Origin of the sequence: Pedobacter faecalis (assembly GCF_030182585.1) — a bacterium.
Taxonomy (GTDB): domain Bacteria; phylum Bacteroidota; class Bacteroidia; order Sphingobacteriales; family Sphingobacteriaceae; genus Pedobacter; species Pedobacter faecalis.
The window spans coordinates 1268070-1383412 of the sequence record NZ_JARXOW010000001.1 but is presented as its reverse complement, the minus strand read 5'-3'; the positions used below and the strand labels follow the sequence as shown (position 1 = coordinate 1383412).

The window sequence follows — 115343 nt, the reverse complement described above, 5'->3', positions numbered from 1 at the left end:
GAGTTTGTGTACAACGGGAAAAACTGCGGGGTGATTATGGTGGGCGATACGGCGCAGCTGCCCCCGGTAGGCAGCGTCGACAGTCCGGCTTTGAACCCCGATCACCTGGCCCACGGCTTTGGTCTGCAGGCCCACATGGTAGAGCTGAGGGAGGTGGTGCGACAGGGAAAGCGTTCGGGCATACTGGCCAATGCGACAAAGCTGCGCAAGATGATTATCAAAGACAGCGATACGGAAAGCGGTGGGGCGGCTACTCCGCTTCCGAAGTTCGTGACCAAAGGCTATAAGGATGTATTCCGCATGACTGGTCTGAAGCTGGTGGAGGGACTGGAATATGCCTACAGCAAGTTCGGACTGGAAAATACGCTGATCGTTTGCCGTTCGAATAAGTCGGCCAACACCTATAACCAGCAGATCAGGGCCCGGCTGCTTTACCGTGAGGAGGAGCTGACAGGCGGGGATCAGATCATGGTGGTCAAAAACAATTACTTCTGGCTGCCCGACAATGAATCGGCCGCCTTTATTGCCAATGGTGACATGGCCAGGGTGATCCGTGTGCGCGGGGCTGAGGAGCGCTATGGTTTACGCTTTTGTGAGGTGATGCTCGAATTCCCGGATTTCCCCGCTGCGGGAAGCATAACCTGTAAGGTGATATTGGATACCCTTACGGCAGAGACCCCCAATTTGTCGCGCGACCAAAGCAACAGGCTGTTTGAGGAACTGAATGAGGATTACGGGCATATCGCCGACAAGCGCCTGCGTTTTAAGGCGATAAAAGAAGATCCGTATTACAACGCGCTCCAGATTAAGTTTTCTTATGCCGTGACGTGTCACAAGGCGCAGGGCGGTCAGTGGGAGGCCGTGTTCGTAGATCAGGGCTATCTGACGGATGATATGGTCGATACCGAATTCCTTCGCTGGCTTTATACTGCCGTTACCCGTGCTAAAAGCGAATTATTTTTCGTAAATTTTGCCTCGCACCTGTTCACGTCGGTAGAAGAGGAGTCGTATTGAGTTAAGTAAAACGGAACAACATGAATTTTGCTTTTTCTATAAATAAGAAAATACGGGTGGCTACGCTGTTATTTGCCGTAATGGCTTGTACCATTCTGATCAGGATACTGGAAGACAAGAGTGTCAGGAGTATGAACGAGGCGTTCGTGTCTATGTATTCCGACAGACTTATCCCGGCCGCCGATCTGTTCTATCTGGCGGAAAACGCCAATGCGAAGAAATCCCTGTTTGAGGCGGCGTTATATAATAAAGTTAATGCGCTCGACAAGGCGGGATTTAAGAAGGAACTTGCGCGTTATAATATGATTATCGACTCGCTGATCAGAAAGTATGAGAAAACATACCTGGTGAAGCAGGAAAAAAGTTTGTTGCAGGAGTTGCGGCAGCAGATTTATGCCAACCGCCAGGTGGAAAACAATATGCTTACGCTGGTTAACCGGGCCGATTTTGCGGGTGCACGACATATTTATGAACACGTGGGCCGGCCGTCGGCCGATCTCACCTTCAATCGTTTATCGGCCTTAATGGGTATACAGAAAGCGGTGGGTCTGGAGCTGATGCATGATTCGGAATTCATTGTATCGGGCACCAAGGTGTATTCGGTTTTGCAGATCGCGCTGGCGATTGTCATCGGTATCCTGATCGTCGGCATCATCTTTACGTCAAACGTGGTGAAGATCAGCAATGAGAAGTACCGGCTGAACTAGCCTGCCGGGGCCAGGTTTAGGCTTATAATGAATTTGCTTCCCTCGTTTTCCCTGCTCTCGACAGTTATTTTGCCGCCGTGCTGTTCTATGATTGACCGCGAAATATGCAAGCCCAGTCCGATAGATTTCTCCCCTTTCAGTCCGGTGCGCCCTGACTTGGAAAACTGGTCGAACAGGTTATCATGGAGATGTTCCGGGATGCCGATGCCGAAGTCCTGAACACATATCGTGCAGGTGTTGACTGAAGCTTCCAGTTTAACGTGAATAGGACTGTTCAGCGGTGAGAACTTCAACCCGTTCCCGATAAGGTTGTCTATTACCCTCGCAAACTTGGATTGGTTGATCTGAGCAAACACCCTTTTGCTGGCGGTATGCAGCCGGATTTCATTACGGCCGTCGGTATTGGTCTGCCAGGCCATGCACAGGTTGGTTAAGAACGGCACCAGGTCTACCTGCTCAAGTTCCAGGGGCTTCTTTACCTTCTGTGCTACCTCCACCAGGTCGTTAATGATATTTTTGGCATGCACCGCGGAGTTAAAGATCATTTGTGCCGGTGTGCGTCCGCCCTCTTTCTGCTCATTGATGAGTATGCTGCTGAGCGCCTCGATGTTATTGATCGGTGCGCGGAGATCGTGCGCCACAAAGGCCAGGATTTCCCCTTTCTGGTGACTTAAGTTTTGTATTTCCTTGTTCTTTTCCCGGAGTTGCCGGAGTTGTATATAGTGTACCGACTTAAAGTAGTAGCCATAGCGGCTGCATACGAAGAACACGGAGGCCAGGATAATGCCTGCGATGACGGTCATGAATGCCTCCTGCACATCATGCGGGGGGCTGGCGACAATGAATAGCAGCACGATGTAAAGCGTAAGAAAAATGCTTTGCCGCAGACTGAGCGCAAAAAAGACACTGGTAAGTACGATGCCGATCAGGAAGACGGTTAAGGTGTTTTTAACGCTGTGCAGGGACACAATATAACTTACACTGAAACTTGTGCTCAGAAGAAATAGGCAATATAACGAAGTAAAAAAATCTCTTTTCATCGGTGTCCATGTGCTGCGCTTCAGGGCTTGTCCGCATATAACCGCAAAGATTGCCGACCCGCAGATCTGCACCCAGTTGCTCAGGCTATACTCATGGAAATTCGGCATGCTGCTCAGTTCTTCCAGGTAGAAAAACGATGCGATCCGCGCAGATCCTGCCACGCATATCAGGAACAGGCACAGATTTCTGATCTGTCGCACGTTGCGATACCCGTAGGCCTTCCGGAAGCTGTCATAATAGGGAGATGGCGTCTGGTAATGGAAGAGATTGAACAATGTTGGTTTTTAGGGTAAAAATAGTAAAATGCCGTTAAGTTTCCTGTTATTTATATTAGTTTTGTTGAAAGTAAATCACCATGCCTGTCATTTTCTGTTGTGGAATTTAACCAGACTTTCTTCTTCAAGTTCTTCAAGTTCGGAATCGTAGGGTTTTCTGGGCTGATCGTGGATTTTGGGGTGACTTACCTGCTTAAAGAAAAACTCCGGGTCCAGAAGTATGTTTCCTCTTCCTTTGGGTTTTTGGTGGCCACAGGCACCAATTACCTGCTGAACCGATCCTGGACTTTTCATAATCAGGACCCGGCGTACATTGCCCAGTTCGGAAAGTTTTTCCTGATTTCGCTGGTCGGACTGGCACTCGGGAATATCCTGATCTACCTGCTTCACGATCGTCTGAAATGGAACTTTTATATGGCTAAGGGCTGTGCGGTTGTTGCGGTTTCGTTCTGGAACTTCTTTGCAAACTATCTTTATACTTTTACCGGATGATCAAAACTAACCGGCTGCTGTTTGTTTTTCTGGCGATATGGACGGTGGTTAACCTCCTGCAGGCCGCTTTTGTGGAACTGCATGCAGATGAGGCCTATTATTGGATGTACTCCAGGTTTTTGGACTGGGGTTATTTTGACCATCCGCCGATGGTGGCCGTGTTCATTAAAGCAGGTGATGCGCTGATACATTCGGAACTGGGGCTGCGATTGCTCACGGTGATCAGCAGCACGTTCTCTGTATATCTGCTTTGGCTGATCCTGAAGCAGTATGGCAGCAATGCTAGGCTGTTCGTCTGCCTTTTTGCTTCTGTGGTGCTTTTCCACGTCTATGGATTTATTACGACACCCGATTCACCGCTCTTTTTCTTTACGATCCTGTTCTTTTATGTATACCAGCGTTATCTTGAGCGCGACAGCTGGAGGCTGGCCTTGTTACTGGCTCTTATTGTAGCAGCGATGCTTTACAGCAAATATCATGGGATCCTGGTCTTGTTTTTCACCATAGTGGCCAATTACCGGATATTACGGAGACCTTCGTTCTGGGGAATCGTGCTGGTGGCCCTGCTTTGTTACCTACCCCATATTCTTTGGCAGATGGAGCATGGTTATCCGTCCTTTTACTATCATGTTATAGACCGCTCTGCGGATGTATACCGCTTCAGTTTTACTTCTGAATATCTGCTTGCGCAGCTTGCACTGGCTGGTCCGCTGGTTGGCTGGTTTATTTACGCGGCGGCGGTGCGACTGAAAAGTACGGATGATTTTACCAGGGCACTGCAGTTTAACTGCTACGGCTTATTCCTGTTTTTCCTGGTCAGCACCCTCAAAGGGCGGGTTGAGGCGCACTGGACGCTTCCGGCTTTACTTTGTCTGTTTCTGCTGGCATATATACAGCTGGCGGGGCGACAGCTTCCGGCCTGGTTTGAGAAGTTGGCCGTAGCAAATATTGTGCTGATCGGACTGGTCAGGCTTGCGCTGGTCGTTCCAGTAGAGGGCTTTATGAAGTTTAAACCCCTGGCCTATTATTTCGGGAATGCCAGCTGGGCCAGGGAAGTTCATGCCCATGCGGGGAGAAAGCCAGTGATATTCTTTGACTCTTTTCAGATACCTTCCTGGTATAATTATTATACCCGCAGTACGAATGCCATAGCCTATAATTCCAGGAACTACCGCAGGAACCAGTACGATCTCTGGCCTATGGAGGAAGATCTGCAGAACCGTCGGGCTTACGTTGTGACACCATACAGCAGGGGCGAAAGCACTGAAGATACCATTCAGACAAGCAAGGGCGTGTATTATGGCTCGGTGGTCGACAGTATCCGGTCGTACCAAAAACTGAGCATTAAGCCGGAAAGTATGGAGGGTGACTGGAAAGCGGGTGCCGATAAGGTGGTCGACCTGCTGGTCTCCAACCCTTATCCTTACCCTGTTTCATTAAGTAACGACGGACAGAAATGGAAGTGTTACCTGGAATACGGCTTTAAAAAGGATGGCGTAATGGGTGATTTTCAACAGGTGCTGGGTCACGCAGATGCCCTTGATATAGCTCCGGGAGCCACGGAGCGGCTTGTTGTTGTACTTAAAGCGCCGGCAAGCCCGGGTAAGTATAAACTGGTCTTTTCGCTGCGAACGGAACCTTTCAACGGCCCGAGGAACAGCAGCATGATTTCGGTGGACGTCCGCTAGTCGAGGAAGTTTAACAAATTTTAACATTCGTGGACCGGATTCGGTTTGCGAAAAAAAAGCACATTTTCTAATTTTCGCCACCAAAATTAAAGGCACAACATGGAAGAAGTTATCAATACAACACCAGCGGATCAGACATACGGAACAGACATCCGCATGCTTAATGAGATGATCCGCAAGGAAAGCGAATTCATTGATCTGCTCTTAATGGAAATGGACAAGGTAATTGTTGGCCAGCGCTATATGGTGGAACGCTTGCTGATTGGCCTGCTGGCCAACGGGCATATCTTGCTGGAAGGCGTCCCCGGTTTGGCCAAGACACTGGCGATCAACACGCTGGCTAAGACTATAGACGCCGGGTTCAGCCGGGTGCAATTTACGCCCGACCTGCTCCCTGCAGACGTGCTGGGTACGATGATCTATAATCAGAAGAAGGAGGAGTTCATTGTGCGCAAAGGACCGCTGTTCTCGAATTTCGTGCTGGCAGATGAGATCAACCGCGCGCCTGCCAAGGTGCAGAGTGCTTTGCTGGAGGCTATGCAGGAGAGACAGGTAACCATCGGCGATGAGACGTATCGCCTGCCCGAGCCTTTCCTGGTGCTGGCTACACAAAACCCGGTGGAGCAGGAGGGAACTTATCCGCTTCCTGAGGCGCAGGTAGACCGCTTTATGCTCAAGGTGGTGATAGACTACCCGAAAAAGGAGGATGAAAAACGCATTATGCGCGCCAATATAGCGCCTCAGGGTATGCCGGTGCCTAATAAGGTGGTGCACCCGGACGAAATCCTGCGTGCAAGAAAAGTCGTGAAGGATGTGTATATGGACGAGAAGATCGAACAATACATCATAGATATTGTGTTCGCTACACGTTTCCCTGAGCAATATAAACTTACGGAATATAAAAACCTGATCAGTTTTGGTGCATCGCCCCGCGCTTCGATCAATCTGGCCATGGCCGCCAAAGCTTATGCTTTTATTAAAAGGCGTGGATATGTGATCCCGGAAGACGTACGTGCAGTGTGTCATGACGTGTTACGCCACCGTATCGGGCTGACCTACGAGGCGGAGGCCGAGGATATGACGACAGAGAAGATCATCACCGGAATACTGAATGCGATAGAAGTTCCATAAGCATGGATACCAAAGAGCTTTTAAAGAAGGTCAGGAAAATAGAGATAAAAACGCGCGGACTAAGCAATCAGATTTTTTCTGGTGAATACCATTCCGCGTTTAAAGGTCGCGGTATGGCCTTCAACGAAGTGAGGGAATACCAGAGCGGCGACGAGATCAGGACGATAGACTGGAACGTGACCGCACGTTTTAACCATCCGTACGTTAAGGTGTTTAACGAAGAGCGGGAAATGACCGTGATGCTGCTGGTAGACGTGAGCGGTTCTAACAACTTCGGGACCCAGAACCAGCAGAAGCAGGAGCTGGCAACAGAACTTTGCGCCGTGCTTGCTTTTTCAGCGATCCAGAACAACGATAAAGTGGGTGTGCTGTTTTTTAGTGACCGTGTCGAGAAGTTTATCCCACCTAAGAAAGGCCGTACGCATATCCTGATGATCATTCGTGAGCTGATCAATTTTAAGCCGGAGGCGAAGGGAACGGACCTGGCTATGGCCCTGCGGTATTTTACCGGGGCGATAAAAAAGCGCAGTACTGCGTTCCTTATCTCTGATTTTATGAGTGCTTCTTTTGAGAATGAACTTAAGATCGCCAATAAGAAACACGATCTGGTAGCGTTGAGGTTGTTCGACCTCCATGAGGAGAATTTTCCGGACCTGGGACTGATTCCGATGCAGGATGAGGAGACGGGTGAGGTAGCCTGGGTGAATACCTCTGATAAAAAAGTGAGACAAGCCTTTAAGGCCGCTGCACTGGAACGTAATGGTCGCCTCGAAAATGTTTTTAAGCGTTCGGGGGTTGATTTTGCCAGGATCGGCACGCATGAGTCCTATGTGAAGCCGCTGATGGCGTTGTTTAAAAAACGCGGGGCTAAGAGGTAGTATGAAGAGATTTATCCGATTGACTTTAAGCATAGTTTGCTGTGTGTTGGGCCTCGCCGCCAGTGCCCAGGATGTGAGGGTGGCCGCTGTGCTTGATACCGGGGTAATTGCCTTGGGCGACCAGACGGTGCTGCGCCTGAGCGCCGAGGTAGTGCGGGGAAAAAGGGTGTCGCTTCCGGCGCTGACCGATACCATAAGCAGTAAGATCGTGATTGCGGCTGCTGGCAAAGCAGATACCAGTGATCTAAAGAATGGCCAGGATCTTATCCGCATAGAACAGGCGTATACGATCACCTCATTTGAACCCGGTCTGCATCAGGTGCCAGGCTTTACTTTTGAGGCAGATGGTAAAACGTACACGACCGACCCGCTTCCATTGCAGGTGACGTCGGTGCAGGTAGACACAACCAAGGCGATATTTGATATCAAGCAGCCGCTGGGGGTATCATACACCTTTCTCGACTGGTTGTCGGACAACAAGGTTTTAGTTGGCGCCGGATTGCTGCTTATTCTGCTGCTTGGCTTGCTATGGTATTATTTCAGGCGACGCAAACCAGCAGAGAAGCCTGTGCCGCAGGAGCCCGTACTCGCAGCTCATGTGGAGGCTCTTCAAAAACTCGATGAGCTGAATGCGAAGAAGTTATGGCAGCAGGGGCAGGTGAAAGCCTTTTACAGCGATCTGACGGAAATATTGAAAATATACCTGGAAAGACGGTTCCGGATTTCTGCACAGGAGCATACCACAGATGAGATCCTGAATGCGCTGAAGGGACTTGAAAAAGTTGATGGTGATCTTTCGGCTGCCGATCGTGCCGCGCTCGGACAGATCCTTTCAGAGGCCGACCTGGTGAAGTTTGCCAAGGCTGTCCCGGCACCGGGAGAGAACGACCTGCGTTTGGCTGAGGCCATCGCCTTTGTACGTGCTACGCAGTTGGAAGCCGCAGATCATAAGGGAGGGCAGCCGAGATGAGTTGGTTTGAAGGTATTGAGTTTGCCGACCCGGTCATGTTCTGGCTGCTGCTGCTCGTCCCGCTGATGATCGGCTGGTATATATGGAAAAACCGGCAGTTGCAAGGTACCCTGCGTATGTCGGCCTTCTCAGGTTTTGCTAAGGCCGGGCAAGGGGCGTACCGGTACCTGCGGCATTATGGTATTGTGCTGCGGGCGCTGGCTGTGGCCGCTATGGTGGTGGCGTTGGCCAGACCGCAGTCGCCCATGAGCTGGCAGGACTCCGTAACGGAAGGTATCGATATTGTCATTGCTACAGACATCTCGGGTAGTATGCTGTCGGAAGACCTGAAGCCTAATCGCCTTGAAGCTGGTAAGCAGATCGCGATTGACTTTATAAAGGACAGGCCCAGCGACCGTATCGGTCTGGTGGTGTTCAGCGGGGAGAGTTTTACGCAGTGTCCGCTGACGATAGACCACGAGGTACTGGTAAACCTGTTTCAGGATGTCAGCAACGGGATGATCGAAGATGGAACCGCGATCGGTATGGGACTCGCTACGGCGGTAAACCGCCTGAAAGAGAGTGAGGCAAAGAGTAAGGTGGTTATTTTGCTGACAGATGGTTCTAATACGACCGGATCTATACCACCGCTGATGGCGGCCGAGATTGCTAAAAAAATGGGCGTGCGCGTGTATACGGTTGGTGTGGGTACCATAGGCTACGCGCCTTACCCGGTTAAGACGCCATTCGGCACCCAGTACCAGCGTGTTCCGGTGACCATTGATGAGCCTACCATGAAAAAGATTGCGGGTACGACCGGTGGGCAGTATTTCAGGGCAACAAACAATGAAGCGCTGAAGGCGATCTATGCGCAGATCGATAAGCTGGAGCGTGCCAAGATCGCGGTGACACAGTATCACCAGAAGACCGAGCGTTTTTTGCCCTGGGCGTTGATTGCTGCGGTGCTGCTGCTGGCTGAGTTTTTATTAAGGAATACAATATTTAAGGGGGCGTTGACTTAAGCAATGGTACGTTTTGAACATATCGCATTTTTATGGGGTTTGGCAGCTGTGCCGGTACTCATTCTGATCTTCCTGTTCATGATGCGCTGGAAAAGGAAGGCGCTCGACAAACTGGGCAACCGGGACACGGTACGGAAGGTGATTCCGGAGGTGTCTTTTAGCAGGCCGGTGATCAAGTTTGTGTTCTTTATCGTGGCTTTTACCGCGCTGGTAGTGGCGCTTGCTAATCCGCAGATGGGCACGAAGATGGAAGAGGGCAAACGCAACGGGGCTGACGTGATGATCCTGCTGGATGTATCGAACAGTATGCTGGCGGGCGACCTATCGCCCAGTCGCCTGGAAAGTGCTAAAAGGGCGATCGCACAGATGATCGATAACCTGCAGAACGACCGGGTGGGTATTATTGTGTTCGCCGGACAGGCCTATGTGCAGTTGCCCATCACCACGGATCATTCGGCAGCCAAATTGTTTTTGAACAACATCAGTACAGACATGGTGCCTACCCAGGGTACGGCTATAGGAACGGCCATAGATATGGCGATGAAATCATTCAATTTTGTGAGCGGAACGGCTAAGGCGATGATTGTGATGACCGACGGGGAAAATCATGAGGATGACGCCATGGCTGCTGCGGAGCGGGCAAGAAGCAAAGATGTGACGGTGCATGTGGTTGGCCTGGGCACGCCTGAGGGTTCGCCTATACCGGTGTACCGCGACGGCAACCCGGTGGGCTTCCGGAAAGATGAGCAGGGACAGACGGTGATGACGAAGCTTAATGAAGAGATGTGCAGGGATATTGCAGTGGCCGGCAACGGCGTTTATGTGCGGGCGTCTAACGCGAACAGTGGTTTGCCCCTGATCATGGAACAGGTGAATAAGATGGAGAAGAAGAGTTACGATACTAAAGTGTTTCGCGATTATGAGGACCGGTTTCAGATCTTTCTGCTGGCGGCGCTTGTCTTGCTTATGGCGGAGTTTTTTATCTCGCTGCGCAAGAATTTGAAACTGGCTGGATGGAGTTTATTTGAATAATGATGGTGATGAGAACAGTGATATTGGTACTTGGATTATGGGCTTACGGAACGTCTGCTTTTGCGCAGCAGGAGAAGAAATATATCCGTGAGGGCAACAAGCTTTACGAGCAGAAGCGCTATGATGAGGCTGAGGCGCAGTACCGGACTTCGGTGGAGCGCGCAAAGGGTTCGACGGCGGGCAATTTCAATTTAGGCAATGCGCTGTACAAACAGAAAAAACTGGATGATGCGGCTCAAAAGTTCAGCGAGCTGGCGGGTTCAACGGACGACAAGGTATTGCGTGCAAAGGCTTATCATAACCTGGGCAATGCTTTGCTGGAATCGAACAAGCTTGAGGAAAGTATAGCGGCGTATAAGAAGGCCCTGCTTAATAATCCGAAAGATGATGAAACCAGGTATAATCTGGCTTATGCCATGGAAAAACTGAAGCAGCAGCAGCAGAACAAGGATAAGAACAAAGACAAGGACAAAAATAAGGATAAGGACAAGAAGGACCAGAATAAAGACCAGAACAAGGATCAGCAGGACAAGGATAAGAAGGACAAAGACGGCAAGGATAACAAAGACCAGGATAAGAATCAGGACAAGGACAAGCAAGATAAAAAGGATAAGCAGGATCAGTCGCAGGGCGGGCAGCCTAAACCTGATCAGCTGTCGAAAGAAGATGCCGAACGCATGCTGGAGGCTCTGAAGAACGAAGAGAAAAATACCCAGGATAAGCTGAAGAAAAAGAAAGCTCAGCCAGTGAAGGGGCGCATTACAAAAGATTGGTAGACATGAGAGGTTGTTTAGGGCAATGTAGATTGTATATGTTCAGGCTGACCGCTGTTTTAATGCTGCTGATCGTTTCTGTAGCAGGTTACGGGCAGTCGGCCAGACTTACCGCTTCGGTGAGCTCAAATCCGGTAGGCACCGGCGAGCAGTTTGAGGTAGTGTTTTCGACCAGCGGGAATATTGAATCTTTCAGTCCGCCTGATTTCCGCGGATTTGCGGTTTTGGGAGGCCCTAATCAGTCGTCCAGCTTTAGTTCCATCAACGGGCGCGTGACTTCAAGTATGTCGATCAGCTACGTGCTGATGGCCCGGCAGGTTGGTAATTTTACGATTGGAGCGGCAACGATGGTGTCCGACGGTAAGAAATATCAGAGTTCCCCGCTGAAAGTCAGGGTGGTGAAGGGCCAGTCCGTTCCGCAACCTGCCCCAGGTGCACAAGGCCGGGCACAGGAGCCAGTTGGAGAGGCAAGTGACGAAGATTTATCTAAACGGCTGTTTATGCGTGCCGTGGCCGATAAGACGAATGTGTACCAGGGCGAGCAGATCACGGTAAGTTACAAGCTCTACACCAATATAGAGCTGGTGGATAATCAGCCGGGTAAGATGCCGGATTTCAATGGTTTCTGGAGCCAGGAAGTAAAAAACAACGACCCTAATGTACGCTGGGTGGTTGAAAATCATAATGGTCGCCGATATCATGTGGCGGTACTCCGGCAGATCGTTCTATTTCCCGAGCGTTCGGGAAAGCTGACTCTCGACCCCATGGAAATGGATTTCCTTGTACGCCAGCAGGTGCCCTCCAACGATCCTTTCGAACAGTTCTTTGGCGGTGCCCACCGGGATGTAAAATACAAAGTGAAAAGTCTGCCGGTAAGCATACAGGTAAAGCCCCTGCCTGAAGCAGGGAAGCCTGAGGGTTTTCAGGGGGCAGTGGGCAAGTTTACCATACATACGGTGCTCGACAAGCAGGCGGTGAAGGCCAACGAGGCATTGAATTACACCTTCAAAGTCACAGGTTCGGGCAACCTGAAACTGCTGCGTGCGCCTGAATTGACTTTGGCTCCTGAGATTGAGAAGTATGACCCAAAAGTATCCGACAATATCGATATCAGTGCCAACGGCGTTTCTGGAGCGCGGGAGTTTTCTTATCTCCTGATTCCACGGCACCAGGGTGATTTTACCATAGATGCCCCTCAGTTCTCGTATTTTAATCCAGAGACCAGGAAGTATGTTACGCTGACGGGGACGGCCTTTCCGGTGACGGTCGCCAAAGGTGATCCGGGATCGGGTATCACGGCTTTCGGGCCTGACGGTAAGGAAGACGTGCGGCTGCTGTCTAAAGACATAGCTTACATACGTACCGGTGATGTGAAACTTAAACGTGGCAATGAAGGGTTTTACGGATCGTTTGGTTTTTATGCTTTGCTTGCGCTCGGACCTCTCGCTTTTATAGCCGCTATCTTTTACCGAAGGGCCGACCGGGAGCGTAACAGGGATTTGGTTGTAGTTAAAAGCCGTAAAGCAAATAAATTGGCCGCCAAACATTTAGCGAATGCCAGGAAGCAAATGCAGGAAGGCAACCGTTCAGCTTTCTATGAGGCTGTCTACCGCGGACTGTACGGCTATCTGAGTGATAAGCTGAACATTCCATACGCGGAGCTTAACCGAGAAAACATAAGTCAGGCGCTAAGCGCCCGCGGACTGGACGAGTCGCTCATAGCCCGGTTAGACGCTACGCTTGAGCAATGTGAGATGGCCAGATATGCGCCGGTGACTGCGGTTACCGATCAGGAAATGCTGGACAAGGCACAGGACGTAATTACTGAAATAGAGCATAAGGCATGAAAATAAAGTTGTTGTATTTGGTTTTGCTGCTTGCATACCCTTTTTTTTCAAACGGGCAGCTTGATGCGGATTCCTTGTTTAAGGCTGGAAATACGCAATATGGCAAACAGCAGTTTTCAGCCGCGGCACAGTCGTACCAGCGACTGGCAGATGCCGGGTATTTGTCGGCCGACCTCTATATGAACCTGGGCAATGCGTATTACAAACTTGATGAGATTCCGAAAGCGGTTTTGTACTATGAAAAGGCACATAAACTTTCCCCGGGCGATGCGGAGATAGCGCATAACCTTTATCTGGCCAATGCGAGGGTGAAAGACCGGATTACACCTGTGCCGGAGTTTTTCCTGTACACCTGGTATAAGCGTGTGGTATTTGCAGCCTCAGCAGATGCTTTTGCCGTTTGGACTGTGCTATGTGTGCTTACAGGCTTTGCTTTGCTGCTGGTGTATTTGTTTGCCAGCCGTATAGAGCTCAGGAAAGGTGGTTTTTATGGTGGGATAGCACTCGTTCTGGTCGGAATCATTTTCTTCTTCTTAGCCGGGGCACAGTCGGCCGCCCTGAATGCTGGTCGCCATGCCATCGTTTTTAAGGGGGTGGTTAACATTAAAGCCGCACCAGGCGAATCTCAAAAGACCTTGTTCGTGATCCATGAGGGTACAAAAGTGAAGATTAAAGGAGAGGATGGCGACTGGATTCATGTAGAATTAGCCAATGGAAATGAAGGCTGGATGCTCAGGAATGCTGTGGAGCAGATCTAAAGTTTCCTGATAGCACATCAGCGAAAGAAGTTTCTTATAAAGGCAGGAATTTCAGTAATGGTCTGATAAACATTCCTACTTCATGGCCTATGAAGAGATATTTACTCCGAAATAAATAGATAATAAGTAGATAGTTAACGTATGTTTGACATATCTTTCGCATATCGTTGATATATCTAATGGATACACCAACGATATACCAACCCCCTACTTATATTGTAGTTATTATCTGAGAATTATCTATTTATAGGCGACGAGGACGCTTTCACTACTAAGCTTCTTATTGAGCATGCCGTCTTATTTTAGGGCATAATGTAAATGATTTTTAGAGCCGGTGTTTATAGTCGTGTTCGTTTTCTATGATGCTATATGTGGTGTATTGTGAACCCATACTATAAAATCTGCCTTTAAACAACAAAGGAGCGGTAAAGTTAAACTTTAAACCACTCCTTAATTAGTTAGCGGTGGACCCGAAGGGAGTCGAACCCTTGTCCAGTTGTGTGATAAATTATGCCTTCTACATGCTTATTTTCCAGTCTGTTGTCGGGATCAGGCGGGCTGGAAACCGACCTTGCCTTTCACCTTAGATGCTTTGTTCTCACTACTGTCTCGCACCGCACAGTAGCCAGCGTCGTTATTTCGATGCCCCTGGTTCTAACCTAACAACGCAGCAGTTAGAGGGACAAAAGCTAGCTAATTCTAAATTAGGCAGCTAAGGCGTAGTTATTTTCGCCAATTATTGTTTGAACGTTATCTTTTAAGTGCTCTCCGTACAACGCACTGCATGCTTACATACTCAGCGCCACCCTGTCAAATCCAGAACGAGCCCATGTAAGTGGGAGTATCCACTCCGAGGTACAAATATACGAAAATTATGCCAGAGTACGGCCTGGGTATTGTTTAAGTGCTTCGGTTAAACAATCCATAGCCTCGTTTAAGTCTTCATTTTTAAGGACATACGCCATTCTGACCTCGTTTTTACCTGATCCGGGTGTAGAGTAAAATCCCGTTGCAGGTGCCATCATGACAGTTGCTCCGTTATATTCAAAGCTTTCGAGGATCCATTGGCAGAAGTTGTCGGCATCATCAATAGGAAGCTGGGCCACAACATAGAAGGCTCCGCCTGGGTTCGGGCAAAAAACGCCTTCTATAGCATTAAGGCGACTTACCAGTGTATCCCTGCGTGAGGTGTATTCTTTGTTAACGGCCTCGAAATAGCTGTCGGGTGTATCAACGGCAGCTGTGCCTGCAATCTGCTCTACCATCCCAGGGCTCAGTCTGGCCTGAGCAAATTTTAGTCCCGCTTGTATGATCTGTTTGTTTTTAGTGATCAGACAGCCTAAACGGGCTCCGCACGCGCTGTATCGCTTCGAAACGGTATCCATAATGACCACGTTTTCTTCCAGTCCGTCCAAATGCATCGGCGAAATAAATTCCTTGCCGTCGTAACAGAACTCCCGGTAGGCCTCATCTGAGAACAGGAAGAGGTCATACTTCAGGCAAAGTCCTTTTAAGGCCTCCAGTTCTTCTTTGGAATAAAGGTAACCGGTAGGGTTGTTCGGATTGCATATGATGATCGCTTTGGTCTTCTCCGTGATCAGTTTCTCAAATTCTGCAATAGGAGGAAGGGCAAATCCATTTTCAATATACGAAAGAATGGGTTTCACGACTACATTGCTCATGCAGGCAAAGCCGTTATAGTTGGCGTAAAAAGGCTCTGGGATAATGATCTCATCGCCTTCGTTGACGCAGGTCTGCATGGCTATGGTGATGGCTTCTGAGCCACCTACGGTTACCAGGATATCTGCTGGCGTAATGTTGTAACCAAGTTTGTTGTAATATTCGGCAAGTTTGGTCCTGTAGGCAAGGGTGCCCTCAGAAGGAGTATAGGCCCAGACATTAAAATCTATGTTCTTGATGGCGTTAAGCATACCTTCGGGCGTGGCTATATCCGGCTGTCCGATGTTTAAATGGTGTACTTTCTTTCCGTCTTTTTTGGCTTTATCAGCAAATGGTGTCAGTTTCCTTATCGGAGAGGCGGGCATTTGTATCCCTTTATCTGAAATAGTTGGCATGGGGCAAAATTAAAAAACCTCGTTGATTAACGAGGTTTTTATATTTATAAATTAAATATTGGAATTCCTATTTAGTAGCAGAAGCAGTTGTAGAAGCTCCGGCTGCCACGGTTTCACCTTTAATATAAAGAACCTTCACCGGCGTTTTGGCATTGGAGGTTATAGTAACATTTTTGCTAAACGGTAGGGGCTGACCGGTTGGATTGTACGTAACCTTGATGGAACCTGTCTCTCCTTTTTTCACCGGCACCTTGGTGTATTCGGGAACAGTACACCCACATGTGGCTTCCACTTTGGTGATGATCAGTGGTTGATCGCCCACGTTTACAAAGTTAAAAACCGTTACCGCAGGCTTGTTTATAGCGATTTTACCAAAGTCGTGCGTTTCTTTCTCGAACTTAAATTCCGCCTGCTTGCTCTGGGCGTTTGTTACGATAACAAGACCAAAGAACAAGGCAGACAGTAGGATTAGCTTTTTCATATTCAATATGTTTGTTTAACAAATTTAATCATTTAAAATATATATATCAAAACCCGTTCCACGGATAAAATGGCCTGGGCGTTTAAGTCATACCTCGGATTTTGTGTATCTTTGCCGCAAATCGAATTGCTTATGATGCCAAATATGAATCTGACGACAAACCCGATTGATGCTTCTGAATTAAGCTTTGACGATTTCAAAGCGATTGTGATGAACGATTACAAGATCGCCTTTGAAAGCAGACAGGCCAGTATTTTGGGCCGTAAGGAGGTGCTTACCGGTAAGGCGAAATTCGGCATTTTTGGCGATGGAAAAGAAGTGCCTCAGATTGCTATGGCCAAGGCATTCAGAAAGGGCGACTGGCGGTCGGGTTATTACCGGGATCAGACCTTTGCTTTTGCTGCTGGCATATGTACACTTAAAGAGTTTTTTGCACAGTTATATGCCAATCCTAGCGTGGAAGCTGATCCGGCTTCTGCGGGAAGGCAAATGAATTGTCACTTTTCGACCCGCTCGCTGAACGAAGATGGCAGTTGGAAGAATATTACGGAAATTAAGAACTCATCTTCCGATATAGCGCCTACTGGCGGACAGATGGCGCGGCTGGTTGGTTTGGCCTACGCGTCTAAATTGTACCGGCAGAACCCTGAGTTAAATTACCTTAAAGACTTTTCTATTGATGGTAATGAGGTAGCTTTTGGTACCATTGGAAATGCATCTACTTCAGAAGGGGTGTTTTTTGAAGCGATCAACGCTGCGGGGGTACTTCAAATCCCTATGGCCATGTCTATTTGGGATGATGCTTACGGAATTTCCGTTCCGGCCAAATATCAGACTACAAAGGAAGATATTTCAGAGATTTTGAAAGGCTTCCAGCGCGATGAGCAGGCTGCGGGTTACGAGATATATAAGGTTAGGGGATGGGATTATCCGGCACTTTGCGAGATCTATCAGCGTGCTGTAGCGGTATGCCGTGAAGAGCACGTGCCCGTTTTAATTCACGTTACTGAAGTTACGCAGCCTCAGGGCCATTCGACCTCTGGTTCGCACGAGCGCTATAAGGAAAAGGCCCGCCTGGAATGGGAGAAGGAATATGATTGTATCGTTCAGATGCGCAAATGGATACTGGAATCGGCTATTGCTACGGAGGAGGAACTTAGTGAGATGGAGCAAACGGCCAAAAAGTTTGTCCGGGATACCCAAAAAGAGGCCTGGGAAGAATTCCTGGCTACCATAAAGGTGCAGAAGGATGCTGTCGTTTCACTGATCGAGGCGGTGCCCGCCGGTAGCCGTGAGCTTAAAAAAATTGCCTCTCAGCTTGCTTCCACACCGGATGCATTGAGGAAGGAAGTGATTTCAAGTGCGCGTAAAGCGCTGCGGTTAACTGCAAATCAGCCTTCATCTCAGCGTACCGACCTCTTAAATTGGTATAATGAACAGGTTGAGCTTATTGACGACCAGTATCATTCCAAGTTGTTTACCGATGGGCTGGAGAGTCCGCTGGCCGTGCAGCAGGTAAATGCGGAATATGCGGACGACAGCAAGATGATAGATGGCCGGGAGATATTGAACGCTTGTTTTGACGCTAATTTCGCACGCGACCCTCGTTTGGTGGCTTTTGGTGAAGATCTTGGCGCTATAGGTGACGTGAATCAAGGCTTTGCAGGGCTGCAGGCTAAATATGGCGATTTGCGCATCACCGATACCGGTATACGTGAAATGACCATCGTGGGGCAGGGTATAGGTCTTGCGCTGCGCGGTTTGAAACCTATTGCGGAAATTCAATACCTCGACTACCTGGTATTTGCGCTTAATGTGCTGAGCGATGACCTGGCGAGCTTGTCTTATCGCACCAAAGCGGGTCAGAAGGCTCCGGTGATTATACGTACGCGCGGACATCGACTTGAGGGGGTATGGCATTCGGGTTCGCCTACCTCAATGATACTCGGCTCGTTAAGAGGCTTGCACATTTGTGTGCCCAGAAATATGACCCAGGCAGCGGGGATGTACAATACGCTGTTCCGTTCGGACGAGCCGGCGCTGCTGATCGAATGCCTCAATGGCTACCGTTTGAAGGAGCGTTTGCCATTAAATGTGGGCGAATATACTGTGCCGTTGGGCAAAGCTGAGATCATCAGGTCTGGTACAGACGTTACCGTTGTTTCCTATGGATCTACATTACGGGTTGTAGAAGAGGCTGCCGCCGAGCTTGCACAAATGGGCATCTCTATCGAAATCATTGATCCGCAGACCCTGCTTCCATTTGATACCGATCAGCTTTGCGCCAAATCATTGTCTAAAACCAACAAGTTGCTCGTTGTCGATGAGGATGTACCAGGAGGTGGAGCTGCCTTTATACTTCAGCAAATCCTGGAAGAGCAAAAGGGCTATTTTTATCTCGACGGACAGCCCAGAACTCTAACAGCTCATGCGCACAGGCCGCCTTATGGTTCGGATGGTGATTATTTTAGTAAACCGTCTGTGGACGATGTGGTTGAGGCAGTGTACCAGATGATGCACGAGCATAACGCCGCGAAATTCCCGGCTATATTCTGAGTTGCGGAAAGAAGTGCTTAATTATAATTATACAGAAACGAGCAGATTAATTTAATCTGCTCGTTTTGTTTCTTAGCAGATGGTCTGCCAGTACCAATGCTGCCATAGCTTCTACAATCACTACAGCGCGTGGGACTACACAAGGATCGTGTCTGCCTTTGCCAGTGATTTCAGCGGCCTGGCCGGCTGAATTAATGGTTTGCTGATTGTGCATGATGGTAGCTACGGGCTTAAAAGCCACCGTAAAATTGATCTCCATCCCATTAGATATGCCACCCTGTATGCCGCCCGAGAAATTGGTCAGCGTTTTAGGCAAGCCACCTTCGGCAGCAAGAAATATATCATTGTGTTCCGAGCCTCTCATCTCACTTCCGGCAAAACCTGACCCATATTCGAAGCCGTGAACAGCGTTGATGCTGAGCATTGCTTTTCCGAGATCAGCATGGAGCTTGTCGAACACCGGCTCCCCGAGGCCAACCGGACAGTTTTTTACGATGCAGCTGACCTTTCCGCCTACGGTGTCACCATCTTTTCTTACACCATCGATAAAGGTGATCATCTGGTTGGCTGTTGCCGGATCTGCACATCTCGCAATGTTTTCCTCCCGTATTTGTAAGAGTTCGCCGATGTTGTCGGTGGTGAGGTTTGGTGCCTGAATAGTGCCGACCGCAGAGACATGCGCAAAGATCTCAACGTCATGATGCTTTAACAGGAGTTTTGCTATGGCTCCGGCTGCCACACGTGCCGCCGTTTCCCTGGCCGAGGAACGACCCCCGCCACGATGGTCGCGTATGCCGTACTTCGCATCATAGGTATAGTCGGCATGAGAAGGTCTGTATACGTCGGTGTTATGATTATAGTCTTTACTCCGCTGATCCTCATTGGGAATCAGCATCATGATTGGCGTACCGGTGGTTTTACCCTCAAAGGTGCCCGAAAGAATCTGTACCGTGTCGCTCTCCTTGCGTTGTGTGGTTATTTTAGATTGTCCCGGTCTGCGTTTATCAAGCTCCGACTGTATAAAGTCGAGGTCGACAGGCAGTTGCGCAGGGCAGCCATCAATAATAACCCCTATTGCGGCACCGTGCGACTCGCCAAAGGTCGTGATACGGAAAAGTTGTCCGAATGTATTACCAGCCATCTTCTTAAATTAAATTTCTGTAACAGTAAAACCAGCCTTCTGTAAGTCATCCCAGAAAGCAGGATAGGATTTTTCGACCACATCCATCTCTTCCAGCACGACTTCTTTAATATAGAGACTTAAAGGGGCAAATGCCATCGCCATCCTGTGGTCTTCGTAGGTGCTGAAAGTGACACGTTCAGGAAAATGCAGATTGTCGCAGTTCAGGGTATACACCAGGCCGTCGGCCGCCAGCGTAACGCCAAGTTTGGCCAGTTCTGTTTGTAAGGCCTTTATGCGGTCGGTCTCTTTGATCTTCAATGTTTCCAGACCTGTAAATGAAAGATTCTGTCGCAATGCGGCAGCGCATACAATGATGGTTTGCGCCAGATCGGGACAGTCTTTCAGATCAAGCAGATCGTTGCTGAACTGTTTAGGGCAGCTTTCAAGTGCGATGCCGTTCTGCTGTCTCTGTGTGCTGACACCGAAAGCCTCCATAATAGACCTGATCCGGCTGTCGCCCTGCAAACTCTTATCTTTCAGGTAAGGCAGAGCGATCTTCGCCTTGTGTGCCAATGCTGCAATACTATACCAATAGGAAGCTGCGCTCCAGTCGGGCTCAACGCTCAGCGTAGCAGCCTTGAACTGTTGGTTTGGAATGATGATCTCATTGCCGTTCCAGTGATGCGAAATGCCAGCCTCCTTCAGCATGTCCAGCGTCATATTTACATAAGGCAGCGACGTAAGTTCGCCTTCAATCTGCAAGGTGAGACCGAGCGGCAGGGTTGGAGCAATCATAAGCAGTGCAGAGATGTACTGACTGCTTACATCACCTTGTATGCGTACAGTATCTGTGCGCTGCTGAAAAGGTCCCTTAATACGCAAAGGAGGGAAGCCCTGTTCTTCTTCATAGCTTATATCTGCGCCGATATCGCGGAGCGCTTCACTGAGTATGCCAATTGGGCGCTTTTTCATGCGCTCTGTGCCGGTCAGCGTAAATTCTCCCGTTCTTGTCGGCAAAAAAGCTGTAAGAAAGCGCATGGCTGTACCCGCCGGTCCAACATCCACAGTCTGGTGCGCGTTGCCTGAAGATAGCTGGTCCAGTATACGCTTCAGGGTAACAGTATCAGCGGCGTCCGACATGTTTTCGATTCCGACTGTGCCTTCGCTAAGGGCACTGATGATCAGTGCCCTGTTGCATTCACTTTTTGAACCTGTCAGGCAGATTTCTGTGTCAATATGTTTTTCTCCAATAAAGGAAACAAGCGCGTTCTTGCCCATTATTAAGATTTAACTTCTGTATGAGCCTCCGCTGCAATTCCTTTTTCTGCTTTACCGGCATTCATAATTTCAGTTTGTTTACGGATAGATTCTCCGTGTACCAATTCAAGGAATTTCTCGATAAAGTTCTGATCCAGCTTAAGTGCTTTTGCAAAAGAAAGACCTTTTTTAATGATGGCATCCCAGCGGTTTACCTGTAAAATGGTTACCTGGTTGTCGCGCTTAAATTCCCCGATTTTTCCAACGATTGCCATACGCTCGCCAAGCTTTTGCAGCAGCAGGTCGTCGATTTTGTCGATTTGCTTACGGAGGTCGGCCAACTGATCGGTAAATGCCTCGTTTTTAGACTCTGGTTCACGTACGGTCAGGTTATTTGCAAGTTCTGCAAGCGCTGCAGGGGTAACCTGTTGCTTTGCGTCGGTCCAGGCCACAGAAGGATCCACATGAGATTCGATCATTAATCCCTGCATGTCAAGATCAAGCGCTTTCTGAGCGATGTAAGGGATCAGTTCACGATTACCGCAGATGTGACTAGGGTCGTTGATAATAGGTAGATCCGGCAATAAGGTCTTCAATTGAATCGCAAGCTCCCACATAGGTTCATTGCGGAAAGAGCTCTTTTCGAAAGAAGAGAAGCCGCGGTGAATTGCACCAAGTTTGGTGATGCCCGCACGGTTTATCCTTTCTAAGGCGCCGGCCCAAAGCTGCAGGTCAGGGTTTACCGGGTTCTTAACCAGTACCGGAATGTCGACACCTTTCAGCGCGTCTGCAATTTCCTGTACGGTGAATGGGTTAACGGTTGAACGCGCTCCGATCCACAGGATATCAACTCCTGCAGCCAGGGCCTCTTCTACGTGCTTGGCATTGGCCACTTCTACTGCTGTCGGAAGGCCGGTTTCTGCTTTAGCGCGCTTCAACCATTCGAGACCGATGCTGCCGATACCTTCAAACTCTCCCGGACGTGTACGCGGCTTCCAGATCCCGGCTCTTAATACCGATACCTTGCCTGTGTCTGCCAGCAAATGCGCTGTGGTGAGCAACTGCTCTTCCGTTTCGGCACTGCATGGACCAGAGATAATAAGTGGTTCGTTGTTCGTGTTTAGCCAGGTGTTAAGTGGCTGAATGTTTAATTGTAGTTTCATTGTTTGGGGGTTTAAAAATTTAAATATTGTTTATGTGTTTATCAGACTTTATCGTTTTTCTGGTATTCGCCCATAATGTTAAAGTCGACGGTGTATTTCAGTGACTGGCGTATGGCTTTGTCGTATTTTTCCATGTCCGACCATTCCATGTCTATATAGAAGTAATACTCGTTGCGCTTGCCTAAAACCGGCATGCTCTGTATTTTGGTCAGGTTAACTTTCTGTTCGGCGAAAATATTTAACACCTTGGCCAGTGCCCCAACGTGGTTGCCGATCTGAAAGCATATAGATGCTTTATTGATATCGGTAACCTCTTCAGAGCGGTCGTTTTTGAGAATAAGAAAGCGGGTGAAGTTCTTTTTGTTTGATTCAATTCGTCTTTCAATGATGTTCAATCCGTACAATTCGGCAGCAAGCGTGTTGGCAATGGCTACTGTATCGGTAAGCTGCTGCTCCTTGATTTTCTTGGCACAGGCGGCGGTATCACTTCCCTCAATAACCTGAATATGTGGGTAGTCGTAGAAAAAGTCTACACACTGACGGATCGCAATGGGGTGGGAGGTTGCAAACTTTACGTCTTCGAATTTAACACCCGGAAGTGCCATCAAATGAAGCTGGATAGCCAGGTAAACTTCTCCCACCACGGCAAAGTTGTACTCGCGGATCAGGGTATAGTTGGGAAGCAGGCTGCCTGCAATAGAATTCTCGATGGCCATTACCACGTAGTCGGCTTCGCCATCACGCAGCACATCGCAGGTTTCCTTAAAGGAAGAGCACTCAACAGTCTGGATGTCCTTTCCAAAAAACTTGAATGCAGCTTCTTCGTGGAATGATGCCTTAATGCCTTGAATCGCTACTCTTGGTGCCTTTTTCATTTAACTTTTTGTTCTAAATCTTATCCTTTAAACGCAAAAAGTCCCGGCGTTTGGCCGGGACTTTTATATACTTTTATCTTGCTGATATCAATGCATATTAGTCCCGGCTCTTACTAAAGTAGTAAAAGTATCCAAACCAATATGTAGTGATGTTGTTCATTTCTTTTTTGTTCCGCCAAATGTACAAAGTAATTTTAATTTGTCAATAGCAAAGTGAAAATATTTATGAGGCCAGACCGTTATAGTACTCCAGGCTCTCTTTTACCTGTGCTTCACTTACTTGACAGTTGAAGTCACAATGCCCGATTTCACGAAGTAAAGAAAACATGATCTGCCCATTTTCGTTTTTCTTATCACTCTTCATCAGCTCGAGCAGCGCGTTGTGACTTTCCGGCTTTATCGCGTAGGCCGGATATATGGCAGTAATATAGGAAGAAATGTCTTCCAGTTCAGCCGCTGTCAGGTTATTGCTAAGCTTAGAAAGATATCCCTCGCATACCATCCCTATGGCAATGGCTTCGCCGTGCGTAAGCGGATTTTTATCGTGCTTTAGCGAATAGGTCTCTACGGCATGTCCTATCGTATGCCCGAAGTTCAATATCTTCCTTAGCCCTTTCTCCTGCGGATCGGTAGTCACCACCTTGTTTTTAATCGCAATGGAGTGATGGATGTCTTTAATGTTAACTGCTTCATAATCGCTTTCCTTAAGCGCCTTATAGTATTCTGCATCCGCTATTAATCCGTGTTTCACCATTTCCGCAAAGCCTGAAAGAAGTTCACGCTTGGGCAAGCTACCGAGAAAAGCACTCTCGATAAATACTGCCTGAGGCAGGGCAAAAGTGCCCACCATATTTTTAACGTTGTCGATATCTATGCCGGTCTTACCACCCACAGAAGCATCAACCTGCGATAACAACGTAGTAGGAATGTTGACGAAGTCGATACCCCGCTTGTAGGTAGACGCCACAAAACCGCCCATGTCGGTTACCACCCCGCCGCCCAGGTTAATCATCAGGCACTTGCGGTCGGCTTCAAAATCCAGAAGGGTTTTCCAGATGCCTATACAAAAATCGATGTTTTTGTTTTCCTCTCCCGGATCTGTTTCAATCAGATCGAAAGCTGAAAAACCGTCCAGCATACTTTGAAACACAGGTAAGCAGGATTCCAGCGTATTGGAGTCGACAAAAACGAAAACCTGGCTGTATTTGCCCGATTGAATCAGTTCTGAGAGCGGCGCAAGGCCGGTCTCAAAATAAACATTGTAGCCTGCGCTTTCAATCGTTTCCATCAGCTTACTAAGATCTTTTGTTCCATAAATTCAACTACATCACCGCGGCGTACCTTCAGCCGTTTACGGTAATCTACAGTGCCGTTATATCTTACCAGGCCGTCTTCAACAATCGTCTGCGCTTCGCCTCCGCTCATTACAAGTCCGGTCGCCTTTAGCAGTTGTATCAGCGGAATAAATTCGCCCTCAAGTTTAAACTCTATCATCAGGACAAACTTACAACTATTTATAAAGTGTTTTACCGCCCAGTGGCGGGGATTTTATATTTTTGTCGCAAAACGACTAACTGCAATCCATAAATGGAACTATCTCCCAAGAAATCAATTAATTTTGATGATACCGAAATCGCTTTCCGCAACAAATCCAACGGCGAATTAAACGCGGCGTACTGGCTGTTTAAGATCATCAGCAGCAATTTTCTGACACGTACGGGGCCGCCGGTTGCCAACTTTATGCTCAACATCGGACTGCCAATTAAGGGACTTATCAAGAAGACGATTTTCAAGCACTTTTGCGGGGGGGAAACCATCGCCGAATGCGAGCACACCATAGCGCAGCTTCACGCAGGTAAAGTGGGTACCATACTTGATTACTCGGTGGAAGGCGAGGAGGATGAGCAGGTTTTTGATTTTACCTGTGAAGAGATCATACGTACCATTGAACGGGCGGCGGGCGACCCGCGCATACCTATAACCGTATTTAAGGTTACGGGTATAGGGCGCTTTGCACTGCTGGAAAAACTTGATGCAAAGCAATCTCTAACTACAGCAGAAGAGGCGGAGTTTGGTAAGGTAAAGCAGAGATGTGAGAAGATATGCCGTGCAGCGTTCGACAAGGGTGTCCCGGTGATGATCGATGCTGAAGAAACCTGGATTCAGGATACCATCGATAGGCTGGCGATGGACATGATGCGATTGTTCAACAAAGAAAGGATTATCGTTTATAACACTTACCAGATGTATCGCCATGACAAGCTTTCCGGAATGATTGCCGATCATGAAACGGCGCAACAGGAGGGCTTTATTCTCGGCGTTAAGATGGTAAGAGGGGCGTATATGGAAAAGGAGCGCAAGCGTGCGGAAGAGATGGGATATCCTTCACCGATACAACCCGACAAGGGGTCGTCCGACCGTGATTTTGATGCGTCACTAAGATATGCGGTAGAGCATATGGACAGCCTGGCCTTTGTTTGCGGTACGCATAACGAGGAAAGTTGCCGGTTGCTTTCAAACCTGCTGGATGAACACGGTATCAGTCATAATCACCCACATGTGTATTTCGCCCAGTTGCTGGGTATGAGTGACAACCTCAGCTTTAATTTATCTGACGCCGGGTATAACGTGGCTAAATATGTTCCGTACGGACCGGTAAAGGCGGTTATGCCTTATTTGTTCAGAAGGGCGCAGGAGAATACCTCTATAGCCGGACAAACCAGCCGTGAGCTGAGCCTGATCATCAAAGAAAAGAAGAGACGGCGGTTATAATAGCCCGTGATCAGACAGGAAGGTGTGCAGTTGCGAAGGATGCCGGTCCATCAACAGGGTACGCAAACCTGCTTTTCGGGCGCCTTCCAGGTGCTGGGGACTGTCGTCTATGAATAATGTTTCCTCTGGCTTGAGCCCGTTTTCCTGCAGTACACGGTCAAATATAGCTATGTCGGGTTTACGAAGGAACATCTGCTGGGAGTAATAGACACGCTCGAACAGGGATTCGTTTCCGGTCATCTCATACTTATTCTTCAGATGGTCTGTGATCCAGTTGTAATGGATTTCATTGGTATTGCTCAGCAGAAATGTCCGGTATCGTTCTTTGGCCCTCAGCAGCGTGTCGTGTACATGTTTAGACGGGACGCCGATCAGCAGACTATTCCAGGCATCGTTTATTTGCCCGTCGGTCAGCTGCTGGTTGCCGGTCGCCGTTCTTATCGCATCCCTGAACTGCGCCGGACTGATCGCTGCAGTTTCCAGATCGTTAAAGATTTGGTTGTGTCCTTTATGTGCGAAAAACTCCTCCACGTTGCTGATACCCAGTTTAGAGAAGGCATTTTGGGTTCTTAAGAAGTCAATTTCGAAGATTACATTGCCGTAATCGAAAATGATGTTTTTTATTTTTTGTGCTAAATCCGTTTCCATAATTCGATACAAATATGTAACATTGCACTCGCAAAATCACTATAGATTTTCACTGCGCCTATAGCTCAGTCGGTTAGAGTAGAAGACTCATAATCTTTTGGTCCCTGGTTCGAGCCCAGGTGGGCGCACAGAGTAAAGCCATCTGAAAAGATGGCTTTTTTTTATAAGTACTTATCCAGGACTTCCTGAAGTTCGGTGGGGAAGAGCGGCTTTTTAAGGAGTTTAATAACGTAAGGGTTGGCCTCGGCGCGCTTAATATCGCCAAAGTCCAGTGTAGACGATAGTATGGCAATAAGGCATTTACTTTTTACCCGATCCGGGAAGTTTTTGAAAATCTCCAGAAAATCAAAGCCATCCATTTCCGGCATCTGGATATCCAGTAGAATAAAGTCGGGCAGGTTATCTTCGTCATCGAGGTTCCTGTTTAAATAAGATAAGGCTTCGTCTCCCGACTGACAGGTTATAATCTGGTCAAACAGCTTAGAGATATTGATGACCTTAGAATTGATCTTTAAGTCAATTTCATTGTCATCTATCAGCATGACCTTTCTTGCTTTACTTGACATTAGGAATAAATATTTTAAAAGTTGTACCCTCCAGATCACTTGAAGTCACAGAGATCCTGCCGTTGATTTTGTTCAGGGCCTCCTTCACAATGAAGAGCCCGAGCCCTGTTCCGTGATTTGTCTTCGTTTTAAAAAACTGCGTGAAAATCTTTTCCAGATGCTCATTAAGTATACCCACGCCGTTGTCGCTGATGATAATCTCCGCTGCCTCCTCCGTAGCAAGGACGCTGATGCTTACCCTCTTGTTTTGTTCATCCTCTTTCTGGTATCGGATGGCGTTTGAAATCAGGTTGCCAAGGATTACCTCTATGCGAAATGCATCGCCGTAAAACGGACCTGTTTGCCGGATGTTTAAATCAAACTTGGTATCCGTATCTGTATACGCATAAAGGTCAACGAGCTCACTGACGAGCGCATTGAAACTTACCAGCGAATTCTCGGAAGCTACCTTGTTGTTTTTATAATACTGCAGTGTTTTCTGGATATAATAATCCAGTTTGTTGGAACACGACTCGATCAGGCCCCAGTATTCGCCGCATGAGTCGTACAAGCCTTCCATCTTTACCAGATTAACAACGCCCATCGTAGAAACAAGAGGTGCGCGAAGCTCGTGCGATATACTGTAGATAAACCGGTTCAACTCATCATTTGTTTTTTCCAGTTCAGCTACCTTGTTCCTCAGATCAATTTTGGCTTTGTAAGCGTCGTACGCATTTTTGATCGAATTGTGAAGTTCCAGATCGTTCCAGGGTTTGGTTACATACCTATATACGTCGCCGTGGTTTATGGCGTCGGCGAGCGCCTCTATATTTGTGTAGCCTGTCAGTAATATACGAACCGGGTCTGGAAAGGTTTCCGAAATGCGCCTAAAAAACTCAACCCCTGTTATTTCAGGCATTTTCTGATCGGCCAGTATGACATGGATTTCAACATTCTCCAGCAGCTCTATGCCCTCAACCGCAGAAAGCGCAGTATATATCTCATACTGTCTTCTGAAACCTGCCCGGAAAGCCACCAGGTTACTTTCCTCGTCATCGATGTACAGGACACGTATGGTCTGCGTGCTCATAAAAGGAGTATTAATGTTTTATAGGCAAGTTAATAATAAATTCGGTACCTTCATTAACTTTTGTTACAACATCAATTGTGCCCCTGTGGTTTTCGATAATCCTGAAAACGATGGATAAACCGAGGCCTGTTCCCTCACCAACGTCCTTGGTTGTAAAAAACGGCTCAAATATCTTTTGTTTGACGGAATCCGGCATACCGGTTCCTGAATCTTTAATGCTTATTTTTACATGATCCCCTTCCTGCCATGTTTTGAGGGAGATAAACTCTTCTTCATTTTGTACCGGTTTAGACTTTATGGCGTGGACAGCGTTCGACATCAGGTTCATGAACACCTGATTGATCTTGCCCGGCATGCATTCGACTTCCGGAACGGGCTGATAGTCTTTAATAATTTTAAGGTTTCCCGGGAAGGTACTTCTGATCAGCACCAGCGTAGAATCGAGCCCTTCAGCAATGTTGACAGGCTTGGTGTCGTTCTCGTCCAGCCGGCTGAAATTTTTAAGACTTCTGATGATCTCGGCCGTACGTTTAGCGCCTTCACCGATACCGGAAAGCAAGGATTTGATCTCTTCCCTTACAAAATTCAAATCGATACGTTTCTTGAAAGATTCGATCGCACTGATTTGAGACTGGAGGTCTTTTTCCGGATCCAGCTTTTCGTACATTTGGATAACATCGTTAAGGTCGTTGATATCCAGTTCGAGAGGCTTTATATTGGAGGTCACAAAATTGATCGGGTTATTGATCTCATGGGCGATACCCGCCGTCAATTGTCCTAGCCCGGCCATCTTTTCCTGATCCACCAACTGCGACTGAGCTTCCTTCAGGTCAGTAAGCGTGGCATTCAACGTATCATTAGCTGTTTCAAGAGCCTCTGTACGTTCTTTTACCTTGATTTCGAGCAGCACGTTTTGTTCCCTTACCAATTTCTCATTCTCCGTTACAACTTCAAGCGCACGCGCTTGCGACTCTTCCTTCTCTCTTTTAAAGATATTGATCTTATCGGCAAGGGCAAACGACAGTAAAGTGACTTCGGTTGCAGAAGCGATCTGCAGGATATAAATCGTTACATTATTGTACGGAATAATGTTGTAATCTTTCATGATAAACAAACATGCACCTACCAGTAATAACGACCAGGCGATCAGGAAATATTTTGCGGGGGCAAAGCCTTGTTTGTATACAATGAAGCCGATATATAAGGCAATCAATGAGCCCACGAAAGTGGCCAGCTGCATCGTAATAAAGTCCAGATGTCTGGCCCCGAAAAGGGTAAAACAGAGGCTAAGCGAAAAGGTAGACAGGTTAAAATAAATCAGTCGAGAGAGGAGTTTCTCGTACTTGCCGATATTAAGGAATTCCTTAATAAAGATAAAGGCAGTGATCCCCGAAAGCGACGAGAACACACTTACCGAGTTTGCCGCAAGCCAATCATTATTTAACCACAGATATTTGCTGGCAAAGCCCGAAATGGAGATTTGTGTGAGCCAGATCGACAAAATGTACAGCACGTAATAAATGTAACTTCTGTCGCGTACCGAGATGTACAGGAATGAATTGTAGATCAGCATCACAAACATGATTCCGGAATACAAGCCGAAGAGCATCTCTTTTGAAATCAGATCGCCGCTCAGAGACTCCTTGGTGCCTACCTTCAAAGTTGTTACAAGCAATTCATTGCTCATCAGTTTAATGAAAACCTCATAAGAATCTGTGCCTGGAATGTTTGGCAGGTTAGCTATAAATCCGGTTCCCGGCCATTGACGGTTAGGAACGTCTTTAATGGCCGTCACAGGCACACGCCTTATCAGGTTGTCATTAGTAACCACATAGCATTCCGGGGTCATCAACCTCGATTGCTCTATAAGCAGAACGGCGTTGTCCTGCTTCGGCGAAGTCATATGGAGTTTTACCCAGCCGGCATTTTTAGAGATGCCAAAATTAATGACTTTGCTGTCGCTCCGGTAAAACCAGTCAGATTTTCGGATGTCCTCGATCCGGTCGTTGCCTTCGCGGGGCGGGAGCAACCAGGCGCGCTCGCCCAGGTCGGTAGTGCGTTGAACGTTAGAATCTGCGATGTTGTCATGAGCATTGCATACCGACCACACGGTCATGATCAGCATGCCGATCAAAAATGTAAACCTCTTCAAGATGTGATGCCTTTGATTCTTAAGTCAAAATGTATATCAATAGGACCATGTTTGGTCTCTACCGTTTTATCCATAACCAGGTTGTTCCTGAGTTCCATAATGGCCTCCCGCTCTTCCGGGAATGTGTTGTCCAACGTAATAACATCGTCTATAATAAGGGCTGTCGCCGTGAGGTCTTCTTTTGGATAATAAAACTTGCCTTTGTTGCCAATGTTGTCAATTACCCTGAAGCCCGTGCGGATGCAGTTTCGATAAGTAGCAGGCGCACACAAAGCAAAAAGTGATTTCATCTTTAACTGTTCGGTAATGGCAACACATGTACGGCCTAGAAAGATACTGCCGATACCTAGCCCCGCAACTTCCCATGAATTCCACAGTCCGCAGCATTCTCCTGTAACCAGCGTGTTTTCCTCCATCACCATCTTGTAAATGCGATCATCGATATAGCCCACTGCATCTTCAATGGGAAGTGGAAATTTATCATCGGCGATCTGTATTCTTCCGCCAGCCAGAATTCTGTCGTCATCTTCGGCTGTTACAACCACGAGATAAACGTTCGGATTCAGCATCCAGTCAATCTTAGCAGATGTGATCTGCGTGATCCCGAATATCTCCAGAACCTTAGTATGCCCTTCTACAAATTTAAGGCAGGTCTGCCTTTCGTCCACAGCCCTGAAAGCCCGGAACTGCAGTTTATCTATTTTTGGTTTGTTAGTTTCCAATACTTAGTGTGTCTTTAATGGGTTTGCGGATCGTTCTCATTTCCGAATCAGAAGCTTTGAAGAGCCTGAACAAAAATATCTCAGCTTTTTCATCATTGGTGTCAAAAATCTGACAGAATTTTCGTCTTAACTCAGTTAGGTGGGCAGAAGTATCGCGATCTAGTCCGGCACCCTTGCCATGGATGTTTCTGTAAAAGAAGGCCAGAGGAACAGACAATGGGTGCATTTGATAACCATAAGCTGAGGCTGCCAGCCATAATCGCTCCACAGCACGGCCACCTTCCAGGAAATCTTGATTGGCGATGGTAGGCATCGTCACCAGCCCGATTGCCGACGCCGTAGCCATTTGTGTTACGGATACTTTCTTAAACACCGTACCACCGTTAATCTTTTTGAGGAAGTCAATCGCCTGCGGATCCTTAAGCAGACGGAGACCAATCAAATCGTTCATGCCGAGATCAAGCGTATGCACACCGATCCCGTCCTTTCTGGATTGAACCTCCTCAGGTGTCCAGCGCATTTCCCTGTGGATAAAATCCCAATGGGCCTCGGGCGTAAAGAACCGCATCAAATCGGTCTCCGCCACTATCTCGCCAATCTGCTGCTGGCGTTTTACATCAAACACCCATTCTATCTCAGCGCCAGGTACATCTGTAACGACCTTCGACAAATGGTGCATTTCTTCGGGTGCCATCAGTACCCTGGAACTGTTCTTTCTGTTGGTATGCCGGTTTCCGATCTGGGCGGCAAGTTTAAGCGATAATTCCGATGGCGCCTCCTTATTTTTTTTGAATCTGAATGATGCCACATGCGTAGGGAAACCAGATGAAGCGTATTCCCAGATCACCTCCAGCCTTTCTTTTTCGGCAGTAAGCAAAAGGTTCTCAATGGCTGCACCCAGGGAAATCATCGACGAAGTATCATTGAAGTCCAGAAATGCGTCTGAACACGACTTATCGAAAAATAAGTGCAGTATATTATTCTTATAGTGCCATTTCCAGGGCTGACTGTTACCACCCGAAGGTGCCAGGCCGGCTGCTGTTACCATCAGTTCCAGTTCTTCACTGCCAAGCGGCTCGCCATCTGAAACGCTGCTCGAAGCCGACATTCTGTCCATATCGTCCACTGTTAAAGGAGGTGTAGCCTGCTGCTGCAGTTCCCTTTCTTTGGGTGGATCGCTGATCAGTTCGTCTATATCAATAAAAAACCTCCCGGAAACATGCAGGGAGTCAAGTAATATCTTTCTCGAAAGATCAGCTGTGATACCGCCCCCGTAAGTTACGGCGCTTGATAACTGCGGCCATGTGGTAATGGTTTGCATGATCTCAATAGCTGAAGCTTTCATGCGGGGCGATAAAGTTTCGAGTCCGCTGATGGGCACCATATAAGGAAGCTTTTCTTCACTCGTTTTGAGGTCTTTTACGCGGCTAATGTCCAAATGTGCCACAGAGCCATGTAGAATTGGCCGTTCAGGCTCAAGGTCAAACCGTTCAATGTCAATCGTTCCCCTGTCGCTCGCCTCCATAACCACGGGTATGCCCATTTCCCGCGCCTTTACCCGGCAATTGATCTTTATATCTATACTGTCACACTCGTCAATAAGAAGGTTCAGTTTTCCGTTTCCTGCAAGAAACTCTTCCAGGTTATTTTCCGTAATGCCCTCATGAAAAGGAACTACTTTTAAGAAAGGATCAATCTCGGCGATCTCGCGAGCTACGATCACGGTCTTTTTGAGGTTTACATTATGTACCCCACAACGAATGCGGTTAAGGTTTGTCAGGTCCAGGGTATCGAAGTCTGCAATCCGCAACTCTCCAAAGCCGCGTTCTATGGCCAGGGTCAGTGAAACCGACTGACCAACAGAAAGACCGATGACACCGATTTTTTTCTCGGCAAGCCGGTCCTGCTCTTCCTGCGTTATTTTATGCTTATTGCGATTGGTCCGTACCGTAATATACTCCTGTTCATCCAGAATATGCACCACTTTGCCAAGCCAGGGGTAATACACCCAAACGCCATATACAGATATGTCCGTTCCGTTCAAATGCGCTTCAATAGCTTGTCGTATCGACCGATCGTCGAGGACCCTGTTAGGGTTTATCGACTTGATCAGGTCTTTCAACTGGTGGTAGATTGTGTCAAACACCTGGATATGAGGTGCGCTGAGCAGCAGATCCTTCAATGCTGTTTCATCTTCTTCCTTATTAATACGGAAAAATGTCGGAAGATAAACATCGTTTTGAAGTTCAGTAGTCAGAATAGCCTCTTTAAGAAAAGTGTTGTTGTCTTTAAGAAAATGCATGTGTCGATTAGTTATGCCCTAGCAGGTATTACGGTACCCGTTAAAATCTACTAAAATTAGGGTTTTAAAGGTTATTATAAAAATGTATGTTTAACTTTTTATTGGCTGGCAGCAGTGTTTGTTTATTTGTTTGCCGCTACTGAATCAAATACTGAAATTATAGACAGGTGTTTAAAAAAACACCCGAAAGTGATATATTTAACAAAAATATTTTGTGGATATGAGTTCAGATACATTAATAAGTGTTTTGTACGTAGACGATGAAGTTCATAACCTGAACTCTTTTAAGGCCGGATTTAGGAGGTTGTTTAATGTTTTTACTGCAGAATCGGCAGTAGAGGGAAGGAAGATACTGGAGTCTGAAAATATTCATGTGATCATCACTGACCAGCGGATGCCTGTCATGACCGGAATTGAGTTCCTGGAATCTATTATACCAGATTTTCCAGACCCGATAAGAATCTTGCTTACCGGCTATGCTGATATTAATGCGGTTATAGATGCAATTAATAAAGGGCAAGTATATAAGTACATACAAAAACCCTGGATGGACGAAGACCTGCGTATTAATATTGAAAAGGCATATGAAATATATGCGCTCCGCAAAGAGAACCGAGAACTTACGGAACAACTATTGCTGGCCAATAAGCAGTTAGAGTTCCTGCTCCGTCAAAACCTGCTTTCATAGGTATGTAAAACCAAGGGTATGAAACAATGGAATATAGTCTTTTTAATATTGATTAATTCCTTGTTCATACAGGCGGTACGGGCTCAGAATATCTCCAACGAAGGCACAGAATTCTGGGCCGTGTTCCCTACGCATGATCCCTCGCGGCTTGGCGGAAGCTTCAGCCTGGCAAATATTACTGTATACCTTACTTCAAAGTCTGATTCAGAAGCCACCGTTACCTGTGGAAGCTTTTCTCTTACTCAGAATATTCCGGCCAACACAGCTGTTCCATTTCACGTTCCAAGAAATGAGGCTTATATCGACTCCGCCGAGAGCAACCAGGTATTGAACAACAGAGCTATACGCATCTCCGTAACCCCCGGTCAGCCCAAAGTTGCCGCCTATGCACATATTTATGCGGGGGCACGGTCGGCCGCTTCGTTGATCCTTCCGGTGGAAGCACTCGGGCAAACCTATTATTCCATGAACTATGCGCAGGCTAATGGAGACGGGCTCACCAACAAAAATTTTCTCACGCTTATCGCGACCGAAGACGATACGCACCTGCGCATACATTTAAAAGATGGCTCGGTGCAGTCGGTAACCCTGCCAACGGCTGGCGATGTCTATGAGTACCTTCCGCCAGGGCAGGAAGACCTTACCGGGGTTAAAGTTGATATAGACCCGGGGTCGACCAATTCCTGCAGTAAACGCTTTGCCGCTTTTTCAGGGAGCACAGCCTTGTATATAGGATGCTTTTCTTCGCTCGATCCACTTTATCAGCAATTGTATCCTACCATCAGTTGGGGAAAGAACTATAGCATTATTCCTTTCAAAGACCGAAAATATTATTTCAGGATCCTGGCAGGCGAAGACAACACCACCGTAACGATCAACAATACGTCATTTACACTCAACAGCGGCCAGTTTTATGATGCCAGCACCGAACACACCGAAGCTATGCTTGTATCGGCCGACAAAAATATCAGCGTAGCGCAGTATTCACTTACCCAGGAATGTTCAGGTCTTTTTGGCGAAGCAACCGGCGATCCTGAAATGGTACTGCTCAATCCCATTGAGTTTAATATACGCGAGATCACCTTGTTCTCCTCAAACGATCAGAGTATTCTGGAGAAGTACATTAACGTTTGCATGAAGACAAGCGCTACGGCCAGTTTTCGCATCAACGGGAACCAGCCCGCCGCGACTTGGACGGTTATATCCAGCAATCCGGAGTACTCATACATCCAGCTCAATATTACCGAGATGAGCTCAACTCTATCGGCCTCCGATGGGTTTAATGCGATAGCTTATGGATTCGGCCGGTTCGAGTCATACGCTTACTCGGCGGGTACCAACCTGGCGGCGAATAATTACCTGTTGGTAAATAATACCATTACCGGACTCGATGCCAAGGACGCCTGCGTAGGGCAGAAGTCTAACCTCAAGATCGTTTTACCTTATCTGGTAAGTGAGATCAGCTGGCAGCTCGATGCAGAACCAGAGGTGCAGGGACAAGCCACGCCTAATGCAGTGGTCAACAGCGGTAGCGGAATCATTCTCTATGAATATATCTATGCTATCGATAGCGCCTTTGCAGACACAGGCATAGTGCATCAGGTGGTCGTAAAGGCCGAACGGCCCAATCAAGGCAATTGCCTGGCTACACAGCAAATCTATAACTATTCCTTTGGCGTAAACCCGATCCCCCTGGCCGATTTCATTGCATCCGAGATAGCTTGCGAAAATCAGGGCATCGCTTTTACCGACCTCAGCAACTCGCTGCTGCCCGATCAGCCGGTAAACAAGTGGATATGGGATTTTGGCGACGGCGGCGTATCCACCGAGCAAAACCCCGTACACAGATATACGCAGATCGGTACGTATAACTATACCGTAAAGCTGTCGGCAGGCTTACAGGATGGCTGTCTTTCCGATGTTTTTGAAAAGACCATCACGGTGACCATAAACCCGTCTCCGATGATCGTATTTGATCCCATACCGGGCGTTTGCCAGGAAGCGGGTATTGTAGTGCTGACACAGGCCCGGGAAACACGCGGGTTGCCCGGTAGCGGCCGTTATTCCGGCACTGGTGTAACGGCCGATGGCAGGTTTGATCCTCGATTGGCTGGTCCGGGTGCGCATACCATCCGGTATACCTACACCAGCAATGGCTGTACCGAAACAAAGCAGCAGACAATCCTGGTCAGCCCAACTCCTTCACTGACCATTACTAAAACGATAAATGTTTATGAAGGAGGCGAAAAGCAGATAGAGGCAACCGCAAGCGGTACTGATCTGACCTACAAGTGGTTGCCCGCTCAGGGCCTTAGTCGTGACGACATACTTAACCCGGTTGTCACCGGTACAGACGATCGCACATACACCTTAACCATCACTTCTGCCAGGGGCTGTGTTATCACCGAAACTGTTACGGTCAACGTCCTGGCACGCATAGAACCGGCAAACAGCTTTAGTCCGAATGGCGATGGAGTAAACGATACCTGGATACTTAAGTATATTGAAACTTACCCACGGGTCACTGTTGAAGTATTTAACCGTTACGGTACACGTATATTCTACAGCGCTGGTTACAAGGCCCCTTTCGACGGGAATTCCAATAAACAGGCCTTGCCTGCGGGGACTTACTACTATATTATCAATCCTAACAACGGGCGCAGACCGGTAACTGGCCCTCTAACCATTATACGATAGTGAAACGATTCATACTTCCGTCACTCGTTGTCATCTTGTTTTGCTATAACGGTATAGCTCAGCAACGACCTCAATATACCCAGTACATTTTCAATAATTTTTTACTTAACCCTGCACTCAGTGGCATAGAAAATTATACCGACGTGAAGGTCGGTCATCGCAAGCAATGGACAGGTATAAACGATGCACCTCAGACTTCGTTCTTGTCGGCCCACTGGAAGTTTGGTGATGACTATCTTTGGCGTAATCCGCTCTCGCTGCCCGATCATGGCGACGATCCGATGAGCCGGAACTACATGCAGAACTATACCGCCTCGCCGAGTCACCATGGCATGGGTGTTATGGCTGTGCTCGACGATATCGGACCTTTGTCGCGCTTAGATGCAGCGCTTACCTACGCTTATCATATGCAGATGGCAGGCCAGCTGAACCTGTCGGTCGGCGTCTCCGCGGGCATATCCCGCATCGGACTAGACGTTGCTGCGCTCAACTTTGGTGAAGACAATCCACAGGACCCGGCCGTGCGTAATGCCATCATCAGCCAGATTAAACCAGATCTCGGTTTGGGCGTATGGCTCTACGGCGCCCGGTTCTTCGCCGGCGCGTCAGTCCAGCAACTGCTCTCTCAGGAGATGACCTTTACCAACAATCCCAATCTTCAGAACGCCCCGGGTTATGTGTCCGGCAAAGAAGTAGCCCATTATTTTTTCACCGCAGGGTACAGGTTCTTTTTACTAGAGGATGTAGCCGCTACACCTTCCATGATGCTAAAAAAGGTAAAGCCGGCGCCAGCGTCGTACGATCTGAACCTGAAGCTGGCATTTAAGGATCGTTTCTGGCTGGGAGGGAGTTATCGCAAAGACGACGCCTTTGCCGCCCTGTTGGGTGTCAACTTCAATAAACTGATCAATCTCACTTACTCGTACGATTTTACAACGTCAGCCCTGAATTCGGTGAGCAACGGGAGCCACGAAATTGTCTTGGGCTTACAACTCAACAATGTATATGAGGTATTGAGTACGACCAGAATGTGGTAATTCTTTGTGCTAGGTTGGATAATCTACAGTTCCTTACGCAGGCGTGCCACCGGTATGTTCATTTGTTCGCGGTACTTGGCTACGGTCCTACGCGCAATATTATAACCGCGTTCTTTGAGAATTTCCGTCAGTTTTTCGTCGGCCAAAGGCTTACGTTTATCCTCATTGCTGATACAATCTTCCAGGATCTTCTTTACCTCCTTGTTTGAAACCTCCTCGCCACTCTCGGTCTGAATAGCTTCCGAGAAGAACGATTTCAATAAGAAAGTACCGAACTCGGTCTGCACATACTTAGAGTTGGCCACGCGCGACACCGTAGAAATATCCATGTCGATCTTGTCTGCGATATCCTTAAGGATCATTGGCCGCATCTTGCGTTCATCTCCCGTCAGCAAATACTCATACTGGTATTGCATAATGGCATTCATCGTTTTGAGCAAGGTTTGCTGCCTTTGTTTAATTGCGTCGATAAACCACTTCGCCGAGTCGAGTTTTTGCTTTACAAACTGTACGGCCTCCTTCATCTTCTTATCCTTTTGGGCAGCCTTATCGTAATGGTCGAACATGTCAATATATGAACGGCTTACACGCAGTTCGGGTGCGTTCTTAGAGTTAAGGGTCAGGATCAGCGAACCGTCGTTGTTGGTGATATGAAAATCAGGTATGATCTGCAATTGCTTGGTCGTAACCTGGTTAGAATCTCCGGGTTTTGGGTTTAATCTCAGTATCTCTGCAATAATTTCTTTCAGGTCCTCACTGTTTAAGCCCAGGGCTTTCTCCAGTTTATCGTAGTGCTTGCGGGTAAATTCGTCCAGATAGTTTTCAACGATCACGATGGCTTTCTGGATGATCGGGTTATTGATATCCTTACGCTTGAGCTGCAATGTGAGGCACTCCTGTAAATCCCTTGCCGCTATGCCCGGGGGATCGAAACTTTGAATCACTTTCAGCATTTCCAGCACATCTTCCTCTTCCACCATTACATTCTGGGAAAAGGCAAGATCGTCGATCATCGAAGTGACCGGTCGACGCAGGTAGCCGTCATCATCCAGACTGCCGATGATCTGCTTGCCTATGATAAAGTCCTGATCGGACAGAGGCACAAGGTCCAACTGCTCCTGCAGGCTTTCGAAAAAAGTACTTTCAATAGCGATAGGCGTTTCCTTCTTCTCTTCGTCATCATCACTATTATTATAAGAAGTACTATAGTCGTTTACGTCATCGTCCTGCAGATAGTCGTCTACGTTAAACTCATCGGCTGAGTCGTCACTGCCCTCATATTCTTCAGGACTGTCGTTCAGATCGTCATACTCACCTTTCGGCTCTTCAGCGATCATCAGGCTTGGGTCTTCAAGGGCCGGATTCTCTTCAAGTTCCTCTTTTATACGTGTATCTAATGCAACGGTAGGTACCTGAAGCAGTTTAATAAACTGTATCTGCTGTGGAGACAGCTTCTGAAGTAACTTTTGTTGTAAGTGTTGTTTTAACATAGAATCGAATAAACGGTCTTGTATACCCGCTCAAAAATACATATTTTATCAGTACAAACACCATTTTAATAATAATACAGAATGGCTTCCGTACGGTTCGGCATAAGGTTGGGATAACTACGGGAAGAAGGCGTAATGCTAAAGATATTGGAATATCTTTTGGAGCGATTGCCTAACGATAACTTTATTACGACGGTATGGGGTATTTTTTGTGTCTGTTACCGGGGTCTTATCGCGACGCAAATATTGATTAATGATTATTATTAGTTCACGGGAATTCTTAATTTCGAAGATAACAATTTATATCATTATGGGCTTTGTTAAGGAATTTAAAGAATTTGCGATAAAAGGGAACGTCATGGACCTGGCTGTCGGGGTTATTATCGGTGGTGCTTTTGGTAAGATCATCGACAGTTTGGTTAAGGATGTCATTATGCCGGTTATTTCGCTGTTGATCGGCTCGGTTGACTTTAGTAATATGTATGTAGTCCTGAAGGGCGATGTGGTTGATGGAATGCCGCTGGCCGATGCTCGGAATGTTCAGGACGTGGTGGTCTTCGCTTATGGTAATTTTATTACGGTGGGTATCAACTTCCTGTTACTTGCCCTGGCGGTATTTTTAATGATCAAAGGCATCAACGCTCTGAAACGCAAGGAACAGGTAGCTCCAACGGTAGCTCCTCCTGCGCCTTCTAAAGAAGAAGTACTTCTGGCAGAGATCCGCGATCTGCTCAAAGCAAGACAATAAATTGTTCCAGTCGTGCCGGAATGTTTTACCGGACATATGCGACTGTTTACCGATGTTTATATGTGCTGCGGTGACATGTTGTTTCCAGTTGCGGGGCGCTTGCCTACTTTTGAGGCATTAAATACGAAGAAATGGAAAGATGTCATAAAAGTTTAAACAGCAGCACCAGCCGCATATGGACGGGCTTGATTATACTGGGAATCGGACTGGTGTTCCTGCTGAGGAACCTGGGCCTCGATATTCCCGACTGGGTAGTGAGCTGGCATACCCTGCTTATACTTATTGGGTTGCTTGTGGGCTATAAGCGCAGATTCCACGGTTTTGCCTGGTTTATACTGGTGCTCATAGGCGCTGCTTTTACCATAAAAGAGGTTACGGAATACGACTTGTCTAAATATTATATACCTGCTATTTTTATCAGTCTGGGTGTGTTTTTGATCGTTAAGCCCAGAGGCCAGCATCACCCCAGATGGGGAAGAAAGTGGGGTCGCCCGAGTACTGTAGGGGAGCCGGTGGTGCAGACCGATAAAGGCGACCCGGACGTGCTCGATTCAGTCAGCGTGTTTGGAAGCAGTCACCAGAATGTGTACTCCAAGAACTTCAAAGGCGGAGATGTTACGGCAGTTTTCGGCGGAGCAGATGTAAACCTGACACAGGCAGATTTTATGGGCACTGTTGAGCTCGACGTGGTTGCTATTTTTGGTGGCATGAAGCTTATTGTACCGGCGGGATGGGAGATCAAGTCGGAGGTGACCACCATTTTCGGGGGAATAGATGACAAGCGGGGCGCGAGCGTGATTGTCACCGAACCTCGTAAAACACTGGTGCTGAAAGGTGTGGCGCTATTTGGCGGGATTGATATCAGAAACTTTTAATTTGGAATCGATGAAATGGTTTTTAGTTAAGTACGTCTACGAAATTGTCTGCTCGGAGGGCAAGTATAAAACGCAGTTTGACGAACAGCTGAGGCTGATGGTTGCGGAAAGTGTGGCAGAGGCATTCAATAAGGCTTCTGTACAGGGCAACAGTTTTCATAAGCCATTTCTGAACTGTCAGGGCCAGTTGATGGAATGGAAATTTATCGGCGTAGCCGGTATACATGAAATAGACGAGCCGGCTGATGGGGCTGAGGTCGCTTCCGTAGTACATGAACCCGCTGATGTGGAGTTATTTCTGAACGAAATGGATCAGCGGAAGGCTTTTCTTTTACAATGACGAGGCGTCCGCTATCGGTCAGGGGAATACAGAAGGTGGCCACAACCATATTGCTGGCATGGGTGGCCGTGTTTACGCTGCTCTTTTACTATTCCCTGAATTTCAGTATCGCTATATCGGCGTGCGACAGTATGATTACCAGCGGTTTGCTTGCTGCCGCATGTATTTGTTTAAGTAATCTGCTCGGTTACTATCAGCCTAAAGATGAGACCATTCTTTTTGTGCTGGGGCTTACCGTTGTGCTGGCACTGATTATCACTGTGATCAGTAAAGTTGCACTGCATGCCTTATTCGGGACCAATTTAACCTATGCTAACTTTCTGAACTTATCGCTTACCGCCAGGTTTATCGTCATATTTGTGTTTTTGGCCTGGTGTTCGCTGGCCAGCATATTGTGGTACAGGCTCGAGGATCAGTCGGCCACCCAGGAGCGCCTGCTTGCTGCGCAAAACCTGTATCGCGAGGCGGAACTAAACAAACTGCGTCACCAGTTGCAGCCGCATTTCCTGTTCAATAGTCTAAATTCGGTTTATGCGCTTACAATCGTTAACCCTGTCGAGGCGGGTTCGATGATTACGCGGCTGGCAGCGTTTTTGCGCGGCACGCTGAAACGCGACGACGAGGTCTGGGTCGCCGTGCGGGAGGAGATGGAATATATACAGTTGTATCTGGATATTGAGAAGGTCAGGTTCAGTCACCGTCTCAACCTCGATATTTCTGTGGCGGAAGAGACGCTTGACTTTAAGTTGCCCGGCACCTTGTTGCAGCCCATTGTAGAGAATGCGATCAAGTTCGGACTATATAATACCTCAGCGGCCATTACCATAACCATGCGGGTGTACATGGAAAATGATGTGCTTGTTATTGAGACCAGTAATCCGTTCGACCCGGAAATGAAAGCCACCGGTGGAACCGGCTTTGGCCTCTCAGCTATCAAGAGGAGGCTATACTTGCTGTTTGCCGACGAGAATCTGCTTGGTACACGGGCTACGGCCGACAACCTTTTTATTACAACGCTTAAAATACCTCAAAGACATGTTCAGGACATTATTAATTGACGACGAGTCGCTGGCCAGGGATATTGTTAAACATTATCTTAATGATTTCCCGGATATAGAGGTAGTGGCCGAATGCAAGGACGGCTTTGAAGGGATCAAGGCGATTGCGCAACACAAACCTGATTTTATCTTTCTGGACATCCAGATGCCTAAAATAAATGGTTTTGAAATGCTGGAACTGGTAGAGCAGCCGCCGGCGGTGATCTTTACGACGGCTTTTGATGAGTATGCCATCAAAGCGTTTGAGGTGAATGCCGTAGATTATTTGCTGAAGCCCATCGAGAAGGCGCGGTTTGATCAGGCCATGCAGAAAATACCGGGCCGACTAGGAGGTATGGATCCGCTCTCCGCTCAACAGCTTCTGGACGCTGCGGCGCTTAGTCCCGCCCAGCAAAACCGGGTGGTGGTGAAGAATAATGGCGTTATCAAGATCATTGCGGTGTCGGATATACATTATCTGGAGGCCGACGATGATTACGTGAAGTTAAGCACAGTGGAGGGCGTGTTTCACAAGAATAAAACCATGAGTTTTTTTGAGCGCACATTAGATCCATGCCAGTTTATCCGGATCCACCGTTCGTATATAATCAATCTGAGTCAGGTAACCCGCATTGAGCTCAAGGAAAAAGATAGCTATATTGTCCTGTTAAAGTCGGATATTTGGCTGCCTGTGAGTAAAACGGGCTATGTGAAGCTTAAGGCTGCATTGGGTATGTAGAAAAATCCAATTCCATTTGCAATTGGAAAATAATCAAACTATATTTGCACCTCTTATTTAAAAAATAGTCTAACATATAATACAGTTATGAAAAGAACATTCCAACCTTCGCAAAGAAAGAGAAGAAACAAACATGGCTTCCGCGAAAGAATGGCTACTGCAAACGGCAGAAGGGTATTGGCTTCTCGTCGTGCAAAAGGAAGAAAAAGATTGACAGTTTCCGACGAGCGTCGTCACAAAGCATAATTTTTGATTGCGGCAATCCTTTAAAGGATGTAAGCAGATCAGGATAGTCTGCAAATAAGCGATCAAAATGAACACATTTAGAAAAGAAGAACGGTTGTGCAGTAAGAAGTTAATTGACTTACTGTTTAAAAACGGTTCTTCTTTTTTGTTATATCCCTTTCGGGTTTCTTACCTGCTGGCAGATCAGGAAAGCAAATATCCCTGCCAGGTTCTAATTAATGTCTCCAAGAAAAGATATAAGCGGGCTGTCGACCGCAACCTGATCAAAAGGCGAAGCCGCGAGGCCTATCGCCTCAATAAAGCTGAACTGCTCTATCCGCAGCTTCAGGATCAGCCTAAATTATTATTAATATCGGTTCAATACATCGGAAAAACCATATACGACTTTGAAGTATTCGAGAAAAAGATGATCGGGGTTTTTAAACGTTTACATGATAAAGTTGATCAATAGCGTTGTAGGCTGGCTGTTTCTGATGCTGATAAAGCTTTATCAATGGCTGTTATCGCCACTTTTAGGTGCAAGCTGCCGCTTCACACCTACCTGCTCACAATATGGCATAGAGGCAATTAAAAAATACGGGCCTTTTAAGGGCGGATGGTTAACTTTGAAACGCATTGGCAGATGTCACCCCTGGGGAAAGCACGGGCACGATCCCGTTCCATGAGTGGTAAACTTTATACTATAATTTCGATCTGATGCCTACTATACTACAAATTGAAACAGCTACTCAGGTTTGCTCGGCGGCGGTATCCGTAAACGGACAAGCAGTTGCTTTGAAGGAACTGGCCGCAAATAACATCCACGCCTCCAGTCTAACAATATTCATACAGGAAGCGATGGACGCAGCAGGCCTGGCATTCGCCGATCTTGATGCAGTGGCAGTGAGCAAGGGCCCAGGTTCTTACACTGGTTTACGCATTGGCGTGTCTACCGCCAAAGGTCTGTGCTTTGCGCTGGATAAGCCGCTTATTGGCATAGATACCCTAAAAATGATGGCGGCTGGTTTTTTGGCAGAACAACCAGACTACCAGGGACTGATCTGCCCGATGATCGACGCACGCAGGATGGAGGTTTTTACGGCCTTGTTTGATTCTTCCCTGCAGGAGGCAGAGCCGGTACTTGCGCGGATTATAGATGAGGAGAGTTACCGGGTGCTGTTGGAGACACAAAACATTGCTTTTATAGGCGATGGTGCCGCCAAGTGTGCAGACGTCATCCAGCATCAGAACGCTGACTTTCATTTGCGTAACTATAATTCGGCCGCTGGAATGAGCGGATTAGCTAATGAGGCTTTTTTAGCTGGAGCATTTGAAGATGTAGCTTATTTTGAACCCTTCTATCTGAAAGACTTCGTGGTAACCGCGCCGAAAAAGAGATAGACTAACGTCTTCTGATGTTTTCTATACCGGGCATGGTGCTGCTGTTTTGCGGGTGTTCTACCGTGCGACCGAACTTGATGCTCAATCCCATATAGATTGAGGCGTTTAACGGACCCCTGTTTTCGTTGAGCGTGGCCTTGATGGCGCCCGGGATATCAGAACTTGTTTTAAACAGGTTATCGGATCCCACAAAGGCTTCAAAGTTTGCCGTTTTATAGAGGCCTTGAATACCAAGCGACGTAAAATTATTAAAGTTGTATGCCGGTATCAGTGAAAGGGCAAAGTCGTTGTATTGGAACTTGTTGACCCAGGCAGCATCACCACCTTTATGGAAAAGGTTCTTAGATGCAATGATTCCGGGCGTATAGCTAAATCGCCCATAGCCAAGCCAGAATGGCTTCGAAATCATAAAATCGGCCCGGGCGTTGGTAGGGGTGTAATGTCGTTTTCGTTTGTGCACATCAATGACAACATCAGTGATCTTGTTTTCAATATCGCGTGCAGTGTTCGTTGCGGTGTCTATGAGCAGCAGTTTATCGAAGTTGGCGGTAACCGAGCTTCGCGACCATCGGATCAGGCCGAGATCTTTGATGTTGCCCATGATGAAAACGCCGTTTTTGGCGGTATAGGTTGTTCCCAGACTAATCGACGCGCCAGGGCTCTTAAACGTCGGTACAAGTGTTTTTTTGCTTACTTCGTCCCAGTACAGGAAACTTCCCTGATAGATTCCCCGCAGTCTGACCACAATGGTATCGCTGTCGCCTAAAGTTGCAAAGCCCGATTCCTGAATGTTCAGCTTATTATGCGAGATGCCGCTTAAAAGACTTAGTTTAATGCCAAAGGCCAATCGTTTGGTGTAGTTTTCGCGGTAGCTGAGACTAAACTGGTGGTAAGACTGCAACCAGCCTTTGTTGTTAAAGGCATCATCGAAATTTTTAATTCCGCTGTTTTTTAGTCGCCTGTAATTTTCAAGAACAGCAAGTGTTTCGTTTGTGTAGTCTAGTTGCCCGTCGGTTTTTACTTGCCAGGACAAGCCGATTTCTTTGTGGTATTTATAGGAATGAAATATTTTTAGGGTGGCCAGATAGATATTGCTGCTCTGGACGCCGGTGTTCATCTCTCCGGTACCAAGAGGTATATTAGAGGTGTCATACAGACCGGTGTTGATCAGCTCCCTGAAGAAGGTTTCGTTACCACGGTTCTGAAACTTTAAACCGAAATAAGGCAGGAAAAAATTGGATGCAAACTTGCGGGAAGAATCAAGCTTAAAGGTCTTTTGTGCAGGGTTCTCGAAGCCGTCGAATAATGTTCCGGTGCCAAACAGACCATATTGCTGCGCGCGCAAAGAGCAGGATAAAAGAAGAAGAAGCGAGGTTTGGACGAACACCTTGGTCATACGAAACATACTATGGTGTTAAAGCTAAGGAATTTTGACTAAGACTGTCTGCCGGAGCTTTTTTTGTCATCAGTACGTTCGTTTGGTATTTCCCGTTTTCGCCGCTCATCTGCCATATAAAGGCGTTGAAATCTTTCATGCTTTCCTGACGCAAGTGCTTATAATAAGGAAGATAGATATTTCTCAGCATAATCCTTGAAGAGTTATCAAGATCGGAATAGAACATGATAGACGAGCTGTTGGGCAACTGATTTATCGCGGCCAGGTAGTTGGGGCGGTTGATGAGCAAACGGTTGTTCCTGTAGTTGTTCAGGAAAACCTGGACCGTACTGGCGTAGTTCGCGAAAATCAGGTAATTGTCAACTATTGTATAGTATGGTCGCCTGAAATTTTTGAAGGGCTCGCCAAAAAAAGAAAAAAGCAGATCAGACTCTTTGAAGATGCGGATGTCGTCGCTGTGTTCTGCACTCAGATCGAGTAAAAGCTGGCCCAGTTTTTCCCCATTGCTCAATGCTATGGCGCCAAGTTTCTCTGAAGTACTTAGCTGGAAGGTGATCAGTTGGTTGGTGAAATATCTCGGAAAGGTCTGTTCCAGGTCGAGATGGTATTTCTCGCTGATTTGCGCAGTGAGGTCGAGCGCAGTTTTTCCTTTGCTCGTGCCAGTTAGCCACTTGTTTAGCTCCTCTCGCCACCTGCCATATTGCAGTATGGTGTACACGATGTAATTGGCCGTATTTTCCGGTAGTATGTTTGTGATCGTCACCTTTTGTGGTTCATGCCGGTATAAGGCATAGTAGCTATCGCGTCCGTTAACCTGAGTACTGCCATTCAACAACAATTTCTCTGCGCTATAGTTATAAATAAGCGAGGTGTAGGCGTCCATATGGTTGAGTACGGCAAGTTCTCCGCTTAGGTTTCCAGGCATGGTCGACTTAAGCACAGCGGGTAACTGGTTAAAATTGATATGCACTTCGGCCAGGCTGTTTTTTGAGATCCGGCTTGTCGACCTGATATAAGCCCCAAATGGGTTGTCTTTTTCCAGAGTTCTGCTCAGCGCCTGGTTCAGTACTGCGGAAGAGGGAGAAAGGAACAGAAGGTTTTCGCGCAGGGTTAGGTAACAGGTGAGTGTGTCCGACAGATTTAGTTTGTACCGGTCTTTTTCCAGGGTAAGGTTGATTTTGCCACCTAGTTCGCTTATTACCTGAGTCAGGTTGCTTTCGCTGTTTATCTGCGTAACATATAGGAAGGTCAGGTTTTTTTTCTCAGGAATCAGACCGATATAGATATTCTGTTTGTCGACAGCCTGAACTGCTGCCTGCGACTGTATGAGCATGTTTCCGACCGACTTGAGCTCGTTGTATTTGTCTGACCCCAGCACTTGCTGCAGGATGGGCTGGTCGCCCAGGATGTCGGTACTGCTTTTATCGTTCTGGAAACATAACACCAAGGCGGCATGCTGCGATATGGCGTAAAGGCTGCCGTCACTATTCTTCTTGTCGGCATTTAACGCGGAAAAATAGAAGTAAGCCATTGCGACAATGGCCGTTAGTAACAGTAATATCAGGATTAGAATCTTTTTCATTTGCTGTATACGCAAACTTAGCTAAAACTGAGTAATTTTGTTCGACAAAAGCTTTTATAATGAATAAGCAAATCCTGGTTGCCGCATCCTTATTAGGCGCATTGAGCGTAGTTCTTGGTGCTTTTGGGGCTCACGGACTCAGAAGCTTGATCAGCGAAGCGGAATTAGCTACCTGGGCAAAGGCTGTTGAGTATCAGTTTTATCACACACTGGTATTATTGTTTCTTTCGAAATCTGGCAACCGGAGTACCCTTGTCAGGTGGTGTTACCGTTGCTTTGTATCTGGTATCGTACTTTTTTCAGGATCGCTGTACCTGCTTGCCACACGCAGTGCTACCGGGTTCGCGTTCGCATCATATTTGGGTCCGGTTACACCGATCGGGGGTGTACTGCTGATTGTCGGCTGGTTGATGCTTTTTCTATCTGCGTTGAAAACGTCGGCCGATGCTTGATCTCATTAACAGTGATTTTGAAGAGCAAGAAACACTTTTCATAGAGGTTATACTGCCGCTTTCACTGTCTATTAATTATACCTACCGTGTGCCCTTTGATCTGAATGATCAAGTGGCGGTGGGTAAGCGGGTGGTGGTGCAGTTTGGCAAAAACCGGATATATACTGCATTGGTTAAGCGCATAGGGCATAGGGCGCCGGATGTATACGAAGCGAAGTATATTATTGATGTGGTAGATCAGCATCCAATCATTACTCCCGAACAATTACGTCTGTGGGACTGGATAGCCGGCTATTACCTCTGCAATGAGGGAGACGTGATGGCGGCCGCTTTGCCGACAGGCCTGAAGCTTGCCAGCGAGACCGTTATCGTACTGAAAGAGGATGCTGAATGGGGGAATGAACTGCTTAACGAGAAGGAGCAGGTACTTTTGCAGGCCCTGCGGGGGCGGGCGCGGCTTACGGTCGACGATATCTCTGCTTTGCTTGGTCAGAGAAAAGTTTATCCCATCATCAATTCGCTGCTGTCTAAAGACCTCATTTACATTGCTGAGGAGGTTTTAGAAAAATATAAGCCACTTTACAGATCGTTCGTTACTTTGAATTCTTTTTATAAAGACGAGGCGCATCTGAAAGAACTCTTTACCATTCTGGAGCGGGCACCTAAACAATTAAATGCATTGCTGGCCTATATCAAACTTAGCAGAAGCCAGGATGGGATACCTAAGCACCAGTTGCTGGAGGAGAGTGGCTGCGGGGAGGCTGCACTGAAAACTATGGTGCAAAAGGAGATTTTCGTTGTTGAAAAGCGGGCTGTAAGCAGGCTAAGGGAGGGGGGCGACGACTTTGTGTTGAATTTCGAGCTGAGCGAAGCGCAAAAGCAGGCCCTGGAGGCGGTCGAGGTCTCCATGTTGACGAAGGAAGTGGTGTTGCTTCACGGGATCACTTCGTCGGGAAAAACTCAGGTGTACATCAAGCTGATCGAAAATGCTATCGAACGCGGTGGTCAGGCCTTGATCCTGTTGCCCGAGATAGCGCTGACAACACAGATTGTAGAGCGAATCCAGCGTTACTTTGGCGACGCGATAGGGGTTTACCACTCTAAATTTAATAATAACGAGCGTGTAGAGATATGGAATAAGGTGCTGAACGGCCAGTATCGTGTGGTGCTCGGAGCGCGCTCTGCGGTATTTCTTCCATTTACGGAGCTGAAGTTGATTATTGTGGACGAGGAACATGAGTCGTCTTATAAGCAACATGATCCTTCGCCTCGGTACCAGGCCAGGGATGTAGCCATTTACCTCGGTCACCTGCACCAGGCTAAAGTGCTTTTGGGTTCGGCTACGCCATCCATCGAAAGCTATTACAACGCTTTGGAGGGCAAGTATGGGCTGGTAAAACTGAAGAGCCGTTTTGGCGGGGTACAGCTACCGTTGCAGGAGGTGATCAGCATCTCTGAAGAAACCAAGCGCAAAAAGATGGTGTCCTATTTTACCAGTAAACTGGTAGACGAGATGGCCGAAGCACTGGAACGTAAGGAGCAGGTGATCCTGTTTCAAAACAGGCGTGGTTATGCCACCATCCTGATTTGTGCGACCTGCGGATATGCGCCTAAGTGTGTAAACTGTGATGTCTCCCTCACCTTTCATAAAACGAGTGGTAAACTGCACTGTCACTATTGCGGCTATTACCAGAGCAGCGTAAATATTTGTCCCGCCTGCGGCTCTGTGCATATTGAGCAAAAAGGTTTTGGGACGGAGCGTATTGAGGAGGAGCTGAGTCTGATCTTTCCTGAGGCTCGCATTGCAAGGCTTGATGTGGACGCCGCGCGTACCAAGAATGGTTTACAAAAGATCATCTCTTCTTTTCAGGAAAAGAAAACGGATATCCTGATCGGGACACAAATGGTGGCAAAGGGACTCGACTTTGACGGCGTAACGCTGATTGGCGTAATCAACGCCGACACCTTGCTGAACTATCCTGATTTCAGGGCTTTTGAGCGAAGTTACCAGTTGCTTGCCCAGGTTGCCGGACGAGCGGGCCGCAGGGATAAGCAGGGTAAGGTGATCATTCAGGCGTATAACGATAAGCACCGCGTGCTGAACCAGGTGAGAGAAAACCGCTACGAGGAGATGTACGAGGATGAGATGGCTGAGCGGTTTCAGTTTAACTACCCGCCATTTTGCAGGTTGATTTTCGTGACCATAAGACATAAAGACGCGGATGTGCTCAATGCCGCCTCGCAGCATTTTGCCGTGATGCTACGGGCGCGCCTGGGCAATATGGTGCTTGGTCCGGAACAGCCACTTGTGGCTCGTGTCAGGAACTATTATATCAAACAGGTCATCATCAAGATCGATAAGCAAACCTCTATCTCGAGAACCAAGACACTGCTTACAGAGGTTTTAACAGAATTTCAGGTCGACGGCAAATTTAAAGGTATTCTCTTCCAGACAGATGTAGATCCGTATTAAGGTATGGGGTAGATTGGCCTCAGGGTGTCGATAAAAATCGGTATTTTTGGAGTGCAATGGCTTATAAATTTGTCGATAATTACAGAGAAAGAGGTGCCCGGAAAAAGTTGGTGTCGCACCTTGAGGCAAGAGGAATTACCGATAAGAAAGTACTCGCAGCGATAGGAAAAGTGCCCAGGCATTTCTTTTTTGACGAGACTTTCTGGAACCAGGCTTACAAGGATATTGCGTTTCCGATAGGTGACGGGCAAACCATTTCGCAGCCGTATACGGTGGCTTATCAGAGCGAACTTCTTCATATAAAAAAAGGCGATAAGGTACTTGAGATCGGAACCGGTTCAGGGTATCAGACCTGTATATTGATGGAACTTGGTGCTGAGGTTTATACGATTGAGCGGCAGGAAAACATTTTTAAGCATACCATACGCGTGCTGCCTGGTATGGGATATAAAGCGAATTTTTTCTTTGGCGATGGTTCTAAGGGTATTCCTGAACACGCTCCGTATAATAAGATCATTGTAACTGCAGGCGCTCCCTTTGTTCCGGAAATCATGCTGAAGCAACTTAAGGTGGGCGGTATCCTGGTGATACCGGTAGGCGATGAACATGCGCAGAAGATGGTGACCGTAATACGGGTGAGCGAGACGGAATATGACCGGATTGAACTGGATACCTTCCGGTTTGTGCCTCTCGTTGGCGATCAGGCCTGGTAATCAGAACTTCATTGCACGGTCAAGTTCGCGTTTAGATTCACGTTCTTTAATGGTGTCGCGCTTGTCATATTCTTTTTTACCCTGTGCCAGCGCTATTTCAATTTTCGCAAAACCCCTGTCGTTAGTGTATATGCGCAGCGGTACAATGGTATATCCTTTTTCCTCGCTTTTTTGCTTCAACTTTTTGAGTTCTTTTTTATGTAGCAATAATACGCGGTCGCGCTTGATATCGTGATGATGAAAGGAGCTGTGGCTATATTCAGAGATGTGCAGGTTACGGACATAAAGGGTGTTGCCGATGAACATACAAAATGCGTCAGACATATTCGCTTTGCCTTGTCTGATCGCCTTTATCTCTGTCCCTAATAGGGCAATACCAGCCTGGTAATTCTCTACAATGTGGTAATCAAAATATGCTCGCTTGTTCTTTATCTGAATGTCGTTCGTTTTCATAAGATCAATCAAATATCCTGATTTTATCTTACAATGAGTACAGGAATGGTGACTTTATGACGTACGGCGTTAAGCGTGGTTCCAAGGATAATGTCTTTTATTCCGCGGTGACCGTGGGCCCCCATGACGAGCAGTTCCAGTTTATTGGCCTTACTGATGTCAACAATCTCCTTTACTGCGGCCCCGTAACCGATGTGAATGCTAGCCTGGTACCCGAGCTTCATCACGTCAAGCCTGTATTTCTCAAGATTCTCTGCATCACTTTGTGTCTCATTGTCGAGCGCCGAGTCGCCGTGATAACGCGCCGCTGCGGTTTCCACTACGTGGATGAAGTGGTAATGAGCATCTTTTCCGCCTTGCATTAAAGCATGTCTTATCGTGTTCCTGTCGTATTTTGAAAAGTCCACAGTTACGCCAATGCGCTTATAGTTGATTTTTTCAATTTCTTTTATAGCAATGGCGTCGCCATGTGGGGCAGTTCCTGACGGTACACTGCGTTTATTTATCAGCGGATAGATAAAAATAAATAGCAAGAGCAAACCGATGGCTATAGTAACCGGTAAGACGATCCAATAAATATACCATTCGCCTTCGCCCGCCCAGGAGATGATTTCTTCGGCAACCAGTTTAACGTTCAGCGCTACGATGACGGCCGAACTGATCCATGCGAGTGCCTTAACCCATGGCTTAATGGCGAAACCTTTCATCGCGGTCTTATCAGACGTAAAGTGAATGAGCGGTATAACGGCAAAGCCTAACTGTAAACTGAGGACTACCTGGCTCAGGATAAGCAGGCCTCCAAGTGCGTCTTCCCCGAAATATAGGATCGTAAAAAATGCAGGTGCAATGGCCAGCATTCTGGTGATGAGCCTGCGCATCCAAGGCTGAATGCGAAGTTTCAGGTGGCCCTCCATAACAATTTGTCCGGCAAGGGTACCGGTTACCGTAGAACTTTGCCCGGCGGCAATCAGTGCAATTGCAAACAACGCCGGGGCAGTGTCTCCAAATATATTCTGCAGTAGTTTATGAGCATCCTGGATCTCGGCAACTTCGTGCATGCCATTTTTGAAAAAGGCGGTGGCGGCAAGGATAAGTATTGCTGCGTTCACAAAGAAGGCGAGGTTGAGCGCTACGGCAGTATCAATGAAATTGAATTTGAGTGCTTCTTTGATACCGTTCGTATCCCGTTCAAATTTCCTTGTCTGCACCAGCGAAGAGTGGAGATAAAGATTATGGGGCATAACGGTGGCTCCGATAATACCTATGGCGATATATAGCGCGTCGCCCGACAGCATAGAGGGCTCAAAGCCTCTAGCGATATCACCCAGCGCGGGTTTTACAATGAACATCTCAGCCAGGAACGAGATGCCTACAATGAACACCATGGAAACGATAAAGGCTTCCATTTTTCTCATGCCTTTATTCATCAGGAAAAGGAGGAGGACAGTGTCAAATATCGTAATCGATATCCCCCAGATAAGCGGCAGGCCAAACAAAAGGTTCAAGCCGATGGCCATGCCAATAATTTCGGCGAGATCGCAGGCGATGATGGCTGTTTGGGCTAAAATGAATAAAGGTGTATTGATCCAGCGGGGATAGCCTTTCCGCGAGGCCTGTGCGAGGTCCAGGCCACGCACAATACCCAGGCGGGCGCTGAGTGACTGTAATAGAAGCGCAATCAGGTTCGACATTAAAAGCACCCAAATCAGGCTGTAGCCGAACTTGCTACCGCCTGCGATGTCGGTAGCCCAGTTGCCCGGATCCATATACCCTACGCTGACGAGGTAAGCGGGGCCAAGAAAGGAGAAAATCCGCCGCCAGCCGGTGCGTCTTCCCGTCTCCACACTCTGGTGCACCTCACTTAATGATTCGTTGTTTTGTGCTGACACAAGTAAATTGTAATTAGGCGTTGCTATCTTATTTTGTTAGACAAATCTAAAAATTATCCTATGAAATATCATGGAAATTATGATAATCATTTTAGAATTAAATTTGGTCTCAATGTCACGTTGTTCTATCTTTGAGCTATCACAATAAAATTATGGCAGTGGAACTTGATAAGACTGATTTTAAGATTCTTAAGTTACTTCAGGAAAATGGGCGAATTACGAATTTGCTGTTGTCCCAGGAAATTGGCTTATCTCCCGCACCAACTTTGGAACGTGTCCGTAAACTAGAGCAGTCCGGCTATATCAAAAGCTATCATGCTTTGGTAGACGAGGAAAAGCTGGGTCTGGGTATCAAAACGTTCATCCAGATTCAGCTGGATTTTCATAAGAACAACACGATCCAGATTTTTCTTGATGAGGTCAATCAGATCAAAGAAATTACGGAATGCCATCATGTCACCGGACAGGCTGACTTCCTGCTAAAGGTTTACGTAAACGATATCAAAGCGTATGAGCGACTGATTATGGATAAGATCAGTAAGATATCCGTTGTTAAGACTTTCCAGACCATGATGATCATGTCTACCACGAAAAAGGAACCTATTGTTCCTTTGGCGTATTAAGCTTAGGTGATTTGCCAGTCGACAGGGGATTTTCCACTGTCGGATAAAATGCTGTTTGCTTTTGAAAAGTGCCTGCATCCTAGAAAGCCGCTGTGGGCCGAGAATGGTGAGGGATGCGCAGCGGTAAGAATGCTGTGTCTGCTTGGGTCTATGAGCGCGGCTTTGTTTTGTGCAAAGCGGCCCCATAGCATAAACACGATGCCTTCGCGCCCGGCAGAAAGTTTTGAAATGACGGTGTCTGTAAATATTTCCCAGCCCTTACCCTGATGCGATCCCGGTTCATGGGCTCTAACGGTCAGCGTAGCATTTAGCAGAAGAACGCCTTCATCCGCCCATTTCGTAAGTTCTCCATGGGCGGGGATTTGGAAGCCCTCTATATCCTCGCTTAGTTCTTTATAGATATTTCGTAATGACGGCGGTGTTGCTACTCCTTTCTGAACCGAGAATGAAAGTCCATGAGCCTGTCCCGGTCCGTGATAAGGGTCCTGTCCGATTAAAACCACCTTTACCGCATGGAAGGGGGTGTGGTTAAGCGCATTAAAAATATCTTTCCCTTTGGGATATATGGTTTTTCCGCTCGCTTTTTCCTCCGCAAGGAAGGTTTTAAGATCAGCCATATATGGCTTGCTGAACTCCTCTTCGAGGACATTCAGCCAGCTGCTTTCTAGGTTTACTGCCATGTTATTTCTCTAAGACCAAATTTAGCAAGTCTTTTTCCAGGGTGACATGTGGTGTTTCTACAATTCTGCCGAGCTCCTTTTTTGTATCGTCGTAGACAATGAATGTAGGGACACGTTTGATATCGAGGTTGTTTAGCAGACCTGAGCTGGCTTTTTTAGACCCGTCTACACATATAATCGTGAGACGTTTTTCATCAAATCCCAGCAAATCCAAAATCTTAAAGAAACGGGGAACCTGCAACTTGCTGTCGCCACACCACGTACCCATAACAAGGGTAATATGTGTGTCATTTAACCGTGATCGTAATCCCGAAAGAATTAGCGAGTCTGGTAGGTAAGCGGAGTATTCTGCGTCATATCGCTCTCTCATGTCCGGAAAATTGGCGACGCTGTCTCTGGTGCATAAGTCGATAAGGATCTGTCTGCCGAGCGGTTCATTGTAGACTGCTTTGTTAATGGTTTGTGCTCCCAGGCTCATAAAGGTAAATAATAGGCATAAAGTAAAGACATATTTCATTGCAGATACGGCATTTTTCCGGCATGTTTAAATTACAAATTAAATCTGCTTTTAGTAATATAAACACGATATTTGCAAAATAATATTACAAGGTATATGCCAAACATAATTCGACTGATTTTAGGGTTTGTGGCCTTAGGGGCTTCTGTGACGTTAATGGTTTTTAGTTTCTGGGGTTGGGGTATATTAGGTATATTATTGAGTATTCTCATTTTTGTGACGTATTTTTTCAATGAGAAAATGCTTTTGGCACAATGGTTCCTTAGAAAGGATAATCTGGATAAAGCTGAAGTTTTTCTTCGCCGTATTAAAAATTATGAGAGGGAGCTCATACGAGTACAGCATGGTTATTATAATCTTTTGATCGGGCTTATTGAATCCAGAAGGGCGCCTATGCAGTCGGAAAAATATTTTAAGAAGTCCCTCTCGCTCGGACTGCACATGGATCATAATGTCGCATTGGCAAAGCTGAGTCTGGCTGGGATTGCCATGGCAAAGCGCAATAAACGTGAGGCGCAGATGTATCTGAGTGAAGCCAAGAAAGCTGATAAAAATAAACTCCTGGCAGATCAGATCAAGCAGATGAAAGATCAGCTGGGTATGTTGGACAGACAGCAGCAGATCAGGTACAGATAAGCTGATGGAATTATTTCTCGCTTAGTCTGTCGTAATTTTCTGGTCCGTCAAAATCGGATACCCGGCTTACGATGTCTTCATCGTAAAGTTCCTGTTTCTTCTGGAAAAATAGTCTTTCAGATTGAATTCTTTTGATCAGCTGGCGTATTAGCGTAAGATCAAACTCTTCTTTGCTAAGTTTTATGCAGTATTCGCTTTCGTTGATTTCAAGTGTGGACATAATCGTTATATTTTATTCGCAGTAAAACTAAAAAAGCCTGCTAACAATTTTGCTAGCAGGCTTTTATGTAATTGTTAAACTTTTGTTAACTGAACCAGGCTGTTACTTCGTCCTTAGTTGGCATGACGAGGTCAAGTTTTAGTTTTTTTCGCATTCCTCCAAGATCATTAAACACTTTGTTAGGGTTTGCGGACCTGAGGTCTTCGATAGTATTGAAACCCATCTTGCGGATAGCCTCAACCCATTCTGCCGGAATCCCGGCCTCAACAAAATCCTGGTCGGAAGTTACTTTGGCTTTCTTTTCCGGCCTCATCTGCGGGAAGAACAAGACTTCCTGAATGGTCGACTGATTGGTCATTAACATCACTAACCTGTCTATACCGATACCAAGACCTGATGTTGGTGGCATGCCATATTCAAGCGCACGAACAAAATCTTCGTCCATGGCCATGGCCTCGTCGTCGCCCCGTTCTGCGAGTTTCAGTTGTTCCACCAGGCGCTCCCTTTGATCAATGGCGTCATTAAGTTCCGAATAGGCATTAGCGATTTCCTTACCGTTTACGAAAAGTTCAAATCGTTCTACCAAGCCTTCCTTGCTTCTGTGCTTCTTTGCCAATGGGGTCATCTCAATCGGATAGTCGGTGATATAAGTAGGCTGAATAAGGTTTGCTTCCACTTTTTCACTAAACAGCTCATCAATCAGTTTGCCTCGTCCCATCGTTGCATCAATCTCAACACCAAGTTTCCCGCACACAGCCTTCAGTTCGTCTTCCGTCATCTCGGAGACGTCAATTCCAGCGTATTTCTCGATGGATTCGTACATGGTAAGCTTCTCGTAGGGGCCTTCAAAGTTGATCTCGTGTTGACCAACTTTTACTACCGACGTGCCATGTATAGCAAGTGCCACCTTTTCAAGGCAGGTCTCTACCATATCCATCATCCATATATAGTCCTTATAGGCCACATAGATCTCCATAGCCGTGAATTCCGGGTTATGGGTACGGTCCATGCCCTCGTTACGGAACATTTTGCCGAATTCGTATACACCGTCAAATCCGGCCACAATCAGGCGTTTCAGATACAGCTCATTAGCGATACGCAGATATAGAGGCATGTCCAGCGTATTATGGTGTGTAGCAAAAGGCCGGGCTGCTGCACCCCCGTGTATGGGCTGTAAAATCGGCGTCTCAACCTCCATCCAGCCCTGGCTGTCGAAGAAATTACGCATAGTATTAATCACCTTGGAGCGATTAATGAAGATTTGTTTAAAATGGGGGTTAACAGTAAGGTCAACATACCGCTGTCTGTACCGCAGCTCAGGATCTGTAAAGCCGTCGTAAACATGTCCTTCCTCATCCCTTTTCACGACAGGCAAAGGTTTCAGAGACTTTGACAACAGTTTCATAGAAGTTACATGTACCGATATCTCACCAGTTTGGGTAGTGAACACAAAGCCCTGTATACCGATAAAATCCCCGATATCCATGAGTTTCTTAAAGACGGTATTGTATAAAGTCTTATCCTCTTGGGGGCACAGGTCGTCGCGTCGCAAATAAAGCTGCACCCGGCCAGTGGAGTCCTGAAGTTCTACGAACGATGCATTTCCCATGATCCGGCGCGACATGATCCTGCCAGCAAGTGTAATGTTCTTATAGGCCGTTTTGTCCCGTTCGTAATTGGCAAGTATATCTGCGGCGTTCGCATTTATCTCAAATGCTTCGGCGGGGTAGGGGTTAATGCCTAGCTCACGGAGCTGGCTCAATGAACTTCTGCGTAGAAGCTCAAGTTCTGACAATCCTGTACTCATATTTTTTATATAAGGCGAGGCCTTATAGCTACTTGTATATAATAAAAATTATGCGAAAATACGCATTTGCCAGAATTTTCGATGCATGATAACAAAGATCAGGTCAGATCGCTGGTTTCCGCATACATCTGATTGATGACCGCCGAATAGCGTGTTTCAATTACTTTTCGCTTGGCTTTCAGAGTGGGGGTGATTTCGCCCTCGTCTATACTGAACGGCGTGCGTTTAATCTTGAAACGTTTGATCTGTTCAAATTTTGCAAGCTCGGCAGAAAGTGCTTTGATATCTTTAGCAATCCAGCTGATGATTTCATGGTCGTCGATAAACTGGTCGGGCTGCTGAAAGAATGACTCACTAAGCCCGAACTGCTCTTGCAGATTTTCCTTGTTTGGAATTATTATCGCAGTCAGATACTCGCGTTTGTCGCCAATAAGAAATAACTGGTCTATTTTCAGACTCTTTAAATAGATGTTTTCCACTGGAGTGGGGTATACGTTTTTCCCGTAAGCGTTCACGATCATATTTTTCAGACGATCGGTGATTTGCAAGTTTCCTTTATAAAAGCGGCCTATGTCTCCTGTATGAAACCAATTGTCCTTATCGATAGCCTGCGCCGTTTCTGCGGGCTTATTAAAATAACCTTGCATTACACAATGTCCACGAACAATAATTTCCCCTTCCGCGCACTCGTAACTTTCGTTGAAATTATGATGTGTTTGAATGCTGACTATCTTTTTTGACTCAACGTCCTGTATGCCTACCTCTATGCCCGGTATGACGCGTCCTACGGTGCCGTATACCTGACGGTGATATTCCGTAACGGCCATCACGGGTGATGTCTCCGTAAGTCCAAAGCCCTCGAGGATCTTGATGCCCAGATTTCCGAAAAATTCTCCAACGTTTCTTGGAAGTGCAGCGCCTCCGGAGATCATGAACTTTAATCTTCCTCCTGTTTTTTCCTTTATTTTACTGAAAACCAACCGCTCGGCTAAGGCTTTCTTTGCTGACAAGATAGGGCCGGTGCTCTTGCCATTTGCTCTGGACTGTCGGTATTGTTGCCCCGTTTCCAGTGCCCAGATAAAGATTTTGGCCTTAAATCCGCCCCCGGCTGTTCCGCTCTTAATGGCCTTGTCATGGATCTTTTCCAGTAGTCTTGGGACGCAATTCATCACTGTAGGCTTCACCTCCGCCATATTACGGGCAAGCAGCTCAAGGCTTTCTGCAAAGGCGATCTTGCATCCCTGAGCACAGCAGACGTGATAAGTTGCGGTTCGTTCAAACACGTGCGACAGAGGGAGGAAAGAAAGAAACGTCTCGGTTTCATCTATGACAGGGATCTGCTCCAGACATACCTTGACGTTCTCCACAAAGTTGTAGTGGGAAAGCATTACACCTTTTGGTGTACCCGTGGTGCCAGAGGTATAGATAAGTGATGAGATATCGGCGGGCTGAATAGTCTCCCGAAGCTTTTCAATCGCAGCTTTCTCGGAAGGCAGCAACGCTTCCTTCGTTTGAAGTATGTGCTTAAGCGGAATGACCTCCGCAGATAAGTCGTCCGGAACCGCTACTTTGTCATACTCATCAAAAGCCGGTATGATATATTGAAGGCGTTTACATCCTCCTGCTATCTTTAGGATCTTTCGGAACAGAAAGGCATTGCCAATCAGTATCGCCCTGATGCCCGAATCGTTTATGATATATTCTACTTCCTGTGCTGCTAGTGTAGGATAGATCGATACATTGATAGCTCCAATTTGCTGAATACCTTGATCGTAATAAACATATTCCGGCGAGTTTTCAATCATAAGACCCATTCGATCTCCCTTATTTATCCCTTTTTCCAAGAAATATGCTGATATCGCATCGGCTCTGGAAAGCGTCTGCTCATAGGTAATCTCATTCCACTTGCCATCCTCTTTTTCGAGGAGAAAAGTGGCTGAAGGGTTGTGAATATTTTTTACAACATTACGAAGCAGACTAGGTATAGTGGAAAGCTCGTCAAACGATAGCATAGTGTTTTTGGTTAGTTAGCGAGGCACAATGATAAAAGTTTACAATAATAAATGCAATTCGGGTCAATTTGTTTGCCATAAAAAAAGGGTGCCTTCCAGCACCCTTTTCTTTCGCATTTTTTCAAGCTATACAGAGAAACTCTCTCCGCAGCCACAAGAACGGCTGGCATTCGGATTGTTAAAATTAAACCCTTTGCCATTCAGCCCGTCCGAAAAATCAAGTTCCGTACCCGCCAGATATAGGAAAGATTTCATATCTAAAGCAATCTTGATACCCTTGTCTTCAAAAAACTGGTCGCCCGTTTTTTCTTCGTTGTCAAAATCCAGGTTATAAGACAAACCCGAGCAGCCTCCGCCTTTAACAGAGACCCGTAAAAAGTAGCTGTTATCCAGCGCTGAATCTTGCATCAGATGGTCAATCTTACTTTTCGCTTTATCGGTGATCGTAATCATAAATCTAAAAATTATACCTTGCTGGACTAATTACTTATTGATTAGTGGTGAGATTTAGCAAGTTCGATTGGCTCCAAGCCATTTTTTACACGATAGTCATTAATGGCGGATTTGATCGCATCTTCTGCCAGTACCGAACAGTGAATCTTCACAGGAGGTAAAGCGAGCTCTTCCACAATATCCATATTGTCGATAGCCAATGCTTCGTCTACCGTTTTCCCCTTTAACCACTCTGTGGCTAGCGAGGAAGAAGCAATCGCTGATCCGCAACCAAATGTCTTGAACTTCGCGTCAGTAATAACGTTGTTCTCGTTCACTTCAATTTGTAAACGCATAACGTCTCCGCACTCAGGAGCCCCAACCAGGCCGGTCCCTACAGATTTACTGTCTTTATTTAAAGTACCAACGTTTCTTGGGTTGGTATAATGTTCCATTACTTTTTCTGAGTATGCCATAATATTAGTTTTTTAGTGTTCTGCCCACTCGATTTTACTTAAATCAATTCCTTCCTTAAACATTTCCCATAGTGGTGAAAGGTTTCTCAGATGGTTAACAGCGTTTTTGGTGTTTTCTATTGCGTAATCAATTTCCTCCTCTGTAGTAAACCGCCCCAGTCCGAATCTTATCGAAGAATGTGCCAGATCGTCTGAAAGGCCCAGGCTTTTTAAAACATAAGACGGTTCTAAGGAAGCTGAAGTACATGCTGAGCCCGAAGAAACAGCCAGATCTTTCATCGCCATCATTAAACCTTCTCCTTCGACATATTTAAACGATATATTAGACACATGTGGCAAACGATGCTGCACATTTCCGTTTACATAGCTTTCTTCAAGCTCCGTAAGGGAACGCTCAAGTTTGTCGCGCAATGCTGACAGACGCTGTGCTTCCTGATCCATTTCCAGCCGGCACAGCTCACAAGCTTTGCCTAATCCCACAATGCCGGGTACATTTAATGTTCCTGAGCGCATTCCACGTTCATGACCGCCGCCATCCATTTGTGCTGTTACCTTAACCCTCGGGTTTTTGCGGCGTACATATAATGCGCCCACACCTTTAGGTCCGTACATTTTATGGGCCGAAAATGCCATAAGGTCAATGCCATCTTCATTTACGTTTACAGGAATTTTACCAACAGTCTGTGTAGCGTCGGTCATGAAAAGGGCGCCATGGCTGTGTGCGATAGCTGCAATTTCCTTAATTGGTTGAATAACGCCAATCTCGTTATTTCCATACATAATCGTAACCAGGATGGTTTGTTCGGTCATTGCAGCCTCAAGTTCCTGAAGATCAATAAGGCCATCTTCCTTAACTTTAAGATAAGTGACCCGCGCACCTACTTTTTCGAGGTGTTTACAGGTATCTAGAACCGCTTTATGTTCTGTGGTCGCCGTAATAATATGGTTACCCTTATCCTGGTACATTTCAAACACTCCCTTTATGCCAAGGTTGTCTGCTTCGGTAGCGCCGGATGTAAATATGATTTCTTTCTCTGTACAGCCAATCAGTTTAGCAACCTGCTCACGGGCATAGTCTACTGCCTCTTCTGCAACCCAGCCGAAAGCGTGATTGCGGCTTGCCGCATTGCCAAATTTATTTGTGAAGTAGGGTAACATTGCTTCTAAAACTCTCGGATCGAGAGGTGTCGTGGCATTATTATCCAGGTAAATAGGAAGTTCCATGTGTTATATATGCTTAATGATATACAAATGTACGAAAAAAGAATGCCAATAATTATAAATAATAGCTATGAGAGTATAACTGAAAACTGCATTTTTACATTTAAATAACGTACCTAATGCTATGAAAAGGATTGAACACATAGGGATTGCTGTAAAAGATATGGAAGCGTCGTGCATGGTATATGAAAAGCTGCTGGGTGTGTCATGCTATAAACGGGAAACCGTAGATAGTGAAGGAGTTAACACCGCATTTTTTAAAGTCGGTGCAAACAAGATAGAATTGTTATCTGCCACGAGTGCGGATAGCGCAATCAAGAAATTTTTAGACAAGCGTGGTGAAGGTATTCATCATATAGCTTTCGATGTAGACGATATAACGCTGGAAATGGACCGTCTTAATAAGGAAGGATTTGTGTTGCTTAACGAAAAGCCAAAAAAAGGTGCGGACGGGAAACTGATCTGCTTTGTGCACCCTAAAGATACAAACGGTGTGTTAATAGAGCTATGTCAGGACATCAGAGTGGAGATATAGCGTTTTGTCTGATTTGTATTTGTAAATTCAAAATAAAAAAAGGATATTTGCAAACTTAAAATAAGCGACTAACAAGTACATAACAATAATATGAAAAAAGATCTGCATCCATCAAACTATAGATTTGTTGTATTCAAAGATATGTCTAACGACTATGCTTTTTTAACTAAGTCTTGTGTAGATACTAAAGAAACAATTCAATGGGAAGACGGAAATGAATATCCACTTTATAAATTGGAGATTTCCCATACTTCACACCCATTTTATACTGGTAAAATGAAGCTTGTTGATACGGCTGGCCGTATCGATAAATTCAAAACCCGTTACGCCAAGAAATAATATATTTCTGTTAAAGTTTTTGAAGTCCCGTGGCTGTTGCTACGGGACTTTTTTTATTTTTGCGTCTTATGACGATCAATCTTTTTGACGATGACTCGTGGCAGTCCCTACGTCCACTAACCTTTACCAGACCAGTGGGAGATCTCAGGGTAGGAATTCTGACGATCGCTGAAAAGTGGCAAAAGCACCTCAAGGTGCGGGAGTTTGGCTTTGTCACGCAAAACTACCTCTCTGTCAAGTTTCCAAAGAAAATGCAGGGAATGCTGTTTATCAATGGATCGATATGTCCTGATGAGCGGCTGCTTGACTCAGTTCAGGCTCTTGAAGCAGGGGAAGCGCTTGTCAAAGGTGATATTATCCTTGCTTATTGCTCAGAAGGAGAGTTAACTGTTGCTGATCTTCAAAACAGATTTCACAAAATCAGTTATCCTGGTGATTTCATCAGGATCGTGTACCCTGAAGATGTTTTCAAATATAATGATACAGAGCTTAGAAGGGATTTTTCTCTTCTAACCGCAGGCCGCACATCTTTGGCACTGAGCTCTACAAATACCATTATAGGCGAAGACTTTTTTGCAGAAGAGGGGGCGGAAGCAGAGTGCGCGACTTTCAATACGAGAAGCGGCCCGGTTTACCTAGGGTACAATGCTCAGGTATGGGAAGGGAGCAATATCAAAGGTTCCTTTGCCTTGTGTGATAATTCTCAGGTGAAGATGGGCGCCAAAATTTACGGCCAAACTACTATTGGTCCTGGCAGCCGTGTAGGCGGGGAAATAAATAACGCTGTTATCTGGGGGCATTCTTCAAAAGGACACGATGGGTATTTGGGTAATGCGGTGATGGGTGAATGGTGTAATATTGGCGCCGATACCAATAACTCAAACTTGAAAAACAATTATGCAGAGGTAAGATTATGGGACTACGAACGCCAATCCTTCCGAAAGACGGGGCTGCAGTTCTGCGGTCTGATTATGGCAGATCATGCTAAGTGTGGTATCAATACCATGTTTAACACAGGAACTGTGGTTGGTGTTGGTGCTAACGTATTTGGTGCAGGATTCCCCAGAAATTTTGTAGCAGATTTCGCTTGGGGCGGAGCGCATGGCTTTGAAGTATATGCATTAAACAAGATGTTTGAGACCGCTGAAAAGGTTTATGCACGCAGGAATATGGATTTTGGTCAGATAGATAAGGATATTCTGTCTGAGATTTTTGAGAACACAAATGTATACCGCAGGTTCTGATATCTGGGTAGGAAATATATAATCAATCAATTATGAGAAAGAAAATTGTAGCTGGAAACTGGAAAATGAACCTTGGGTATGAAGAAGGTGTATCTTTGTTTTCCGAAATTGTCAACATGGTCAGAGATGAAAAAAAGGGAGATCAGCAGGCCATAATTTGTGCACCATTTATTCATCTGAACAGTCTTGTTCAGCTCGGAAATTCCATTGTTGCTATAGGTGCCCAAAATTGCCATCAGAATGAGAGTGGCGCTTATACCGGTGAAATATCTGCCAAAATGATCAGTTCGGTGGGCGCCGAATATGTTATTGTCGGTCACTCAGAAAGACGTCAGTACTTCTCGGAAGATAATCAGCTTCTGGCTGCAAAAACTGTAGTAGTACTTGAGAACGATCTCACGCCTATTTTCTGCATCGGGGAAACGCTTGATGAGAGAAATAACGGCAGTTATTTTGACGTCCTGAAAACTCAGCTTGAAGAGGGGATTTTTAATCTTTCAACTGAGCAATTTTCCAAACTCGTTATTGCTTATGAGCCGGTTTGGGCAATAGGCACAGGGCTTACCGCTACATCTGAACAGGCGCAGGAAGTTCACGCCTTCATCAGGCAACAAATCGCGGCAAAATACGATGCAGCAGTGGCAGAAAATACGACCATTCTTTACGGTGGCAGTTGCAATCCGAAAAATGCTGCAGATCTTTTTGCACAGCCCGACATTGATGGTGGTTTAATTGGTGGTGCTTCACTAAAATCCAGAGACTTCGTGGATATCGTTAAAACATTCAACAGCTGATGCAATATATACAAGTCGACTTCACTTTCTGTGGGATTGAAGAGTACCAGAAGGACTTGTTAATAGCGGAACTCGCCGACACCGGGTTTAATACTTTTGAAGATACTCCTGAAGGGTTCTCTGGATTTATTAATAAATCGGATTTTCAAGAAGATCAACTCAGAGAGGTGCTGGAAACATTAGAAGAAGGCATCGAGTATGCATATTCCGTCCAGGAGGTAGAGGCTGAAAACTGGAACGAAACCTGGGAGAAGAATTTTGAGCCATTGACCATAGCCGGCCAGTGTTATGTGCGTGCAACTTTTCATGAGCCTCATCCGGAGTATCAATATGAAATAGTCATCGATCCCAAGATGGCTTTTGGAACCGGCCATCACCAGACCACGACCATGATGATGGAATACCTGCTCACACAAGACCTGCGCGACAAGTCGGTGCTTGATATGGGGTGTGGCACAGGGATCTTGGCGATTTTGTCTGCCAAGTTAGGGGCGGGCTCTCTTGTTGCTATTGACAACGATGAGATTTGCTATTTGAGCACTATAGAAAATGCGGGTTTGAATAATATAGGGGGTGTTGAGGCGATCTGCGGAAGTAAGGAGCAGATTCCCGACCGGTTTTTTGATGTGATTCTGGCAAATATTAATCGCAATATTCTCCTCGATCAGATATCATCTTATGAAAGGGCTCTTAAACCAGGAGGCAGTATATTCTTCAGTGGCTTTTATGAATTGCCGGACCTGCAGATGATCATAGAAGCTTGTACTGCTTCCGGCATAGCCTACGTAGATCATAAAAAGAACGGGGAATGGGTGGCTGCTCATTTTAAAAAGGCGTAATTTAGCATCAGTAAACTCTAGAATATGCGGATACACTTCATTGCAATAGGTGGTAGTGCCATGCACAACCTTGCGATAGCACTTCATAAAAAGGGATATCAGGTAACAGGCTCTGATGACATGATATTTGAACCTTCAGCAAGTCGCCTTGAAAGGCATGGAATTTTTCCGGACAGGCTGGGCTGGGATCCGACGCTTATCACGAACGATATCGATGCGATAATTCTTGGTATGCATGCTCTGGAAGACAATCCCGAGCTAGTCCGTGCGCGCGAACTTGGTTTAAATATCTATTCCTATCCAGCGTATATCTATGAGCAGACAAAGGATAAGCTGCGGGTAGTCGTAGGAGGTAGTCATGGTAAAACCACGATTACTTCGATGATATTACATGTGCTAAACTATTATAAGCGAGAATTTGACTACCTCGTTGGTGCCCAACTTACCGGATTTGATACTATGGTTGGGCTCACTGAGTCAGCGCCGATAGTCATTATAGAAGGAGATGAATATCTGGCATCGCCGATAGACAGGCGTCCTAAGTTCCATCTCTATAAGGCTAATATAGCTGTTATTAGCGGTATAGCATGGGACCACATTAATGTGTTCCCTACGTATGCGGATTATGTTCGCCAGTTTGAAATATTTATAGAGACCATAGAGCCGGATGGTACACTGATTTACTGTGAGTCGGATACCGATTTGAAGCGTATCGCTGAAAATTCACAGTATCATATAAAAAAGATCCCTTACGAGGTTCCTCCTCACAAGATCACCGGGGGTATCACCTACTTAATGCCCGGACGTACGCCATTGAAGATTTTCGGCAACCACAATCTCATGAACCTGAATGCGGCCAGAATTGTGTGTGAGCAGCTCGGAATTGACGCAGCTGATTTCAATTCGGCAATCCAGTCATTCACCGGCGCGGCCAAGAGGCTTGAGCCGTTGCGTAATGAGGAGGGAACCGCCGTCTTCAAAGATTTTGCCCATTCGCCTTCGAAACTTAAAGCAACAATTGAAGCTGTAAAAGCACAATTTACTGAAAGGAGATTGGTAGCCTGTATCGAACTGCATACCTATAGTAGTTTGAATAAAGCATTCCTCAAGCAATATGCTGATAGTATGATTGGCGCCGACATTCAGGTTGTATTTATTGATAGAGAAATCTTTAAGCACAAAAACATGGAGCCATTTACCGAGACAGATGTGCAGACGGCTTTTAATAGTGACAGGATTATATTTTTTGATCGTGCAGAGGCCCTTATGAGTTACCTACTTGGTATAAATTTTTATCAAGCGAATCTCCTTTTGATGAGTTCGGGGAATTTTTCGGGCATAAATCTGGAAGAGTTGGCACGTGACTTGACCGTGAATCCCTAGCTCGCAGTACACTGACAAACATAACAGCAATGAATTTTATTGGTAAGAACATTAGGCGCTTGCGTCAAAGAAAGGGTTGGAGTCAGGGAGATGTAGCCCGGCAATTGAAAATATCAATTCCCGCCTTTTCTAAGATAGAAACCGGAATAACGGACATCAACGTTTCCAGACTGGCTCAGATTGCTGAATTATTTGAGGTCTCGACCGTGGAAATTATCTCAAAGGAAGACGAAAATCCGCACGCGGAACATGCCGCGGAGATCGGTACGCTCAAGGCAAAACTAACGCAACGGGAAGAAGAGATTATAAGGCTACAAAAGAAAATTATTGACCTTTACGAAGAGATTCGGGAAAAATAGTCCTTAGCGAAAACGTTTACGCAGCGTAAGGTGTCGTTTTCCCAGTACGGCACCTGTCGCTTCATGTATCGCGAGCATCTTGTCATTAAAGTCTCCCACCCATGATAATTCCAGTTCATCGTACTGGTTTTTTGGCAGTACGTATTCCTTCAGCTTGATAAAGAGTGCAGATTCAAGCCCGTGCTTTTGGAAAGCTTGCTTTGTGCCCATCACAACAGCTCTCATTCTCTTCACACCTCTTATTTTTCGGTATATAAATTTCAACATTCCCCCAAGACCCATTTTTCCATTTAATCCACGTATCATTTGGTTGGCATCGGGGATGATGACGATAAATGAAGCGGGCTCATTGTTTACATAAGCAAACCAGATTAGCTTTTCATCCATAATCAGCTTCATCTTTTCGAAAGATTCCTCCAATGTCTCCCGCTTAATAGGCACGAAATTCTCAAAGTCGCGCCAAGCATCATTGTAAATCTCCATCAGGTCGTTTACATATTTTAAGGGATTCTTTTTGGAGAAATGTTCAAATCTGTACCCTGGTTTGGCAGCTACCCAATTCGCAATTTTCGTGAAGCGCTCAGGAAAAGGTTTTCTTACAGCAAGATGATTTGTAATCTGTTCATATTCGGTTTCAAAACCGTAGTCAATAAAAAACTGGTGATAGTAGGGAGGGTGGTAATTCATTCCGTAGGATGGGGGAGTAAATCCTTCTACCAGGAGTCCCCAAAAAGAATCATTTTCCCCAAAATTGATAGGGCCGATCATGGCCTGCATGCCATGGTTATGTAGCCAGTCCCTGGCTTGATCGAAAAGCTTAAAAGCAGCTTTCCTGTCGTCAACACATTCAAAAAAGCCCATACCGCCCGTCGGCACATCGTACTGGTAGGCTTTCTTTTCATTTATAAATGCGGCTATCCTGCCGATTATTTTGCCCGAACTATCAGCCAGTATCCAGCGTTCACATTTGCCATGGCCGAAAAAAGGATTCTTTTGTTCGTCAAAGACTGCTTCTATATCCCTGTCTAGCGGACATATCCAGTTTTCGTCGTTTCTATATATCCATCTGGCTACGTCAAGGAATTGTTGTTTTGTGTGCCGGTCTGTAACTTGTATGAGCTCCATCATCAATTGGTGTAAAATAAAAAGCATCCCTTGAGGGATGCTTTACAGGTATCTAGATATAAATATTAATAGTCATCATCATCATCATCCGAGCCAAAGCTGTCGTAGCTGTCAAGGTCATCTAAAGGCATATCGAAATCTTCGTCATCATCATCATCGTAGGCCCGGCCAAGACTGAGTTCTTCATGTGAATTTTCCATCTCTGCATCTGAATCGGTTGATGGATTTTTCTTGATTGGTTTCTTCGGAGTTTTCATTACAAAATACTATTCCCTGTGTTTATTCTTTTAAAATTACAAAAATCCTGATTAATAAAGAACGGTCTTTTTCGGATCTTTTAATACTTCAAAAATAAAACAAAAATCCATGGGCTGTAACATTTATTGCAAAATAGCGGTAGATGCCGAAGTTGGAATATGCAAAAAAAAAATGGTAAAGCTTTAGACTTTACCATTTTTAACACACAAATGAAACCTGAATTGAGATATATTTAGGTTAGGTAAAATATCTTTGATCAATTCTATAAGAACGCATTTACAAACTCTGTTTGTTATAATATCTATGACAATGTTAATGCAAAAAATAACAAGTGTGAATAGTGACTTAGTTAATGGTAGTTAAAATTGAGTAAACGGTAATTAACTAGATAAGGGGATTGAAATAGACACAAAAGTGCCTGTGCTTCCCGCTTGTTTAATATCGATCTGTATCGGATTTGCTTCAACCTCATTCAGCAAATTGATACGCTCTTTTGTAAGCTCCATCCCTTTGCTCTGATGTTGAGCATGCTTTTTATCCCTTATAGAGTTTTCTATTCCTATGCCATCATCGATAATCTTGATCATCAGCCGTCCTTTATCAGGAGCGATATCTATATCAATATTGCCACCGCTTTCTTTTGGCATGATGCCATGCCAAATGGCATTCTCAACGTATGGTTGAAGTATCATGGAAGGAATTGTCGTTTCTTCCTTATCAATACGCTCATCTACATGTATGTGATAGTTTAGCTTGTCACCAAATCGCTTTTTCTCCAGGCTGAGATATAAGTTCAGGTATTCAAGTTCTTCGTCAAGCGTTATAAAACTTTTCGTACATATCTCAAGATTCTTGCGTATAAGACGTGCAAACCCGGTCAAAATTTTATTAGCCGAAGCCGGATCCTTTGTGTTAATGTAGTGCTGAATTGAATTCATTACATTGAAAACGAAATGCGGATTCATCATAGCCTGCAGCGCACGCTGTTCTAACATCAGAATCTTGTTTTTCAAGAGCAGCTGCTCCTGAACCTTGTTTTTCTGCTGTTTTGTAACCACCTGAGCAATCTTATAAAATGCTAATGCTACAATACCTGTAATACACATGAAAAACCACCAGGTCTGCCAAAAGTACTTTTCCATTACGAAGTTGATCCTCGCCGGACTGCTCCATCCGCTATTGTTCGAGCGGGCGCTTAGCTCAAAAGTGTATTCTCCAGGTTCCAGAGATGAAAATTCCAAACGTCTGTTTTTTGTTTCTGTCCAGCTCGCATTAGAGCGTAACCGGTATCTGTATGTGACATTTTTGTTTTGGAAATCAACAGCGCTGTAGTTAAAAGTAAGTGTGTTATTTACTGGCCTGATTGTATGGCTGGCCTTATTCAGTTGCAGCTTTACTTTACCGTTTACTATCGATGTGATGAATACCTTTGGTGCTTCATTAACCGGGACACTCTTGTTTGCAGAAAAATAGACCAGCCCCCAGACCGTTGCGAAATAAGCATACTTGTCATCAATATACATTCCGTTCACACCGTCAGTTAGTAAAGAACTTGTATGTTCAAATGTCTCCACGCTTGCTCGCTGCCCGTCAAGCTTGATTTTATTAATACCGGAATTCGTGACAACCCAAACACTTCTATCGTGTACAAACAGCTTCTTACAGATATTATTCATTAATCCGTCGCGCTGAGTAACGACCTTAATTACCTTCTTATTCTTGAGATAGATTATTCCGTAACCGTCGGTTGCCAGGACCAGAGTGCTGTCTGGCAACTCCTTAATGTCATTGATCCTTCTTGTTAGCAGCGGACTTTTTTCGAAATATTCATGCAGCCGTCCCCCAGAGAAGTGCGACAGCCCATTGATGTTTGATAACCATAAATCTCCCGAGGCGTCATAGAAAACGCAATATGCCCTGTTTTTATAAAACCCCTTGCTTTCGCTGAAAGAACCCGTATCGAATTCGAAATGGTTGATCCTGTCATTCAATACTACCGTTCCTGAGGAAAGTGCCATGGCGAGCTCACGGTTGCTGCCAAGAGAAAAACTTTTAAGCACGAACAGAGCGTCGTTGGTCTCCCGAAGCAACGATATTTTACGCATGCCATGCATATCGGCTACCCTGCCAAGTCCGTATTCGGATGCAAAGTAAACGGATCGATTGGCTGAATCCACGCTAATTTGTTTAATCTGCTTGAACCGGGAAGGATTCGTAACAGGCAGATGCTGCACTTTGAAATTTTTAACGTTAACTATATCAATAGCAGGTTTGTCAAAGCCTAGCCACAGGTTCCCGCGATCGTCTTTTTCGAGGCTTTTTACCACGTCCCCAGCTAGTCCGTGTGACTCGTTAAATATGAACAGGCGCTCATCTACACGGGGTAGCATGTAAACACCGTTGTTGGTGGTAAACCACATATTTTGCCTCGCATCTTCAATTACCTGACTTACGGAGATCTTATCCAGGTATTTTACCGTATTTCCTTTGTCATCCAGGTGGAAAATGCCGGAATTGGTACTGAACCACACATTGCTGCCATCGAAATGAAAATATCCCGGATCTGCCTCCTTCCACTTTTTCTGCAGGTGCATAACAATTCGGCTATTTTGAGATACCTCTACAATCAGCCTATCATCATTGATGTAAGCCAGGCTCTTATCGCGCATGTTTAATGCAGCTTTATAAGAAACCGGGCGCAATTTTCCCGGTATAACCTTAAAACCCTCTCTTGTAAGTAGCCTAGCACAGTTGTTGCTGTAGGCCCAGATTCTGTTCTGGTCGTCCTCGTGGACAAAAGTATTTATGAATTGGCGTTTGGGATTAGCAGAGATAAACTTCCTTATAAGCTTTCCATCCCACATCACCAACATGTTTTTATTCGTGCCAAGCCATATCCGGCCTCTCGAATCCTGAAAGAAAGACACAATAACTGCATTTAGCCTCAGCAGTTTAAGTTGTGGATCACTAGTTTCATTGAATATTCTTCCGTTAAAAAAATAGCTCAGTTGGCCGTTCAATGCAAGGAACCATATTCGGCCCTTATTGTCCTCGCTCAATTGTAAGATCTGGTTATCTGGTAGTCCATCATCTACCGAGAAATTCTCGAATACCTGTCCGTCAAAGCGGCTTACTCCTGCATCTGATGCCACCCAAATGTATCCGTTGCGGTCTTGAATGGTAAAAAAGCAGTTATTGCTAGGCAGTCCTTCCTTCGTAGTGAAATGCTGCAGGTAGGCGGTCTGTGCATGTGTCGCCTCAGGGACCGCGAAAAACGCGAGCAGCCAACACAATGGGATGACCTTTAATGCATGCCGGCTACTTTTCGCCATGAAGGTCAGTATATGATCTTAAACGCTCTGAAAGCTCCGCTGCCCGCCGCCTCGATACGGTGATTTTCTCCCCAGACTTCATAATTGCCTGGTAACCATGCTTGAAGTTAAATTCCTTCAAGTCGTTGAGGTTAATAATGCTGGATTTGTGTATCCGCAGAAATCTGTCGTCTGGCAAAATTTCCTCGTATTCCTTCAGTACCTTGGAAACCGTAATCTGATCCCCGTTCCTTAAATGAAAAACAGAGTAATTACTGTCGGCTTCGATATAAACGATGTCATCGACGTCAATTAGGCTGTAGCCCTGGCCATTCGGCAAGGTGATTTTTGTGATCCCGCTCCTGTCAGCAAGGTTTTCAGCTAGGTTTCCAAGTCGCTTGCCGCGGTCGGAATCTGTTTTATTCGCGGGAATATATCTCATCGCTTTTTCAACCGCCTCCTTCAGCTCATCAATATCGATTGGCTTAAGTAAGTACTCCAGGGCATTGGCCTTAATCGCTTTGAGGGCATACTGATCGTATGCAGTCGTAAAAATTACATGAGCATTGTGCTCGTTGGCAGTGGAAATCAGCTCAAAGCCATTCTCTCCGGGCATCGCAATGTCCAGGAAAATCAAATCTACCTGGTTTTGCGCAAGTAAAATCCGTGCCTCGGCTACCGATTTGGCAATACCCGAAATGTGTATTTGCGGACAATTGTCTTGTAGCAAAAAAAACAGTGATGATCTTGCAAATTCCTCGTCATCTACGATAATGGCATTCAAATCAATATTTGTTAATAAGTGATAACCTGCTCCTCCAGATGCTCCGGCAAATCCCGGTAGTTGTATTTTTGGCCCCGTAGCTGCGGCTCAAATCCTGCTTCCCGGATTGCAGTCTGTATACCGCTTGCTGTAAAGCGATGGGGCGCACCGGCAGCCGATACCACATTCTCTTCAATCATGATAGACCCAAAGTCGTTAGCCCCTGCATGCAGGCAAAGTTGGGCAACTGTTTTTCCAACGGTGAGCCAGGAAGCCTGTATATTTTTTACGTTAGGCAGCATAATCCTGCTTAAAGCCAGCATCCTGATATATTCATCCCCCGACACATTGTTGCTGATCCCTCTTAGTCTTTTCAGCAAGGTTCCGTCATCCTGAAATGGCCATGGTATAAACGCAAGGAACCCGTTTGCATCCGCTGGCTTTTCATGCTGCACCTGCCTGATCCATACCAGATGCTCAAAACGTTCCTCAATCGTTTCCACATGACCAAACATCATCGTGGCTGAGGTGGTAATGTCAAGCTGATGGGCTGCACGCATGACATCCAGCCATTCCTGTCCGCCGCATTTGCCTTTAGAGATAAGTCGCCTTACCCTGTCGTTCAGAATCTCCGCTCCGGCGCCAGGCAGAGAATCCAAGCCTGCCTCTTTTAACGTGCGAAGTACCTCGGTATGCGACTTCCCCTCCAGTTTGGCAACGTGTGCAATCTCTGGCGGGCCTAATGCATGAAGTTTCAGGTCCGGATAAAGCTCCTTAAGTTGTCTGAACAGGTTAGCGTAAAAGTCAAGGCCAAGATCCGGGTGGTGACCGCCCTGCAAAAGCAACTGATCACCGCCTAGTCTGAACGTCTCTTCAATTTTAACCTTATACGTGTCAATATCCGTGATATAACTCTCCTCGTGGCCAGGCCTTCGGAAGAAGTTGCAAAATTTACAGTTTGCGATACAGACATTGGTCGTATTCACATTCCGGTCAATTTGCCAGGTCACTTTGCCATCCGGTACCTGTTTCTTTCTGAGCTCATTGGCCACGAAAGCAAGCTCAGCGGTCGCCGCATGATGATAAAGGTACATACCTTCCTCTATCGTCAGGAAGTCAAAATCGAGAGCCCTTTGCAGCAAATTGGCAGTTTCCATATTACAAATATACCATAAGAGAACTATTTTATCTATGTTTGGACCTATTAACTTATTCTATGGTAGATTTTAACCGGTTCACTTTATCCAATGGGCTTCGCGTTCTTGTACACGAAGATAACACAACCCCAATGGCTGTTTTAAATATTTTGTACGATGTCGGCGCCAGGGATGAGGAGGAAGGTAAAACGGGTTTCGCGCATCTGTTCGAACACCTTATGTTCGGCGGCTCCGTCAATATCCCGGTTTATGATGAGCCTTTGCAACGTGTTGGCGGAGAAAATAACGCATTTACAAGCAACGACATTACCAACTATTACATTACCCTTCCTGCCGCGAATCTCGAAACAGCCTTCTGGCTGGAAAGCGATCGCATGCTTAGCCTGGCCTTTTCGGAGAAAAGTCTCGAAACACAAAGAAATGTGGTATGCGAAGAATTTAAGCAACGTTATCTGAATCAGCCCTACGGCGATGTATGGCTTAAACTCCGGCCATTAGCATACAAAACACATCCATACCGCTGGGCAACAATTGGTCAGGATCTTGAACAGATAGAGACCGCCAAAATGGAAGATGTAAAGGCCTTTTTCAATAAGCATTACAGCCCAGCCAATGCCATCATGGTTGTTGGGGGCAATGTCAATACCAACGAGGTATTAGCTTTGGCCGAGAAATGGTTTGCGCCAATTCCCTCAGGTACGCGCTATGAGCGAAATCTGCCTTCGGAAGCGCCGCAGACCGAGGTTCGACGGGAAACGACGTATGCAGAAGTGCCTCTTGACGCTATTTATATGGCCTTTAAGATGCCCCCGCGCAGCCACCCCGAGTATCAGACCTATGATCTGATGTCCGACATCCTTTCGCAGGGTCAGTCGTCCAGGTTATATAACAGTTTGCTCAAAGATCAACAGTTGTTTAGCGATATACACGCATATATTACCAGCAGTATAGATGAGGGACTGTTTATCGTAGAAGGGAAGTTGGTTAAGGGAGTTCCGATCCGGACAGCAGAACAAGCTATATGGACAGAACTTAAAAAACTCCGGCATCATGAGGTATCCGAACAAGAGCTCACCAAAGTAAAAAATAAATCAGAATCCATAATGATGTTTGCGGAAATGAGTTTGCTCGACAAGGCCATGAATTTGGCTTACTACGAACTGCTCGGCGATGCGGATCTCCTCAATACGGAGATTGAAAGATATCTCGGTGTTACGTCCAAGCGCATACAGGAAGCTGCAAATGCAACCTTCACAGAGGAAAAATGTTCTATTCTATATTACTTAACTACTGATCATGCTTAACAGGACGCTGGCACCCGAGTCGAAAATGGTCGACGACATTACATTTTTTGAACCTGTAAGGCATGAGCTTGACAATGGCATCCCTGTATTCATAATCAATGCTGGTCAGCAGGAACTGGTGCGAATTGAGTTCATCTTTAACAATGTAAACTGGAATCCATCAAGGCCACTTCAGGCTGCCGCGGTCAGCCAGTTGATCAATAATGGTACCCACGAGCTTAGCGCTAAAGAAATCGCTGATCATGTAGACTACTATGGCGCTTTCCTTCAAACTGAATATGGAGCTGATCATTCCAGTGTAAAACTGTATACGCTCAACAAACACCTGCAAAATGTGTTACCTGTGATCTTTTCCATCTTAAACGAAAGTGATTTCTCCGACCATGAGCTCAGCATATACACACAAAACCAAAAACAATCATTACAGGTCAATCTTCAGAAGAACGACTTTCTTGCCCGGAAGGCATTCGCAAATGAATTGTTCGGCCAAACTGCATATGGTGCAGGTATCGAACCAGAGGATTACGACCGGCTAACCAGATCGCAACTGCTTGAGTATTTCCATGCCGCATATACTCCCTGGAATTGTACTGTGATAGCGGCGGGCAGGTTTACCGGCAGCGAACTGGCCGTGTTGAACAATATCTTTGGAAAGCCCTGGGTTAATCAAGGTCCGACAACTGTTAACAAGTTCACTTTTGATATGCCTCAAGGCCGAGAAGTCCTTATCGATCGGCCCGATGCCTTGCAATCGGCCATCCGGATGGGTACGATAGCCATCAACCGTCAACATCCGGATTTTCCGGGACTGCAAGTGCTCAATTGCGTACTGGGTGGGTATTTTGGGTCGCGGCTCATGGCCAATATCCGCGAAGATAAAGGCTACACCTACGGAATAGGGTCTGCTGTAGCCTCAATGAAAGATGCCGGATACTTTTTTCTGGCTACAGAGGTAGGTACAGAGGTATGCACATCGGCCATGGATGAAATTGAGAAAGAGATATTGATTTTGCAGCAGGACGTTATACCCGTACAAGAGCTCGACCTTGTGCGTAACTACATGCTTGGATCAATGTTAGGAAGCCTCGAAAATGCCTTTTCTCATGCAGATAAATTTAAAAACATCTATTTCGCCGGCTTGGGGTACGACTATTACGAACGTTATATCAACACTATAAAAACAATAGAAGCTGCCGAACTTCGGCAGCTTGCGAACACATATCTTGATACACAGCAATTTACGAAGGTAATTGCGGGAAAGAAGTAGTCGCCGACTACTTCTTTTCTTTTACCAATATCAGCCTGTTCAAATTTACTATTGATCTTCGATCATCACGTTTAAAGTGCAGTGTGATCGCATTTTTAAAGTCATCCAGATCAATGTCACACACATAGACATTCTTCAGATCTTCTCTTTTATCTGAGTAGAACGAGAAAGCCTCAGCAGCCAGTTTCTGTCTTTGCCAAATAGAAACAGTTGCGCCATCGGGCGATTTAACTATATCCATGTACAACTTGTAATGTCCTTTTGGCAACTCACTCAAATCCATTTTCACCTGTCCGCCTGTTGTCGAGTGCAACACACTCCCATCGATTTTTACAGCGCCCGAGATACTGTATTTTGTAAGTTGCGGATATACCGTCATCGTATCAGGAATGTAAACCCTAACAAGGTCGCCAACCGGTTCCGCCTGGTTTTGCGTAATCATCTTGTCTGCATAGTAAAAAGCAACCGAAGTATAATCGCCCCGTTTGTTGTTGTTTTCAGGGCCGTGCTCCATGGTATGCAGTATTTGCTTGTTGAACGGAATCTTGTCGCCAATAAACAGTCTGTAGCCGCCGGTTCTTGCAAATGTCAGCGAATAATCGAGAGCACCGTGTAGCGGAAGGCTCATCTTAGTGTCCCATCTGTCGAGCAGTGCATACCAGCCACCATTGAAATAATCCTCAGATCCGGTACCATGCATCCTGAGTTCACCATCAACCGTCATCACGTCATCGCCCTCAAAAAATAAGGTCATACCAGGCTCCAGACCTTGCGCCTGCAGTAGCGTTCCAACATAATGCCCTCTACCTTTTCCTTCAAGAAACAGGTGAGGTTTTCCAGCTTCAGTAACCTTATCCGCATGCCAAAAACTGTAAAATTTACCTTCGGTTTTGGGGTCGTATTTCTCATTGTTCACGAAGATATCTGCTTCAACCTGTATTGGTTTGGTCTCACCGTCCTCATGATAAATCAACTCTATTTTTGCCTTATTTTCAAACGGCATAGGGAAATAGCAATAATTGACGTTTGCGGCTGTTCCGAGCAAGAGGCTTTGCATCGACTCACGGCCATAGGCGTAGCCGAAGAAATCTGCAAGAGGCATATACACCGCCGGGGCCTCATCATCCCAGGTCATTTTTATCGAGACCAGCTTGTTCAAACCTCTGAACGCTTCAGCGTTGCCGATACGCATACCAGTGATGCGACCTGAATGATTCAGATCCGCCAGCGTAACCGATTTTCCTGGCATTAAGACTGTAGAAACATGTATGGGTGTTGTTCCGATCGGCCTCGGATTTTCCCACGATTTTTTCAAAGCCTCCAAAGCAGGTTTGGCGTTTAAGGCCACCTGAGCACTGAAGGTTTCTACGTTGGCATTGTTTGGATAAATCCTGTATTGAATCTGATAGAACTGAAGCTGCTTGCCACGAAAGACAATCTTACATCCATTTCTGTAGGATATAGGCAGATAACAAAAGAATCCCCCGAGTTCATTTCCGGTAAGCGGCGCTACAAAGGGAAAAACCTTTCCGGAAAAAAGATCAGAGAACTTAATTGAATAAGAGGGCTTAGTCGACCCATCGAAATAAAAATCAAGGATATCATCTGTTGGGGTTGGAGTCCAGATGCGATTAATTACCCCTTTTCCCCTGGCCTCAAAAATGACCAGCGAACTGTCTTTCTCTTTTCGGATGAATGAATACTTTCCGCTAAAGCCGTCATCATTGTTGCCGGTCCGGTCATACGACGAGAACTGATGAACAGTTGTGTTGCTCAGATACTTAGGCAGGTCGGCAATAGCGGCTAGTTTGCCCAGTTCCGTCTCCAGGGATACTCGTGTTTTCTGAGCTTTAGTCAGAACGCCACTAAATAAAATAAAAATAAAAAAGTAAAGTTTTCTCATCATTTGTGCGTGGTTAGAACTCTAAAATAGGAATTAAGCGCTAATTCTCACACAAGAATCCGATATTTCGCCAACTCGTCAGTCCGCAGTTACGATCTCTATCAGACTGTCAAGAAGAAAGACATCAAACTTTGCAGGATCTGAAGCTTCAAATATCTCGTCGTCGATATGCACATCTTTGCCTGCCCATTCTACCTGTAGTTTCTTAGCCCGTATAGATTTGAAAGGAAAAACGGGATTTTTCGATGCGCATTTGTCTGATATATATTTCTCAAGCTGAGGGCGTTCCTCCTCATTGACAACAACAACGTCAAAGTATCCGTCACCAGGATCGGCATCTAGGCTCAGCGTTAGCCGTGGCCCCAAACTGGAGATATTCATAACCTCGATCCACAGTGCCCTTCCGGTAAGTTGCTGCCCGTCCATATTCAAATTGTACGAGACAGGTTCATATGTTTGGGCGATCCTTAAAGCCTCTTTGAGCGCGAAGGCAAATTCCTGCTCGGGAGTTTTGATCCCGCTGGTATCTGTTTCCTTTAGATCGTTCATCAACCTGGTAAAAATCCCGAAACCAAAGGCTTCAATAAAATAGGCCGTTTTTGCGTTGCCCGTAATCTGGCCCACATCGTACTTCTTCAAATGTCCATTCGTCCACGAAGATATATTGCTCACATTGTCCTGAGGTATGCCGAGCGAGGTTGCGATATTATTTGCCGTCCCAAAAGGCAGTAGGGCTATTGGGCGTTTATATTTCAGTTTTTGGTCGAGCAGATTCATGATTGTTCTCCTGATTGTTCCATCACCGCCGGCTATGGCAATGAAATCTGTAGCCGGATCAATACGCTCAAGCATTAGTTCTTTTGACGTGGAGTAGGCGCACTTATAGCCATGTTCCTCAATGAGCGATATAATGTGATCTTTTGAATATTCACCCTCTCCTGCATTAGGGTTATGGATAAGATGGACGAGCCTGGCTGTTTTTTTCATATTCACTGAACAATATCAGGTCATCAAGGTTTTAAACATAAATAAGTTATTTAAAATAGCACTGAAGTATACAAACAGCTTATGAAGATCCTTATCACCAACGACGACGGTATATATAGTCCGGGTATTTCTGCGCTCGCAAAAGTGGCGCTCGGCTTTGGAGAAGTGCGCGTTGTAGCGCCCGATGTAGAACAGTCATCCATGGGACATGCTATAACCCATTCAAGGCCACTTACAATCAAAAAATCGCCTGTTAATTTTCCTGGAATCCAGGCGTATCGGGTCAACGGTACTCCGGCAGATTGTGCTGCCCTTGGCCTGCACATATTTCCGGACACCGATGTCGTGCTCTCCGGAATCAATATGGGGCCAAATCTTGGAAATTCCATGTGGCATTCAGGTACACTCGCCGCGGCTAAGCAGGCGGTACTTTTAGGTGTCAAAGCTATTGCACTAAGTACGCCTGTAGAAAATACAGAGCCTGACTTTGAACTTTTGGCGCCTTTCGTCGAACAGTCGCTCGACCTGTTGTTGAAAGACACTGCTTTAGGGCTGTACAACGTCAATTATCCGCCAAAGCCGCAGGGCTTAAAATGGACCAGGCAGTCGGTAAGGTTATATGACGGCCGCGTTGAACCTGGCCAGGATCCAATGGGCAGGAAACACTATTGGATTACCGTTACACCGCTCGAAGCTGCCGAAGAGGGAACAGACCGCTGGGCGGTTGAAAATAGTTTCGTGTCCATAACCCCCCTGAGGCTCGATCTTACTAATGAAACAGAGTTGACACAAAAAAAAGCAAAGAAATAATGGATCCATTTAACATCATCGTCGAACTGGATGGGAAGAAAATCGACCTCAACATCCATCCGCAGGAAGAGGGGAGTTATAAAATTGTTTATCATGGTGCACTTGTTGGCGAGGTTTATATGAGCAGCGACGGAGAAAGCTGGAAGGCTTACTCCGCCGACGATATAGACGCAGCCGGATACCCGATATATGAGTTCGACGAAACCTCAGGGCATGCCAATATACTTTTGGAAGGTAATATTGTACAGGAGATTGGCCAACAGATCAGGCAAAACGTGAACTGAGATGTTCATACAGCAGTTCTGCCGTGCGTATCACCGTAGAAACGACGATTTGCTCCTGCTCGCCGGTAAATACAATGCGTTCCTGAAATAAATGTTCCGATCTCAACATCGCATGGATGAACATCGTGCCCACCGGCTTTTCCAGGGTTTCGCTGCCACCCGATGTCGTTAACCCGGTGATGCCTACATGAATGTCGGCTTCAATTAGCGAAGCAAGTCCTTTTGCTATGGCTTCCGTTACCTCGGCAGACTCCGGTGTAAATTTCTGTACCAGTTCATCCGGAACCTTCAGTAATTCTTCTTTGATGCAGGCGTCGTAACACGCAAGCCCGCCTTTTAAAAACTTGCCGGCATTTCCCGCAAGCGCGAATTCCGATGTAAGCCTGCCAGCCGTGGCACTTTCCGCAAATGCAATGGTAAGTCCCTTGTCAATTAGTAGTTCCGTACAGGCCGTAACAATTGCATTCTCCATCGTCGTTAAATCTAGTTTACAGCTTATAAACTATTTTACCGGCCAAAAAGTTCGGGACAAGACACTACATTAGACCTAATGATTTTCCGCGTACTTTTTGAAATTGTCTAAAATCGCCTGCCAGCCAGCGCGTTGCATATCAACCGGATGCTCGTTTTCAGCGTCAAAAGTTTCCACAATTTGGACGCCGGCCGGGCTTTCAGTAAAACTTACACTAACTTTTCTTCCATCAGGCATTTCATATCCTATGAGGCGGTGTTCTTCCAGATCTGTATAAGTGCCTTCAAAATCGAAACTCATACTGCCGTCTTTTGCAGCCATGGTCGACCGGAATTTGCCGCCCTTACGTAAGTCGGCTTCCGTGAAAGGCGTATGCCAATCGTCCGATGCGTTATTCCATTGCATAATATGGGTCGGACTGGTCCACATATCCCATACCCTACCAAGTGCTGCGGCCACCGTGGCTTGCACAGTAACCTGAATTTTGTCTTTAGATTCCATCCTACAATAATTGTTATATTCAGCAAATATACACGCCGCTACTTTGCAGCCCAATGGTGAGGGGCGACAAATAAGGGGTGCAATCGCGAACAGGTTAAAAGTAATCCTGCAAAAAATACGTTTCCGTATTGCAGTATAGCGAAGAATATATATTTAAGCTGTTCACGTTTGTCTGCAGCCGTCTTTTCATATGTACCAGAGGGTGACTGGTTTTAACCTGTAGCAGCTGACTGATTTGCTTATCGCCGTTTATGGCCCATATTTTCTGATCACCTTCCTTTACCTTAATAAAATAGAATTCTTCCAGCGTTTTAAATAATGATTGATTCTCCAGGTTGCGGCTTGTAAACCTAGGTAAATGATGATCTGTGATGTAAGTCTCCTCGTAAAGAACCGGTTTCTGATCAAGGAAACGCAACCGTGTAAAGTAAATACAGCCCGATGAGATTTCCTGAATATCCAGTTCATAAAAGAAGTCGGCAGGCCATGGGAGTTTTACAGGCTTCTGAAGAATATTCGTAGTAAGTGAGCGGTTGCCCACACTAGCTGTTACACCCCGGAGCGATAAAATACCGAGCCCGTTTTTGGGTTCAGACACAATACTGCCTTTTCCGTGCCTGCGCGTAATGTGACCGGACGCCGTGAGCGCCGCTAAGGCTTGGCGGATGGTGGGGCGTGTAGTCGAATAGTGCTTGCTGAGATCATTTTCTGAGGGTATCAGGTCACCCTTTTTATAGTCACCTTTTTCTATAGCTTGCTTGAGTTCTTCTATTATCTTTTGGTATAAAGGCGTTAAATCTTTTCTGTCCATGAAACGGGATATACTGGTTGCCCATAAAGTTACAATTATCCTTTAATAATACGGATCTCTCTAAAAAATGGAATCTTGTATATACAAGTTGTTTTCTTTTTGTATATTGCTTATGCTTTAACCGTATGAACGTTTCGGGGCATTGGGGTCTTTATGGCTGCAAGTTCAGGTCTCCGATCATCTAAAATTAAAATGATACAATACCGATTAAACAGATTATTCAATAGTAAGTCAGGCAACTGCTTCGATGTTGCCATCGACCATGGATTTTTCAATGAGGCAGCATTTTTACAGGGCATTGAAAACATCAGTTCAGCCGTGAATACCCTGGTCGATGCAGGGCCCGACGCCATCCAGTTAACTGTCGGACAGGCACACTACCTTCAGTCTATCGCAGGCAGGCAAAAGCCGTCCTTGGTATTGCGTACCGACGTGGCCAATGTATATGGCAGGGAATTGCCACGAGCCTTGTTCAGTCGCATGATCGACCAGCCTGTGGAGCAAGCTCTCCGGCTCGATGCAGCCTGTGTGGTAGTCAATCTTTTCGCAATACCCGGTCAGCCCGAGGTTACCGATCAGTGCGTTACAAACATTTTGAGGATTAAACCTCTTTGTGAACAATACGGTATGCCCCTGATGATCGAGCCCCTTGTTTTCCGGCCCAACAGCGAAGCAGGCGGGTATATGGTCGACGGTGACCCAAATAAAATCGTGCCGCTGGTGCGGCAAGGGGTCGAACTTGGTGCCGATATCATTAAGGCCGATCCGACCGACGACGTACACGAGTATTTTAGGGTTGTCGAGACCGCCGGAAGAATTCCTGTGCTCGTGAGGGGTGGCGGCAAGGCGGCCGACCGGGACATCCTGGAGCGAACTTACCAGCTTATGCAGCAGGGCGTCAGGGGTATTGTTTACGGAAGAAATGTGATCCAGCATGCAAACCCTGCGGGCATGACCCAGGCGTTAATGGCCATCGTACATGATGGCGCACTTCCGCAAGATGTGTACAGCCTGATCACCAATCAAAACTAATTGTCCCTTTATGAAGCGGATTAACATAGGTATTATTGGCGGGGGACTCATGGGAAAGGAAGCCGCCGGTGCTTTCGGACGCTGGTTCACACTTAACAACTTTCCTGTTCGGGTTGCGCTTACCGCCGTCTGCGATTTGAATGAGCAGGTGCTTGCCTGGTATAAGGCTGTTCCGGGTGTCGAACTTCTTACTACAGACTATCGGGAATTGCTCGAACATCCAGGTGTCGACATTGTATATGTGGCGCTTCCGCATCACCTTCACAGGCAGGTATACATCGATGTGCTGGCGGCGGGCAAAGATCTTCTTGCCGAGAAACCGTTCGGAATAGATCTTGAAGCTGCAGTCGAGATAAGGAAAGCAGCAGAATCATACGGACGGTTTGTGCGCTGCTCTTCTGAAATGCCCTTTTTGCCCGGTCCACAGCGTGTCATAGAAGAAGTGACCTCCGGTCGCCTCGGAAAGATCATTGAAATCAAAGCTGGCTTTCTGCATTCCAGTGATCTGGATCCAACGAAACCGATCAACTGGAAACGCCAGGTGCAATATTGCGGCGAGATAGGTGTGATGGGCGATCTTGGTATGCATGTCTTACATGTGCCTTTGCGTCTGGGCTGGAAACCAGTCACCATCTACGCGCAGTTGCAGGGTATCATTACAGAGCGGCCTGATGGGGCAGGGGGTGTTGCAGCGTGCGATACTTGGAACAATGCCACACTCTCTGCCAGCGTAGAAATAGACGGGAATCTGGTGCCAATGAGCCTCGAAACCAAACGTATTGCTCCTGGCGAGACCAATACCTGGTATATCGAAGTGCTTGGTACGGCAGGCGGTGTAAAGTATAGCACCAAAAATACCAAGACTTTATGGACCTTTAGGGCCGACAAAAGCGGCCAGCAATGGCAGCAAACCGATCTTGGATTTAAGGGAATTCCCTTTCCAACAGTAACCGGCGCGATATTCGAGCCGGGTTTTTCGGATTGCTTTATGCAGATGCTCGCGGCCTATGTAGCCGAAAGAGAGGGACGTCTGGAAGGCAGGTTCGGATGTGTGACGCCCGATGAGGCGGTGGCAAGTCACCAGGTGTTTCTCGCCGCTCTTCGTTCGCATAAGAAGAATACGGTAGAACACGTGACATATGACCAGCAAATGCAACAAGTATGAAAAGATCAGAAATTAATAACACCATAAAGCACGCTACCGCTTTTTTTAAGCATCACGGATGGGCGCTGCCGCCGGAACCGAGATGGGACGTAACCGACTTTGGTTTAGCCGATTTTCTAAAATGCGGACTGGCTTTGGTAAACCTGGCCGAAGAGGAGGAATACTGTGAAAAGTTGATGTATGCACAGAAGAATCAGGTAACCCCGGCCCATACGCACCTAAAGAAGAAGGAAGACATTATCTGCCGCACGGGAGTTCTTATCGTACAGCTCTGGCGTAATGATCCGCGACAAGACAGTGGGTCCGGTGTAATGCAGGTTAAGGTGAACGGCCAAATGCGAGATCTTCAGTCGGGTGATAAGCTGTCACTGAGATCGGGCGAACGGGTCACTATTTTGCCTGGCATATGGCATGAGTTCTACCCTGAATCAGATGAATGCATCATCGGAGAAGTTTCTACGGCAAATGATGATATTAACGACAATTTCTTCACCGATAGCAGGATCGGGCGTTTTTCGGAGATCGATGAAGACGAACCTGCGATCTTAAAATTACTTAGCGACAAATGATCAGGCAAGGCATTCTCGTAGCCGGCAACTGGATCATTGATAAGGTTAAGCTTATCGATGTCTATCCGGAAGAGGAAAAGCTGGTCAATATATCTTCCGAACATAACAGCAACGGCGGTTCGGCGTACAACGTTTTAATGGCGCTTGTTAAACTGGGCTCAAGTTTTCCCCTTTCGGCGCTCGGACTCGTGGGCGCCGACCCGCGTGGTGAACAGATCGTCGAGCATTGCCGGCGATTGCAGATCGATACGCGCCAGCTCCGGACAATGCCCGGGGCTCATACCTCCTACACAGACGTAATGACGGTCGCCGGTACTGGAAAAAGAACGTTTTTTCATCAGCGCGGGGCCAACGCACAGCTCGATATTGAGCACTTTAACTTTGAAGTTTCAAACGCCCGTATCTTCCATCTTGGATACCTTCTTCTGCTCGATCAGCTCGATAAAATTGAAGATAACGGCGTCACCCGTGCTTCAAAGGTTTTTGGAGCGGCGCGCAGCAAAGGATTCGTCACCTCAGCCGATATCGTAAGCGAGCGGTCGGACAGGTTTAGAAGTGTGGTGCCATCCGCACTACCACATATCGACTATCTCTTCGTCAATGAGTTTGAAGCATGTAAGATCACGGGGATACAAACCACTGATGAATCTGGTCAGGCCATAAAAGCACAATGTTTTCAGGCTGCGGAAAAGATCATCGGCATGGGCGTAAAGCAGTGGGTATTGCTTCATTTCCCGGAGGGTGTAACTGCGGTAAGCGCTTCGGGAGAAAAGCTTTTCCAGCCATCCGTTAACCTGCCCGCCTCACAAATCGCTGGGGCAGTAGGGGCAGGCGACGCTTTTGCAGCGGGTGTACTGATGGGTGTGCATGAAGGCTGGCCTATGGAGCACTGCCTTAAATTAGGGATATGCGCAGCCGCTTCAAGTCTTTTTCACGCAACTTCGTCAGATGGTATCATCTCCAAGGAAGAATGCCTGAAGCTGCCGGCCAAATATGGTCTGCGCGACTAATTACATCTTTTCTACGCTGCCTTTGCCAAACACTTTTTGCTCGATGTTGGGGTTTCCTGCGTAATAAACCATGCCCGAGCCACTGATCAGCGCCTTGATCGTGTCGCTCACATGCGCATACACCGAGCCAGATCCGCTAATGCGTGCGTTTAAATCTGATGCATTTCCAGTCAGACGTATAGTTCCTGACCCGCTCAGCGTAGCTGTAACCTTATCTGCATCAACTTCGGCTTCTATGGTGCCCGACCCGCTTAACGAAGTCGCGAGTTCAGCAGCGTGCACAGCGCCCTTCACAGTCAGACTCCCATTTCCACTCACCGTTAGGCTGGTTAGCGTTTTTGCCGTCACATGAGCAATGATCTTTTTGCCCTCATATTTTTTTGCCCAGCTTTTTATGCTGATGTCTGGCCTTACCACAAGCAAACTTCCCTGAACTTCTCCGCTTAGCGAAGAAATCGCATCCGCATCGCCTTCAAAGCGGATGCTTTCCGTGTCACCCATCGTGACAATCACCGTTATCGGCCCGGTTGCGACAATCCCTTTAAAGCTTTTAAGGTTGGTCTGAACGCCAGAAACAGGCGATACGAGAACAGGCTGGTCTTTTTCAGAAGCACGCACACCCTGATTCAGGGCAGACACAATCACCGCGAAGAAAAATAATCTTTTAATCATATGCATTAGACGACTGCAGACGCGAAAAGTTGCATCAGCCAGCGAATTTATTTTTATATATTGCAAACCTAAAACCAAATTATTAACAACTTAACAACACCTGCTGCCAAGTACTCCGATGAAAACCTTTACAAAACATATTTTTCTGATCGTTCTTTTCGCCGTTTCTGTTTTGCATGCCGGCGCACAAAATAGTATACAGGCCGTAATACCGGGCGATTTCGCCGACCCCTCGGTGATCCGTAAAGGCAGTCAATACTATGCCATAGGCACCTCGTCCGAATGGGCACCGCATTTTCCAATATACACTTCAAAAAACCTGAAGGACTGGAAGCAAACGGGCTTTGTATTTGATGTAAAGCCCGAGTGGACTTCCTCATCGTTTTGGGCGCCGGAGTATTACTATCATAACGGCACCTATTACGTTTACTATACAGCCCGCCGAAAGTCGGACAACGTCTCCTGTATAGGTGTGGCAACTTCCAAATTCCCTGACAGGGGATTTAAAGATCATGGAATCATCGTGGCGCATGGAAAAGAAGCCATTGATGCCTTTATCTTCAATGATAACGGTCAGTTATATATGACATATAAGGCTTACGGACTAGACGGCCGGCCGATTGAGATCCTGGGCAGCAAGTTATCGGACGACGGCCTGAAACTTGAAGGCGAAACCTTCACCATGATGAAAGACAACAATGGTATCGGCCTGGAGGGACAGAGTATCCTTAAAAAGGACGATTATTACTATCTCTTTTATTCTGTAGGAAACTGCTGCGGGGCAAAGTGCGATTACAATGTTAGGATTGCGCGCTCAAAATCGTTCATGGGGCCTTATGAGAATGATCCTGCAAACCCTGCTTTGCAGGAAAATGCGGACTGGAAATGTTCTGGTCACGGTACGTTCGTGAATTCGACGGATGGTAAATACTATTATCTTTATCATGCATATAACAAACATACCAACGTATACACGGGTCGCCAGGGCATGCTGGCCGAACTCCAATGGCAAGGACAAAACCAATGGCCAGTGTTCAAGACGTTGTCAGCCGATCGTCCAAATGCTGAACTCCATATTTCTGATCGTTTTGCTGGCAGCAGCCCGGCAAAGCATTGGCAGTGGGACTTCCGCAATTCCACACCTGTGGTTAAACAGCACAAAAAGCAGCTTCATTTATCCGGTATAATAAAGTCAGATAACCCAAGCGGCATCGTTTATACCGTACGTCCGGCACAACTCGGATATGAGATCAGTACTACCGTTACAAATCAAAATGCTTCGCAGAAAGGTTTGGTCGTTTACGGCGATGCCAACGCATCAATAGGTGTGAGTATCGCCGGAACCGAAATCCAGTTCTGGATGGTAAAAGACAACAAGCGTAAGGTCATAAGCAAAGCCATGGCTGGTCAGCCTTCAGCGCACATCAGGCAGAATGCAGCTGTCCCTGTTAGTTTGAAACTGACTGTTAGCGATCAGCTTGATTGCAAAGCCTATTGGAAACAGGGCTCGGGTGAGTGGCAGGCGCTTCCAACAAGCAATGCAGTATCAGTCAGCTTCCTTCCGCCATGGGACAGAAGTCCGCGCGCAGGTTTGCATTTCAATGGCGCGGCGGCTGATGAAGCTGTGTTCAGTCATTTCGATCTGAGATACCTTTAATTCATAACACAGGTGCCGGCCTGACTGGCTATACCGGGCAAATGCGAACAAAGTCATCACAAGATTTCCATCAGGCATTGTCCAGCTTTTTGTGGACGACAGCTGAGCAATGTCTGAATAACATCTGAGCAATGTCCGAACAGCAAACAGAGGCTAAGGCTTCTTTTGGCTTAGCACAGACCCTTCGGGAGGGTAGGGAATAGTGTTTTTGAGTGAATCTATTTTTTGCTGATCAAACTTTGGTAACTGCATTTCATTGCGAGTTATCCAGTTGCCAACCTTTTCAGCGGCGAGCTTTGTCTGTTCCTCAGAAATACCTGCGTCCTGAGCCACATAAACGGTTTGCGACGGGAAAGCCAGGCCTGTGCCACTTTCTTTGATTTTGTCCATAAAGCGCAAAAGCAGATCTTCCTTTACCTCCAGGAATATATCAAAGTCAGGCGCATCAATGTACGACCACACCTCCAGGTTCAATGAACTTTCCCCAAATCCGGCGAAACGGATGCGCGCCGGGTCGGGGTTGACCATTGGATGGCTGTACAGAATCGCACGTAACTCTACCAGCAGGTAACGTATCTGGTCAGGTGTCGTTTCATATCTTAACCGAAGCACCGGATTAAACAGGAAGCGGTCCCGATGCGCAAAATTATCAATTCGGGTTGAAGAAAATTCTCCGTTTGGAATGGTCACCACGCTGCGTTCACCTGTGCGGAGTTTGGTAGAGCGCATACCAATCGATTCAACCGTACCTGAAGTGGCACCCACGGTCACAAAATCGCCCACCCGAATAGGTTGATCGGCTATCAGCGTTACACTTCCAACAAAGTTTTCGACGGTCTTCTGAGCACCCAGGGCCAACGCAATACCACCAATACCCAAAGCCGCAAGTCCGGTCGTAACGTCCACGCCAAGGGCGCTCAGTACAGCGATGATTCCAATAATGATGATTGCTACCTTAATAGTCCTGCGAAGAAAAAGGATGACCGACAAAGCGGACACCCGGCCACGTTTGCTCATTCGATTCTTGCTGAACTCGCCGATAAAGTCTGTCAGCCGGGAGAGGAAGATCATTATAGCTATGATCCCCACGATCAGCGTAACGCCGCTAAATTTCTGGCGCACAATGATAGAGATGCCGACCTGCTGAGAAATGGCCACAAAAAACGCTACCGCAAGGTACAAGCGGAACGGAACATCAACCACGCTAATGATATCGCAGATATGCTCGTAACGTTTCCGGTTCCAGATCTTCAAAATGAGGAATCTTAAAATAAAAGTGATGCACCATGCAATACCATACGATACCAGGGCCAGCAGCAGCATGGCCAGCCAGTGTCCTATAGGAACACCCGCCAGTAACCGCTCTTTAAGTGGGGCGGGAAGAGCCTTGTTCACGAGCAGCGCCTCATTTGTCTTGATCGCCGCAATCTCATTTACTGTCTCCGAAGAAAATTGCCATAACGTTGGCTGCCCGGCTTTTTCCGTGCTTGCCGCAATGAGGTTAATCACTTCACCTTCTACGGTAATGGTACCTACCAGATCAGTGCCCGCCGCCAGGTCATCATCTAGCCGACCGGAAACTTTATTGCTGATCCAGGACGAGGGCATGATATTACCACCCTGATCCAGCAAGCGCTGGAAGGCCAGTACAATGCGTTCCCGTTCTGCCTCGCGTTGCTGTCGGCGGGTCAACTGCAGGTACTGACTTGCCCGCATGTAATTTTGGTCAGACATGGCTTTAAGAAAGCCTGAAACCATGCCGCGGGGTGTTCCGCGACCCAAAGAGTCTTCAGGGATTTCGGGAGCGGCGGCTTCGTTATTTTCAACTGGTGTTTCCGGTAAAAGTTGTGCGGCTGCGGGTGTCGACAGGGTCGCAATCAGGCAAGCCAATACGATAAATAGTGGTTTAAATGATAAAGGCATACCGTATTAACAGTGCAAGCCGTAATTAGTTTTTGCCAGTGTGCGGGCAACCGAAAGCGGGTATTTAATCTGTAAAATGTAAACTTTCGCTGACACCGTTCTATATCCTCGCAATTATTGTGCAGTGCTGAAAAAAACAGTACCTTTGCCCGGCAAATAGTAACTCTTAAATTATTTGCTATGCAACTCGATCCCAATAAATTTATCGCCGAAGGTTTAACATACGATGACGTATTGTTAGTTCCTGCCTATTCCGAAGTGTTACCCAGAGATGTAGACACCGGGACTTTTCTTACCAAAAAAATACGGTTAAATGTACCGATCGTTTCTGCAGCGATGGACACGGTTACCGAGGCCGGATTGGCGATCGCGATCGCTCAGGCGGGAGGTATAGGGATGCTTCATAAAAACATGAGCATTGAGCGCCAGGCCGAAGAAGTGCGTAAAGTGAAGCGCTCAGAAAGCGGCATGATCCAGGATCCGGTAACGCTGAATGCAAATGCGCTTGTTGCCGACGCCTTCCAGATCATGAAAGAGTTTAAAATAGGTGGTATCCCTGTAATTGATTCAGATCGTAAGCTCGTGGGTATCATTACCAACAGGGATCTCCGTTTCCAGAAAGACATGCAGCGTAAAATTTCAGAAGTAATGACCAGCGAAAACCTGATCACTGCTTCTGAAGGAACAACCTTGCTGCAGGCCGAGGAAATTCTGCAGGACTACAAGATCGAGAAACTTCCGGTAGTGGATGCCGAAGGAAGACTTGCCGGATTGATCACCTTTAAAGACATTCAAAAATATAAGAATTTTCCTAAGGCCTGTAAAGACGATCACGGACGCTTACGCGTTGGTGCGGCTGTTGGTGTTGCTGGTGATAACATTGAACGCGTTGCTGCCCTTGTAAAGGCGGGTGTAGACGTCGTGACGGTCGACACCGCACACGGACACTCCAAAGGGGTGATCGATATGGTTAAAGCAATTAAAGAGAGATGGCCTGATTTGCAGGTGATCGCAGGTAACATTGCTACGGCCGACGCTGCCCGGGAACTGGCTTATGCAGGAGCAGACGCCGTAAAAGTGGGAATCGGACCAGGTTCTATTTGTACTACCCGTATCATCGCCGGTGTTGGTGTACCACAGCTTTATGCGGTTTTCGAATGCGCGAAAGCACTTGAAGGAACAGGTATTCCGGTTATAGCCGACGGTGGTATCAAACAAACCGGCGATATCGTAAAAGCTATAGCAGCCGGAGCCAGCTCCATTATGGCGGGTTCGCTTTTTGCGGGAGTAGAGGAATCACCAGGCGAGACCATTATATATGAAGGGCGTAAGTTTAAATCTTACCGGGGCATGGGTTCTGTGGAAGCTATGCAACAGGGATCAAAGGATAGGTATTTTCAGGACGAGACAGATGTCGTGACAAAATTGGTTCCTGAAGGTATAGTAGGACGGGTGCCTTATAAAGGAACGCTTGCCGAAGTTATTTATCAATATGTAGGTGGCCTCCGTGCAGGTATGCACTATTGCGGCGCCGCTACTGTGGCCGATCTTCAAAAAGCGAAGTTTGTTCGTATTACCGCTGCCGGTATGCGCGAGAGTCATCCGCACGATATCTCTATTACTAAAGAAGCACCAAACTATTCAAGCAGGTTATAGAAATTCATCCGGACCGATTTGCCAGGTCCAGGGCTTTTTAAAACTTTGGAGATTCCGCAAAGCCATCGGCTGAAGCGGAATTTCTTTTTTAAGGGTAGGAGTAACGCTGCTGTCTACATTACCTGTGCTCAACGTTTTTGTACCCGTTAAGAAATCATAGTGCTTGTCCTGCATTTCGCCTGAAGAACTATGATACGCATAATTTCGGGCGCTTACCAAAGCCCAATCCTTGTTGCGGTACCCAAAAACATATTGAAGTGTCCATCGCCAATTGCCACCGCCCTCAAAATTAAGAGCCAGCGTATTATTTGCGATATATAGCTTCCTAAGCGGGTCGCCCAGGCTGCCGCCCTCCTGAGCACGCAACAGGAAATCATTGTTCTGTCCGGCGAGTAGGAAGTTCCTGCCTTTTTGAAAATATATAGCCAAAATCCGGGGGCGCTGTAGCTCGGTAATCAGTTCCATATTGCTGTCGCCATACGCTCTGTTTTCCTTCACGGCGGCATAAAACTCCAACACCAGGGCCAGATCGTCGGCACCGTCGGCATTCAGATCGCCCCGCACCGAGTCCACCGCCTTCCATTGAGGCGGTATTAAGGTGGTGATCGTTTTTCCTTTTACAGGCAACTTCGGATATACGAAAGATTGAGCGGCTGCTGGCTTAACTACCAGCGACAGAAGGCCCAGCAAAATCAGGTTAAAAATTTTCATAGCGCTTTATCATAACGCATATATACCCAAAAAAGTACAAAGACCGGAATCCTCCGGCCTTTGTGGGTATTAGCTATATGATAGGGATACTAAGCAAACTGTGCTTACTGGATCACTTTTCCGTCTTTGTCAATCTTAAGAGATCCGGTTTCTTCCTCTTTCTTAACATTGATCAGATAGTAAGTGGTCTTATCTGCGTTGGTAATCAGAAACGCTTCAGTTGGTGTCCATTCTTTAACCGGATCCGATTGAAGTGTTTTCTGCACCGCTTCCGGAAGGTCTTTCAATTCAACCGGAGTTTTTGTTGTGCTATCTTGTACAGCAACGATTACGGGGTTCTTGATGTCGTTCGCTTTTACTGATGCTAATCCTGCTACTGCTAAAAATGCTGCTGATAAAATGATCTTTTTCATAATAGTTGTTTTTAAGTTTAAAGTACTCGTATCGTTTTCTGGATAGCATAGGATACATAATGATGCCGTAAATGCTGGTTTTTGGCACGGCTCTGAAAATCAGTGTGTTAGTTATTTGTGCGCATTATAATTGCTGTGGAATTTCTCTACAATATGTAGCGAAGGGTAACAGAATTAAACGCAGCGATATTTGGCATGTCTATTGATTAATACCATATGTGTTATAAGACACAGACAAATGGTTGTTCACTTAAAAAAAGATGAAGATGAAACGTATAATGATCATATCATGCGCAGCATTGGGAACAGTATTAGCTTCGTGCGGAACGTCTAAGAAGCTTCAGGAAGCCAACACCCGGTATTCACGTCTCGACAGTACATACCGCAAGGCCCAGGCAGAACTGGCCAGCAGCAGAGATTCCACAGCAAAATACAAGGGCATCAGCCGTAACCTGCAGTCCCAGCTCGCACAGCAAAAGAGTTCTAACGACCAGATGGTGAATCAGTTGAAAGACCTTTCCGTGATCTCAGGATCTCAGGCAGAGAGTATTAAGAAATCACTGGAAAGTCTCAGTTCTAAAGACGCCTACATTCAGAACCTTCAGTCGGCCATAGCCCGAAAGGACTCCCTTACCATGAACCTGGTGATGAACCTGAAAGGGGCTATTGGTAATCTGAACGACCAGGATATCAATATTAAAGTCGATAAGGGCGTTGTGTACATCGACATCTCAGACAAGCTGCTATTCGTAACCGGAAAGTACGAGGTAAACCAGCAGGCTAAAGCCGTGCTGGGCAAGGTTGCCAAGGTGCTGATGAACCAGCCTGAAATTGAATTTATGGTAGAAGGACATACCGACAACGTACCTTACCGCCAGGGTGTGCTGCTTGATAACTGGGACCTGAGCGTTAAACGCGCTACCTCTGTAGTCAGGATACTGCAAAACGAATACGGTATACCACCGGTTAAGATGACTGCTGCTGGTAGGGGCGAGTATGTTCCCGTATCAGGCAATGAAACTGATTCGGGCCGTGCGGCCAACCGCAGAACCCGCATCGTCATTCTGCCTCAGCTCGACCAGTTCTTTAAACTGCTGGAAGCGCCTCAAAAGTAACCATACTACGCAAATGTGAAATGGCCTGATCAAGTCTTCGGACCTGATCAGCATTCCACATTTGTAATGTGGCTTCCGACCTGCTCAGCAGCGACCGGTAGTAAGCTGCACCTTCATTAAGCTGAGCGTAAAACTTATCAAGCTGTTTGCTTCTTTTAGCGAAAGCGGGCTGCCCAAGGCTTTCCTGAGCGAGCAGTTCAAACTCTTTTTTCAGATAAGCGGTATACAGGTTGAGTTCCTTGATAAAAAGGTTTGGCCGGAACACGCCAGCCAGCAGGTTACAGCGGCCATATATGTGCCCTACCATTTCTCTCAAACTGTACGTGCCTGAAAAGTAGGCGAGATTGGGCCCAGGGCAGATGCTCACAGCTTTATCCTCTCTGGCTTTTAAGATTTCGTGTTTCTGATAGGCGGATGTACATAAGCCCACGCAGAGGCACACTTTTTCCGTAACCTGGTCTATTTTTCTTTGAAGTTCTTCTTTTGCCAGCCCCAGCCCGCTTAATTGCTTAATCTTCAGGTGCTGGTATTCCCTGGAGGCCGTACAGATCGGCTCCTCCGTAAATTCTGTATTCGTACAAAGATATTTCTTCGTGCACGGGCTTCCCGGTCTTCCTTTGTCTATTCGCTGCTGCCGCTGAGCCTCCGCACTGCTCTTCTTAAAATTGTTGAAGAGTACGCCCAGCGGAGAGGAATTGCTCAGGTAAAAATCAGCGTCCGTAGCCTCTCCAAGGTCGGCCAGCGTCTGCGGATCCACACTTGTGGCTTCCGGCACCAGCAAGAAGGGACTACCCCAGCCCGTTGCGTCCAGCCCATATTCTTTCAGAAGAAAGGTGTGTTCTTCCGCAGTTCCTATGCCGCCCTGAACACATATACGTTGGCCAGGATTGCGAGGCACCTCAATACGTTTCAACCTCAGGCACGACGCATATAAATCAAACAGCTCAGCGTAAAGTGCAGCACGGTTATCTTTAAACTCCTGAAGGATCGGTCCGAGCAATAGTCCATCCGTCGCAAAGGCATGACCGCCACAGTTCAAGCCCGATTCAATCCGAAATTCTGACACCCAAAGTCCTTTTTTGGCAAGTATCTTAGCCTGTATCAGGGCAGAACGGTAATCGCTCACTTTCAATATAATCTCTTTTCGCGGAGCCTCGTTGCCGGCAGGGTAAAAGGCCTCCAACTGCTCCATATAACTGAATAGCCTCGGATTCAATCCAGCAGAAATCACCACCGAACTGCGCAGGTCACTTTCCGCAAAGCCTCTAATGGCGGCAAGAGCGTCCGTCTGATCATCGCCAAGGTAAACCCCGTCGAGATAATTGGCCTTATCCACTTTCGACATAATATTGACATCAATCCGGCCGGCCGCAACAGCGGCTTTTAGTTCGTTCTGTACAAAGCGTTTTTCATCCGACGCTTCCATCTCAAGCATGGAACTAAACATCTTCTTAAGCTCCGACCCTTCAGGAAGCATTTCAAAATATCGCCCCAGATCAGTTCCGTCCTGAAAGTCCTCCTCCCGCATGGCCTGCACCTGGTCGTCCACCAGTTTGTTGAGCAAATTCAGGTAGGCAGTGATGCGCCTCGCTCTGCTGTCATGCTCCTTTTTTCCTATGGCTTTGTATTCCAGGCCGTGCAGGCCGCAGTAGTGCTTTCGCATACGTTCCGTCAGTTCGTCATCCACTATAGAAACGACCGATGAAATGCCGAATCGCGCCACCTTTAAGGGGGTGTCGATCGAATAACCTAAACCAAGCACAGGTATATGGAAAGTATGCTGCATAACGTTTTTTTCGGCAAAGTAGCCTATATTAGCTCACCTGAAACATGACGGTCGTCACCTTTGGGCGTGACAGCAATCATCCGGAGCGGATAGACTCCGCATATTTTTGTAATATGGCTACTGAGACTATGGAAAGTGCTAAACTTTTAAAAGCGATAATAGAAACGGCTATCGATGGCATTATTACAATCGACAACCGTGGAATGATAGAGAGTTTGAACCCCGCTGCCCGAAGGCTTTTTGGTTATAGCCTGGAAGAAGTACAGGGCAGAAATATTTCTATTTTAATGCCTGAGCCGGATAAGAGCAGCCACGATGGCTACATTGATCGTTATCAGCGCACAGGCGAAAAGCGCATTATAGGAAAGGGAAGGGAAGTCCTGGGGCTTAGAAAAGACGGAAGTACATTTCCTTTCAGGTTGGCGGTCAGCGAAGTCCAGTATGACGACCGGGTCATTTATACTGGTTTTATACATGATCTCTCTAAAGAAAAAGAGGCTGAGCTGAAACTTAAGGAATACGCTGCCGAACTTGAGCAGCTTGTCGACGAGCGCACCAAATCACTCAAAAAAATGGTACACGCACTAAGCGAGGCCAAGGAAGAAGTGAGTCTCTCGCTCGAAAAGGAGAAGGAACTCAACCAAATGAAGAGCCGGTTTGTGTCTATGGCTTCGCACGAGTTCCGCACACCATTAAGCTCCGTACAGCTTTCTTCTGTACTTATAGAGAAATACGCACAGCCCTTTCAGAACGAACATATTACCAAGCACGTAAACAAAATAAAAAATGCGGTGGGCAATCTTACCACCATCCTGAACGACTTCCTTTCGCTTGAGCGGCTTGAAGCCGGAAAGGTAGAGCCGGCGTTTACACCTTTCGACATCGTGAAGCTCTCTGAGGAAGTAACCGAGGAAATGCAAATGATCGCCAAGGCAAACCAGAATATTATTTATCAGCATACAGGGCTCGAGAGTATGGTAAACCTGGATCAGAACCTGCTCAGGAACTGTATGATCAACCTGATCTCTAACGCTATAAAGTATTCGGGAGAGCACACCTTCATCGAATTTAATACCGAGATCACACCAACGCAATGCATGGTCATGATACGCGATAACGGCATTGGCATCCCCGAGGCCGACCAAAAAAATCTGTTTCAGCCCTTTTTCCGGGCAAACAACACCGGTAATATTCCCGGTACCGGGCTCGGGTTGAACATCGTGCGCCGCTACGCTCACCTGATGAACGGAGAGCTGCAATTTGAAAGCGAGCTAAACAAAGGCGCTAAATTTATGCTTTTATTTAATAGGTAACAGGATGAAACAAAAAGTCATTTTAATCATAGAAGACAATGAGGATATCCGCGAGGGAACCGCAGAAATTCTCGGACTAGCCAATTACGAAACGATTACCGCAGAAAACGGTCGCATTGGCGTAGATATGGCCATAAAGCACTTGCCCGACCTGATCTTATGCGATATTATGATGCCGGAACTCGACGGTTACGGCGTACTGCACCTGCTCGGCAAAAACCCGGCAACCTCCGTAATCCCTTTTATCTTCCTTACCGCAAAAACCGAGCGCATCGATATGCGTAAGGGCATGGAGATGGGGGCCGACGACTATCTGACCAAGCCATTCGATGAAGTGGAGCTTTTCAACGCCATAGAAGCAAGGCTCAACAAGTCAGACAATCAGAAGAAGATGTACAGCCAGTCGCTCGACAAGCTCAATGCCCTGCTCAACAGCAATAAAGGCAACGAAGAACTGAACAAACTGATTTCAGGACGCAAAATAAGGCATATTAAGAAGAAGCAGGTCATCTACTATGAAGACGATACGGCAAACGGCATTTACCTTGTTGTTTCCGGGAACGTAAAGACGGTCAAGATTGCCGAAGATGGCCGTGAACTGCTTACAGGCATGTATGGGCCCGACGAATACTTCGGCGTAGCGGCCTTGCTGGCCAGCGACACCTACCGGGATACCGCGGAGGCAACCGAAGATACCTCCATCTGCCTGCTGCCAAGGGCGCATCTCGAAGAATTGTTTGTAAAATTCCCTGATGTTGCCAGCCAGTTTATCAGGTTGCTGGCTAGCAATGTGCTCAATAAGGAAGAGCAGCTTTTGCAGCTGGCCTACCATTCCGTCCGTAAAAGGATGTCGGAAGCCCTTCTTCGCCTCGTTAAACCCGGTGCGCAGGAGCCGCCTGCAATAAGTATCTCACGAGATAACCTCGCTGCAATGGCAGGTATGGCTACCGAAACAGTAAGTCGTATACTCAGCGATTTCAAGGAGGAGGGACTTATAGAGCGCAAAGCCGGATCAATCGTTATCCTGAACCGCCAGAAACTGGCTGGGATGAAAAACTGATCAAGATCACTATCTGCTAATGACCGCCCTCATTATTTAGGCACATCTCCACGCCTACTTTTGAGTTTAAAACTTAGAAGGCATGAGAGTTGTAGCTTACAGCATAAAATCGGCGGAAAAGGAACCCCTTGCGATCGCCAACCGAAAAAAACATGAAATCACCCTGATATCCAATTCCCTGTCTGCAGACACGGTTTTTTACGCAGAGGGTAAGGATGCTGTTGTGGTATACACCGACGATGATGTCTCGGCAGGGGTTATCAACCAGCTTGCCGATCTGGGTGTTAAATATATCGCTACGCGGTCGGCCAGCAGCCATCATATCGATCAGGCTGCAGCAGCCCTTCGGAATATTAAGATCGCCAGCGTACCGCTGATGGCTACCAGCGGTCTGGCCGAAAGCGAGCTGTCTATGGCCCTGGCAACGGAGACGATCAATAACCTCGACAAGTGGCAGGGGAAAAGATGCTTAGGCGATGCCTGTATTTGCTCCCGCTCCTGCGATCAGATGCACAACGCCGTGGCCACAAAACACAGCAGCCATGAACATTGATACACTTACCGAAAAATACCGTGTTGCAGCGCCAAGGTACACAAGTTACCCAACTGTACCTTACTGGGATGAAACCGGGTTCAATGAGTCTGCCTGGCTGGGCCGGCTCAGTGAGGCCGTAAGTGATGCCGATGGCGAAATAAGCCTCTATATCCATCTTCCTTTCTGTGAGAGCCTTTGCACCTATTGCGGCTGCAATACACGCATTACAAAGAACCATGGTGTAGAGTTACCTTATATTGCTGCGGTATTGAAGGAATGGCAACTCTACCTCGCTCAGCTCGATGTAAAGCCGGTGATCAAAGATATCCACCTGGGCGGTGGCACGCCTACTTTCTTTAGCGCTGAGAATCTTCGCCTGCTCGTCGAGGGCATCCTTAAAGATGCGGAAACGTCTCGTGACGCAGCATTCAGCATTGAAGGGCATCCAAACAATACTACCGAGGAACATCTGCGAACCTTATATGCATTAGGTTTCCGGCGCTTAAGCCTAGGTATACAGGATTTCGATCCTAAAGTACAGCTTATTATCAATCGCATACAGTCGTACGAAGATGTAGAAAAAGTCACCCGTCTGGCCCGGGAGATCGGCTTTGATTCGGTCAATTACGATCTGATCTACGGCTTGCCGCTTCAGACCCTCGAGGGGCTTCAGTCTACGATTGATCAGGTGATCAGGCTTAGGCCCGACCGTATCGCGTTTTACAGTTACGCCCACGTGCCCTGGGTTAAGCCCGGTCAACGCCGCTACACGGAAGCGCACCTGCCATCGGCCGAACTAAAAAAAGCCCTTTATGAAAGCGGTCGGCTTCAGCTAAGCCATGCAGGTTACGTTGAGATCGGCATGGACCATTTTACACTCGAGTCAGACACACTTTACCAGGCAGGTCTTACCGGTAAGCTGCACCGCAACTTTATGGGTTATACCGAATTGAACGGGAAGGTGATGATAGGACTTGGCGTTTCTTCCATCAGCGATTGCTGGTCCGCCTTTGCGCAGAACGTAAAAAGCGTAGAGGAATATCTGGCCCTAATCACAGCGGACAAACTTCCGCTCAGCAAAGGTCACCTGCTTTCTGCATCCGATCTGCTTATTCGCCGGCACATCTTAAATATCATGTGTCAGGGACAAACCAGTTGGAGCCTGGCAGAGCTCATGAATGCTGACTTTGAGGCTGGAATACTCCGAATGCATGAGCTGGCGGCAGACGGACTGGTACATCTTCGGCCCAATCATCTCGGCGTTACCCCGATCGGAAAGCGTTTCCTGAGAAATATCTGTATGGCTTTCGATGCCCGCCTCTGGGAAAAGCAGCCGCAAACGCAGTTGTTTAGCATGGCCGATTAAGGATTATTTACAAACCGCAGTTTCTGCGGCGGGGGGCGGACTTACATAAGGAATATTAAGCTCCAATCCTCTCAACACAAACCATACCCCGAGCACCAGCATCATATAGGGGATGGTTTTTGTTATTTTATGGCGTAAGGCTTGACCTGTAAACCCAGCAGCGACAGTCGCCCCCAGCATGAGCGGTACAGTACCCACCCCGAACCAGAACATATACGATACCGCCGTCTTAACATCCGGAGTATTAATCGCCCCGGCCAGGGCGAGGTAAACAAAGCCACAGGGTAAAAAACCATTGATGATACCGATGATCAAGTGATTTGCTTTATGCCTGAATGCATAGTTAAATGCTTTTTGAAAAGGCCTGGTCAGCCTCCCCGCCGGGCCAGCCGATACACGGCGCTTCCACAAACGCGATAAAGCAGCGAGAATAATCAGCAGACCGGTCAAAATACTCAGTCCCTGTTGAAGGCCGGATGCCCATAGCTGTTGTCCAAGCAAGCCAGCCAATACACCGAGCACGCAATAGGAGATAATTCGTCCAAACTGGTAGATGAGCTTATTCAGAACCAGGTAGATCCAGCCAGGACGGCCAACCGGTACTGCAAAGGCCAGCGGGCCGCACATGCCTATGCAATGCAGAGAGCCCAGGAGGCCGATAAAAAAAGCAAGCCTGTCACTGCTCATTGGCGGTTCCTCCCTGCGCACGAATACTGTCCAGACGATGCTGTTTTACCCTTAGTTCCTGATCGTAATTCAGGCCCTTTTCGTAGTAGTCCTCGTCTACCAGCGGATCTGGTGTGCTTCTCACCATCATTATTCCAAGCAGGATAATGAAAGACATAAAGAGTGCCATCCCGATGATTATTTTACTTCCCCAGTTCATAGGCATTAATCGTTAACCGGTGCAATAAACGTTGTCTTAAAGCGATCCAGCACCGTTGTATCGCTCCTCAGTTCAAATCCAATCTGCGTTTTATATTTTTTTACTTCGCTCGTCGGCATCACCACAAAAAAGGTCGCTTTAGTACTGCCGCCATAGCCTATGGTATCAGGCTTCTGCACATACTGTATACGCATATATGGCTTCAGAGCCACAATACTAAAACCAACAGGGCGACTCGTCTTATTAACCATCTCTGCCGTGTAAAGGTTACTTACCGAATCCGGTTCCCTTAGCTGATACAAGGTGCCACTGGCGCGGAGTATCGTCGTTTCCACTTCAGACCGACCAATGAGCAGGGTGGTAAGCAAGCCAATAAGCCCAACCAGAAGCGCGCCGTATACATAGATTTTCCTGCTCAACCTGAATCCCGTCCGGTCCCTTATCTGAGCCTCCGACTTGAAGCCTATGAGCTGGCGCGGACGATCTATCTTGTCCATCACCATATTGCAGGCATCTATACAGGCCGTACAGTTTACACACTCCAGTTGAGTACCATTGCGGATATCAATCCCCGTCGGACAAACCTGCACACAAAGTTTACAGTCAATGCAGTCGCCCAAAGGTTTTTCCTCATGCCGGCGCAATTTTCCGCGCGGCTCACCGCGCTGGTAGTCGTAGGCTACTACAATACTCTGATCGTCGAGCAGCACACTTTGAAGTCGCCCATACGGGCACACCACCGTGCATACCAGTTCCCTTACTCTCGAAAAGACCAGGTAAAAGACGAAGGCAAAGATCCATATGGCAATAAAACCGCTGATATGCATGTGCACAGGCTCTGTGATAATGCGCAGCAACTGTGCGGAGCCGATAATGTACGCGAGGAAGATGTTTGAGATCAGAAAAGCGATCCCAAAGAAGATTCCGTGCTTGGCGGCCTTCTTCAGGAACTTCTTCGTGCTCATGGGCGCATTGTCCAGCTTCTGTTGCTTTATATGGTCGCCTTCTATCCAGTTTTCGATCTTGCGGTATACCATTTCCAGGAAGATGGTCTGCGGACAAATCCAGCCGCAGAATACGCGGCCAAACACCATGGTAAAGAGGACGATAAATACAATAAAACTGAGCAGGGCCAATACAAACAGATAGAAGTCCTGCGGCCAGAAGATAATGCCGAAGAAGACAAACTTGCGCTCCAGCACATTGAGCAGGACCAGCTGTTCGCCGTTCAGCGTAATAAAAGGCGCGGCAAATAAAAGGAGCAAGAACAGATAGCTCAGTGCAGAGCGGTATCTGTAGAGTGCCCCTTTTATGATCTTCGGATATATCCGTTTTTGCTGCATCATTACATCTTTTCGCCTTGCGGCGCTTTGGCACCAGCCGGATTAGTTCCCTGCAGGGACAGAATATAGCTGGCTATTTCGGCGATCTGCTTTGGCCGCATGGTCTTCTCCCAGGCAATCATCCCCTTGTCGGGCACGCCATACTTAATGGTCTTGAAGATGTCCTTTATGCTTCCGCCGTGCAGCCAGTATTCGTCGGTCAGGTTAGGCCCCACCAGGCCTTCTGCATGCTCGCCATGGCAGGAGGCACAAGCGGTTTTAAATATTGCTGCACCAGCTTGGATTGCCGCAGGGTCTGTCAACTGCTCTACATTATTTTCATTAATTTTATTCGCAGCATTGCCGGGTTTCAGCAGCATGGCTGCCTTTTCCTCTTCCGCCTTCTGAAGCTCCATCACATACTCCTCCTCCTGCAAAGGTCCCCATTCAAACACATGATAGCTGAGCATGTACACAATTGCGAAGCAGATTGTTCCGTAAAACAACACCATAAACCATGCAGGTGTTGGGTTGTCCAATTCCTCAATGCCGTCAAACTTATGCTCCATCACCAGGTCTTTCTCGGCCGACAACGGCTTTAAGCCCATGATCTTTGACCATATCGACAGCTTCTCTTTAATAGCCTCAGGCTTGGGCTCCGCTGCGGTTTGCAGGTCAAGTTTTTCCCGCTCTTCCGCAGAAATATAAGGCGAGGGGTTAAGCGACTCCTGTACATACACGCGGACCACCTTCAGCAGTAGTATGGCTACGATAAGCAGAATCAGCGCTGTAACCAGCAGTATGCTGATAAAAATATCTGTCATCATAACTCTTCTCCTTCTTTAATAGGTAATTCACTCATGTATTTGATCGTGTCTTTCTTCATCACCAGCAGCAGGATAGCTACCAGGACAAAGAAGACAAAAAATATGGCCAATGAGGTGATCAGGTATGCCTGGTGACCGTCTGCCTGTGATAAAAACTGCTTAAACATGTGCTTGTATTTGAGTTATTTGGCTTTAATATCAGTTCCCAACCGCTGCAGGTATGCTATGATCGCAATGATCTCACGGTCGCTTTTTACATCGATCTTATTCGCTTTCAGATCTGCCGCAATATCCTGCGCCTGCTTGTCCAGTTCAGCATTGGCCTTCGATTCGTATCCCGCCTCGTAAGGCACGCCGAGGGTTCTCATTGCACTGATCTTGGACCTGGTGTTCGTGGTGTCCAGTTGCTGTTCTGCCAGCCATTCGTATGGCGGCATAATGCTGCCCGGCGACATGGTTTGAGGGTCTACAAGGTGGTTATAGTGCCACGCATTCGAATATTTACCGCCTTCTCTCGCCAGATCGGGTCCCGTACGCTTAGATCCCCAAAGGAAAGGGTGATCATAGACAAATTCCCCGGCCTTGCTGTATTCCCCGTAACGTTCCGTCTCCGAGCGGAACGGGCGGATCATTTGCGTATGGCAGTTCACACAACCTTCTTTGATATACAGGTCGCGACCCTGGAGTTCCAGCGCAGAATAGGGTTTTACACTGCTGATGGTGGCCACATTGGAATTGATCGTAAACGTCGGAACCATCTCTATCATACCGCCAATCAGGATCACGACCAGCGACAGCACCAGGAATACCATAGGCTTACGCTCCAACAAGCGATGCGGTTTGCGGTCGCTGCCCACCGGCTCGTATTTCTCCGGAAGCGGAAGCGCTTCAGCAGCTTCATTTTCCACCAGGTTACCAGCCTTCACCGTTTTGATCAGGTTGTAGGTCATCACAATAACACCGGTCAGGTAAAGCACACCGCCCACAGCCCTGAGGATATACATTGGTATGATCTGCAGTACAGTCTCCAGGAAGTTCGGGTATCTCAGCATACCTTCCTCGGTAAATTCTTTCCACATCAGGCCTTGGGTAAAGCCCGCAAAGTACAGCGGCACTGCGTAAAATATAATTCCCAGCGTACCTATCCAGAAGTGGAAAGAAGCCAGCTTCTTAGAGTACAGCTGCGTTCTGTAAATTCTTGGTATCAGCCAGTACAGGATACCGAAGGTCAGGAAACCATTCCATCCAAGTGCGCCTACGTGTACGTGGGCCACAATCCAGTCGGTAAAGTGGGCAATGGCGTTGATCTGCTTCAACGAAAGCATAGGGCCTTCAAACGTAGCCATGCCGTATGCTGTTAATCCCACCACCATAAACTTCAGCGTGGCATCTTCCCTTACCTTATCCCATGCGCCGCGAAGCGTAAGCAAACCATTGATCATACCACCCCAGCTTGGTGCAATAAGCATGATAGAAAAGGCCACGCCGAGCGATTGCGCCCAGGATGGAAGCGAAGTATACAGCAGGTGGTGCGGACCAGCCCAGATGTAAATGAAAATGAGCGACCAGAAGTGCAGGATACTCAGTTTGTACGAGTACACAGGCCTGTTGGCCATTTTAGGCAAGAAATAATACATCATACCCAGGTATGGTGTAGTCAGGAAAAAAGCTACTGCGTTGTGCCCGTACCACCATTGCACCAGCGCATCCTGTACCCCTGAAAAAAGGTAATAGCTTTTGAAAGCTGAGATGGGCAACTGGAACGAATTGACAATATGGAGAACAGCAACCGTAACGAACGTAGCGATGTAAAACCATATGGCCACATACATATGCTGTTCCCGGCGTTTGATGATCGTCCCGAACATGTTTACCCCAAAAACCACCCAGATCAGCGTAATGGCGATATCTATGGGCCATTCCAGTTCCGCATATTCGTGCGAAGAACTCAGTCCGAGCGGAAGGGTAATTACAGCAGATACAATAATAAGCTGCCATCCCCAAAAGTGAATCTTGCTGAGCACATCACTAAACATCCGCGCTTTAAGCAAGCGCTGAAGCGAATAATATACCCCCATAAAAATGGCGTTCCCCACAAAGGCGAAGATCACCGCATTGGTATGCAGCGGCCTTATCCGTCCGAAGGTAGTGTACTGCGATCCCATATTGAGTTCGGGCTTAACGAGCTGCAATGCTATAAGCAACCCCACAGTCATGCCGATAATTCCCCACACTATGGTGGCGATGGCAAAGTCTCTCACGATCTTGTTGTCGTAGTAAAATTTTTCAGTCATGTTAAAATTCTGAATGGTTTGTGATGGTAAAATTAGGATGGCTGGTGTGCCTGCTGCGTGACTCGTATTTGTGTTAAACGTGATCTTCATCACCTTTTTCCGGAACCGGCTTATCGGCCGGTTCGTCGTCAAACAGCATGCGCAGGGCAGGGGTGTACGTATCGTCGTGCTGACCAGTTTTGCTGGCCCAGAAAAAAGCGATCAGAAAAATCAGCGCCAGCAGTATGCTGCAGCCGATGAGGAAGTAGAGAATACTCATAACAAAGCGTTTTTGCGTGCAAAGGCTCTTACAGACAGCGTAGTAAATATGATAATCGTTACCGTGCTCACAGGCATCAGGATAGCCGCAATCAGCGGAGAGAGCATACCCTGCACTGCGAACGAAAGTCCTGCGACATTATAGGCCAACGAAATGGCGAACGACATGTGGATCACCTTGACCGCGTCTTTCGCCTGCTGTACAAAGGCAGGTATTTTTTCAAAAGAAGCCCCGTCGAGCACTGCGTCGCAACCGGGACTGAAGTTGTTGATGTTGTCGGTCACCGCTATCCCCAGATCACTCTGTTTCAGCGCACCCGAATCGTTTAGTCCATCGCCAAACATCAGCACCTTTTTTCCTTTGTCCTGCAAGGCAGCGATGTAATCCAGTTTGTCTTGCGGACTCTGATCGAAGTGTAGTTTAGATGCGCTTTCAAAGAAAGGCACCAGACTGCTTTTTTCATGGCTTTTGTCGCCCGACAACAAATGGAGGTCTGCCCAGCGGCCCAGGTTCTGCACCAGACTTTTGAATCCACGGCGCCACTGCTGTCTGATGGTAAACTGGCCCAAATATTCATCATTAATCATCACATGGATGCTGCTGCCAGCCGGAGAGTTTTTCAGTGGAAGACCAAGGAATGCAGAACTTCCCAATTTTACATGATTTCCATTGATCGTTCCACTGATACCTCTGCCGATTTTTTCCGTATAATGATCCGCATTATATAATGCCTCCTTATTTAAATGGCGTGTAAGTTCCCTGCTAAGGGGGTGGCCGGAGTTACGGGCCAGGTCGCACACCATCTGCTGCTGCAAGGGGCTTAGCTGTCCGCTGAACGACAGCGAAGCCGCATCGGGACTGGTAATTGTACCGGTCTTGTCGAATACAAATGTGTCTATCCGTGCCAGTTCCTCTACCACAGCCGTGTTTTTGAGGTAGAATCCGTTCTTGTCGAATATGCTGATCGCTGCTGCCAGTGTGAAGGGCGAACTCAGCGCTAGCGCACAAGGGCAGGCAATAATAAGCACTGCCGTAAATGCAGCAAGCGCCTTGTCCGGCTCCCCAAAATATATCCAGAAGCCTGCGGAACCAAAGGCAACAAGGAGGAGTACCACACTAAAATATTTGCTTGCCGTATCGCTGAATGTCCGGATGCCCTCACGTGTCTTCACAAAAGCATCGTTATTCCAGAGCTGGGTTAGGTAGCTTTGAGATACCGGCTTGATCACCTCCAGTTCGATTGAACCCGATAACTGTCTTCCGCCTGCGTAAATCACTTCACCGAGCACTTTACTTACCGGTTCTGATTCACCTGTTACAAAACTGAAATCCACCTGCGCGTCGCCTTTCAGCAGCATCGCATCAGCAGGAATGATCTCCATGCTTCGCACCATAATGCGGTCGCCTGTCTTCAACGCTGCCAAAGGTTTCGATACCGCTACACCTTCGTTTAAGGCCGTAACGGCAACCGGAAAATAGGAGCGGTAGTCCCGTTCAAAGGAGATATGATGGAAAGTCCTTTGCTGCATCCATTTTCCCACCAGGAGGAAGAAGACCAGTCCACATAGCGTATCCACAAAGCCGGCCCCGGTTTGCAGTACAATCTCGTAGATGGAACGGATAAACATTACCGCGATACCCAGCGCAAGCGGGAAATCAAGGTTAAGCCGTTTGGCTCTGAGGTTGGTCCATGCCGAACTGAAGTAGTCGCGCCCGCTGTAAAACACGACCGGCAATGAAAAACCCAGGTTAAGCCAGCCAAAGAAGTTCGCATACTCCCGCTCAAACGCAGCCATCCCAAAGTAATCCGGAAAGCTCAGCAGCATCACGTTACCAAAGCAAAACCCGGCCACAGCTATTTTAGTCACCAACCGCCGTTCAGAGCGGTCGGCCTGCTTTTCCTTTACCATGTCCTGCAGACTGATCAGCGGTTCATAGCCAATAGTCGCCAGCATTTCTACCACCTTTTTCAAGGAAGTGTTTTCGTTCCGGAAGGTGATACTGACCGTCTTCTTGAGGAAATCTATTCTCGACTTTACAATGCCTCCGTCAAGCTGGTACAGGTGTTCGAGCAACCAGATGCAGGAACTGCAGTGTATAGCCGGAATGTAAAGCGTAATAATGCTGATCCGCTCATCGCGGTAGTCGACCAGTTCCGAAATCACCTGCTCTACGTCCAGATAGTCAAAGTTCGCTACGGGTTTAAGCCGCGTTGAGCCGGGCCGGTCGTTATATGCATAATAGTTGCCCAGGTTGTTGGCTGATAATATTTCGTACACCATCCTGCATCCTTCACAGCAAAAGGTTTTGTCGGCCAGCCGGTAAGTTTTTGCGCTCAGCGTTTCGCCGCAATGAAAACATTGTGCTGCCGTTTTTGTTGCCTCAACAGAGGTCGTTATACTGTTGTCCATACCCTGGTAATATCTGCATCAAAAATGCGGAGAAAGCCTAAGGGGCTAAATGACATGCATTCCATAAAAATGTGACGGGAATCACAAATTTGCTTCAATACGCAAATCGTATCTTTGCAAAAAATATCATATGTCTATATCAACAGAAGAGGAACTGAAGGGTATGCAGGAGATCAGCGAAGCCGTTGCGCATACGCTGAAACTGATGCGTGAACACGCAGCGCCCGGCATGAGTACTAAGGAATTGGACGACTTTGGCGGCGAAATACTCAACAAGCTTGGCGCTAAGTCGGCACCGCGACTAACCTACGATTTCCCGGGCTGGACCTGCATCAGTGTAAATAACGTGGTAGCTCATGGCATTCCCGTAGCTGATAAAATACTCCGGGAGGGCGATCTCATCAACATAGATGTCTCCGCCGAACTTAACGGATTCTGGTCGGACAATGGCGGATCATTCGTATTGGGCGAGGACATCAACAATTACCTGCCCCTGGTGGAGGCCTCTAAAACAATACTTCAGAAAGCCATCTCCCAGATCAAGGGTGGTGTTAAAATTGCTGATATAGGCAAGCTGATTGAAACCGAGGCCCGCAAGCGGGGTTATACGGTTATTAAGAATCTGGCCGGACATGGGGTGGGCCGTAGTCTGCATGAAGAGCCGCACGATATCCTCAATTATTACGACCGCTACGTAACCGGACGTTTCCGCAAAAACAGCGTCGTAGCCGTAGAAACCTTCATCTCTACCGCATCTACTATTGCCGAGCAGCAGTCGGACGGCTGGACCCTTCTAGGCAATAAGGGCGGCTTTGTAGCCCAACACGAGCATACCATTATCGTAACCGACGGTATGCCTACCATCCTTACTGCGGCCAACGGCATCTGGAATTAGCAACTTTTGATCATAACGAGATATATCAACGTTATCATGGGCATTCGATCGAAGTAGGTATGTAAGCACCAAACTCCTATAGGCTTGTCGTTGTGTTATTGAAAATGTACACTGGTTGTATCAATCACTCTACGGCTGAACTGCCCAATTGACGAAAGTGACGGTTAGATAGAAAATTAAGGGCGCCCGGAGTTCGAAGTTGCCATTTTTTGTCCAATATCTGACTTTATATTAATAATGACATCGGAATAAACCTTGGGCTTGAAATAGAGAATTTCGCGTCCAAGGACTTGCCATTGATTTGTCTGTCCCGTCCTATAATAAAACATCGCGAGCAAATATTTAGGATACAAGAGGTGTGGATACGCATGCACTACCTTGTAGTATGTTTTTTCAGATTTTTGATATTCCTGAAGCATCTCATATATTTCGGCTAATTTATAAAAGCACTCTTTTTCAGGATGGTGAGAAAGGCATTTCATCAATACACCTATTGCGTCGCGATACCTTCGTCGTTCGATATACATATTTGCTAATAATAAAGCGAAATTAGGGTCATCGGAGACATATGTTTTCATCGAACTTAAAATGCTTACTTTGCTCTCGGCAAGTTCGTGACTCTGGGACGGACTGCGTGTTAACGAACGTACATACAGAAAAGCATCGACCCTGGCCAAAGACAAAAGTATGGAAGTTATGAAGAGTGGATAAACACACCACACGCCCACAGAATTAGTCTTGAACTCAAAGCAATATGGACATTTAGCGTTTCGTGAAATCAAAGCTACCAAAACCCAAAATAATACGTTGATTTCTATCACCTGAAGGGGGTATGAAGAAGCCGATGAAATTACTAGAAATAAGAACGAGCAGAAAAGTGCGTTTTCGAAGCCTAATAAACGAGAGCTTTGAACCACTCGATTAACAGATTGCCAGCGTTTTAGGATCACTATTATGATACACAAAAATAAAATGAAACCCACAATGCCTTCCTCAGCCATGATCTGCAAATAATCGCAAAATGCAAATCTTACATCTCCAGCAACTTCTGAAAAGGTTATCGATTTCATAAAATGGCTAGACTGTTCTTCAAAATAAGATACATCAAAATTACCATGCCCGACACCTAATAACATATTTTGTTTAATAACTTCCCACGAGTTTTTCCAAATAAACAAACGGCCTATTGATGACTGAATTTTATAGTTATATAAAAGCAGACAAATTCCGAATAACAACAAAATAGCAGTGAGAAGAAATAGGCGTTTGCATAATTTATTTCTAAGCTTTTTTACTAATGGTGGATAGGTGGCTAAAACCAGAACTATTACAACTAGCAGACCCAACCAAGATGTTCTTGAGTCAGATTGTGCCGCTAGCAGAATGAATACCGCTAAAACCAGGGCCATTCTGATTCTAATGCGCAGCCTTTCTCTATGGGAAAAAAGTATCGGATAGACAAAGAAAGATAATGCAGATGTGTATATCATAAAAGGTCCCGAATTGAAAAAAAAACCCTTTACTTTCAGAGCATCACTATTAAATGTAAAATTTTGTATAACACCGATTGCCACTTGGATAATAAAGAATATCGCAATGACGTAATATACTACATTAGAAATTTTCTTTTTTTTGTCAGAGCAGGCAATAGAAATATAGAAAAGAAGAAAGCACAATCTTAAGCATAGATGAAATCCAGTTGTCGAAGTTGTAAAAAATCCCTTAATAATTGAAAAAGAGAACAACAATATGACTAAGATGTCGATCTGGTTAAAATGATATGTTTGTGTAGTGTTTATATATGCAAACAACGTAAAACCTATCAAAATGGCTAAGTAAATTTCTTTCGTGAATACAAAACCATTTGGTAGTGACGTTGAAAAAATAACTGAAGATAATAAAACGCCAAATATGCTCATTGCATATTTGGCGTGCCATGATTGAAACCAAAAACTGTTTGCCTTAATCAACGTTACCAGAGATGTAAACAACATGGAAAATGTCTTCAGTGTTTAATTTCAACACCACCGATTTTCTAATGTAACCAACCTGGTTGCTGTCTGGCTTGAAAGTCACCGCAACTATGGCGGAATCTTTAGCAGGTATGGAATCCTTCGTGATTGAAGCAACCGTACACCCACAACTTGTTTCAACAGCTTTCACAAGAAGATCGTTTTTACCAATATTTCGGAGAGTGAAATGTGCATTTACCGAATCAGGATATTTTATCGTCTTAAAATGATACTCTTTAGATTTTATTTCCGCCATCGCTGGCTGAGTATCGGCTTTGGTTTGTTTACAAGCAAGTTGTAAAGTGGTCGTGGATATCAATGATACCATTAAAAAGCGAGTCAATGTCATGCGTTAACGGTTTAATATTCACACTTATTACCATCACACTCATTGTCCATAAGTGCCCCACATCCGTTTGGCGCACGCAGACACTCGCCTTGCTTTTGACAGTCTCCATATTGTACTCCTGGAAACGTATATCTTACACAGGTATACCTTGCTCCTACAGCGCAGTGACAGTCTTCATACTGTTCGGAACCTGATGAATTTAGGTTACTCTCTTTAACCGCATCATCATACGTAAACAGTAGCGTGTGAATCTGTATATCTGTGAAAACGGATTTTTGCCGTTCGATCCAATTTGGGATCTTAACCTGTTGAAATACTTCTTTTACGTCTCCAGGAGTGAAAACTTGTATTGATAACATGTCTATCAGTTCACCTATTGCCCTTTTTTGTGCCGTGTTAAGGGCTGAAGATTGCATTTTTTTAAATTTAGTCAACCAGAAATTCAATTTTTCTTCAGGAGATAATGTCGCGAAGATCAAATTCCGTTCCACAGAAAGTGTAATGGTATTTAATTTGTTTGTAATTGCCTTTCCAGTTAGAAAAGGCTTATTTAATTCTGGATCGTAAATTTCGTTTTCCTTACACGATACAAAGATGCAAGATAGAACAAAGATAAAATATAATTTAAATCGAATCATGGTTAAGTTAATTTGTACAAAAGTTTCCATCACATTCGTCATCCATAAAAGCCCCGCAGCCTGTACTCTGCGTAACGCAATCATAGGCAACTAATACCCAGCAATTAGCAAAATTACCTCCTCCTAAATAACAAGTCCAATTCGATCCTCTAGCGCAGTGACATGCTGGTAATTGTTCGTCTCCACTTGATGAGATGGAGAAATTGGCACCGTTACTATTTTCGAGGGTGAACAATAGGTTATAAATTTCATCTTTGGTAAAAATCGATTTACTTCTCTCAATCCAATCCGGTAGTATGGCAGTCTTGAAAACCTCTTTATATTCTCCCTTACGGAAAAAGTCTATTTTTAGGCTTTTCATTATGTCCTTAATTAATTTGACTTGATTCGAGTTGTATTTATTACTTTCAATAGCTAATTGGAGTTTTGTCATCCATAAACTATGGCGTTCGTTTTGGGAAAGAGAAGCGTAAGCGATTCTTGCTTCTTCAAATCCCTGTAACCGTTGTATTTTTTGTAGAGTAGCTACAGACTGTTTCGTAGGCTCGAATCCGGATAAATTCGATTCGTCTTTGGCACAGCCTAATAATACGCAGACACAACATATTGCAATTGTGATTTTTATAAATTTATTTATTATCATAACCTTAACGTGCAAGACTTATTTGGCAAATGAATTTTTTCATGTTAAATTATGGATTGGGTAAACATTGGCTATAATATTCGTTGTGTGCAACACACAAGCTTCCATCTTCACAAATTGTCGGCCCATCCCAGCCAATTCCCCCGCACTGAGTGTAAATTTTCGCCTTTACGCTAAACATCGCCACGCAGGCAAATAAAAGAAGCAAAAAAAATAGTGATTTTTTCATAAATTTGATTTGTATAAATAATTGGATTAATTTCATAAGAAGTGAGTTGCGTTAAAAAGGTGGTGAGTTGATTTAATTGAGATAAATGCGTTAATTAGTTGTTTAAATCAATAATAAGGAGAATTATTTATAAAAGCAAAATAAAAAATTATAAATTTGAGTTCTATGAAATTAACGCTCGATAATGCAGCTCCTTAAAAGATATTTCCATGTACTGTTTATAATATTAAACATCCAGTGTGGAGATCGATCGAAGCCAGATTCTGCGCTTATTGAAGATTCTGTGCGATTTCTAACCGCCAATATGAGATCCCACGTTGGGCAGGAAAAAAAATTTTTAGACGTGAGTGGGCGCGACCGTACTTATGAAGTTGAAAATTACAGGGGTTCGTTGACTGCGAAGGAACTACTGGACAGTTTAAGAGTATACCCTTATATTGAGACTATACACGACACATTAATTTTAGGTGAGAGAGATATCTTAGAAACAGTTCGAGAAAGAGTAGATGTTTATAGGAATCCAATTCTTCCTCAACTCAAAGATTATCCACTTGATATATTTTTTGACTATATCTTACCATATAGAGTAGGCATGGAAAAATATCACGACTGGCGGACTTATATGAAGAATAAATATGTCTCTTATTTGGCTACTTTTTCTCTAGAAACGATGAGTATTAAAGATATCTCCCAAGCAATAACTTTGGAACAAGAGGGTTTTGGTGGATATGCATCAAATCGTAAGCTTCAGGTTAACAGGCCGTCTCGTAACCAAACGGTACATCAAATACAAAGGATCAAAATGGCGTTCGACTGTGAAGATTTTGCAATTAGATCCCTCTACGCCCACCGGGCCGTCGGAATCCCCGCCGCATACGAAATAATTCCCCTGTGGGGAAAGTTTAACTATGGACACGTTCAGGCTTCTGTTTTTTTTGAAGATGGAAAATTCTATCCAATTCAGTTTGGCGATACAGTTCCTTTTAAATATCAAATTGCAAAAATGTACCGGCGAACGTTTAGAAGTCAAGTAAATCCGTTTCACGAAATTCGGAAGCTGGGTGAGCAGGAGTATAATATTCCTTCAATTTTCAATCACTCAGATTGGATCGATGTTACATCGGAAAGAACAGATGTTGCAGATGTGGCCTTTGAAAATAGAAACTATGCTTTGAATGTGGCATATATAGCAGTTTATAATGCAGGGTATTGGAAGCCTATAGAATGGTCAAAGTTAGAAAGAACATCCGATAGCTTTATATTTTGTGCAATGGGCGCGAAAATCTTGTATCAGATAGTGGGTTATCGTAAAGGTAGTATGCTTACCTTAGGTGCCCCGTTTGCACTTAATGTCGATGGCAAGTTGGATTGGTTTAAGCCTGTCGGAAGAAGGGTTAAAGCAAAATTGCATTATTCTGATCGTCATACACAAATCCAAGAGAACTCTTCATATATATTGTATTGCTGGGATTCGCAGGTAGGTCGGTGGCAGCAAATTCAGCGATCTAAGGCAAAGAATTCCTATTTTGAGACGATCAAAATTGACGTTGGTAATTTATACAAATTGGAAAGCGATAACGTAAACTTGGGTGATCCAGTTCGACCGTTTACCGTGAATGCCGAGGGACAAAAATGGTGGTAAGGTTTTTTTTTCTATTAGTTATCTCGATAATAATGGCTGCATGTAAATCAGGCCATCGAGACTATTCAGCCTTTTTAAGGCGTAATTCAGGAAACGCAGAATTGAAGAAGATAGTTGATTTCTACTACACATCTCATGACTTTGAGACAAAGGAGATGACGGAATACCTACTTAACACTTTACCCTATCAATATACTATTAAATATAGCTTAACCAAAGACGCTTTCACGATACCGTTGGATCGGCCACTATCTGCGGATTCGTTAGAGGCGGTTTTAAT

Annotated in this window: 111 protein-coding genes, 1 tRNA gene and 1 other RNA gene (2 of these 113 cut by a window edge); 57 read left to right on the top strand and 56 right to left on the bottom strand. The window is 46.4% G+C overall.

From position 1 onward, the window contains the following. Positions 1 to 1014, top strand: the 3' portion of a protein-coding gene (locus tag QEP07_RS06180) for an ATP-dependent DNA helicase (protein ID WP_285009092.1). Its footprint begins 435 nt before the window's first position; only the last 1014 of its 1449 coding nucleotides appear in the window; its start codon lies off the left edge, out of view; the stop codon is at positions 1012 to 1014. A gap of 20 nt (positions 1015 to 1034) precedes the next feature. Then, positions 1035 to 1721: an MCP four helix bundle domain-containing protein gene (locus tag QEP07_RS06175; protein ID WP_256004386.1), complete on the top strand. Its 687-nt coding sequence runs from the start codon at positions 1035 to 1037 to the stop codon at positions 1719 to 1721. Here QEP07_RS06175 and QEP07_RS06170 read toward each other — a convergent pair. Then, on the bottom strand, positions 1718 to 3037 hold the full coding sequence (locus QEP07_RS06170; RefSeq protein ID WP_285009091.1) for a sensor histidine kinase: 1320 nt from the start codon (positions 3035 to 3037) through the stop codon (positions 1718 to 1720). The two genes, QEP07_RS06175 and QEP07_RS06170, sit on opposite strands and share 4 nt — an antisense overlap. 99 nt (positions 3038 to 3136) lie before the next feature. Between QEP07_RS06170 and QEP07_RS06165 the strand changes: the two genes are divergently transcribed. The 10 genes from QEP07_RS06165 (at position 3137) to QEP07_RS06120 (ending at position 13607) form a co-directional block, all read left to right on the top strand. Continuing rightward, positions 3137 to 3529, top strand: coding sequence for a GtrA family protein (locus tag QEP07_RS06165; protein ID WP_256004388.1), 393 nt, complete (start codon positions 3137 to 3139; stop codon positions 3527 to 3529). After that, positions 3526 to 5217, top strand: coding sequence for an ArnT family glycosyltransferase (locus tag QEP07_RS06160; protein WP_285009090.1), 1692 nt, complete (start codon positions 3526 to 3528; stop codon positions 5215 to 5217). The genes QEP07_RS06165 and QEP07_RS06160 overlap by 4 nt, the downstream gene beginning before the upstream one ends. A gap of 99 nt (positions 5218 to 5316) precedes the next feature. Next, complete coding sequence (locus QEP07_RS06155) at positions 5317 to 6348, top strand: AAA family ATPase (protein ID WP_256004390.1); 1032 nt, start codon at positions 5317 to 5319, stop codon at positions 6346 to 6348. A gap of 2 nt (positions 6349 to 6350) precedes the next feature. After that, a complete protein-coding gene (locus tag QEP07_RS06150) occupies positions 6351 to 7226 on the top strand; it encodes a DUF58 domain-containing protein (protein ID WP_285009089.1) in 876 nt (291 codons plus the stop codon). 1 nt (position 7227) lies between these two features. Then, a complete protein-coding gene (locus tag QEP07_RS06145; protein WP_285009088.1) occupies positions 7228 to 8196 on the top strand; it encodes a BatD family protein in 969 nt (322 codons plus the stop codon). Continuing rightward, on the top strand, positions 8193 to 9197 hold the full coding sequence (locus tag QEP07_RS06140) for a vWA domain-containing protein (RefSeq protein ID WP_285009087.1): 1005 nt from the start codon (positions 8193 to 8195) through the stop codon (positions 9195 to 9197). The genes QEP07_RS06145 and QEP07_RS06140 overlap by 4 nt, the downstream gene beginning before the upstream one ends. A 3-nt stretch (positions 9198 to 9200) precedes the next feature. Further along, positions 9201 to 10229, top strand: coding sequence for a vWA domain-containing protein (locus QEP07_RS06135; RefSeq protein WP_285009086.1), 1029 nt, complete (start codon positions 9201 to 9203; stop codon positions 10227 to 10229). 8 nt (positions 10230 to 10237) lie between these two features. Further along, entirely contained in the window at positions 10238 to 11005 is a 768-nt protein-coding gene (locus QEP07_RS06130; protein WP_285009085.1) for a tetratricopeptide repeat protein, read from the top strand. A gap of 35 nt (positions 11006 to 11040) precedes the next feature. After that, positions 11041 to 12849, top strand: a complete 1809-nt coding sequence (locus tag QEP07_RS06125; protein WP_285009084.1) for a BatD family protein — start codon at positions 11041 to 11043, stop codon at positions 12847 to 12849. Next, positions 12846 to 13607, top strand: coding sequence for an SH3 domain-containing protein (locus QEP07_RS06120; protein WP_285009083.1), 762 nt, complete (start codon positions 12846 to 12848; stop codon positions 13605 to 13607). Before QEP07_RS06125 ends, QEP07_RS06120 begins: the two co-directional genes overlap by 4 nt. A 462-nt stretch (positions 13608 to 14069) precedes the next feature. Here the strand turns inward: QEP07_RS06120 and ssrA are convergent. From ssrA to QEP07_RS06105, 3 genes are all read right to left on the bottom strand, one after another. Beyond that, positions 14070 to 14436, bottom strand: a transfer-messenger RNA (tmRNA) gene (ssrA, locus tag QEP07_RS06115). A gap of 43 nt (positions 14437 to 14479) precedes the next feature. Beyond that, positions 14480 to 15682: a pyridoxal phosphate-dependent aminotransferase gene (locus tag QEP07_RS06110; RefSeq protein WP_285009082.1), complete on the bottom strand. Its 1203-nt coding sequence runs from the start codon at positions 15680 to 15682 to the stop codon at positions 14480 to 14482. A 67-nt stretch (positions 15683 to 15749) separates the two neighbouring features. Further along, positions 15750 to 16163, bottom strand: coding sequence for a DUF1573 domain-containing protein (locus tag QEP07_RS06105; protein ID WP_256004411.1), 414 nt, complete (start codon positions 16161 to 16163; stop codon positions 15750 to 15752). 135 nt (positions 16164 to 16298) lie between these two features. Here QEP07_RS06105 and QEP07_RS06100 point away from each other — a divergent pair, with 135 nt between their 5' ends. Next, positions 16299 to 18719, top strand: a complete 2421-nt coding sequence (locus QEP07_RS06100; protein ID WP_285010731.1) for an alpha-ketoacid dehydrogenase subunit alpha/beta — start codon at positions 16299 to 16301, stop codon at positions 18717 to 18719. A 46-nt stretch (positions 18720 to 18765) separates the two neighbouring features. Here the strand turns inward: QEP07_RS06100 and aroC are convergent, their stop codons facing one another. The 6 genes from aroC to QEP07_RS06070 all read right to left on the bottom strand — a co-directional run bounded on the left by aroC (position 18766) and on the right by QEP07_RS06070 (position 24631). Continuing rightward, the gene (gene aroC, locus QEP07_RS06095) at positions 18766 to 19860 is read right to left on the bottom strand and encodes a chorismate synthase (protein ID WP_285009081.1); all 1095 of its coding nucleotides are present in this window, start codon (positions 19858 to 19860) and stop codon (positions 18766 to 18768) included. Between the two features lie 9 nt (positions 19861 to 19869). Further along, on the bottom strand, positions 19870 to 21120 hold the full coding sequence (gene aroA, locus QEP07_RS06090; RefSeq protein WP_285009080.1) for a 3-phosphoshikimate 1-carboxyvinyltransferase: 1251 nt from the start codon (positions 21118 to 21120) through the stop codon (positions 19870 to 19872). Between the two features lie 2 nt (positions 21121 to 21122). Beyond that, positions 21123 to 22262, bottom strand: coding sequence for a chorismate mutase (locus QEP07_RS06085; protein ID WP_256004419.1), 1140 nt, complete (start codon positions 22260 to 22262; stop codon positions 21123 to 21125). A 41-nt stretch (positions 22263 to 22303) separates the two neighbouring features. Next, positions 22304 to 23137, bottom strand: coding sequence for a prephenate dehydratase (locus tag QEP07_RS06080; RefSeq protein ID WP_285009079.1), 834 nt, complete (start codon positions 23135 to 23137; stop codon positions 22304 to 22306). Between the two features lie 223 nt (positions 23138 to 23360). Then, positions 23361 to 24425, bottom strand: a complete 1065-nt coding sequence (gene aroB / locus QEP07_RS06075; protein ID WP_285009078.1) for a 3-dehydroquinate synthase — start codon at positions 24423 to 24425, stop codon at positions 23361 to 23363. Further along, positions 24425 to 24631, bottom strand: a complete 207-nt coding sequence (locus QEP07_RS06070) for an RNA-binding S4 domain-containing protein (RefSeq protein ID WP_256004427.1) — start codon at positions 24629 to 24631, stop codon at positions 24425 to 24427. The genes aroB and QEP07_RS06070 overlap by 1 nt, the downstream gene beginning before the upstream one ends. Before the next feature lie 93 nt (positions 24632 to 24724). On the opposite strand from QEP07_RS06070, the gene QEP07_RS06065 reads away from it, so the two are divergent. Next, positions 24725 to 25909, top strand: a complete 1185-nt coding sequence (locus QEP07_RS06065; protein ID WP_285009077.1) for a proline dehydrogenase family protein — start codon at positions 24725 to 24727, stop codon at positions 25907 to 25909. On the opposite strand, the gene QEP07_RS06060 is transcribed toward QEP07_RS06065, so the two are convergent. Continuing rightward, entirely contained in the window at positions 25904 to 26557 is a 654-nt protein-coding gene (locus tag QEP07_RS06060; protein WP_285009076.1) for an HAD family hydrolase, read from the bottom strand. The two genes, QEP07_RS06065 and QEP07_RS06060, sit on opposite strands and share 6 nt — an antisense overlap. A gap of 54 nt (positions 26558 to 26611) precedes the next feature. Between QEP07_RS06060 and QEP07_RS06055 the strand changes: the two genes are divergently transcribed. Then, positions 26612 to 26685, top strand: a tRNA-Ile gene (locus tag QEP07_RS06055). 33 nt (positions 26686 to 26718) lie between these two features. Here QEP07_RS06055 and QEP07_RS06050 read toward each other — a convergent pair. From QEP07_RS06050 to QEP07_RS06030, 5 genes are read right to left on the bottom strand one after another with little or no spacing between them, the layout of a single operon-like run. Next, positions 26719 to 27123, bottom strand: coding sequence for a response regulator (locus tag QEP07_RS06050; RefSeq protein ID WP_285009075.1), 405 nt, complete (start codon positions 27121 to 27123; stop codon positions 26719 to 26721). Then, entirely contained in the window at positions 27113 to 28192 is a 1080-nt protein-coding gene (locus QEP07_RS06045) for a hybrid sensor histidine kinase/response regulator (protein ID WP_285009074.1), read from the bottom strand. Before QEP07_RS06045 ends, QEP07_RS06050 begins: the two co-directional genes overlap by 11 nt. Positions 28193 to 28202: 10 nt before the next feature. Beyond that, positions 28203 to 30344, bottom strand: coding sequence for a sensor histidine kinase (locus tag QEP07_RS06040; RefSeq protein ID WP_285009073.1), 2142 nt, complete (start codon positions 30342 to 30344; stop codon positions 28203 to 28205). Beyond that, entirely contained in the window at positions 30341 to 31066 is a 726-nt protein-coding gene (locus QEP07_RS06035) for a hypothetical protein (RefSeq protein ID WP_285009072.1), read from the bottom strand. Before QEP07_RS06035 ends, QEP07_RS06040 begins: the two co-directional genes overlap by 4 nt. Then, complete coding sequence (locus QEP07_RS06030; RefSeq protein ID WP_285009071.1) at positions 31056 to 33368, bottom strand: Rv1355c family protein; 2313 nt, start codon at positions 33366 to 33368, stop codon at positions 31056 to 31058. Before QEP07_RS06030 ends, QEP07_RS06035 begins: the two co-directional genes overlap by 11 nt. Before the next feature lie 220 nt (positions 33369 to 33588). On the opposite strand from QEP07_RS06030, the gene QEP07_RS06025 reads away from it, so the two are divergent. The 3 genes from QEP07_RS06025 to QEP07_RS06015 are packed head-to-tail and all read left to right on the top strand — an operon-like array spanning position 33589 to position 37790. Then, positions 33589 to 34056, top strand: coding sequence for a response regulator (locus QEP07_RS06025; protein WP_256004456.1), 468 nt, complete (start codon positions 33589 to 33591; stop codon positions 34054 to 34056). Positions 34057 to 34074: 18 nt separating this feature from the next. After that, a complete protein-coding gene (locus tag QEP07_RS06020; protein WP_285009070.1) occupies positions 34075 to 36753 on the top strand; it encodes a T9SS type B sorting domain-containing protein in 2679 nt (892 codons plus the stop codon). Next, entirely contained in the window at positions 36753 to 37790 is a 1038-nt protein-coding gene (locus tag QEP07_RS06015; RefSeq protein ID WP_285009069.1) for a PorP/SprF family type IX secretion system membrane protein, read from the top strand. The genes QEP07_RS06020 and QEP07_RS06015 overlap by 1 nt, the downstream gene beginning before the upstream one ends. Positions 37791 to 37813: 23 nt before the next feature. Here the strand turns inward: QEP07_RS06015 and rpoN are convergent, their stop codons facing one another. Then, entirely contained in the window at positions 37814 to 39280 is a 1467-nt protein-coding gene (rpoN, locus tag QEP07_RS06010) for an RNA polymerase factor sigma-54 (RefSeq protein WP_256004461.1), read from the bottom strand. Positions 39281 to 39590: 310 nt separating this feature from the next. On the opposite strand from rpoN, the gene mscL reads away from it, so the two are divergent. The 9 genes from mscL (at position 39591) to tsaB (ending at position 44645) form a co-directional block, all read left to right on the top strand. Then, entirely contained in the window at positions 39591 to 40028 is a 438-nt protein-coding gene (gene mscL, locus QEP07_RS06005) for a large conductance mechanosensitive channel protein MscL (protein ID WP_285010730.1), read from the top strand. A 131-nt stretch (positions 40029 to 40159) separates the two neighbouring features. Continuing rightward, the gene (locus tag QEP07_RS06000; RefSeq protein ID WP_285009068.1) at positions 40160 to 40903 is read left to right on the top strand and encodes a LiaF transmembrane domain-containing protein; all 744 of its coding nucleotides are present in this window, start codon (positions 40160 to 40162) and stop codon (positions 40901 to 40903) included. Positions 40904 to 40913: 10 nt separating this feature from the next. After that, positions 40914 to 41243, top strand: a complete 330-nt coding sequence (locus QEP07_RS05995) for a DUF4288 domain-containing protein (RefSeq protein WP_285009067.1) — start codon at positions 40914 to 40916, stop codon at positions 41241 to 41243. After that, entirely contained in the window at positions 41240 to 42301 is a 1062-nt protein-coding gene (locus QEP07_RS05990; RefSeq protein WP_285009066.1) for a sensor histidine kinase, read from the top strand. The genes QEP07_RS05995 and QEP07_RS05990 overlap by 4 nt, the downstream gene beginning before the upstream one ends. After that, positions 42279 to 43019, top strand: coding sequence for a LytR/AlgR family response regulator transcription factor (locus tag QEP07_RS05985; protein WP_285009065.1), 741 nt, complete (start codon positions 42279 to 42281; stop codon positions 43017 to 43019). The genes QEP07_RS05990 and QEP07_RS05985 overlap by 23 nt, the downstream gene beginning before the upstream one ends. 87 nt (positions 43020 to 43106) lie before the next feature. Then, complete coding sequence (rpmH, locus tag QEP07_RS05980; RefSeq protein WP_013632808.1) at positions 43107 to 43265, top strand: 50S ribosomal protein L34; 159 nt, start codon at positions 43107 to 43109, stop codon at positions 43263 to 43265. Positions 43266 to 43332: 67 nt separating this feature from the next. Then, positions 43333 to 43716: a ribonuclease P protein component gene (rnpA, locus tag QEP07_RS05975; protein WP_285009064.1), complete on the top strand. Its 384-nt coding sequence runs from the start codon at positions 43333 to 43335 to the stop codon at positions 43714 to 43716. Beyond that, entirely contained in the window at positions 43697 to 43930 is a 234-nt protein-coding gene (gene yidD / locus QEP07_RS05970) for a membrane protein insertion efficiency factor YidD (RefSeq protein ID WP_285009063.1), read from the top strand. Before rnpA ends, yidD begins: the two co-directional genes overlap by 20 nt. Positions 43931 to 43961: 31 nt before the next feature. Then, positions 43962 to 44645: a tRNA (adenosine(37)-N6)-threonylcarbamoyltransferase complex dimerization subunit type 1 TsaB gene (gene tsaB, locus QEP07_RS05965; protein WP_285009062.1), complete on the top strand. Its 684-nt coding sequence runs from the start codon at positions 43962 to 43964 to the stop codon at positions 44643 to 44645. 1 nt (position 44646) lies between these two features. On the opposite strand, the gene QEP07_RS05960 is transcribed toward tsaB, so the two are convergent. Together QEP07_RS05960 and QEP07_RS05955 are read right to left on the bottom strand one after the other, a co-directional pair. Further along, positions 44647 to 46050: a DUF5723 family protein gene (locus QEP07_RS05960; protein ID WP_285009061.1), complete on the bottom strand. Its 1404-nt coding sequence runs from the start codon at positions 46048 to 46050 to the stop codon at positions 44647 to 44649. A 1-nt stretch (position 46051) separates the two neighbouring features. Next, positions 46052 to 47623, bottom strand: a complete 1572-nt coding sequence (locus QEP07_RS05955; RefSeq protein WP_285009060.1) for a hypothetical protein — start codon at positions 47621 to 47623, stop codon at positions 46052 to 46054. Positions 47624 to 47682: 59 nt separating this feature from the next. Between QEP07_RS05955 and QEP07_RS05950 the strand changes: the two genes are divergently transcribed. The 3 genes from QEP07_RS05950 to QEP07_RS05940 are packed head-to-tail and all read left to right on the top strand — an operon-like array spanning position 47683 to position 51261. Next, positions 47683 to 48075 carry a DUF423 domain-containing protein gene (locus QEP07_RS05950; RefSeq protein WP_285009059.1) on the top strand — a complete coding sequence of 131 codons (393 nt, stop codon included), beginning with the start codon at positions 47683 to 47685 and terminating at the stop codon, positions 48073 to 48075. Next, positions 48068 to 50548: a replication restart helicase PriA gene (priA, locus tag QEP07_RS05945; RefSeq protein ID WP_285009058.1), complete on the top strand. Its 2481-nt coding sequence runs from the start codon at positions 48068 to 48070 to the stop codon at positions 50546 to 50548. The genes QEP07_RS05950 and priA overlap by 8 nt, the downstream gene beginning before the upstream one ends. 56 nt (positions 50549 to 50604) lie before the next feature. Continuing rightward, on the top strand, positions 50605 to 51261 hold the full coding sequence (locus tag QEP07_RS05940) for a protein-L-isoaspartate(D-aspartate) O-methyltransferase (protein WP_256004492.1): 657 nt from the start codon (positions 50605 to 50607) through the stop codon (positions 51259 to 51261). On the opposite strand, the gene smpB is transcribed toward QEP07_RS05940, so the two are convergent. Further along, complete coding sequence (gene smpB, locus QEP07_RS05935) at positions 51262 to 51714, bottom strand: SsrA-binding protein SmpB (protein ID WP_256004495.1); 453 nt, start codon at positions 51712 to 51714, stop codon at positions 51262 to 51264. Between the two features lie 23 nt (positions 51715 to 51737). Then, complete coding sequence (locus QEP07_RS05930; protein ID WP_285009057.1) at positions 51738 to 53603, bottom strand: Nramp family divalent metal transporter; 1866 nt, start codon at positions 53601 to 53603, stop codon at positions 51738 to 51740. 152 nt (positions 53604 to 53755) lie between these two features. Here QEP07_RS05930 and QEP07_RS05925 point away from each other — a divergent pair, with 152 nt between their 5' ends. Continuing rightward, entirely contained in the window at positions 53756 to 54226 is a 471-nt protein-coding gene (locus QEP07_RS05925; protein ID WP_256004501.1) for an Lrp/AsnC family transcriptional regulator, read from the top strand. 2 nt (positions 54227 to 54228) lie between these two features. On the opposite strand, the gene ung is transcribed toward QEP07_RS05925, so the two are convergent. Both ung and QEP07_RS05915 read right to left on the bottom strand, forming a co-directional pair. Beyond that, entirely contained in the window at positions 54229 to 54906 is a 678-nt protein-coding gene (ung, locus tag QEP07_RS05920; RefSeq protein WP_285009056.1) for a uracil-DNA glycosylase, read from the bottom strand. Between the two features lies 1 nt (position 54907). Next, a complete protein-coding gene (locus QEP07_RS05915; RefSeq protein WP_285009055.1) occupies positions 54908 to 55384 on the bottom strand; it encodes a thioredoxin family protein in 477 nt (158 codons plus the stop codon). A gap of 135 nt (positions 55385 to 55519) precedes the next feature. Here QEP07_RS05915 and QEP07_RS05910 point away from each other — a divergent pair, with 135 nt between their 5' ends. Then, entirely contained in the window at positions 55520 to 56059 is a 540-nt protein-coding gene (locus QEP07_RS05910; RefSeq protein WP_285009054.1) for a DUF2892 domain-containing protein, read from the top strand. Between the two features lie 10 nt (positions 56060 to 56069). Here the strand turns inward: QEP07_RS05910 and QEP07_RS05905 are convergent, their stop codons facing one another. The 6 genes from QEP07_RS05905 to QEP07_RS05880 form a co-directional block, all read right to left on the bottom strand. After that, a complete protein-coding gene (locus QEP07_RS05905) occupies positions 56070 to 56279 on the bottom strand; it encodes a hypothetical protein (protein WP_256004512.1) in 210 nt (69 codons plus the stop codon). Positions 56280 to 56364: 85 nt separating this feature from the next. Then, complete coding sequence (gene lysS / locus QEP07_RS05900; protein ID WP_285009053.1) at positions 56365 to 58086, bottom strand: lysine--tRNA ligase; 1722 nt, start codon at positions 58084 to 58086, stop codon at positions 56365 to 56367. A 98-nt stretch (positions 58087 to 58184) separates the two neighbouring features. Beyond that, the gene (locus tag QEP07_RS05895; protein ID WP_285009052.1) at positions 58185 to 60098 is read right to left on the bottom strand and encodes an AMP-dependent synthetase/ligase; all 1914 of its coding nucleotides are present in this window, start codon (positions 60096 to 60098) and stop codon (positions 58185 to 58187) included. Positions 60099 to 60224: 126 nt separating this feature from the next. Continuing rightward, a complete protein-coding gene (locus QEP07_RS05890; protein WP_256004518.1) occupies positions 60225 to 60551 on the bottom strand; it encodes a HesB/IscA family protein in 327 nt (108 codons plus the stop codon). Between the two features lie 41 nt (positions 60552 to 60592). Then, positions 60593 to 61006 carry a Fe-S cluster assembly scaffold IscU gene (gene iscU / locus QEP07_RS05885; protein ID WP_256004520.1) on the bottom strand — a complete coding sequence of 138 codons (414 nt, stop codon included), beginning with the start codon at positions 61004 to 61006 and terminating at the stop codon, positions 60593 to 60595. Between the two features lie 12 nt (positions 61007 to 61018). Next, the gene (locus QEP07_RS05880; RefSeq protein WP_285009051.1) at positions 61019 to 62230 is read right to left on the bottom strand and encodes an IscS subfamily cysteine desulfurase; all 1212 of its coding nucleotides are present in this window, start codon (positions 62228 to 62230) and stop codon (positions 61019 to 61021) included. A gap of 121 nt (positions 62231 to 62351) precedes the next feature. On the opposite strand from QEP07_RS05880, the gene mce reads away from it, so the two are divergent. The 7 genes from mce to QEP07_RS05845 all read left to right on the top strand — a co-directional run bounded on the left by mce (position 62352) and on the right by QEP07_RS05845 (position 67720). After that, complete coding sequence (gene mce, locus QEP07_RS05875) at positions 62352 to 62762, top strand: methylmalonyl-CoA epimerase (protein ID WP_285009050.1); 411 nt, start codon at positions 62352 to 62354, stop codon at positions 62760 to 62762. A 90-nt stretch (positions 62763 to 62852) separates the two neighbouring features. Beyond that, a complete protein-coding gene (locus tag QEP07_RS05870) occupies positions 62853 to 63101 on the top strand; it encodes a type B 50S ribosomal protein L31 (protein WP_256004529.1) in 249 nt (82 codons plus the stop codon). Between the two features lie 68 nt (positions 63102 to 63169). Next, on the top strand, positions 63170 to 64345 hold the full coding sequence (locus QEP07_RS05865; protein ID WP_285009049.1) for a putative sugar nucleotidyl transferase: 1176 nt from the start codon (positions 63170 to 63172) through the stop codon (positions 64343 to 64345). 32 nt (positions 64346 to 64377) lie between these two features. Next, the gene (tpiA, locus tag QEP07_RS05860; RefSeq protein WP_285009048.1) at positions 64378 to 65139 is read left to right on the top strand and encodes a triose-phosphate isomerase; all 762 of its coding nucleotides are present in this window, start codon (positions 64378 to 64380) and stop codon (positions 65137 to 65139) included. Continuing rightward, on the top strand, positions 65139 to 65978 hold the full coding sequence (prmA, locus tag QEP07_RS05855; RefSeq protein WP_285009047.1) for a 50S ribosomal protein L11 methyltransferase: 840 nt from the start codon (positions 65139 to 65141) through the stop codon (positions 65976 to 65978). The genes tpiA and prmA overlap by 1 nt, the downstream gene beginning before the upstream one ends. A 24-nt stretch (positions 65979 to 66002) precedes the next feature. Next, the gene (locus tag QEP07_RS05850; protein ID WP_256004540.1) at positions 66003 to 67361 is read left to right on the top strand and encodes a UDP-N-acetylmuramate--L-alanine ligase; all 1359 of its coding nucleotides are present in this window, start codon (positions 66003 to 66005) and stop codon (positions 67359 to 67361) included. Between the two features lie 29 nt (positions 67362 to 67390). Continuing rightward, a complete protein-coding gene (locus tag QEP07_RS05845; protein WP_256004544.1) occupies positions 67391 to 67720 on the top strand; it encodes a helix-turn-helix domain-containing protein in 330 nt (109 codons plus the stop codon). Between the two features lie 3 nt (positions 67721 to 67723). Here the strand turns inward: QEP07_RS05845 and QEP07_RS05840 are convergent, their stop codons facing one another. The 5 genes from QEP07_RS05840 to mqnC form a co-directional block, all read right to left on the bottom strand. After that, the gene (locus QEP07_RS05840) at positions 67724 to 68845 is read right to left on the bottom strand and encodes a GNAT family N-acetyltransferase (protein ID WP_285010729.1); all 1122 of its coding nucleotides are present in this window, start codon (positions 68843 to 68845) and stop codon (positions 67724 to 67726) included. Positions 68846 to 68910: 65 nt separating this feature from the next. Continuing rightward, on the bottom strand, positions 68911 to 69045 hold the full coding sequence (locus tag QEP07_RS05835) for a hypothetical protein (protein WP_256004547.1): 135 nt from the start codon (positions 69043 to 69045) through the stop codon (positions 68911 to 68913). A gap of 438 nt (positions 69046 to 69483) precedes the next feature. Continuing rightward, complete coding sequence (locus tag QEP07_RS05830; RefSeq protein WP_285009046.1) at positions 69484 to 72435, bottom strand: sensor histidine kinase; 2952 nt, start codon at positions 72433 to 72435, stop codon at positions 69484 to 69486. Next, positions 72422 to 73198: a LytR/AlgR family response regulator transcription factor gene (locus tag QEP07_RS05825; RefSeq protein WP_285009045.1), complete on the bottom strand. Its 777-nt coding sequence runs from the start codon at positions 73196 to 73198 to the stop codon at positions 72422 to 72424. The genes QEP07_RS05830 and QEP07_RS05825 overlap by 14 nt, the downstream gene beginning before the upstream one ends. A gap of 11 nt (positions 73199 to 73209) precedes the next feature. Continuing rightward, positions 73210 to 74334, bottom strand: a complete 1125-nt coding sequence (gene mqnC, locus QEP07_RS05820) for a cyclic dehypoxanthinyl futalosine synthase (RefSeq protein WP_285009044.1) — start codon at positions 74332 to 74334, stop codon at positions 73210 to 73212. A 59-nt stretch (positions 74335 to 74393) separates the two neighbouring features. On the opposite strand from mqnC, the gene QEP07_RS05815 reads away from it, so the two are divergent. Together QEP07_RS05815 and QEP07_RS05810 are read left to right on the top strand one after the other, a co-directional pair. Beyond that, positions 74394 to 75638 (top strand): M16 family metallopeptidase, encoded by a 1245-nt coding sequence (locus QEP07_RS05815; protein WP_256004557.1) that lies wholly within the window; start codon positions 74394 to 74396, stop codon positions 75636 to 75638. Then, positions 75631 to 76905: a M16 family metallopeptidase gene (locus tag QEP07_RS05810; protein ID WP_285009043.1), complete on the top strand. Its 1275-nt coding sequence runs from the start codon at positions 75631 to 75633 to the stop codon at positions 76903 to 76905. The genes QEP07_RS05815 and QEP07_RS05810 overlap by 8 nt, the downstream gene beginning before the upstream one ends. Before the next feature lie 7 nt (positions 76906 to 76912). Here QEP07_RS05810 and QEP07_RS05805 read toward each other — a convergent pair whose 3' ends face one another. Beyond that, positions 76913 to 78811 carry a glycoside hydrolase family 172 protein gene (locus QEP07_RS05805; RefSeq protein WP_285009042.1) on the bottom strand — a complete coding sequence of 633 codons (1899 nt, stop codon included), beginning with the start codon at positions 78809 to 78811 and terminating at the stop codon, positions 76913 to 76915. A gap of 75 nt (positions 78812 to 78886) precedes the next feature. Next, positions 78887 to 79795: a diacylglycerol/lipid kinase family protein gene (locus QEP07_RS05800; RefSeq protein ID WP_285009041.1), complete on the bottom strand. Its 909-nt coding sequence runs from the start codon at positions 79793 to 79795 to the stop codon at positions 78887 to 78889. Positions 79796 to 79876: 81 nt separating this feature from the next. Here QEP07_RS05800 and surE point away from each other — a divergent pair, with 81 nt between their 5' ends. Beyond that, positions 79877 to 80605, top strand: a complete 729-nt coding sequence (gene surE / locus QEP07_RS05795) for a 5'/3'-nucleotidase SurE (RefSeq protein WP_256004568.1) — start codon at positions 79877 to 79879, stop codon at positions 80603 to 80605. Then, a complete protein-coding gene (locus QEP07_RS05790) occupies positions 80605 to 80889 on the top strand; it encodes a hypothetical protein (RefSeq protein ID WP_256004571.1) in 285 nt (94 codons plus the stop codon). Before surE ends, QEP07_RS05790 begins: the two co-directional genes overlap by 1 nt. On the opposite strand, the gene QEP07_RS05785 is transcribed toward QEP07_RS05790, so the two are convergent. From QEP07_RS05785 to QEP07_RS05775, 3 genes are all read right to left on the bottom strand, one after another. Beyond that, entirely contained in the window at positions 80870 to 81361 is a 492-nt protein-coding gene (locus tag QEP07_RS05785; RefSeq protein WP_285009040.1) for a CinA family protein, read from the bottom strand. The two genes, QEP07_RS05790 and QEP07_RS05785, sit on opposite strands and share 20 nt — an antisense overlap. A 75-nt stretch (positions 81362 to 81436) precedes the next feature. After that, positions 81437 to 81862, bottom strand: coding sequence for an SRPBCC family protein (locus QEP07_RS05780; RefSeq protein WP_285009039.1), 426 nt, complete (start codon positions 81860 to 81862; stop codon positions 81437 to 81439). A 94-nt stretch (positions 81863 to 81956) separates the two neighbouring features. Continuing rightward, positions 81957 to 82673, bottom strand: coding sequence for a GntR family transcriptional regulator (locus QEP07_RS05775; protein WP_285009038.1), 717 nt, complete (start codon positions 82671 to 82673; stop codon positions 81957 to 81959). A 192-nt stretch (positions 82674 to 82865) separates the two neighbouring features. On the opposite strand from QEP07_RS05775, the gene QEP07_RS05770 reads away from it, so the two are divergent. The 4 genes from QEP07_RS05770 to QEP07_RS05755 are packed head-to-tail and all read left to right on the top strand — an operon-like array spanning position 82866 to position 86449. Then, on the top strand, positions 82866 to 83705 hold the full coding sequence (locus tag QEP07_RS05770; protein WP_285009037.1) for a class I fructose-bisphosphate aldolase: 840 nt from the start codon (positions 82866 to 82868) through the stop codon (positions 83703 to 83705). Between the two features lie 10 nt (positions 83706 to 83715). Continuing rightward, positions 83716 to 84870 (top strand): Gfo/Idh/MocA family protein, encoded by a 1155-nt coding sequence (locus QEP07_RS05765; protein ID WP_285009036.1) that lies wholly within the window; start codon positions 83716 to 83718, stop codon positions 84868 to 84870. Then, positions 84867 to 85439, top strand: a complete 573-nt coding sequence (locus QEP07_RS05760) for a D-lyxose/D-mannose family sugar isomerase (protein ID WP_285009035.1) — start codon at positions 84867 to 84869, stop codon at positions 85437 to 85439. The genes QEP07_RS05765 and QEP07_RS05760 overlap by 4 nt, the downstream gene beginning before the upstream one ends. Beyond that, complete coding sequence (locus QEP07_RS05755; protein ID WP_285009034.1) at positions 85436 to 86449, top strand: carbohydrate kinase family protein; 1014 nt, start codon at positions 85436 to 85438, stop codon at positions 86447 to 86449. The genes QEP07_RS05760 and QEP07_RS05755 overlap by 4 nt, the downstream gene beginning before the upstream one ends. On the opposite strand, the gene QEP07_RS05750 is transcribed toward QEP07_RS05755, so the two are convergent. Next, the gene (locus QEP07_RS05750; protein WP_285009033.1) at positions 86450 to 87121 is read right to left on the bottom strand and encodes a head GIN domain-containing protein; all 672 of its coding nucleotides are present in this window, start codon (positions 87119 to 87121) and stop codon (positions 86450 to 86452) included. It abuts the gene before it with no gap. A gap of 118 nt (positions 87122 to 87239) precedes the next feature. Between QEP07_RS05750 and QEP07_RS05745 the strand changes: the two genes are divergently transcribed. Continuing rightward, positions 87240 to 88778, top strand: coding sequence for a glycoside hydrolase family 43 protein (locus tag QEP07_RS05745; RefSeq protein ID WP_285009032.1), 1539 nt, complete (start codon positions 87240 to 87242; stop codon positions 88776 to 88778). Between the two features lie 153 nt (positions 88779 to 88931). On the opposite strand, the gene QEP07_RS05740 is transcribed toward QEP07_RS05745, so the two are convergent. Beyond that, on the bottom strand, positions 88932 to 90701 hold the full coding sequence (locus QEP07_RS05740) for a mechanosensitive ion channel family protein (RefSeq protein WP_285009031.1): 1770 nt from the start codon (positions 90699 to 90701) through the stop codon (positions 88932 to 88934). 180 nt (positions 90702 to 90881) lie between these two features. On the opposite strand from QEP07_RS05740, the gene guaB reads away from it, so the two are divergent. Next, the gene (guaB, locus tag QEP07_RS05735) at positions 90882 to 92357 is read left to right on the top strand and encodes an IMP dehydrogenase (RefSeq protein ID WP_256004599.1); all 1476 of its coding nucleotides are present in this window, start codon (positions 90882 to 90884) and stop codon (positions 92355 to 92357) included. Here the strand turns inward: guaB and QEP07_RS05730 are convergent. Continuing rightward, the gene (locus tag QEP07_RS05730) at positions 92352 to 93068 is read right to left on the bottom strand and encodes a hypothetical protein (protein WP_285009030.1); all 717 of its coding nucleotides are present in this window, start codon (positions 93066 to 93068) and stop codon (positions 92352 to 92354) included. The two genes, guaB and QEP07_RS05730, sit on opposite strands and share 6 nt — an antisense overlap. 104 nt (positions 93069 to 93172) lie before the next feature. Then, positions 93173 to 93481: a hypothetical protein gene (locus QEP07_RS05725; protein WP_256004604.1), complete on the bottom strand. Its 309-nt coding sequence runs from the start codon at positions 93479 to 93481 to the stop codon at positions 93173 to 93175. Between the two features lie 266 nt (positions 93482 to 93747). Between QEP07_RS05725 and QEP07_RS05720 the strand changes: the two genes are divergently transcribed. Continuing rightward, a complete protein-coding gene (locus QEP07_RS05720; RefSeq protein ID WP_285009029.1) occupies positions 93748 to 94596 on the top strand; it encodes an OmpA/MotB family protein in 849 nt (282 codons plus the stop codon). Here QEP07_RS05720 and QEP07_RS05715 read toward each other — a convergent pair. Next, positions 94568 to 96382 (bottom strand): hypothetical protein, encoded by a 1815-nt coding sequence (locus QEP07_RS05715; RefSeq protein WP_285009028.1) that lies wholly within the window; start codon positions 96380 to 96382, stop codon positions 94568 to 94570. The genes QEP07_RS05720 and QEP07_RS05715 overlap by 29 nt on opposite strands. Before the next feature lie 128 nt (positions 96383 to 96510). Here QEP07_RS05715 and QEP07_RS05710 point away from each other — a divergent pair, with 128 nt between their 5' ends. The 4 genes from QEP07_RS05710 (at position 96511) to hemN (ending at position 100656) form a co-directional block, all read left to right on the top strand. After that, positions 96511 to 97695 carry a PAS domain-containing sensor histidine kinase gene (locus QEP07_RS05710; protein WP_285010728.1) on the top strand — a complete coding sequence of 395 codons (1185 nt, stop codon included), beginning with the start codon at positions 96511 to 96513 and terminating at the stop codon, positions 97693 to 97695. A gap of 4 nt (positions 97696 to 97699) precedes the next feature. Then, positions 97700 to 98755 carry a response regulator gene (locus QEP07_RS05705; RefSeq protein WP_256004610.1) on the top strand — a complete coding sequence of 352 codons (1056 nt, stop codon included), beginning with the start codon at positions 97700 to 97702 and terminating at the stop codon, positions 98753 to 98755. An 82-nt stretch (positions 98756 to 98837) separates the two neighbouring features. After that, entirely contained in the window at positions 98838 to 99308 is a 471-nt protein-coding gene (locus QEP07_RS05700; RefSeq protein ID WP_285009027.1) for a Rossmann-fold NAD(P)-binding domain-containing protein, read from the top strand. Beyond that, complete coding sequence (hemN, locus tag QEP07_RS05695) at positions 99298 to 100656, top strand: oxygen-independent coproporphyrinogen III oxidase (protein ID WP_285009026.1); 1359 nt, start codon at positions 99298 to 99300, stop codon at positions 100654 to 100656. Before QEP07_RS05700 ends, hemN begins: the two co-directional genes overlap by 11 nt. Positions 100657 to 100659: 3 nt before the next feature. On the opposite strand, the gene QEP07_RS05690 is transcribed toward hemN, so the two are convergent. From QEP07_RS05690 to QEP07_RS05655, 8 genes are all read right to left on the bottom strand, one after another. Further along, complete coding sequence (locus QEP07_RS05690; protein ID WP_285009025.1) at positions 100660 to 101343, bottom strand: sulfite exporter TauE/SafE family protein; 684 nt, start codon at positions 101341 to 101343, stop codon at positions 100660 to 100662. Further along, a complete protein-coding gene (locus tag QEP07_RS05685; RefSeq protein ID WP_256004617.1) occupies positions 101333 to 101542 on the bottom strand; it encodes a FixH family protein in 210 nt (69 codons plus the stop codon). The genes QEP07_RS05690 and QEP07_RS05685 overlap by 11 nt, the downstream gene beginning before the upstream one ends. A 5-nt stretch (positions 101543 to 101547) precedes the next feature. Beyond that, on the bottom strand, positions 101548 to 102888 hold the full coding sequence (gene ccoG, locus QEP07_RS05680; protein ID WP_285009012.1) for a cytochrome c oxidase accessory protein CcoG: 1341 nt from the start codon (positions 102886 to 102888) through the stop codon (positions 101548 to 101550). Next, positions 102888 to 103691 (bottom strand): cbb3-type cytochrome c oxidase N-terminal domain-containing protein, encoded by an 804-nt coding sequence (locus tag QEP07_RS05675; RefSeq protein WP_285009010.1) that lies wholly within the window; start codon positions 103689 to 103691, stop codon positions 102888 to 102890. Before QEP07_RS05675 ends, ccoG begins: the two co-directional genes overlap by 1 nt. Continuing rightward, positions 103688 to 103858, bottom strand: a complete 171-nt coding sequence (locus QEP07_RS05670) for a hypothetical protein (RefSeq protein WP_285009008.1) — start codon at positions 103856 to 103858, stop codon at positions 103688 to 103690. The genes QEP07_RS05675 and QEP07_RS05670 overlap by 4 nt, the downstream gene beginning before the upstream one ends. A 15-nt stretch (positions 103859 to 103873) precedes the next feature. After that, positions 103874 to 105985 carry a cytochrome-c oxidase, cbb3-type subunit I gene (gene ccoN / locus QEP07_RS05665; protein ID WP_285010727.1) on the bottom strand — a complete coding sequence of 704 codons (2112 nt, stop codon included), beginning with the start codon at positions 105983 to 105985 and terminating at the stop codon, positions 103874 to 103876. Between the two features lie 73 nt (positions 105986 to 106058). Next, positions 106059 to 106244 (bottom strand): cbb3-type cytochrome oxidase assembly protein CcoS, encoded by a 186-nt coding sequence (gene ccoS, locus QEP07_RS05660; RefSeq protein ID WP_285009006.1) that lies wholly within the window; start codon positions 106242 to 106244, stop codon positions 106059 to 106061. After that, a complete protein-coding gene (locus QEP07_RS05655) occupies positions 106241 to 108655 on the bottom strand; it encodes a heavy metal translocating P-type ATPase (protein WP_285009004.1) in 2415 nt (804 codons plus the stop codon). The genes ccoS and QEP07_RS05655 overlap by 4 nt, the downstream gene beginning before the upstream one ends. Before the next feature lie 130 nt (positions 108656 to 108785). On the opposite strand from QEP07_RS05655, the gene map reads away from it, so the two are divergent. After that, a complete protein-coding gene (gene map, locus QEP07_RS05650) occupies positions 108786 to 109550 on the top strand; it encodes a type I methionyl aminopeptidase (RefSeq protein WP_285009002.1) in 765 nt (254 codons plus the stop codon). A gap of 176 nt (positions 109551 to 109726) precedes the next feature. Here map and QEP07_RS05645 read toward each other — a convergent pair whose 3' ends face one another. Genes QEP07_RS05645 through QEP07_RS05630 form a run of 4 tightly spaced genes read right to left on the bottom strand, consistent with a single transcriptional unit; the run spans position 109727 to position 113192 of the window. Continuing rightward, positions 109727 to 111469, bottom strand: coding sequence for an O-antigen ligase family protein (locus QEP07_RS05645; protein WP_285009000.1), 1743 nt, complete (start codon positions 111467 to 111469; stop codon positions 109727 to 109729). A 43-nt stretch (positions 111470 to 111512) separates the two neighbouring features. Beyond that, positions 111513 to 111911, bottom strand: a complete 399-nt coding sequence (locus QEP07_RS05640; RefSeq protein ID WP_285008998.1) for a DUF1573 domain-containing protein — start codon at positions 111909 to 111911, stop codon at positions 111513 to 111515. A gap of 11 nt (positions 111912 to 111922) precedes the next feature. After that, a complete protein-coding gene (locus QEP07_RS05635; protein ID WP_285008996.1) occupies positions 111923 to 112579 on the bottom strand; it encodes a bacteriocin fulvocin C-related protein in 657 nt (218 codons plus the stop codon). Then, positions 112557 to 113192 carry a bacteriocin fulvocin C-related protein gene (locus tag QEP07_RS05630; protein ID WP_285008994.1) on the bottom strand — a complete coding sequence of 212 codons (636 nt, stop codon included), beginning with the start codon at positions 113190 to 113192 and terminating at the stop codon, positions 112557 to 112559. The genes QEP07_RS05635 and QEP07_RS05630 overlap by 23 nt, the downstream gene beginning before the upstream one ends. A 533-nt stretch (positions 113193 to 113725) precedes the next feature. On the opposite strand from QEP07_RS05630, the gene QEP07_RS05625 reads away from it, so the two are divergent. Both QEP07_RS05625 and QEP07_RS05620 read left to right on the top strand, forming a co-directional pair. Further along, positions 113726 to 115063, top strand: a complete 1338-nt coding sequence (locus tag QEP07_RS05625; protein WP_285008992.1) for a hypothetical protein — start codon at positions 113726 to 113728, stop codon at positions 115061 to 115063. Positions 115064 to 115095: 32 nt separating this feature from the next. Continuing rightward, positions 115096 to 115343 carry the start of a hypothetical protein gene (locus QEP07_RS05620; RefSeq protein ID WP_285008990.1) on the top strand. The gene runs 982 nt beyond the window's last position, so the window shows 248 of its 1230 coding nt (coding positions 1–248); it begins with the start codon at positions 115096 to 115098; its stop codon lies off the right edge, out of view.

Coding starts and splice junctions, on each gene's coding strand:
- QEP07_RS06175 (WP_256004386.1), top strand. CDS start 1,035: ATGAATTTTGCTTTTTCTATAAATAAGAAAATACGGGTGGCTACGCTG.
- QEP07_RS06160 (WP_285009090.1), top strand. CDS start 3,526: ATGATCAAAACTAACCGGCTGCTGTTTGTTTTTCTGGCGATATGGACG.
- QEP07_RS06155 (WP_256004390.1), top strand. CDS start 5,317: ATGGAAGAAGTTATCAATACAACACCAGCGGATCAGACATACGGAACA.
- QEP07_RS06150 (WP_285009089.1), top strand. CDS start 6,351: ATGGATACCAAAGAGCTTTTAAAGAAGGTCAGGAAAATAGAGATAAAA.
- QEP07_RS06145 (WP_285009088.1), top strand. CDS start 7,228: ATGAAGAGATTTATCCGATTGACTTTAAGCATAGTTTGCTGTGTGTTG.
- QEP07_RS06140 (WP_285009087.1), top strand. CDS start 8,193: ATGAGTTGGTTTGAAGGTATTGAGTTTGCCGACCCGGTCATGTTCTGG.
- QEP07_RS06135 (WP_285009086.1), top strand. CDS start 9,201: ATGGTACGTTTTGAACATATCGCATTTTTATGGGGTTTGGCAGCTGTG.
- QEP07_RS06130 (WP_285009085.1), top strand. CDS start 10,238: ATGAGAACAGTGATATTGGTACTTGGATTATGGGCTTACGGAACGTCT.
- QEP07_RS06125 (WP_285009084.1), top strand. CDS start 11,041: ATGTTCAGGCTGACCGCTGTTTTAATGCTGCTGATCGTTTCTGTAGCA.
- QEP07_RS06120 (WP_285009083.1), top strand. CDS start 12,846: ATGAAAATAAAGTTGTTGTATTTGGTTTTGCTGCTTGCATACCCTTTT.
- QEP07_RS06110 (WP_285009082.1), bottom strand. CDS start 15,682: ATGCCAACTATTTCAGATAAAGGGATACAAATGCCCGCCTCTCCGATA.
- QEP07_RS06105 (WP_256004411.1), bottom strand. CDS start 16,163: ATGAAAAAGCTAATCCTACTGTCTGCCTTGTTCTTTGGTCTTGTTATC.
- QEP07_RS06100 (WP_285010731.1), top strand. CDS start 16,299: ATGCCAAATATGAATCTGACGACAAACCCGATTGATGCTTCTGAATTA.
- aroC (WP_285009081.1), bottom strand. CDS start 19,860: ATGGCTGGTAATACATTCGGACAACTTTTCCGTATCACGACCTTTGGC.
- aroA (WP_285009080.1), bottom strand. CDS start 21,120: ATGGGCAAGAACGCGCTTGTTTCCTTTATTGGAGAAAAACATATTGAC.
- QEP07_RS06085 (WP_256004419.1), bottom strand. CDS start 22,262: ATGAAACTACAATTAAACATTCAGCCACTTAACACCTGGCTAAACACG.
- QEP07_RS06080 (WP_285009079.1), bottom strand. CDS start 23,137: ATGAAAAAGGCACCAAGAGTAGCGATTCAAGGCATTAAGGCATCATTC.
- aroB (WP_285009078.1), bottom strand. CDS start 24,425: ATGGAAACGATTGAAAGCGCAGGCTACAATGTTTATTTTGAGACCGGC.
- QEP07_RS06070 (WP_256004427.1), bottom strand. CDS start 24,631: ATGATAGAGTTTAAACTTGAGGGCGAATTTATTCCGCTGATACAACTG.
- QEP07_RS06065 (WP_285009077.1), top strand. CDS start 24,725: ATGGAACTATCTCCCAAGAAATCAATTAATTTTGATGATACCGAAATC.
- QEP07_RS06060 (WP_285009076.1), bottom strand. CDS start 26,557: ATGGAAACGGATTTAGCACAAAAAATAAAAAACATCATTTTCGATTAC.
- QEP07_RS06050 (WP_285009075.1), bottom strand. CDS start 27,123: ATGTCAAGTAAAGCAAGAAAGGTCATGCTGATAGATGACAATGAAATT.
- QEP07_RS06045 (WP_285009074.1), bottom strand. CDS start 28,192: ATGAGCACGCAGACCATACGTGTCCTGTACATCGATGACGAGGAAAGT.
- QEP07_RS06030 (WP_285009071.1), bottom strand. CDS start 33,368: ATGCATTTTCTTAAAGACAACAACACTTTTCTTAAAGAGGCTATTCTG.
- QEP07_RS06025 (WP_256004456.1), top strand. CDS start 33,589: ATGAGTTCAGATACATTAATAAGTGTTTTGTACGTAGACGATGAAGTT.
- QEP07_RS06020 (WP_285009070.1), top strand. CDS start 34,075: ATGAAACAATGGAATATAGTCTTTTTAATATTGATTAATTCCTTGTTC.
- rpoN (WP_256004461.1), bottom strand. CDS start 39,280: ATGTTAAAACAACACTTACAACAAAAGTTACTTCAGAAGCTGTCTCCA.
- mscL (WP_285010730.1), top strand. CDS start 39,591: ATGGGCTTTGTTAAGGAATTTAAAGAATTTGCGATAAAAGGGAACGTC.
- QEP07_RS06000 (WP_285009068.1), top strand. CDS start 40,160: ATGGAAAGATGTCATAAAAGTTTAAACAGCAGCACCAGCCGCATATGG.
- QEP07_RS05995 (WP_285009067.1), top strand. CDS start 40,914: ATGAAATGGTTTTTAGTTAAGTACGTCTACGAAATTGTCTGCTCGGAG.
- QEP07_RS05990 (WP_285009066.1), top strand. CDS start 41,240: ATGACGAGGCGTCCGCTATCGGTCAGGGGAATACAGAAGGTGGCCACA.
- QEP07_RS05985 (WP_285009065.1), top strand. CDS start 42,279: ATGTTCAGGACATTATTAATTGACGACGAGTCGCTGGCCAGGGATATT.
- rpmH (WP_013632808.1), top strand. CDS start 43,107: ATGAAAAGAACATTCCAACCTTCGCAAAGAAAGAGAAGAAACAAACAT.
- rnpA (WP_285009064.1), top strand. CDS start 43,333: ATGAACACATTTAGAAAAGAAGAACGGTTGTGCAGTAAGAAGTTAATT.
- yidD (WP_285009063.1), top strand. CDS start 43,697: ATGATAAAGTTGATCAATAGCGTTGTAGGCTGGCTGTTTCTGATGCTG.
- tsaB (WP_285009062.1), top strand. CDS start 43,962: ATGCCTACTATACTACAAATTGAAACAGCTACTCAGGTTTGCTCGGCG.
- QEP07_RS05960 (WP_285009061.1), bottom strand. CDS start 46,050: ATGTTTCGTATGACCAAGGTGTTCGTCCAAACCTCGCTTCTTCTTCTT.
- QEP07_RS05955 (WP_285009060.1), bottom strand. CDS start 47,623: ATGAAAAAGATTCTAATCCTGATATTACTGTTACTAACGGCCATTGTC.
- QEP07_RS05950 (WP_285009059.1), top strand. CDS start 47,683: ATGAATAAGCAAATCCTGGTTGCCGCATCCTTATTAGGCGCATTGAGC.
- priA (WP_285009058.1), top strand. CDS start 48,068: ATGCTTGATCTCATTAACAGTGATTTTGAAGAGCAAGAAACACTTTTC.
- QEP07_RS05940 (WP_256004492.1), top strand. CDS start 50,605: ATGGCTTATAAATTTGTCGATAATTACAGAGAAAGAGGTGCCCGGAAA.
- smpB (WP_256004495.1), bottom strand. CDS start 51,714: ATGAAAACGAACGACATTCAGATAAAGAACAAGCGAGCATATTTTGAT.
- QEP07_RS05925 (WP_256004501.1), top strand. CDS start 53,756: ATGGCAGTGGAACTTGATAAGACTGATTTTAAGATTCTTAAGTTACTT.
- ung (WP_285009056.1), bottom strand. CDS start 54,906: ATGGCAGTAAACCTAGAAAGCAGCTGGCTGAATGTCCTCGAAGAGGAG.
- QEP07_RS05915 (WP_285009055.1), bottom strand. CDS start 55,384: ATGAGCCTGGGAGCACAAACCATTAACAAAGCAGTCTACAATGAACCG.
- QEP07_RS05910 (WP_285009054.1), top strand. CDS start 55,520: ATGCCAAACATAATTCGACTGATTTTAGGGTTTGTGGCCTTAGGGGCT.
- QEP07_RS05905 (WP_256004512.1), bottom strand. CDS start 56,279: ATGTCCACACTTGAAATCAACGAAAGCGAATACTGCATAAAACTTAGC.
- lysS (WP_285009053.1), bottom strand. CDS start 58,086: ATGAGTACAGGATTGTCAGAACTTGAGCTTCTACGCAGAAGTTCATTG.
- QEP07_RS05895 (WP_285009052.1), bottom strand. CDS start 60,098: ATGCTATCGTTTGACGAGCTTTCCACTATACCTAGTCTGCTTCGTAAT.
- QEP07_RS05890 (WP_256004518.1), bottom strand. CDS start 60,551: ATGATTACGATCACCGATAAAGCGAAAAGTAAGATTGACCATCTGATG.
- iscU (WP_256004520.1), bottom strand. CDS start 61,006: ATGGCATACTCAGAAAAAGTAATGGAACATTATACCAACCCAAGAAAC.
- QEP07_RS05880 (WP_285009051.1), bottom strand. CDS start 62,230: ATGGAACTTCCTATTTACCTGGATAATAATGCCACGACACCTCTCGAT.
- mce (WP_285009050.1), top strand. CDS start 62,352: ATGAAAAGGATTGAACACATAGGGATTGCTGTAAAAGATATGGAAGCG.
- QEP07_RS05870 (WP_256004529.1), top strand. CDS start 62,853: ATGAAAAAAGATCTGCATCCATCAAACTATAGATTTGTTGTATTCAAA.
- QEP07_RS05865 (WP_285009049.1), top strand. CDS start 63,170: ATGACGATCAATCTTTTTGACGATGACTCGTGGCAGTCCCTACGTCCA.
- tpiA (WP_285009048.1), top strand. CDS start 64,378: ATGAGAAAGAAAATTGTAGCTGGAAACTGGAAAATGAACCTTGGGTAT.
- prmA (WP_285009047.1), top strand. CDS start 65,139: ATGCAATATATACAAGTCGACTTCACTTTCTGTGGGATTGAAGAGTAC.
- QEP07_RS05850 (WP_256004540.1), top strand. CDS start 66,003: ATGCGGATACACTTCATTGCAATAGGTGGTAGTGCCATGCACAACCTT.
- QEP07_RS05845 (WP_256004544.1), top strand. CDS start 67,391: ATGAATTTTATTGGTAAGAACATTAGGCGCTTGCGTCAAAGAAAGGGT.
- QEP07_RS05840 (WP_285010729.1), bottom strand. CDS start 68,845: ATGGAGCTCATACAAGTTACAGACCGGCACACAAAACAACAATTCCTT.
- QEP07_RS05835 (WP_256004547.1), bottom strand. CDS start 69,045: ATGGAAAATTCACATGAAGAACTCAGTCTTGGCCGGGCCTACGATGAT.
- QEP07_RS05830 (WP_285009046.1), bottom strand. CDS start 72,435: ATGGCGAAAAGTAGCCGGCATGCATTAAAGGTCATCCCATTGTGTTGG.
- mqnC (WP_285009044.1), bottom strand. CDS start 74,334: ATGGAAACTGCCAATTTGCTGCAAAGGGCTCTCGATTTTGACTTCCTG.
- QEP07_RS05815 (WP_256004557.1), top strand. CDS start 74,394: ATGGTAGATTTTAACCGGTTCACTTTATCCAATGGGCTTCGCGTTCTT.
- QEP07_RS05810 (WP_285009043.1), top strand. CDS start 75,631: ATGCTTAACAGGACGCTGGCACCCGAGTCGAAAATGGTCGACGACATT.
- QEP07_RS05805 (WP_285009042.1), bottom strand. CDS start 78,811: ATGATGAGAAAACTTTACTTTTTTATTTTTATTTTATTTAGTGGCGTT.
- QEP07_RS05800 (WP_285009041.1), bottom strand. CDS start 79,795: ATGAAAAAAACAGCCAGGCTCGTCCATCTTATCCATAACCCTAATGCA.
- surE (WP_256004568.1), top strand. CDS start 79,877: ATGAAGATCCTTATCACCAACGACGACGGTATATATAGTCCGGGTATT.
- QEP07_RS05790 (WP_256004571.1), top strand. CDS start 80,605: ATGGATCCATTTAACATCATCGTCGAACTGGATGGGAAGAAAATCGAC.
- QEP07_RS05785 (WP_285009040.1), bottom strand. CDS start 81,361: ATGGAGAATGCAATTGTTACGGCCTGTACGGAACTACTAATTGACAAG.
- QEP07_RS05780 (WP_285009039.1), bottom strand. CDS start 81,862: ATGGAATCTAAAGACAAAATTCAGGTTACTGTGCAAGCCACGGTGGCC.
- QEP07_RS05775 (WP_285009038.1), bottom strand. CDS start 82,673: ATGGACAGAAAAGATTTAACGCCTTTATACCAAAAGATAATAGAAGAA.
- QEP07_RS05770 (WP_285009037.1), top strand. CDS start 82,866: ATGATACAATACCGATTAAACAGATTATTCAATAGTAAGTCAGGCAAC.
- QEP07_RS05765 (WP_285009036.1), top strand. CDS start 83,716: ATGAAGCGGATTAACATAGGTATTATTGGCGGGGGACTCATGGGAAAG.
- QEP07_RS05760 (WP_285009035.1), top strand. CDS start 84,867: ATGAAAAGATCAGAAATTAATAACACCATAAAGCACGCTACCGCTTTT.
- QEP07_RS05755 (WP_285009034.1), top strand. CDS start 85,436: ATGATCAGGCAAGGCATTCTCGTAGCCGGCAACTGGATCATTGATAAG.
- QEP07_RS05750 (WP_285009033.1), bottom strand. CDS start 87,121: ATGATTAAAAGATTATTTTTCTTCGCGGTGATTGTGTCTGCCCTGAAT.
- QEP07_RS05745 (WP_285009032.1), top strand. CDS start 87,240: ATGAAAACCTTTACAAAACATATTTTTCTGATCGTTCTTTTCGCCGTT.
- QEP07_RS05740 (WP_285009031.1), bottom strand. CDS start 90,701: ATGCCTTTATCATTTAAACCACTATTTATCGTATTGGCTTGCCTGATT.
- guaB (WP_256004599.1), top strand. CDS start 90,882: ATGCAACTCGATCCCAATAAATTTATCGCCGAAGGTTTAACATACGAT.
- QEP07_RS05730 (WP_285009030.1), bottom strand. CDS start 93,068: ATGAAAATTTTTAACCTGATTTTGCTGGGCCTTCTGTCGCTGGTAGTT.
- QEP07_RS05725 (WP_256004604.1), bottom strand. CDS start 93,481: ATGAAAAAGATCATTTTATCAGCAGCATTTTTAGCAGTAGCAGGATTA.
- QEP07_RS05720 (WP_285009029.1), top strand. CDS start 93,748: ATGAAACGTATAATGATCATATCATGCGCAGCATTGGGAACAGTATTA.
- QEP07_RS05715 (WP_285009028.1), bottom strand. CDS start 96,382: ATGCAGCATACTTTCCATATACCTGTGCTTGGTTTAGGTTATTCGATC.
- QEP07_RS05710 (WP_285010728.1), top strand. CDS start 96,511: ATGGAAAGTGCTAAACTTTTAAAAGCGATAATAGAAACGGCTATCGAT.
- QEP07_RS05705 (WP_256004610.1), top strand. CDS start 97,700: ATGAAACAAAAAGTCATTTTAATCATAGAAGACAATGAGGATATCCGC.
- QEP07_RS05700 (WP_285009027.1), top strand. CDS start 98,838: ATGAGAGTTGTAGCTTACAGCATAAAATCGGCGGAAAAGGAACCCCTT.
- hemN (WP_285009026.1), top strand. CDS start 99,298: ATGAACATTGATACACTTACCGAAAAATACCGTGTTGCAGCGCCAAGG.
- QEP07_RS05690 (WP_285009025.1), bottom strand. CDS start 101,343: ATGAGCAGTGACAGGCTTGCTTTTTTTATCGGCCTCCTGGGCTCTCTG.
- QEP07_RS05685 (WP_256004617.1), bottom strand. CDS start 101,542: ATGAACTGGGGAAGTAAAATAATCATCGGGATGGCACTCTTTATGTCT.
- ccoG (WP_285009012.1), bottom strand. CDS start 102,888: ATGATGCAGCAAAAACGGATATATCCGAAGATCATAAAAGGGGCACTC.
- QEP07_RS05675 (WP_285009010.1), bottom strand. CDS start 103,691: ATGATGACAGATATTTTTATCAGCATACTGCTGGTTACAGCGCTGATT.
- QEP07_RS05670 (WP_285009008.1), bottom strand. CDS start 103,858: ATGTTTAAGCAGTTTTTATCACAGGCAGACGGTCACCAGGCATACCTG.
- ccoN (WP_285010727.1), bottom strand. CDS start 105,985: ATGACTGAAAAATTTTACTACGACAACAAGATCGTGAGAGACTTTGCC.
- ccoS (WP_285009006.1), bottom strand. CDS start 106,244: ATGAGTATTCTCTACTTCCTCATCGGCTGCAGCATACTGCTGGCGCTG.
- QEP07_RS05655 (WP_285009004.1), bottom strand. CDS start 108,655: ATGGACAACAGTATAACGACCTCTGTTGAGGCAACAAAAACGGCAGCA.
- map (WP_285009002.1), top strand. CDS start 108,786: ATGTCTATATCAACAGAAGAGGAACTGAAGGGTATGCAGGAGATCAGC.
- QEP07_RS05645 (WP_285009000.1), bottom strand. CDS start 111,469: ATGAGCATATTTGGCGTTTTATTATCTTCAGTTATTTTTTCAACGTCA.
- QEP07_RS05640 (WP_285008998.1), bottom strand. CDS start 111,911: ATGACATTGACTCGCTTTTTAATGGTATCATTGATATCCACGACCACT.
- QEP07_RS05635 (WP_285008996.1), bottom strand. CDS start 112,579: ATGGAAACTTTTGTACAAATTAACTTAACCATGATTCGATTTAAATTA.
- QEP07_RS05630 (WP_285008994.1), bottom strand. CDS start 113,192: ATGATAATAAATAAATTTATAAAAATCACAATTGCAATATGTTGTGTC.
- QEP07_RS05625 (WP_285008992.1), top strand. CDS start 113,726: ATGAGATCCCACGTTGGGCAGGAAAAAAAATTTTTAGACGTGAGTGGG.